The sequence below is a fragment of the Oleidesulfovibrio sp. genome (genome assembly GCF_047973035.1).
Lineage (GTDB): Bacteria > Desulfobacterota > Desulfovibrionia > Desulfovibrionales > Desulfovibrionaceae > Oleidesulfovibrio.
The window spans coordinates 115188-207236 of sequence record NZ_JBKEBF010000043.1 but is presented as its reverse complement, the minus strand read 5'-3'; the positions used below and the strand labels follow the sequence as shown (position 1 = coordinate 207236).

Here is a 92049-nt window from a genome sequence, read left to right as displayed (position 1 = left end):
GGTGCCGTGGATATTACGTAGATACAGTTGGAAAAAATAAGGCAAAGATACAAGATTACATTAGGCACCAACTTGAGCATGATAAGCTTGGTGATCAATTATCTCTTCCATATTCTGGAAACCCGTTTACGGGTCGCAAGTAACAGAGATGCAGATGCCAGACGAACGTGCGCCTGCTAGGGCGCTGCTAGTAAGAAAGCCTTATAGGCGCATATGAAGAACCCCCAGCTATGCTGGGGGGTACCTTTTGTAAAGGTACAAGTATGTGCCCGTAACAGGCAGCAAAAGAAATGTGCCTGCGCAGCGGGACAGGCGTTACTTTGCCTTTGGCGCATCAGGAAGGTTGGTGACAGCATAGGTTGCCAGTCCGTACCGTAGCCGGATTTCAGAATATGCTCCTGTGCGTTACATTTTTTTCAGCCCGTCCTCAAGAGCCTGCCAGAGCTCTTTGTGATTCGGAAAGTCAGGAAGGATGGCTGCGTGGAGTGAGCGCGATGCAAATGGCGGGCACAGGATGCGTATACTATCGCGCTACGCTGCTGGTAGTTGTTTTATGGCTTCCAGAATTGTCGCTTCAGTATCCAGAATCATATCTACACGCTCAGTGAGCAGCTTCTTCATATTGCTGGGGGCATCAGGCGCAATTTCGACATGTTCGTATTCTTCTTTGCGTAGGTCCTTGTCCAGCAGGCTGTCCTTGACCACGCTTACTTTGTGATGCTTGCGGGGACCGCTGCGGGCAGCTTCCGAGCCGTCCAGCGTGGCAAAGAGAGAATCAATGCGAAGCAGGCCGGAAGAAAGCAGATATCTTTCGCGGTTACGTTTTGAATCGTACACCGCGAGTAGAACATCCATGGAGCCGTCTTCAATTTTACTTACTGCACGGTGCCAGGGCAGCACGTGAATACGGGGAGCATAGCCGGCTTGTTTAAAAGCCGTAGATACAATTTCAACTACCACCCCGGGGGAGTCCGGAGTGTTATTGATATAGGGCGGCCACTCGCTGGCGGCTATATGGACTGTCGGATGGTTTTGCTTTGCTGCTGCGGGGGCGGCCCACAGTGCTGAGCAGCAGAGCAGAAGAAGTAGGATACGGATAAAGCTCACTAAAACCTCCGTAGGGTCTCCTGAAGAGTACACGTGACGGTTGCTCTAGTCTATATGAAGAGCAGGCTCCGGCCTGTTAGAATCAATATCGCCGGAGCCTGCTGAAGTGTCGCAGATTAAATACGCTCGGTTACAAGATTGCCCATGGTGTTGCAGCCGACCAGAGTGCAGCCTTTTTCCATGATATCGCCGGTACGGTAGCCGGCTTTAAGAACCTGCTGCACGGCGGATTCAATGGCGGCAGCTTCTTTTTCAAGGTTGAAGCTGTGGCGGAGCATCATGGCGGCTGACAGGATAGTAGCCAGCGGGTTGGCCTTGTTCTGTCCTACGATGTCTGGTGCGGAGCCGTGGATAGGCTCAAACAGACCCGGGCCGTCCGCACCCAGTGAGGCAGAGGGCAGCATGCCGATGGAGCCGGTGATGACGGCTGCCTCGTCGGACAGAATATCACCGAACAGGTTGCCGGTAACGATGACATCAAACTGTGAAGGGTCGCGGACCAGCTGCATGGCGGCGTTATCCACGTACATGTGTGACAGTTCCACGTCGGAATATTCTTCGGCGTGAACCTGCGTGACCACCTCGCGCCACAGGCGTGAAACGGCCAGTACGTTAGCTTTATCCACAGAGCATACCCGGCCTGAACGCTTGCGCGCAGCTTCAAAAGCAATACGGGCGATGCGGCGCACTTCATTTTCGTCATAAACCATGGTGTTGTAGGCTGTGCGCACGCCGTCTCGCATTTCGTCACCCACGGGCTGGCCGAAGTAAATACCGCCTGTCAGTTCGCGTACAACCATGACGTCGATGCCTTTTGCAACAATATCAGGGCGCAGAAAGCATGCGCTGGCGAGTTCGGGAAACAGGGTGGCAGGGCGCAGGTTGGCAAAAAGACCAAGCGCCTTGCGGATTCCCAGCAGGCCCGATTCGGGACGCGCGGCACCGGTCAGTTCATCCCACTTGGGGCCACCAACGGCGCCCAGCATAACCGCATCGGCAGCTTTGCATGCGTCGATGGTGTCCTGCGGCAGCGGTGAGCCGGTTTCGTCAATTGCTGCTCCACCGATAAGGGCATCGGTAAATTCCATATCGTGGCCGAATTTTGCAGCCACAGCTTCAAGTACTCGAACGCCCTGTTCTATTATTTCAGGACCTATACCGTCTCCGGCAAGCAGGCATATGCGCATTTCCATTGTCTTGTCTCCTCAGACTATGTATGCAGCGCCGGAAGTCTCCGGCATTAACTGACTGTCCATAATGGCAGGCTGCCGTTGTTCCGGCAATGCTTAGTCCGCCATGCGGTTTTGCATCCGGCAGGTGGCTGGACGGCCAGTGATATGATTTATACAACCCCGAATCAGGGTTGTTGCATTACAAACATCGATGTGCCCTGTGGCACCTCAAGCATGCGCGCCACTACAGCGCATTTCGCTTTAAAGGCGAACCAGATAGGACGCAGCTCTTTGCGCAGCCCCTCAAAGTTGCCCTGACCTTTAGCCAGAACCACGTCGGCGTTCAGCAGTCGGGTGCGGAAAGCGAACGATAACCTGTCGGGCACTGCTCCGGGCGTATCCGCACTGGAGTCCACTGCCGTGCACAGGTCCGCCATTCCGTATTCGCGGGCGTCTTCCATAGTGGCATCGTTCAGCACAGGAACGTTGCGCACTGCGTAGGTGACCTCCAGCCCGAGTGCCTGAAGCTCTTCAACAAGCAGCGTGTCCAGCACTATTTCACCGCAGTTGTCGCCCAGAATGAGCACATTGTGTGCGGTTTCAAGTGCCTTTCGAAAAGCGGGATACTGGGACTGGCCCCAGTCCGCCGTATTTTCTGTCTGCAGAGCACCTTCCCAGTCAAACTCGATACCTGTTCCTGCATCCATGTAATTGCCGATGATGGCAATATTCAGGGCAGTATGCAGCGGGTCATCTGACTGGCGTATTTTGTGGCGGAGTTGCGGCAGAAGTGCCGCAGCCTGTTTGTTTGCCTGCTTTTTTACGGCAGCAAACGGGTCACGCACGCCTGTAAGCTCCGGCACAGCGGAATACAGCGGCCGTAGCATGGCAGGGGGACTGCCGCTGATGCCGGACTCGGCCACATGGGCAGCAAACCTGCGGACTACGCGTTCCTGAAGCTGTTCGTCGTCAGGAGCCGCAAGCCGCGCCACGCGCACGGCTTGCGCCATCATGCAGGGAAGGCACTCCAGCGCAGACTGCATCTATGCGGCTCCGGCTGAAAGGCGTTCGCGCACGTAGGGTACCAGCCCGCCCTTGTTCAGAATGTCACGCATAAAAGGCGGCAGAGGAGGGCAGTTGATGACGGTACCTGTGGTGCTGTTGGTAATCACACCGTTCTCCACATCAATGGAAATGGTATCGCCATCGTTGATTTTTTCCACATCGTCGCCGACTTCGATAAGGATAAGCCCCATATTGAAGCCGTTGCGGTAGAAGATACGGGCAAAACTGTGGGCAACCACAACAGGCATGCCTGCGCCGAGAATGGCGATAGGGGCATGTTCGCGGGAAGAACCGCAGCCGAAGTTTTTGCCGCCCACCATGATGTCGCCTTGTTTCACGCGGGCTACCCAGCCGTGCTCAAGGCCTTCCATGCAGTTTGCACCCAGCTCTGCCGGATCGGTAGTGACCAGAAAACGTGCCGGTATGATGGCGTCAGTATCTATGTGATCGCCCACTTTATGGGCTTTTCCGTTGTAGCTCATTGCAGATTCTCCTGTCTGTTTCAGGCTCTGTGCGCAGGTTAGATGTCGCGTGGGTCGGCAATTTCACCGGCCACGGCAGAGGCTGCGGCAACGGCAGGGTTGGAAAGGTATACCTCGGACTCAAGGCTTCCCATTCGGCCACGGAAGTTGCGGTTTGTGGTGGCGATGGCGCGCTCGCCGTCGGCCAGAATGCCCATGTGGCCGCCAAGGCAGGGACCGCAGGTGGCAGGGCCGACGATACAGCCCGCATCCATGAAGGTTTCGATAAGGCCTTCTTTAAGGGCCTGCTTCCAGATACCGGGGGTGGCGGGCAGCACGATGCAACGCACTTTTTTGTTTACCTTGCGTCCGCGCAGGATGGCGGCTGCTTCGCGCAGGTCGCTGATGCGCCCGTTGGTGCACGAACCGATAACTGACTGATGTACCTGTATACCACGCACTTCCGAAACATTTTTAACGTTTTCAGGTAGATGCGGGCAGGCAATCTGCGGAGCCATGCCGCTGACGTTGTAGTTCAGTTCGCGTTCGTAAACAGCGCCTGCGTCTGCTGCAAGCAGCTCGTCCTTGCGACCGCGTTCCGCCGTATAGGCCAGCGTTTTTGCATCGACAGGGAAGAGGCCGCATTTGCCGCCTGCTTCAATAGCCATATTGGCAATGGTCATACGACCTTCCACATCCATGGAGTCTACAACGGGGCCGTCAAATTCCAAAGCCTTGTACAGTGCACCAGCAACACCTATCTGGCCGATAAGATGCAGGATAAGGTCTTTGGCTCCCACATACTCGGGCAGCGTACCGTTGTAGGTTACACGGATGCTGGGCGGTACTTTGAACCATGTCTCGCCAAGAGCCATGGCTCCTGCTACATCGGTAGACCCGAGGCCGGTGGCAAATGCGCCAAGACCGCCATAGGTGCAGGTGTGGCTGTCGGCTCCCACTACTATGTCACCGGGGCCCACAAGGCCGAGTTCCGGCAGCAATGCGTGTTCCACGCCGGCCTCGCCGCCTTCGTAATAATGGGTGATACCCATCTCCGTTGCGAAGTCGCGGGTGTTTTTCACCTGAATGGCCGAATCAATATCCTTTTGCGGGGTGAAGTGATCCATGACAAGGGCAACCTTGTCTTTGTCAAACACCTTCGTGGCGCCCATGGCGCGGAAGGACTTGATGGCCAGAGGCGCTGTGATGTCGTTCGCCAGCGCCATGGATACACGGCACTGTACAATCTGTCCGGCTTCACCTACCTGCTGGTCGGTGTGCTTCTGCAGGATTTTCTGCGCAAGCGTATGGGCCATCTATTTGTCCTCCTGTTCTTTTTTGGCAAGCCTGTTCAAAGCGTTAAGATATGCTTTTGCACTGGCTGTAATGATATCTGCATCGGCGCCGCGGCCAACTGCCGCACTGCCGTTTTCCTGCAACTTTACGGTAACCTCACCCTGCGCATCCGTGCCGCCGGTAATGGCGTTGACCGAGTAGTGGCGCAGCTGCGGAGCGCGGCCCACGATCTGCGAGATGGCGTTAAACACAGCATCAATGGGGCCCACACCAAACGTGGTATGCTGGCACCTTTCGCCTGCCACTTCCATTACAATCGCGGCAGAAGGCGGCACACCCGTATCGCTGGCCTGTACGCTAAGGTGTATGAGCTTAAACTTATCGGGGATTCTGAAAACTTCTTCAAGCACAAGTGCTTCCATATCTTCATCGTAAATCTGCTTTTTTCTGTCTGCGAGCTTCTTAACCGCTTCGAACACAAGCTGGGTCTGTTCCGTATCAAGCTGATAGCCAAGCTCTTCAAGCTTTCCTTTGATGGCATTGCGGCCGGAATGCTTTCCAAGCACGATTTCAGTTTTGGTACGGCCTACGGATTCAGGCGTCATGATTTCGTAGGTTTCGCGGTTTTTCAGCATGCCGTCCTGATGAATGCCTGATTCGTGTGCAAAGGCGTTGGCACCCACTATTGCCTTGTTGGCAGGAATGGGCTGGCCGATGATCATGGACAACAGGCGGCAGGTGGGGAAGAGCTGCTCCGATTTGATGGAAGTTTCAAGGTTGTAATACCCTTGGCGGGTGCGCAGAGCCATGACGATTTCTTCAAGGGCTGCGTTGCCTGCACGTTCGCCGATGCCGGAGATGGTTACTTCGGCCTGACGTGCGCCGGCTTTGACTGCGGCAAGGGTGTTGGCTACGGCAAGACCGAGGTCGTTATGGCAATGCACGGAGAAAATGGCCTTATGGCTGTTGCGTGCATTTTCCATGACGTAACGGACCAGTGCGCCGAACTCGTCAGGCTGAGCGTAGCCGACTGTGTCGGGAATGTTGATGGTGGTTGCACCGGCGTCAATGGCGGTTTCGACCACGCGGGTCAGGAAGTCCCAATCCGAGCGCGAAGCGTCTTCGGCGCTGAATTCAACATTGAGGCAACGGCTGCTTGCATACCTGACGGCTTCTCGCGCCATTTCGATGACCTGTTCGGGCGACTTGCGGAGTTTGTGCTCCATGTGTACAGGCGAAGTGGCAATAAAGGTGTGGATGCGTGGCGCTACGGCACCTTTGATGGCATCCCATGCCCTGTCTATGTCGGGCTGGACTGCGCGGCAGAGACCCGCAACCTGTGCATTCTTAACGGCAGCAGCAATTGCTTTGACTGCTTCAAAGTCGCCGCTGCTTGCAGCAGGAAAGCCTGCCTCCATGATGTCCACACCTACGTTTTCAAGCTGACGTGCAAGCTGAACTTTTTCGTGGATGTTCATGGTGGCGCCGGGCGATTGCTCGCCGTCCCGTAATGTTGTGTCGAAGATGTACAATTTGTCAGCCATGAGGGTTCTCCTACGGCTTTGCGGCTTGTTTGCACCGCGATTTGGATCGAAAAGAAGTCGGGGTCGTCTTCCCTGCACCATGTGCCGGAAAGACTCATGATGCGCGTGAAGGCCCGGGAAGACTCCGCTTCCGGGTATCAGACTAGGGCGCTTGCTATCGGACTATACTAGGATAGGTCTCGTAGCAGCTTGGGATGACGACGGGGTAGGATGAAGAGTGTGTAAATGGGGCCGGAAATGAGGTAGCCCGCAAACACGAGGAACCCAAGGAGCTTGGGGTCCGAAATAATGAGGACGAACAGCAGAATGGCAGAAACCATAGAGCTGAACGGATGAGCTTTGATAAAGCCGTATTCTTTGAAAGAAGCGTAACGGAAACGGCTGACCATAAGGAAGCCGAGCACAAAAGTAAGGCCGAGGCAGAAGGCAGGGAATGCCGATGCGAATGCTTCGGGTACAAATGTGCTGAAGAAGATCAGCGCAGAAAGAGTGCAGCCTGCGGCCGGAATGGGCAGACCGATGAAAAACTTTTTGGATGTAACTGCAGTGGAGATGTTGAATCGCGCAAGGCGAAGCGCACCGCATGCGGCAAAAAGGAACGCCACAGCAATGCCGAGACGGCCGAAGCTGTGCAGCTGCCATGAGTACATCATAAAGGCAGGAGTGATACCGAATGCCACAAGGTCGCACAGCGAGTCGAACTGGACGCCGAATTCGCTGGCGGTGTTGGTCAGTCTGGCTACTTTGCCGTCCAGACCATCCATAAGGGCACTGAACAGAATGGCGAATGCGCACATTTCCACACGTCCTTCCGCAGCCCACAGAATACCGAGGAAGCCTGCAAAAAGGCTTGCCGTGGTAAACAGGTTGGGGAGGATATACACCCCTCTGCGGGCAGGTGTGGTTTGCTGTTCCATTCTATTCAAAATTCCTGTTGGCAGTCGGATGAACTTAAAGAGGCTTATTCCCCTTGTGAGTCCGCTTTGGCAGCGATCACGGTCTGACCTGCAAAAACGTGTTCACCCACTACGACTTTCGGTTCATACCCTTCCGGCAGATAAACGTCAACCCGCGAACCGAAACGTATCATGCCATAGCGTTCGCCGCGTTTGAGATTATCGCCTTCTTCCACCCGGCAGACAATGCGGCGGGCGATGAGTCCGGCAATCTGTACCATGCTCCAGTTTTTACCGTCTGCATCAATGATATCATAGGAGCAACGTTCATTGTCGGTGACTGCTTTGTCCCACGCTGCATTAAAGTATTTGCCGGGGTGGTACTTAATGGCATTCACGGTGCCGTCAACGGGAAAGCGGTTTACGTGTACGTTGAAAACATTCATAAAAATGCAGACGCACATGCGGGGCTCGCCGGTGAACGGGTCGGGCATGGGCTGCACTTTGATGATACGCCCGTCCGCAGGACTTACGCCAAGACCGGTGCCTGTGGGGACAACGCGTTCAGGGTCGCGGAAAAAGTGTACGCTGAACCAGCACAACAGCAGAAAGACAACTGCCACTAACCAGCAGTCAATAAGAGCGAATACCAGCGCGGCAAGCGCGGTCAGACCAATTACGGGAAACCCTTCGGGGGTGATGGAATAAGAAGCTTTCTGCATATCTGTTCCGGCCGGATATATCCGGCAACGTATTTGATGGTGAAAGGATGAAAGAATCGGTATGTCAATTCCCGGTAAAAAGCAAACAGGTTATCGGGCATCTGTTTCAAGGCGCAACACTGGCAGTACTTTTTTCATACCGTCACGAAATGTCGGATAACTTGTGTACAACAGGGTGTTCAGTCCGCGTGATGCGGCTCTGCCTATGTGACCCGCATTGTCATCAATAAATAATGCCCGTGCGGGTGCAACACCGCTTTTCCGGCAGATGAAATCAAAAAAATCCGGGTTACGTTTGTTGATTCCGATACGGAAAGAGTTGAACACAAGGTCAAAGCGCGCATAGATATGATGCAGTGCATCAAGCTCTTCCAGCCAGTTTGTCTGGTCGCTGGCAATTATGGCCCGTATTCCCATGCAGCGAACGGCATCAACGGCATCCAGCATGTATAAGCGTATCAGAAATCGTGAAAGAATTTCTTCCCGCAAATATTCGTCAGTGCCGTTGATGCCTGTTGCGTCTCTGAATTTTGTCCAGAAATCAGCTTCAGACATAGCACCGTTGACGTAGCCGTTGTTGTAACAGATGTTCACCGCGTGTTGCAGCGTGGCTTCAGGGTCCTTGCCGTAGCGTTTACCCAATGCATACAGGCCATTGACGAAGCCTTCTTCGGCGATTACGCCTCCGAAATCAAAAAATACAACGTCGATGTCATGAACGGTGGTATGCTCTGCGTGCATGTGGGGCATTCTCCCTGTCTGATTCTGTAAAATACCTTACACACATACTAACCAATAAGCAGGAAAGCGCAACATGTCTGAAAGGATACGTATAGGAATCAGTTCGTGCCTGCTGGGCAACCAAGTCCGGCATGATGGCGGACATAAGTTTGATTCGTATATTGTTAATGTTCTCGGGCGGTACCTTGAGTTTGTTCCTGTCTGTCCCGAGGTGGAATGCGGGTTGCCAACCCCGCGTGAGCCTATGCGTCTGGCTGGCGATGTTGATTCCCCCCGTCTGATGACCAGCAAAACATGGCAGGACAAGACGGATCAAATGCAGGACTGGGCAAGAAAGAAAGTCAGTGAGCTTGAATCTGAAGATTTGTGCGGTTTTATTTTTAAACGCGCGTCACCTTCTTCGGGGATGGAGCGGGTAAAGGTGTACCCATTTAAAAATCCGCAGGAAGAAAAAAATGTAGGAGCCCCTGTGTTAAAGGGGGTGGGAATTTTTGCCCGTGAGTTCATGGAGCGTTTTCCACTGCTGCCGGTGGAGGAAGAAGGGCGGCTGAACGATCCTTTGCTCCGTGAGAATTTTATCGAGCGTCTTTTTGTGGTTAAACGGTGGCGCGATGTTCTTGCAGGCGGTCTTACCGCTGGTGCGGTTGTTGAGTTTCACACTCGTCACAAGCTGCTTTTGCTTGCACATTCTCAGGAAAAATACCGGGAGATGGGCAGACTGGTTGCCGCGGTGAAAGAGTATGATCTGGATGATTTTCGCAAACTATATGAAGAAAAGTTGATGCAGACCCTTGCTGTCAAGCCTACTCCCCGAAAGCATGCGAATGTGCAGCAACATATAATGGGTTATTTTCGTAAGCAGCTGACGACGGATGAAAAACAGGAATTGCTGGAAGTTATCGAGCTGCACCGCACCCGTGTAGTGCCGCTTGTTGTTCCTGTAACTCTCTTGAATCATTACGTTCGCAAGTATGGCGAGCCATACCTTGCAGGCCAGTATTATCTTAACCCTCACCCGATAGAATTAAAGTTGCGCAATCATATTTAGGGTTATTACCTAAAAAAATATAAGCCATATCGCTTATAGTTTTGCTATCCTTCTTGTCATGAATACCTGAACCATGTATGTAACTTATACTGGTACTAGCGGTTTATTGACTCTTAGGAGGAGCCACGTGAACAAAAGCGAACTGGTGAAAATGCTGGCAGAGGAACACAACCTGTCTCAAGATGAAGCAGTAATGGTTGTTAATACTTTTTTCGATTCCGTGCGTGATGCACTGGTCGAAGGGGACAGGGTCGAAATTCGCGGTTTCGGTTCTTTCAAGGTCAAAGAATATAAGGGCTACGTCGGGCGCAACCCCAAAACTGGTGACAGTGTGAAAGTTGCTCCTAAACGGCTGCCTGTATTCCGCGCCGGCAAGGAAATGAAGGAACTGGTAAATCCGTAGTCAGCAAGCTTGCCGTGTTTTACATAGGGCAGCTCCTGACTGGTAAAAGGGGCCAGCTATGGCCGATACAGATGAAAGACAGGGTTGCAGGATGCAGAGCACGGCTTTGGCAAGACATGGTTTGCCTGATGCCTTGGCCGAGTGTGATTTGCCTCATGTGCATTTAAAAATCGGCGAGGGTATTGTTACCCGCAAGGCTTTGCTTATTTCCACGGTTCTCGGGTCGTGTGTCTCGGTGACTTTTTTTCATCGCGACTTACGGCTGGGCGGAATTTTTCATGCCATGCTTCCTAGCGTGGGTGACAGCTATTCTGTTCAGAATGATCCGTGTCGGTATGTCGATACTGCCATTGAAGCGGTATACGGCAACTTTGAAAAGCGCGGATTGAATCCGTCTGAAGTGGAAGTAAAGCTGTTCGGCGGCGCTTTCAGTATGGGCCTGAAAGAAGAATATCCGGACAGATGCGTAATCGACGTGGGCGGTCGCAATGTCAGCCGCGCACGGGAAGTCTTGGCAGATAAGGGCTTGATGATTATCGGAGAACAGGTGCAGGGCAGTCGCGGACGCAAGCTTCTGTTCAACACTGCAACGGGCGAGGTGTGGGTAAAGCTGCTCAGCAATCAGGCCAACTTGCAGGCCCGAAAGCAGGAAGCAAGAGCTCGGGCAGAAAATACCATTTCCTCAGAATAATATTTACCGGCCTGACCGCCGTGCGCCAATGCGCCGGATAAGACCAGAAAAAACACCCCGTGTTATACGGGGTGTTTTTTTGTCTTCAGTATGGGGTAGGCTAAATGATGTCGGACAAAATCCGCGTAAAACGGTCGCGCACTCCGGAGGCAATCTGACTTTGCGTTACATTGCGTCCACCAGCGTATACAGCCACGGTTGTTGATATTGACTGAGACGGCTTTATGGCTGTTTCTGTTTTGAGGGGCTCGGCGCTGCCGTCAAAGAGGATGGTGGATTTCCCGTGCTTTTTTTTGTGCTGCATGGTCTGAACAATGATCATGGCGGCGACTACATATGTGTTGTCTGAAACGTGCGAGCCAAGCACCGCACCTGCGAAATCACCTGCTATGGTGCCGACAAATGCTCCTGAACTCTGATGCGGCGCGTATCCCGCAAGACCTCCGGCGGTTGCGCCCCGCAGCCCTAATGGAGTTGCGTTTGTATGGGTACGCTGGTCGGAATTGTCACTGCTAATTGTACGGCGGTTTGAATATCAAACGTGCTGGAAAAAAATGTTTCCGGTGTAAATCGACGAGATAGTACTGGACGGTGGCAGAACGGTTCGACTCCATCTCCAGACGTGTGGCCGTATAGTTTTTTACAACGGGCGTTTCAATGTAGGGTGGAATTTCCTTCAGCCTTTCATAGGCTTCTTCCGGTGTTACGTCATTCGTTGTGCCCAGAGCATCGGCCAGTGCCATGGTCAGCGGGGCAAACGTATATAATCCTCTGGAACGGCCCTGTTTGGCTTTCAGCCTGTCAATTTCGATTATTGCCTTCAGATATTCAGGATGTTCTTCTTTCTTGTAACCGGTGATGACGGAAGAAGTGATCCCCTTGGCGTCATAAATGTCACGGCGAATTGCAGCGCTGCTGACGTTTATAATGCACAGGTACCGCGATTGTCTCTGGCTGCCGGAGGCAAGTGCAGGCTCCAGATGTTCACTGCGGATGCTGAACGGAAGGTCAGATTCTATGGCAATGGGAAATTCGATTTGTCCATGTTTGAGCAGTGTCGGCTGGTTACCTGTACAAATGTGAGGGAGATGTCTTCCGGTGCGGCATGTGTAAAGCCTGCCTGCCACGTTTACATAAACGCTTGCAACTTTTCTTTGAAGCTGGCTTTGCTGGCAGGCTTTGGAAGAAGCGAATTGTAGTGCAGGCTTGCAGGCTTGTTTGGAACATCAGACGGCAGAAAAGAGCCGTAGGTGGCGTGGGATGTGGCAAGAGCCGGTGCCGGAGCACTTTTCAGCCGTTGCAAAAGGTCAGGCTTTATCTGCTGCAGAAACAAAGGGGCATCAATGTCTACAGGGTATACGTCAAAGAATGACGCTGCCGCGTCCAGAGGGTATGCGGCAAAAACCTCGGCAGTATACACCGTTATCTGCTGGCTGAGGCCTGAAGATTGCTTTTGAAGTGCCATTGCAGTGCCGGAATCGTACTGTGGTAAGGATAGGATAGTATGCGTCTGTAATTGCAGTAGAGCTGTTCGGGCGTTTTCGGCTATGGCTTTTATGGCAGGCCATCCATGCGCAGGCACAGGCCAGACTGTACCGGCCAGCTGAGTGCGCGCTTCTTCGGCTGGTGTTACAACCACAGGCCGGAGACCCGCGGCCAGAGCATTCATTGCAGCTTGAACTTCAGGTTCGTGTGGCTGAGCAGTAATGACGGATTGCTGGTTGTTGAACAGGTGTGAAGCTTTGATAAACTTCCCTGTCTGTATCAGATCTGCAAGGTGTTCTGCAGGCGTAAAAAATGGTGAGTAGGCTTGATTACCTGTGCGGTCTGATGCCGTCTGGCAGCCGGCCATCAGCAACATGCAAAGGCATAGAAAAGCCGGAATCGTGTGCCTCATGCCATCCCCCCGTTTTCTGCACGTGTTCTTCGTGTTGAAAAATTTCAATATGGGTAGATGATTAGGCTGATGATGCAAATGCCTGTATCGGTAATCGCGTTCGGGGTGCATTAAAAAGCCCGTCCGGTGAAGCGGACGGGCTTTATAACTGGCAGTGGGCTTGCCAGAGGCTGTGCACGGGCCGTCAGAAGGGCACGGCTATGAGGAAGGAGTTGCCAGTAACCGTCACTGCCATTGGACGGTTCGGGGTGTCTGGCATCATGCGCTTTGACTTTTAGCCGGCCGTGACCTGCCTGATTAGGGATGGTCTTTATATTTGTTCTGGGTGTGTTCGGTGCCGGAGTGGCAGGGAGCACAGTCCATTTTGCCTTTCGCAATGGGAGACTCTTTGCCGGAGCCGTGGCAGCTGTTGCAGTATTCAACCGATTCAGGGTTTTTGTACTGCTTTACAAACGCACCGGTAATCTTGGCGTTCATAATTTCAACTGCCATTTTAGAAACGTCAGCAGTGATGCGTGCGCAACGTTCGCTGCGCTCTTTGCTCTTGTCTGCAAAGCCGGTTTCGTAACACCACTTGCTTACAGAAATATGGCACAGGGGAGAGTTGGCGATGCTGGTGGGCAGGTCGCCTGCAACACCCTTGGCAGCGGGGCCGGGGTTGTAAATGGGGAACGCGGTCTGTTCGTACCAGCGGTACAGGTCGTTTACCATGGCGTCGCGTTCTTTGCGGCCCCAGAAAAGTGCATATGCACTGGCGGCGCCAAGCAGTGCGCCACAGATGGTCGCCCATCCGGAAATGCCGCTTTTGCCGACTTCAAGCATGCTGAAGGGGAACTGATTGTAGGGTGCACCGTGTTTTTCCGCCATCACGCCGACGATGCTGTAAAATACGCCGTAACCACAGCCGTATCCTTTGTGCCAGTAACCATCATATGCTACTGCCGCACATTCTGCAGGATCAAGAACATGTGCCTTCCAGCCGAAGGGCTGTTCTTCAAACTGAAAACGTGCAGCGGCACCGGGTGCTGCGGCGTGTGCCTGATTGGTCATGCCGGCTCCGGTTACGATTGCTCCACCTGCAACAGCTCCTGCTACAAGGCTTCCCCCTACTACGCCAAGAGCTTTACGACGGCTCATAATGGTCATGATGAATCTCCCTTTATTCAGCATGCGCGCCAAGAGTTTTGATGTGCGTGCATTAGAAATGTTGTGAAATGCACATGTGCAACGGACGTGCCAGTTTGTACGTTTTTTTCACAAGACTTATAAAACAAAGGGTTAGTGTGTGCTGACCCGTGGTAGAGGGACTTTGGCTAGTGTTTCTTGTGCATAGTTTGACTTGCACATGTAAACTTGTGTTTGCAAATTTAAAAAATTGCGTGTCTGAAAATGTACAGAACAGACTGTTTTAATAGAAGGAGTGCAGGCGATGAATCGAAAAAGGACATTTTCTGGGTAAAAACTGCAATCTTTTGTTTGCAGTTGTGCTGTCGTCATTGATTGCTGATTGTGAAAAAAATAATCTGGTGGTGTGATTGTTTTGGCTTATCTTAAAACTACTGTGCAGGGCGCAAACTAGTGCATGATTTGCCGGAATATGTAGCTTATGTGGTTTGTTGAAAAAAATGTGTCTTGTATAATGGTAAGGTAAGAAGGAAATAGTATGCACACGTGCTGATGTACTGCTGTGGAAGTATTAAAACCATGAGCAGTGCAGAGTTGGAATACTTGTAAAGTAAAATGCAGCTGCGAAATTATATATTTCGCAGCTGCATGAGTTTTTTTAGAGGCGTGTTAAAAAGTCAGCTGTGACCATCCGGTCTGGATCATATGGGTTACAGGTTCACCCACATATAATACATCAAGCCCTAAAGCTTCAAGGCGATCTGCCACACCATAGTTGTCAGCGCAGGCGCGGCAAGCCCATAGTTCCACTCCTGCATCACGCAGGCGTGGCAACTCTGCCTGTATGGTAGGGTCTTCCGCCAGCAGTCTTGCACTGGGACCCCATGCGATGATGCGGACTTCATCCCACCATCCTTTGGGGCGGCTGTTGCCGCCGTACATAAATACCAGATTATGAGCGACTTCAGGGTCGCTGCTGCTCCAGATGATAAAGAGTTTCCGGCCGGTGCTCATATGTGTGTCTCCACGGCGGCAAACCGTTGTCTTACAGGGATCTTGTCAGGCCGTTTGTTCAGGTCCGCTTGCACCTGACAGGCAGAAGTCCCGCTATGTTTTCACACCTGCCCCTTCTGGGTTGCCTGACTTTGCGCTACGTTCTTTCCGGTTCAGGCGCGGTGTATATGCTGTTGTGCCAATTAGCTGGTGCAAAGGTAATGCGCTTCGCTCACGGTCAGCACGTGTGTTTTGCTTCCTGCGTTTCAGCGTTATCCAGCATCATATCAAAGTGGAAGATGTCATCGTCAAAGTCTTTGGTAACTTCAAAGCCGAGAGTGCGCGCAAGTTCGATCATTCCCTTATTGTCAGCCAAAGCTTCGCCAATGATGCGTTCCGTTCCGCGCGACTTCAGATAACGGATGATTTTGTCCATAAGCAGCCTGCCAAGTCCCTGCCTTTTGAGGTCCGAGCGTACGGCAACTGCAAATTCTGCACGGGAGTTGTCCGGTGCAATCATGGCACGGGCAACGCCCAGCGTTTTGATTTCGCCCTCGGGTGATGGGCCTTTTGCGATAAAAGCCATCTCGCGGTCGTAGTCGATCTGGGTAAGCTTTACCATTTCAGCACGGGGCAGCGTTGCCACGTTGCCGAAAAAGCGGAAGCGCCTGTCCTGAGCGCTCATGTGCTCCAGAAACTCCCAGTGATCGGGTTCGTCTTCCGGCCTTATGGGGCGCAAGTCTACTATATCGCCGTTCACAAGGCGTGCACATTCTTCCTGTTCGCGCGGATACGGGCGAATGGCAAGCTGCTCTGCGCCTGTCGCCGTTGACCATGCAATGCGCACATGGGCATCAAGAGCAACCAGACCGTCTTCATCCACAAACAGAGGATTGATTTCCATCTCGAATATTTCAGGAATATCGATGATGAGCTGTGAAACCTTGACCAGAGTCAGTTTGATGGCTTCGGTGTCAACCAGCGGTTTGCCGGAGGCATCATGCAATCGTGTGGAAACACGTGTGCGCGAGATGGCCTCTCCGGCAAGGTTCATGTTCAGCGGGGGCAGCGCGGTACTGATGTCCTGCACAATGTCTGCTTCCGGCCCGCCCTGACCGAATCGGATAATGGGCCCGAATACAGGGTCGGTCGCGGTTTCTATAAGCAGTTCATGAGCATTGGCGCGGCGGCACATGCGCTGCACTGTGTATCCGTTAATGCGTGCAGAAGGTATCTGGATGCGCAGCCGTTGCATCATGGCGGATGCAGCTTCCAGCACGTCGCCGTCGGATTCCAGATCAAGCGCGACACCGCCTGCCAGCGTTTTTCTGCGGATGTCCGGCGATTCCACTTTAAGGGCTACGGGGTAGCCCATTTCTTCTGCGGCGCGTACTGCGGCATGGACATCCGGTACTGTTCGAGTCTCCGGTATGGTGATGCCGTAGGCTTGCAGAATGGATGTTGTTTCGGCAACGGTCAGCACCTGTCGGTGCTCATCAAGTGCTTCATTGATAACCAGACGGGCTTTGGAAACATCGGGTTTGAAATTTTCCGGCAGCGACGGGGGCGCTTCTACCAGCATTTCCTGATTTCGCCTGTACTGAACAAGGTTAAGGAATGCCCGCACTGCATTATCAGGCGTAAAAAATGAAGGCAGTCCTGCCTTGCGGAATGTTTCACGCGCTTCTGCGGCATCGTCGATACCTAGCCAGCTGGTAAGCACAACTTTTTTAGTTTTTTTGCAGGCTGCGGCTACGCTTTCGGCCACGGAACCGCTGTTGGCGTAAATGCTGGGCACGTGCATCACCAGTACCGCATCCAGACTTTTGTCTTTAAGCAGCACCTTGAGCGTTCGCGCGTACATATCGCCGTCTGCACCGCTTTTGATGACAAGGGGGTTCCAGTATGACCAGTCGCCGCGCAACTCGTTATCCAGCACCTGACAGGAGTCTTCGCTTAAATCCGCCAGCTTGCCGCCGCCGGCCAGCAAAGTATCGGTAGCCAGAAATCCCGGGCCACCCCCGTTGGTAAGAATAGCCAGCCTGTCGCCTTTCAACGGGGTGGAGCGGGCCAGTGTTTCCACCGTGTCAAACAAGCTGTCGATATCAAATACGCGCAGCATACCCGCGCGGCGAAATGCGGTGTCATAAACGTCATCGGAGCCCAGCGGCAGGCCGGAATGCGCTGCCGCTGCACTGGCTGCGGCTTCTGATTTGCCGGACTTCATGACCAGCACAGGTTTGTTGCGGGCAAGGGCCCGCGCGGCAGACATAAACTGGCGCGCAGCTGTGATCGTTTCCAGATACAGAAGTACGGCGCGGGTGTTCGGATCGTTGTTCAGGTAGTCCAGCATGTCGGCAAAGTTTATGTCGTACCTGTCTCCGAGAGAAATAAAGTGCGAAAAACCGATGCCTTTGGACGTTGCCCAGTCCAAAACCGATGTGAAGAGCGAGTCTGACTGGGAGACAAACGCGATTTTGCCGGGCAGTGCTTCGCGGTGTGCAAGGCTGGCATTGATGCCGATGGAAGGGTTTATAAATCCTAGGCAGTTAGGGCCAAGCACGCGCATTCCGTGCGCCTTGGCTATATCCATAAGCGTTGTGCGCTGTACTTCGCGCTTGTCTCTGTCAAAGCGGAAGAAACCATGTGAAAGCAGCACGACAGCCTGCGTACCGCGTTTGCCGAGTTCCGCAAGATAAAAAGGAGTGCGCTCCGCATCGCTGCAGATGACAGCCAGATCGGGCGTGATGGGCAGCGTATCGATTTCGCTGTAACTTTCCATACCCATGACCGGTTCACGGGTTTCGTTCACGGGAATTACCGGCCCGAGGAAAGAACCCTTGAGCAGGTTTTCCATGACAATCCGGCCCGGTTCACCGGGGCTGTCGGTTGCGCCTATGACCGCAACAGACGTGGGTTTGAACATCTGCTCCAGAACGGAAGAATTCACATCACACCCCGCGCTTATAGAAGGTTGAACCGTTGGTGGCTATGTACGTGCCACTCACGGAACATATTTTCACGGTGAAAGGCATAAAGTCAATTTGAACGGACAGAATCGACCGTTCACCGAAAATCAGGCGTATCGGTCTTCGCATGACTTTTGATGCAGTGTATACAAAAAACTATCCGTAAGCATCTTCCGTTTGGAAGGGAGAAAGAAATCCGCCGTCAGGCAGAAGGAGAACCGTATGAGCCAGACAAATATTGAAAGCATGCTGGATGAAAAGCGACATTTCGAACCACCTTTTGCCGGACGTGAGACCGCGCATGTGCGCAGTATTGAAGAATATCAGGCGCTGTACAAGCAGGCGGACGAAGACCCTGAAGGCTTCTGGGGAAAGCGCGCCACAGATCTGCTGGACTGGTTTCAGCCATTTGACCGTGTGCTGGATGCAGACATGCACAAGCCAGATATTAAATGGTTTACCGGCGGCAAGCTGAATGTTTCGTATAACTGTATCGACAGACACCTGACGCGTGGCAGGCGCAATAAGGCTGCAATTATCTGGCAGGGCGAGCCGGAAGAAGATGTGAAAGTCTATACCTACCAGATGCTGCATGACGAAGTGTGCCGCTTTGCCTCCGTGCTGCGCCAGATGGGCGTAAAAAAAGGCGACCGTGTTGCCTTGTATATGCCCATGATTCCGGAACTTGCGTTTGCCATGCTGGCTTGTACCCGCCTTGGGGCAATTCATTCTGTTGTTTTTGCAGGTTTTTCTGCTGTCAGTTTGCAGAACCGCATTCAGGACTGTGAAGCAAAAGTGCTGGTAACTGCCGATGCCGTTCTGCGTGCGGGGCGTAAGATTCCGCTTAAGCCCAATGTTGACGAAGCGTTGAAGCAATGCCCCAGCGTTGAAAAGTGCATCGTGGCACGCCGCGGCGGGTTGGATATTGAAATGCAGGAAGGCCGCGACCTGTGGTGGCACGAGCTTGCATCTGACCCTGAACTTGATGTGCTTTGCCCCTGCGAAGAGATGGATGCGGAAGATCCGCTGTTTATTCTGTACACCAGCGGCTCAACCGGAAAGCCCAAAGGCGTCGTGCATACAACCGGCGGCTACCTGACATACGCCGCGCACTCCACGCAGTGGGTTTTTGATTTGCACGATGATGATGTGTACTGGTGCACCGCCGATGCAGGCTGGATTACCGGTCACTCTTATATCGTATACGGCCCTCTGGCGCTGGGCGGAACATCGCTGATGTTTGAAGGCGTACCCACGTGGCCGTCACCTGACAGGTTCTGGCGCATTGTTGAAAAGTTCCGAGTAAATATTTTTTATACCGCACCTACTGTTGTGCGTTCGCTGATGCGCGAAGGCGTTGACTGGGTGCAAAAGCATGATCTTTCTTCGCTGCGCGTACTCGGCTCGGTTGGTGAGCCCATCAACCCCGAAGCATGGATGTGGTACCACGACCATATCGGTGGCGGTAAGCTGCCTATCGTTGATACATGGTGGCAGACGGAAACAGGCGGCATTATGATTTCTGCTTTGCCGTACGCGACAACGCTTAAGCCGGGTTCGGCTACGTTCCCGCTGCCCGGTATCGATGCCGCCGTAGTAAACGCGGAAGGCCAGCCGGTGGGCGACAACGAAGGCGGTTATCTTGTCGTTCGTAAGCCGTGGCCCGGCATGCTGCGGGGTGTGTACGGCGACCCTGAGCGTTATCGCCAGACTTACTTCGAGCGCTTTTCCGGTATGTACGAATCCGGTGACGGCGCAAGAAGAGACGACGAAGGCTACATCTGGGTTATGGGACGCCTTGATGACGTTATTAACGTATCCGGTCACCGTATGGGCACGGCAGAAGTTGAATCCGCACTGGTTGCACACCCTGCTGTTGCAGAAGCCGCTGTAGTCGGCATGCCGCACGCCGTGAAGGGCGAAGCGATTTATGCGTATGTTACGCTGTCTGCCGATGAAGAAGAATCTGAAGAGCTGCGCGCAGAACTGCGCACTTGGGTGCGTAAGGAAATCGGCCCTATTGCCACACCGGAAGTGATCCAGTTTGCCGATGGTCTGCCCAAGACCCGCAGTGGTAAAATTATGCGGCGCATCCTGCGCAAGATTGCCTCGGGTGTAACGAATGAGTTCGGTGATACTTCCACCTTGTCTGATCCCGGCGTAATCACCGACCTGATTGACGGTCGTCTGGAGCTGACTGGAAGATAAAAATAAGCCCGCCGTCTGCTTTGCAGGCAGGCGGGCTTTTTACGCCAGCCTCGCATCGTGCCGCGATAATCCTTTGGAATATGCGGAAGCAGGCACAGCAGAAAAATTATTCAGAGAGTTCGTCCGGCGAAGATGATTCTGTCCTTTTGTTGACGACGAATTACAGCCTTTTACAGCCTTATCCCCTCTGGTCACTGGCCCGCAGCAGAACGCTGCGGGCCTTTCTGTGTTTCAGGGGACGTAGCGCAAGGGTTTTGTGACGAGTGTGAGTTTTCTGCTGGCTGCTGTATTACTCACCAGAGGTGTGGTACAATGAAGAACGCTTTTCACCTGCTGTACCCATAACATTTCCGGAGGAAGCTCGTGCTGCCTGCCAACCCGCTGCTTATAGAAACCATTCTGGCCCGCATGCCTGTGGGAGTTATGATTATTGGTGCAGACGGCAATATTGCCCAGACAAATCCTGCGCTTACCGGAATGCTGGGTATCCCTATGCACGAAATGTTGGGTAAGGGGTGGGCAGAGCTGTTTATGGCAGAGGGCAATAACCTTGAATTTAATCAGGTGATTGTGGATGTTATCCATAAGGAGCTTGAGTTTCTCAGCCGGTCTGTCGCGTATGTTGACCCTGCGGGTACAGAGCGTGAACTGGGGATATTGTCCTGCTTTATCAAGCAGAGTGATGAAGTGGCCGGCATTGTGTTGTTGTTTCAGGATGTGACAGAGCTTGCCCGTATGCATGCCGCAGAACGGCATATGTTTAAGGAAATGCTGCGGCTTGAGAGGGAACGTGAAGAAGGGCTGCGCATTCTTGCCAGCGCTGTGGCACATCAGGTGCGTAATCCGAATACTGTTATCGGCGGCGTGGCTGGAATGCTGCAACGCCAGTATGCCGAGGATGCTCCCCTCAGCCGTATGCTTGATGTCATAAGGCAGGAAACGTTCCGGCTGGAAGCTATGGTGACAGAAGTTTCATCGTTTGCCGCCATTTCCGCTTCCGAACCGCAACTCATTCATTGGGATAGCTTTCTGGAAAGCTGGGCTGCTGCCAGGAGGGTGCAGTCCGGCGAGGCGCATATTGAAGTAAGGGGCAACGGGATGCAGTCCGTAGTCTTCGTTGACCTGCTGACTCTGGTTCTGGATGAACTGTACGATAATGCCCGAAGGTTTGCCACTACAGACAGGGGGCTTCTGGTAAAGCTGGATGTCGTAGAAGAAGGGGGCTGGGCTGCATTGTATATGCAGGATAACGGTAAAGGACTTGATCTGACCACGTTGCCGTTTTTATTTGATCCGTTTTTTACGTCGCGCAGTGACGGTGTGGGCATGGGCCTGTGCAAGGTGCGCCGGTGTATGATGGTTCACGGTGGCACTATCGAGGCAGGCAATGTACCGCAGGGCGGGGCACGGTTTATCATGCGGTTTCCACCGCGCACTCTGGAGCTGCAAGCAGGTCCAAAGAGTACTGAAAGCCACACTTAACCCGGCAGCAGGGCGGCATTATGTCCGTTCCGGAGTCATGTTGTTTACGGCAGCTGAGTGGTGTTAACCGGCAAGCCGTATAGCCTTTACAGTCTGTCCAGCAGCGTAGACGTGCGCAGACTGCTATGATGAAAGCATGGCGCGTGGTACTGGTGTTATATTGTTTTGCTGCAAATCGGGTATATGTTTTTTCAGGTTTATTTTGGATGCTGTTTTACAGCTATAGCTTTTGGCAGAAAAAAAGCCCCGCGGAAATTCCGCGGGGCTTTGCTTGTCGGTGCTTAGTAAGCGTGGGGGGATTCGAGGTCTTTGTCGGTGATCTTGAAGGAGAACACCGAGAACACCCATGCCTGATAACCGATAACAATCGGCACACAGGAAAGGGATACACCCAGCATGATTTTGAGGGTTAATGCGCTGGACGCTGCATTTGCAATGGTAACGCTGAAAGCGGGGTCGATGCTGGACGGAACGAGTGCGGGGTACATGCCCAGCACGCCGAACATCGTAACGCATACGATGGTTATGGAGCTGCAAACCCAGGCCATGCCTGCGGATTCTCCGTGGATGAAGAATCTGGTGGTCACCAGCATTGCCACTGCAAGGAACAGAATGGCCAGCAGCGGCGGGAAGGTGAAGTAGTTGCTGTACAGATTGGTATAAACACCGGTAGCAGCAAGGAAGGCCACTGCTGCAGCCAGCAGGTACGGCCACAAGCCGCGGGCGGTGGCAATGGCACGGTCATGAATCGTGCCCGAAGACTTGACAGCAAGCCACAGAGCGCCGTGAACGGAAAACATCAGTACAAACAATACGCCGCCCAGCAGACCATAGGGGTTCAGCAGGGTGAACAGAGTGCCCTGATATACGCCGTCGGCGTCGATGGGGATGCCCATGAACAGGTTGGCAAAAGCCACACCCAGCAGCAAAGCGGGAACAAAGCTGCCAAGGAACTGGAACACATCCCATACCTTGCGCCATGCGTCAGAGTCGATTTTGTTACGGAACTCAAACGATACAGCGCGGAATATAAGAGCGAACAGCAGAATAAGCAGCGGCGCGTACAGTGCGCTGAACATTACTGCATACGCCTTGGGGAAAGCGGCAAAAGTAACGCCGCCAGCGGTAATCAGCCATACTTCGTTGCCATCCCAGAAGGGACCGGCAGCATTATAGATGGTGCGTCTTTCGGTTTCATTCTTGGTAATGAAGGGCAGCAGCGTACCCATGCCGAGGTCGAACCCGTCAAGCATGAAGTAGATGGCCCAGAGAACGCCCCAGATAACAAACCATGTGGTTTCCAACATACTATAATTCCTCTGGTGTACTTGTTCTTCAGGTTATCCGTTCAGCCTAGGCGGACTGAGGACCTTTCTTTGCGTATTTCTTCAGCAGGTAGATATCGAGGATACCCAGAATGGAGTAGACCACGACAAAGGCGATGACAGATGTTGCCACCGACTCTACCGGCACGGGTGAAACCGCATCCGATGTGCGCATCATACCGTAAACAATCCACGGCTGACGGCCTACTTCAGCTACGTTCCAGCCTGCCATGATGGTGATGTACGGCAGCGGAATGGTGTAGATGAGCGACTTCAGAAGCCACGGTTTTTCTTCCAGCTTGTTGCGCCACAACCATGCAAGGCCTGCAAGGATGGGGAACAAAGTGCCGAGACCGACCATCAGACGGAACGAAAGGAAGGTCAGCAGAACAGGCGGCCGGTCTTCTTTGGGGAAGTCTTTCAGGCCGACAACTTCTGCGTTGGGATCGTTGAACGCCAGCAGAGACAGCACGTTGGGAATGCCGAAGGCCTGAATGGCGTTACCTTCGTTTTCCTCATCAGGTACTACCAGCAGGTACATGGGAGCACCGGACTGGGTTTCCCAGTGGGATTCCATGGCGGCAAGCTTTGCAGGCTGCAGTTTTGCTACCGTGTTACCGTGGTTGTGCCCCTGAACGGCCACCAGCACGGCAAAGATAAGAGCGAAAACAGCACCCAGACGGAACGAACGGTTGAAGAAATCAAGCTCGTTCTTGCGCAGGATGTGCCATGCGGAAACGCCCAGCACAAAGAAGCCTGCAAGCATCCACGCTGCAAAAATGGTGTGGAAGTACTGGCCCCATGCAAAAACGTTGGTCAGCACTTCGTAAAAACTGTCGAGTTCTGCGCGGCCGTTGCGCAGTACGTAGCCCACGGGGTTCTGCATCCAGCCGTTGGCCAGAATGATCCACAGGGCAGAGATGTTGCTTGCTACGGCAACAGCCCAGATGGCGAAAAGGTGAACTCTTTTAGATACCTTGTCCCACCCGAAGTGCCATACTGCAAGGAAGGTTGATTCAAGGAAGAACGCCACCGTGGCTTCAATGGCAAGCAGAGACCCGAAGATGTCACCGACATATTCGGAGTAACGCGACCAGTTGGTGCCGAACTGGAATTCCAGTGTGATACCGGTGACAACGCCGAGTGCAAAGTTGATGAGGAACAACTTGCCCCAGAATTTGGCCATACGCTTGTATACTTCGTTGCCGGTGCGCACGTACTGGGTTTCCATGATGGCAATCATCACAGACAGGCCGAGCGTAAGCGGTACGAAGATAAAATGGAAAAAGACGGCTATGGCAAATTGCAGCCGTGACAGCAGGACGACATCCATACGGTCCCCCTTTTGCGGTTACGGATCGTGGCGTTAGCCGGAACCGCTCAGGTTAAAGGTGTAAATAATCAGCTCCTGAGGAGCAAACGAGCTCTCAATTAAAAAAAGTTATTATTAGTAAAAGTCTACCCTTGCAAGCCTTTTAATAAAAAAACTTACAGGTTTCTCCGGCTCAAGGCCAGAGATAACTTTTGTAGTTATAACAAGTTTTTTAAAAAGTGGTAACAAAAAAAGTGACCGCGAGGGTCACTTTTTAATTTTGTCATATGCTGAGCGTACAGTCTAATGATCGCAGGTGTTTGCTCCTGCTGTAAGCGTGCCTTGCATCCATGCGCTTACCACCTCGTCCGGAGTGCCGCCCTGAATGCCGGTTACCACGTTTATGCCATGCCCTGTAAACAGGGACTGTGCTCTGGCTCCCATACCACCGGCCAGAACCATGTGGACTCCCTGCTCGGAGAGGAATCTGGGCAATACTCCGGGCTCATGCGGGGGCGGGGTGACATTGACTGTTTCCAGCACCGTTTTTGCGGCGGTGTCTGCGGTAACAATGGCAAACTGTTCGCAATGGCCGAAGTGCTGGCACAGGCTGCCGTTTGCCAGAGGAAGCGCAATACGCAACTGCCCGTTTACCTCCGGTGCGGGAACAACTCCCGTTTTTTCCTGAAGGGTACCGGCATGAGCCAGCAGCGGCTTTACTACACGACCGATGGCATCCGCCACAGGGCTTTCAGGCTGAGCCTGAACAAACACCAGCCCTTTATCGCCGCAACGGCTCATCTGTGCAGTGGCAGGCACGGCGCCAAGGAATGGAATGTTCATCTCTTTTGCCAGTTCTTCGCCGCCGCCTTTACCGAACAGCGGTTCAATGTGTTCGCACTGCGGGCACATAAAACCGCTCATGTTTTCCACAAGACCGGCAACGGGGTTGCCCAGTTCGCGGCAGAATCCGATGGAGCGACGTACGTCGTCAATGGCGACTGCCTGCGGGGTGGTTACGATGACCGCGCGCGCATCCTGCCCCAGCAGCTGCATAACGCTTAACGGTTCGTCGCCGGTGCCGGGAGGGCAGTCAACAACCAGAAAATCCAGTTCGCCCCATGCGACTTCTGAAAGCATCTGGCGGATAAAGCCCATCTTTACAGGGCCACGCCATATAACAGCCTGTTCCGGATCGGGGATGAAGAACCCGACGGACATGACACTGAGGTTGGCGTTCCACGGGACAGGCAGCAGAGCGCGCTCCTGCATTTGTATTTCAGCCTTGTCCAGACCAAGCAGGCGGGGAATGCTGGGGCCGTGTACGTCTACGTCCAGCAGCCCGACTTTCTGACCTGCCAGAGCCAGCGACACCGCAATATTGGCGGCGATGGTGCTTTTACCTACGCCACCCTTGCCGGACATCACGACAACTTTGTTGCGGATGTGCGAAAGCTAGTTTTCCAGTTTGATATCCTCTGGCGACTTACTGCTGTGGCAGCCGTCTGAGGTGCAGGTGTCACCGGAAGAGCATTTTCCGCTGGCAGCGCAGCTGCACGAACTACTCATGATTGTCTCCTTGCAATTGATAATTGAAAATCCGGTCAGCCCTGTATCTGGTTCATGGCAGGGATCAGGGGCTGGTGTCGGGGTGCGGGATGGTCCAGCAGGTTCAGCATGGCATCCCATAATGATTCAAAAACGTCATTCCAGCGATTCGGGTTGAATTCCGTAATACTTTGTCGGCTCAGCTGGGCCTTGGTCATATCTGATGTGTAGGGCAGTTCTGCCAGTACAGGAATGCCGTGGCTGCTGCACAGGGTTCGGATGGCCTCTGCTGTCTGGGGGTGTACGCCCGCTTTGTTCAACACACATGCTGCGGGCAGCTGAAAGTGTGCGGCAAGCTGTATCGTCCGCTCAAGGTCGTGCAGGGCAGAAACGGAAGGTTCTGTCACCAGCACGGCAAGGTCAGCGTTGTTCATGCTGGCAATGACAGGGCACCCGATACCCGGAGGGCCGTCGGTAAGCAGTACATCGACGTTTTTTTTGCGCGCAAGCACGGCTGATTCGCGGCGGACGGTTGTAACCAGTTTGCCGGAGTTTTCCTGTCCGATGCCCAGTGCCGCATGCACCATGCTTCCGTGGCGGGTGTCGGATATGTACCACTGTCCGCATTTGCGTTCAGACATGCCGACTGCCTGTGAAGGACAGACATGCAGACAGACGCCGCACCCTTCACAAAACTCAGGGCGCACTTCCCACACTGAATCCTCTATCAGGCGGATGGCGTCAAAGCGGCAATGGTCAGCGCATGAACCGCATTGCGAGCAAAGCAACGGGTCGATGGAAGCCAGCTGGCCCGAGTAAAAATCAATGGTGTCCAGCACATCCGGCTTAAGTATAAGATGCAGGTCGGCGGCATCCACATCGCAGTCAGCCAGCACTTTTGCGGGGCCTGTTGCCGCCAGTGCCGCAGTGACGGTCGTTTTGCCCGTGCCGCCTTTACCGCTGATGACTATTATTTCTTTCATGCCGGTTTCTCCTGCGTTGTAGAATCAGGACTGGTTTCTTTTGCATACCTTCCGGAAAGTTTTTGTAAGCCTATGCCTGCGTTGTCCGTATGGCCTGATGCTCCTCCAAGCTCATGACGGTCAGACGGGATTTCCTGACTTGCATGGTGCAGAATCCTACGTGACAGTTCATCGAAACGTTGCTCCATCCCCTCGACCGCATCAATGAGCAGGCCGCCTGATGATACGGCTTGCGCTGCTCGCACAGAGTGCGGAATGGTGCCCAGAAGCGGTATGTTTTGTTGCTTCAGGTATTCAAGAGCGCGGTTATCTCCCATCCCGTCACGGTTTATGATCACACCGAAAGGACGCTTCAACGTCCGCATGGTTTCAACCGCAAGGTTGAGGTCATGCAGGCCAAAAGGGGTGGGTTCCGTCACCAGTACGGTATAGTCTGCGTCCTCTACTGTAGAGATCATGGGGCACGACGTGCCGGGAGGGCTGTCCCAAAACGTGATGCTGTTTCTGATTGAGGCGGAAATGGCATGTGCCTGCTGCTTGACTTCGCGAATGAGCGGCGGAGCCATGGCTTCTGAAATGCGCATGCGCCCGGAAACCAGCGTAAGTGAGGTTGCGTTACCGGATTGATCTTTCGGAGATTGTGGTAGTTGCGGGGTGCGCATTTCCACCATGCCCACTGTGCGCGATGTCTCCGTAATGGCACCGGCTGGGCATATCATCATGCAAAGGCCGCAGCTGTGACACAGCTCGGAAAAAGGCATAACGCCCTTCATCCATGTAAGAGCGTTGAAGCGGCATTCCGTCACGCATTGGCGGCATGTTTCGCCAAGGCAGGCAGAAGCGTCTATCTGCGGAACAGGAATTGTGTGCGGCATGGTGCGCGCAGGCTCTGCAGACAGGAACAGATGAGCGTTAGGCTCTTCCACGTCGCAGTCTGCCAGAACAACGGGGTGTCCGGCACGTGCGACATGAACTGCCAGATTGACTGCAAGCGTCGTTTTACCTGTGCCGCCTTTACCGCTGGCAATGGCTATATACATAGTACTTTCCGTTGTGGCACCGAATGTGTCTTGGTGTAAAAGTTCGACATGGCTTACGCAGGACTTCAATAAGACCTCTGGTTGTGCCGGATTGAGCCGAGGCCTTATCTGAGCCTGAGCGGTGCTGATTTTTGTCTGTAAACGTGTTGCGGAGTTCTGCCATGTCGGGGCGGTGCAGAGCCTCTGCGGACAGGTCCCTGTTGCGTTTTCGGGTAAAGCATTCGGGAACGCATCGGGATAAAACATCCGGCTTCGCAAGACCTGTCTGCATAATGTTGTTATGTATCGCGGTTGTTGCCCCTGCGGCATTGACCGTTACCGTTGCCGAAAGGTCGCCCGACGTTATTATCGCCGCGTTGCATCGCCTGAAGGCGTCCGCGCCTCCGACCTAGTCCTGAGCTCTGTCCTGCGCCGCCTGCCCGTCTGCAGCCCGCTGTGTTCTCCGGGCCTTTAAATTGCCCTATGCCTTGCCCTTGACCATGTCTGCGCCCATGCCCTCTGTTCTGCGGCGTGGGGGCAAGCTGTTGTTGTACGGCTTCGTCCTGAACGGGCTCTGTTCCGGCGGTGATGCCACCTCTGAATCCCTGACGGCGTCCCATGCCTCGTGCATCAATGATGGTTGTCATGATGACCTCCGTGGTTGCGGTTTGCCAGTGGCTACCAATGTCCTTGTTTGTCTGCCTGATCTGCAGGTTTAAGCATGCCCTGTCTGAATGCTTCCAGCGCGTCGTTCACCGTGGGGCTGTCTGTCAGGTACACGGCAACCTGACCTTGCTGCAGAGCCTGAAATGCCTTGGGGCCGACATGTCCGGTGATAACGGCAGCCGCTCCCGTGTCAGCCACGTTCATGGCTGCCTGAATGCCTGCGCCTTGAGCCGCGTTCAGGTTTTGCGTGTTGTCTTTATAAGTGAATTCCCCCGTCTCGCTGTTAAACAGAACAAATCCGGCAGCTCTGCCGAAGCGGGGGTCAAGGTTGCTTTCCGGTGTGTTACCGGCTGCGCTGATGGCAATGATCATTACTTTCTCCTTTGAAGCTTGTGTGGTGCACCATGCCTGTTGCCTGCCTGAATGCGGGGGCAACCCGGCATAAGGTGTGCGCCAAGGCTGTTATTGCGCCATGCTGTAATGATGGTGGCCACGCTGCCGCAAAGCCACGGGACTACGGTAATGCCTTTTTGCATCAGCAGGTGTCTGTGGCAGCCGCATATGCCGCCACAAAGCAGATGGCTGACGTCAGCTCCGGCCAGAATGGAGGAGCGTTGGACAATATCCTGCGTAGGCAATGGGATTGTTCCGGCCGGAGCAATGACGTCACCGTAGGGGAGGAACAGGACACACTCGGGTGCCGATTCGAACAAGGCGGCTAACCGTGAGCCATAAACAGCAAGTGCAATCATACCAGTACATCGCGGCAACTATGCCGAGACGTGATTGTCGCAGCTGCGTGCCGTAGCATTCATAAGGCAGGAATGATGCCGTTGTTTTATATTTCTTTTATTTCAGCATGTTGATGCTGTTATACCGGTGGGGAAGAAGTACAGGGAAGTCAGCTAAGACGTAAAATACGCCTCATAAGGGCGCATTTTACGTCCTTATGAGGTAGGCGAGGGCGTATTTTACGCCTAGTCGGATTGGGCAAGGATGCGGCGCAACGTATCTTTGCTGATACCCAGCTCACGGCAGGCGGCCATGCGTTTGCCGTTGTTCCGGTGTAACGCTGCAAGTGCCAGTTGTTTTTTGGCGGCCCGCATCGTCAGCGGTCTGGGCATTGTGTGCGAGAGGGACCCGAATGGTGGCGGGCTTGCTTCTTGTAAGGGCTGGCCCCCTGCCTGTCCGTTGGATTGAAAAGTTGCTGCTTCGTCCGCGCCTGAATTCATAGCCGGATGGAAGGGGTTTTCTTTGTATGCAGTGTTGTCTGCATTGGCAGAGTAGCTGTTTTGCGACTTAAGCCCTGCGGGCGCATGTGCACCGACGGGTAAAGCCGGATGTTTAGAAATTTCAAAACCATCAGATAGACCGGCGGCATGATTCCCTTCAGACGAGTTGCGCTTTCGCGGATATACAGGCGTGTGGAAGCAGCCTGTTGTTGCAGGCTCACTGAAGTGTTGCAGTGTGGCAAGGGTATCATACCCGCAGCCTGGCTGCAGGTTTTCCGGCAGGTGTTCCATTTGTATGAAGCCGGAAGAACATAGAATAAAGGCATATTCGATAATATTTTCCAGCTCGCGCACGTTGCCGGAAAAGTCGTGGCGCATGAGCATGGCTAATACATCTTCTGAAAGCCCTTGTACCTGCTTGCCCTGAATGGTGTTGAAGCGTTGAACAAAGTGCGTTGTCAGCAGCGGAATATCGCTGCGGCGTTCACGTAGCGCCGGTAACTGTATGCGGGCTACGTTCAACCGGAAAAACAGGTCGCGGCGGAATGTTCCCTGTTCTACATGACGTTCCATATTTGTGTTGGTTGCAGCAATAATCCGCACATCTGCAACTTCCGAGGTGGTGCTGCCCAGCGGATCGAAGACTTTTTCCTGCAATACCCGTAATAGCTTAGCCTGCAGCGGCAGGGGCATATCGCCAATTTCATCCAGAAAAAGCGTACCGCCCCGTGCAAGGGCAATTTTTCCAGGTTTGTCTTTGCGGGCATCGGTAAATGCGCCTTTCTTGTAGCCGAAGAGTTCCGATTCCAGCAGCGAAGGTGGTAATGCCGCACAGTTGATGGCCACAAACGGCTTGCCGCTGCGTTCACTATGGTTATGCAGTGCTCGGGCGAATAGTTCCTTGCCGGTGCCTGATTCTCCGGTAAGCAAGACGGTGCTGCCGCTGCGTGCGACAGGCTGCAGAATGGAAAAGATGCGCGCAAGGGCAGGGCTTTTGCCTATGATGTCGTCTACACCATACTGCCCTTGCATCTCCTTACGCAGCAGAGTGACTTCTGAAAGGTCCCGAAAGGTTTCCACCCCGCCGATAAGCTGGCCGGAAGGGTTGCGTAACGGGGCAGCACTGATGGATATGGGGACCCGCGAACCGTTGCTGCGGACAATGAAAATAGATTTGCCTGAAAGACTGACGTCATGCTTCAGACATTCATCAAGGGCGCACTGGCCGTCACACAGGCTGGAGCGGAGTACTTCCCAGCACTTGCGCCCGATTGCTTCCTGAGCAGGAATGCCTGTTATGGACTCTGCAGCTGAATTGAAAAACGTGATGTTCCATTCCAAGTCTACGGTGAATACGCCGTCAGCAATGGACTGCATAATTGTTTCGCAAGGTATCGTCAGCTGGGAGGCCATGTCAGCTATCCTTGTGGGCAAGAATGTTGTGAGTGAGCGGTCGTTGACTCTGTTGTACGGGAAGAACGGGCAGGGGGGAAGGGGCAAGAGAATGGAGCGTGCAATGCCCCTTGCGGGACGTGCGGGTTAAGGGGACTGCCGCGTTATGAGCCGGATGCTGTCCGGACGTATCTGGCCAGTGGAAGAAAAATGATACGTAATAAGCGGGGTCAGAATGGAGAAGCGTCAGCCTTTACGCCCGATCAGACAGGCGGGTAGTGCTCTGCCGTGTTACCGTTGATGGGTACCCCCGAGAACATGTATTGCAGGTGTGCAGTAGTATGCGTTTTGGTCTTCAGGAGTCCCCGAGCCAGTGAGTATGTTCCTGAATAAAAAAAGCCCCTGCCTTGCAGCAGGGGCTTGATCATCAGCTAGCAGATGCGAGCGATTAGCCTTCGCACTTGGCTTTCAGGGCTACGCCGACAGCCTTGCCCAGATTATAGCATTCTTCGTAGGTTTCATGCTTGGGCACGTGTTTGCACTTTACGCCTTCTGCGGGAATCTCAAAGCCCATGTCTTCCAGCGCACCGGTGATGTTCTTCACGGATTCACCGGACCAGCCGAAGGAACCGAATGCTGCAGCAACCTTGTTCTGAGGACGCAGGCCTTTCATGTAGGTAAGCATTTTTGCCACGTTGGGCATGATGCCGTTGTTGTGGGTGGGCGAGCCTACAAGCACTGCGCCGCAGTCGGCCAGCTCGGTCATTACCGCGCTGTGGTGGTTGGCTTTCAGCCACATCAGGCGGGAAGAAATGCCTTCGGATTCCAGACCATCCGCAATGGCACGGGCCATTTTTTCGGTGGAGTGCCACATGGTGTCGTATACGATAACGGCACGCTTACCGGGCTTTTGCTCTGCAAATTTGCGGTATGTATCAAAAGCATACTGCACTTCTTCTTTACCGCGGAAGATAAGACCGTGGTCAGGAGCCAGCATGTCGATGTCCAGCTTCATCTCTGCCAGCATGTCCAGAGTCTTGATGACAATGGGCGAGAAGGGCAGCACGATGTTGTGGTAGTATTCCTTCATGGCGTGGGCCAGATAGGCACGGTCGATTTCGTCGGCAAAACGCTCGGTGCTGGCGATGTTCTGGCCGAAGGCGTCGTTGCAGATAAGCAGTTTGTCCTGAGGAATGTAAGACACCATGGAATCAGGCCAGTGCAGCATGCGGGTTTCCACAAAGTGGATGTCGCGCTTGCCGATGTTGATGGAGTCACCCGTTTTTACAACTTCAACAGGCCAGCCGGTGGTGTCGAAGTGGGCGTCCATGGAGCGCTTGCCCATGGGAGAGCAGAAAATTTTTTCAGGCTTGCAGCGCTCAATCAGTTCAGGCAGGCAGCCTGCGTGGTCGGGCTCAAGGTGGTTGCAGACGATGTAGTCGATTTTTTCCAGCTCAGTCACCTGCGACAGGCGGCAAAGCATGGTGGGCAGAAAACCTTCTTTTACGTTATCAAAGAGAACGGTTTTTTCGTCTTTAACTACATATGCGTTATATGTAGTACCCTGCGGAGACAGGGAATAACCGTGGAAGTCGCGGCTGTCGAAGTCCACAGCGCCTACCCAGAAAACGTCTTTTTTTATTTCTAGTGCTTTCATTGTTTATCCTGTAGTTATGTTGTGCTGCATATAATGCGCGCAGCGTGCGAATTTTCCTGACGCAGTCATAAAAAAAAAAGGCAGCACGGGCAAGGGCGCTGCAAAATGCGTTTGCTCAATCGCAATATGGCAAAAGCACCCCTTCCGCTTAAGCGGAAGGGGTGTAACTAGCTATGCTGGTTCGAATTCGCTCTTGGGTGCGCCACATACGGGACACAGCCAGTCAGAAGGAACATCTTCCCATGCGGTACCGGCTTCTACGCCGTTTTCAGGGTCACCTTCAGCGGGATCGTATTCATAACCACAAATGCTGCAAACGTATTTCTGCATGATAATTGTCCTTTGAGGCGGGTAAAAAAATTACAGTTCTGCTTTCCAGTGACCGTGCAGGTTGCAGTATTCACGTGCGGTCACTTTGTCAGCCTTGATACAGAATTCTGCTTCAGGAGCTTCACCGGGGTTCAGGAACTTGGTGTAGCTGCGGCCATCGGCGATCAGCTCAATCCACTGAATCCAGTGCTTTTCTTCCATGGGGTGGGCAACGGCGCCAACTTTAACAAGATACCCGTTCTCAGTTTTTTCAATAACAGGAACGTGTTTTTCTTTTGCGGCATCAACGGTGCCTTCGGTCTGCAGCTGCATTTCTTCGCCGCAGCATACCAGCTCTGCGCCGCCTCCGACCAGAACTTCAACCATATTACCGCAATGTTTGCATTTGTAAACTTCGAGCATGTTAGGCATTTGGGCCTCCCGTTAATTTTGCTGGTAAAAAACAGCTTCAAACTAAATGCGTTCTCTCCGTAAGGAGCAGACCTTCAGTGAGGAGCCTGCTAAACGAGACAATACCGTGAAGCTAACCGTAGAAAAGGATTAGTTCAACCCCTTTGCACGCATTTTATTGATAAGTCGGTAAATAAATTTGTCCAGAAAAAAAGTGAGTTGAGTCGTAATCTGTTACGGATTGCAGGTTGGCGTGCGCCTTGTGGGACTTGTCAGTATCCTTCTAGTGTCCCAACTCTCAGCTTGTTGGTGGTTTGACCAGTTGCAAAGTGTATTCTGCGTGCGTTCTAATACGTTGAGTGTATATGTTTTGAATGGTGTTTTTTTGAGGATGGTAAGGATATTCCCTCATATTGCTCTTGTGAAAGGAAAATAATGACGAGACGCCTTATCCTGTGTTTGTTTCCGTTATTGCTTTGTGGATGTTCAAGCAAGGCGGCTTTTGTTCCTACAGAAAATTGTGTGCATCTGTGCGATGTTACAGGTTTTGCCATGGACAAATGTGTGCATGACTCCGGCTATACGCAAAAGCTAAGTGTATCAAGGCTTTGATGTAGAAGAAGCAAAAAAATGTGGTAATTACGCCGTGCTGAGCAGGAATTAGCGGCCTACGGCTGAATGTGGCTATATGAAGAAGGCAATTCGGAGAATGTCTTTGCTCGTTGGTTACACTTGATGTGGGGGCAACTTTAATCAAGGTTCGGCCAACCGTATTCAATGCTGATAATGCCGCAGTGGCGTTGATTCCTATCGAGCGTAAATAGGGGCCGGAGGTGCCTACACCATAGGCGGGAGGAAAGGCGTGCTGGATGAGGTGACTGTTACTGCCGCACAGGTGTTGAAAGAGAACATTATTTCTGACGGACCGTAGAGATAAAAGCCGTTCCAGATTGTCACTTCCGCCGACTTTATGCGGAGTACGGCTACGTAAAAAAACACCCCGTATCGCGTCAGCGGTACGGGGTGCTTGTTTCGGATTAAGAACTAGAAGTTCAATGTGCCCTTAAAGCTGGCAGCCAGTGCTTCTGCCGTCTCGGACAGCAGCACGGAGTCGCCGGAAAGCACAGTGAGGTTTTGCTCTGCGCTCACTTCGCCGATGCGGGTGCAGTGTTGGCCTGCAAACAGTTTTTCAAAAGCTGCCTGTTTATCTGCCGGTACGGTCACCATCAGGCGCGATGCCGATTCGGAGTACAGCAGTTCAGCCTTTGTAAGGCCCTTTGCCGCGGAAACTGCATCAAGGTTCATGCTGGCACCCATGCGGCCCGCCAGCGCCATTTCCGCCACAGCAACGCCAAGACCGCCGTCGGACAGGTCGTGGCAGGCAGAGATAAGGCCCGCGTTGATAGCCGCATACAGCGTGCGGTAGCGCAGCAGTGCGGAAACAGCTTCGACGTGGGGCACTTCGGAAGAAAGAATGCCCAGTTCGTCAGCCAGTTCAGAACCGCCAAGTTCACGGTTGGTCATACCCAGCAGATAGATTCCGTCTCCGGCTTTTTTGAAGTCGGATGTAACGGTTTTGTTTACGTCGGGAATTACGCCCATGACGGAGAACAGCACAGTCGGCGGGATGGATATTTTGGTACCGCCGCCGGTGTAGTCGTTTTTCATGGAATCTTTGCCGGAGACGCAAGGTACGCCGTATGCCTGACAGAAGTGGGCAAGCGCCATGTTGGCACGTACCAGCTGAGCCAGCTTGTATTTACCGTCGGGAGTCTTTTCGGACTGCACGGGGTCACACCAGCAGAAGTTATCCACGCCTGCCATGTGGTCGATGTTGCCGCCAACGGCAACAGCGTTTCGCACGGCTTCGTCAATGGCGTTTGCCATCATCCAGTAGGTGTCAATGTCGCTGAACTTGGGGCAGATGCCGTGCGAAAGCACGATGCCTGCATCGTTATCCAGCAGGGGGCGCATAACGCCTGCATCGGCAGGACCGTCGCGCTTTACGCCTACCAGAGGCTTGATAACACTGCCGCCCTTCACTTCATGGTCGTACTGACGGATGACGTATTCTTTGGAGCAGATGTTCAGACGGCCCAGCATGGTTTTAAGCAGACCTCCCTGATCGGCGTCTGCAACGTCAATGCTGGGAGCGGGCAGTTCGGGACGTTCCCATACTGCTTCCAGCTGCATCTGCGGTACACCTTCGTGTAGAAATTCCATGGAAAGATAGGCCACGGGCTTGTCGCCGTATGTCACATGGAAGTAACCGGAGTCGGTGAATTCACCAAGCGCGGTAGCTTCCACGTCCATTTCTTTTGCAAGGGCAAGGAACTCTTTGATCTTGGCGGGAGGTACTGCCATGGTCATGCGTTCCTGCGCTTCGGAAAGCAGAATCTCCCACGGACGCAGGCCGTCGTACTTCAGCGGGGCAAGCGAAACATCAATGCGGCAACCGCCTGTATCTTCTGCCATTTCACCCACAGAAGAGGAAAGGCCGCCTGCACCGTTGTCGGTGATGGCGTTGTACAGGCCCTTATCACGTGCGCGCATGATAAAGTCGTAAGTCTTGCGCTGGGTGATGGGGTCGCCGATCTGAACGGCAGTGGCAGGAGAGCCTTCATGCAGTTCTTCGGACGAGAACGTCGCGCCGTGGATGCCGTCCTTGCCGATGCGGCCGCCGGCCATAACAACGATGTCGCCGACCTGAGCTGCTTTTTCGTGACCGGGCTTGCCTGCTACCGTGGCAGGAATCATACCTACGGTGCCGCAGTATACCAGCGGTTTACCAAGGTATCTGTCATGGAACACTATGGAGCCGTTGACAGTGGGCACACCGGACTTGTTGCCGCCGTGTTCCACACCTTCGCGTACGCCTTCGAGCACGCGGCGGGGGTGCAGCAGACGGGGGGGCAGTTTTTCTTCGTAGAAGGGCGAAGCAAAGCAGAACACGTCTGTGTTGCAGACCATGTTTGCCCCCATGCCGGTACCCATGGGGTCACGGTTTACGCCCACGATGCCGGTAAGCGCTCCGCCGTAAGGGTCAAGCGCAGAAGGCGAGTTGTGAGTTTCAACCTTGATGCACACGCTGTGACTGTCGGTGAAGGAAATGACGCCTGCGTTATCCTTGAAAACGGAAAGGCAGAAATCTTTTTCACCCATGCGTTCGCGCAGCAGTTTGGTAGAACCCTGAATGTACGTTTTGTACAGGCTGTTGATAGTTTCTTTCTTGCCGGTTTCGCGGTTTTCGTACCGGATGTGGGAAGAAAAAATTTTATGCTTGCAGTGCTCGGACCATGTCTGGGCAAGAGCTTCAACTTCCGCATCGGTAGGCCGTGCGGGCAGGCCCATCTTTTCACGCGCTGCTTTTACTTCAGGCTGAGTATAATAGTCGCGGATGCAATGCATTTCTTCCAGACTGAGAGCCAGCGTGTTTTCACGGCTGAACACCATCATGGCTTCATCGTCCATGGTGTCCAGCGGAATGGTGGCTACTTCGTCGCATGCCTGACCGAGCACTTCGGCTGCGGCGGCAGGGAAGCCGGGCTCAGCCTGCCATTCTTCGCGGCTTTTGATGGAGAAACGCTGGATCAGCTCGTTAGCCAACAGGTCGCGTCCGATACGTTCCACATCTTCACGCGAAAGGTTGCCGGTGATGCGGTACTGGTTTGCCACGTACACGCTTACAGAGCGACGGTCTTTGATGCCAAGCACAATGGCTATGGTTTCACGCGCTGTGCGGCCTTCGTTGTCTGTAACGCCGGGGCGCAGACCTACTTCAAGGAACCAGTCGGCTTCTCCGGCGGCGGGTGCCAGCGATGCTTCCTGCAACACAGGGTCGTGCAGTGCACCCTGCTGCAGGACTTCCTGCAGTTGCTGTTCCGAAAGCCCTTCGACGGTGAATACTTTGACGATCTGCACAGTCTCGGCGGTAATGCCCAGAGACTCTGCTATTTTGTCGCAAGCCTTGCGGCCCACGGTATCCGCGACACTGGGTCGCAGATTCACTTCAATGCGGCGTAGCATGAAAGACTCCTGCGGTGGATTGCGGTGCTTGGGTTGGGCTTTCCATAATGGCAAATGCGGCGTTTGCAAAGCGCAAATATCTGTTGCTTTGCAGGCGCCGCTGTTTTTGTTGTAAGCGTTATGTCAGTATCCGGCAGGCGCAGTTCTGCGTGCCGTCCGGATAACATATCCTATTTATGTAGTTTCTCTTATTGCTCATGTGTCTCTGGTGGCAATGAAGACCTGCCGTCCCCCGGCTTTTTTGGCAGTGTAACTGGCTTTGTCAGCACGATGGACAATGCTTTCCAATGTATCATGAGGATGCAGCACAGTTGCACCCAGACTGGCGCCGACAGCATTTGAGGTATGTATTTCGACGGCATTTTTTAGCCGCTCTGCAAGCATGGGTAAAACATCACCGGCAAATTCCGTCAGAATGACAGTGAATTCATCTCCACCGTAACGGCAGGCAAAATCGGTACCCTTGCGGATGCATGCTCTGAGCGCCTCGGAAACCTGCCGCAGAATTTTATCGCCTTCGCGGTGACCTTTGGTGTCGTTGATGAGCTTGAATCCGTCAAGGTCGATGAAGATGAGGCCGAGGTTTTTACTGGTTCGTTTGCAGCGGGCAATCTCACGGTCCAGCAGCATATGAAAGTGGGTATGGTTGAAAAGCCCTGTAAGGCCGTCAAAGATGGCCTGCATGCGCACTTTTTCTTCCATCCGCCGGATAATGGTCAGATCACGCCCCACTACAATCCAGCGCTCCCCTCCCACACGGGGCTGCAGAGGCGATATGGCCAGCTCATACAGTACGGAACTATCGTCCGATAACGTTATGGCAACCTCAAGAGGCATGGCTTCCGAAGTCTCCGGCAGGTGGTCTGGCCCCCATTGTGCATCGGGGCTGGTCGGCTGGGCTGAATTGAATAACATACTGCCTGTACGTAGCAGGAGGTCAGAACTTGTCCACAATACACAGCCGCGCCTGTCGATAGTGAAAACAATCTCCTGCATGGCTGTCAGCAGGCTGCTCAGAAAATTATTTTGTTCCAGAACTTCCGCTTCCAGTGTCGTGACTTCGCTGACGTCTTCAATCCGTACCATTATGGAGTTCTGTTCCGGCATGTTACGGAATAACGTGATTAAAGCGCACGTACGCAGGCGGTCGCCGTTATGTGCGTAGGTAAAAAGCTGATTGGTTGCGGGGTGGCCTATGTCGGCTGCAAACTTGCGCCATAACGGTACCACGTCCAGACCATGGGACTGGAGCAACACATCGCGTAGCGAATGGCCCCTGGGGTCTTCCTTCAGGCCGTTCATTGTAAGGAATGCTGTGTTGCCTTCATGAATAATTCCCTTGGAGTCCACCTGTGCCACCATGTTCGGCAGAGAGTCAAACAAGCGTGCTTTACTGCGCAGCTGTGTCTGTTCATTATAAAAAAACTCAAGAGCCTTCGCCAGAAAGTTGCTGTACACGGACAGGCCGTTTTCACCGTGCTCTGCGACCTTTTTCCGGGGCAGGTTCAGACGGCCGAATAGTTTTCCTTCAGCCGCCAGCTGGATTTTCGCCCCGCCTGTGCCCCACGGAAGTGACTCTATACTTTCTTCCCGTGCCATTTCCCGCACGCCTTCACCTTTAACGGGGCGAAAGAGGCTGTAGTCGTTTTGTCCGGGGTTGCTCAGGGCCACTTCCCATTTATCTATGTCCCACAGCCAATGCAGCTGTCTGCCCAGCATGCGCGCGGCTTCCATGGGGGACTCGGCCTGTTGAAGCTCTATACTGAGGAAATGGTACCGCTGGATGCTTTCAAGTGACTGGGAATAGAGTCTGTCAGAAAGAGGTGCGTCTTCGATATCAAGAGATGTCAGCATCGCTTTGAAGCGGTTTCCGCATTCGTTTCTCAGCTCTTCCATGCTTTGCTTGTCAAATTGCAGCAGCCCCATGATTAGCATTTCGTGGCGGATAAGTTCGGCAGGGTCGCCCGTGCCGGTCTGCAACAGCTCCGCCCAGCGGGTGGAAAGGGCAACGCATAGCGAAAACGGCTGCATGCCGTTGGCAAGAGCGGAGTTATGATGCTCGCGGATGGCTTCTACAAAGCGGTCCGGCATGTGCCAAGAGTGAAATAATTCAGCGGAAAGCTGCTGATGCGATTCGCCCCAGTGCACCTGTTCGGATGTGGCGTGCGTTGTTGTGTATTCGGTGAACATGTGCCGTCTGGCAAGGACAGGGTCGGCATTGTGCGCGCATAATTTGATGAAAATACCAAGATCCTTGAGCAATGCGGCAAGATATGCCAGCGCTTCATCACCGGGAGCCAGCTTTTTTGCCAGTTGCTCAGAGGATATGGCACTCCACAGTGCCATGCGCCAATCAGGAAACAGCTCTGCAGGTTTGCGGTGTATCGCCTTTGAAACGCGTTGCTGGTACGAGATGGAAAGTGCGATTTTAAGTATTTCGCGTGAGCCTAAGACCACAACGGCCCGCTGCATGTCCGATATGGGCGTGCGCTGGCCGTAGTAGGGCGAGTTGACTAATTCAAGGATACTGGCTGCAAGGACGGGGTCCATGGCAAGCAATTCGGCGATCACCGAAAAGTCCGGCTCCGGCTGGGCCAAAGCCTGCAACAGTTTCACCATTACCGGAGGAAATGTCAGCTGCAGGCACTCTGCATACCAATCATGAGAATTCTGGCAGGAGTCAGCGGCTTGTTCGGTCATATGTCTGCCTTATTTGCTTCTGTTCTTCACATAGTCCACCGTCTGGTTGAGAGCTGTTTTTTCGCGGCAGTTATCAAAAACCTGCAAAGCATCAATTGCTTTTTCAAGGTATTGATCCGCCAGATCTCTGGTGGCTTGATCCAGCCCCAGGGCCCGCACTTCCCCTGCCACGGCGTCCACTTCTGCGTCTGTGAACGAGCCGTCGGCAAATTTTTGTAAAAATTTGTCCCGCTTTTCACCTTGCAACGTGGCAAGGTACATATGCAGCGGCGGTGTCAGTTTGCCTTCACGCAGGTCACCGGCAACAGGCTTGCCAATGGCTCCGGCAGAAGGTGAAAAGTCGAGTGCATCGTCTACAATCTGGAACGCAATGCCAAGGTTCATCCCGAATTCGCAGGCGGCTTGTTCCTGACGGGCATCCGCTCCGGCAACAATGGCGCCTAACTGACAGGATGCCTGAATCATCCAGGCCGTTTTGCCTCTGATGATGTCGATGTATGTTTCCTGCGGGTGATTTGTGCTGCGCAAGTATTCTATTTCAGCCATTTCGCCTGTTGCAGTTTCAATAATAGCACGCGAAATACATTCCGTCAGTTTAGGATTACCATAACGCGAAACAATAAGGTTGGCGAGGGCAAGTAGAGCATCGCCTGCAAGAATGGTCTTGGTAGAGCCGAACAGCGTATGTGCGGCGGGCATCCCGCGGCGCAGGTCGGCATCGTCAATGATGTCATCGTGCAGCAGCGTGGCAGAGTGCAGTAGTTCAACAGAACATGCCAGCGGGTAGATGTCTTTGTTGTCGTAGCCTAACGCCTTGGCGAAAAGAATAGCCAGAAGCGGACGCAGACGTTTACCGCCTGCCGCCAGAATATGCGTTGCCACGGGCTGAACAAGAGTGTTCAGTGTACTGACTTCATTAATGAGTGTCTTGTTGACCTCGGGCTGGATGGCCCCCAGATATTCCAGTAAGTCTTGCATGAGCCGTATTGTTCCGTTTTTCAAGCCGATAGGCAAGTGTATCTTTTGATTATGCGAATAGTGCGCGGGCAGTTTGTCCAAGGGCTGAAAAAGCCTCGTCGATGCACCAGTCTTTTGCCGCACGTGAACCGACCACATTTGATATGGTACGCACTTCCAGGAAAGGTATGTTGTGCCTGTGACACCCTAACGCCAGTCCGAAGCCTTCCATGTTTTCCGTCAGGGGCTCATGCGTTTTGCGCATCAACTGCGCACGCTCTGCCGTTCCGCTGGCTGCGGCAACTGTCAGGCTGGGGCCGTTAATACAGTTTGCAGGGCGCGTAAGTTCCAGCTGTTTTATAACGTCATCAGGCTGCAGTGCGATGGTGTTCCATACCGGATTAAGCGGGTCGTCTGTCTGTCCGAAGCCGATACCTTTCGGGTCGATTCCTTCTGCTGTAACCAGACCATAATCTGCCCATATTTCTGTAGTAGCGATGACAGAACTGCCAAGAGGGGCTTTTGCGGTATCAAACGAACCGGCAATGCCGAGTGAAATCACTCCGTCGATGCGGCTGTTTTCCCCCAGAAGTCTGCCCAGTGTAAAGGCGGAATTCACCGGGCCTACACCGGTAACAGCCAGTATACACTGATGTTCGTTCACTGGTGATTTCAGTGCTTCGCCCTGTCTGGGCATTACACATCCTACTCTGCCGCGGCCGTTAAAACCTTTCAGAACGGCTTCCATTTCTTTTGTGGTAGCTGTGGTGATTATTATCGTCATGAAACTGGAAGGGCTGTGTGGTTGTCTGGTTGAGTATAGTATATCGCCCCTCCATGTTGTGAAGGGGCGGCGGAAACAAAAGCGTATTGTAAATCGGCGGCTACAGACGCCAGTAGTCGAATCCGGCGGCTGTAAACGCCTCCGGCGACAGGAGGCCCTTAAGGTCCAGCAGCAGTGCTTTGTCTGTATTGCGGAACAGACCGGACATGGCTTCAGGGGTCATGGCTTCATACTCTTTATGCGGCACTGCCAGAATAACTGCATCAAGGTTCTTCAATTCATCCTGCGATGCCAGGGTAAGGCCGTATTCTTCATGGGCCTCTGCGGGGTCGGCCTGCGGATCGTGGATAATCACTTCCACGCCGTAGTCACGCAGTTCCGCAATAACATCCACGACTCTGGTGTTGCGCAGGTCGGGTACGTTTTCTTTAAAGGTCAGGCCCAGAATACCTACACGGGAACCGGCTACGACATCACCTTTGCGGATCATCTTTTTTACGCAGGTTTCGGCAACAAACTTGCCCATGCCGTCGTTGATGCGGCGTCCGGCCAGAATTACCTGCGGGTGATGGCCCAATGCTTCTGCCTTGAAGGTCAGGTAGTAGGGGTCAACGCCGATGCAGTGACCGCCCACAAGACCGGGACGGAAGGGCAGGAAGTTCCACTTGGTACCTGCGGCTTCCAGAACTTCCAGAGTGTCAATGTCCATGCGGTCGAACAGCAATGCCAGCTCGTTCATCAGGGCAATGTTCAGGTCGCGTTGGGTATTTTCGATAACTTTTGCAGCTTCTGCCACGCGGATGGTGGAAGCGCGGAATGTGCCGGCAGTAACGACGGTGCCGTACAGCTTTTGCAGCAGGTCACCGGTTTCGGTATCGCTGCCTGCAACAACCTTTACGATGGTTTCAAGGGTGTGCACCTTGTCACCGGGGTTGATGCGCTCCGGCGAATAACCGACTGTAAAATCAGTGCCGTAGGAAAGGCCGGATTCTTTTTCAAGAATGGGTACGCAGATTTCTTCTGTCAGGCCGGGGTACACGGTGGATTCGTATACGACAACAGCACCTTTTTTCATTACCCGTCCGACTGTGCGCGATGCGCTTTCCACAGGGAAAAGGTCGGGGCGGCGGTTGCTGTCGATGGGAGTGGGAACAGCAACAATGATGACCGCAGCATCTGCAATGCGTGCGGGGTCTGCAGTAAATTCAGCTTTGCAGGCTGCAAGCTTGCTGTTTTCCACTTCGCCGGTTGCGTCTTCGCCTTTTTTCAGCGCATCTACACGGCGCTGCGAGATATCAAAGCCGATGACAGAAAAATGGTCGCTGAGAGCAACGGCAAGGGGAAGGCCCACATAGCCGAGGCCTATAATGGCCACAGAAGCTCTGCCGTTTTTGAGATCATCAAATTGTACCATTGAATTACTCCGAAAATTCAGCCTGCCAGTCTCCGCACTGTATCTGCCCGTCTTTTCCGTTTCGATACGGGCAGACCATTATGTCGGTTCAATTTACAGAAAACAGAACGCCGCAAATCTGCATTACGTTGTTTTCCGCACTGGACAGGGCAGGCCTGGTATGAAAAATAACGCCCTTATGGAATTTACAAAACAACTCGTCTTTGCGGCAGTGGGGCTTTGGCTGTTTGCCGAAGGTTTTACCTTTTTTCTGGGCGCTGAACGCCTGAAACCCGTATTGCGCGCACTGGCCGAGACAAAAGCTTCTCATCTGCGGTTGACCGGTCTGGTCATGATGCTGCTGGGAGTAGGGGCTGTTGCCTTGGCGCGATATTACTTTATTCCTCAGTAACTGCCTTTTGTGCAACATGAAGTTGAACTATGCCTGATGTGAGCGGGCGGTGAAAGACCCTTTCAAATCCGGCCTGACGCATTTCCATGGCCAGTTCAGTTGCGTCAGGAAAGGCAATGATGGTGTCTGCGAGATATTTGTAGGCTGCATCATCACCGGAAAAAATTTTGCCGATGACGGGCAGGGCATGTTGCAGATAAAAATTGTACAGTCCTTTCCAAACCTTGTTTTTGCCGGAACCAAACTCCAGTACGCATAGTCTGCCGCCTGGCTGAAGCACCCGCAGAATTTCACGGAAGGCTTCTTCACGGGGAATGATGTTGCGTATGCCAAAGGCAATGGTAGCGCAGTCCACGCTGTTGTCCGCCAGCGGCAGTGCTCTGCCGTCTGCCTGTGCGGGGTAGACTTTTGCGCCTCTTGGGTTTTTCAGCTTTTTTTTGCCGGTTGTCAGCATCGGCAGGCAGTAATCAAGTGCAGCAACCTGCATCAGGGGATGCTGGCGCCTGATTTCAAGAGAAACATCGTATGTGCCTGCCGCAAGGTCAAGAACCTTGCCGGTGGCACCCGGTGTAATCTGACGAACCAATTGGTGGCGCCACCAGTAGTCCATACCGCCGCTGAGAAAGTGGTTAAGAAAATCGTAACAACCGGCAATGCGACCGAACATGCCTGATACGTTGCAGGCGTGTTCCTGGCTTTCTGAGTGCTTCATGAGTTGGCTATTCCGCTACTTCCCGTTCGTCCTGCACGTCCGCTGCGCAGATGGTTTCGTATACAACGTTGTATACGGAGGGGAAAAGTTCGGCGAAGTTGTTGGGCGAAACCCTGCCGGATTCAATGAATTTGACCACTATTTCTTTGGTCACTTGCAGAGCTTCTTTTTGCATTTTGTCCATCGCAACCTCCATAACATCATGCAACAGCAGAGAAAAAATCAAAAAACCCGCCCGTGGGGGATGGTCTTGACCTACGAGGCAAAAACCGGGCGGGGAAAATAGAAAGAAACCGTGAAGCCACTCCCTTTTTTCGCGGGTTCTATAGCATTATGCGCGTGGAACGTCGAGGAGAAACCGTGTCACTTCGGCAAAAGAAAAACGCGGAGCAGCGTGACCGCTCCGCGTTGCAGATAGTTTTGTAGTTATGAAGGTTACAGTTCGCGTGCCAGTGCAGCGATTTCTTCCCGCAGTATCTTGGCAGCAGCTTCGCTGGCAGCTGTTTCCAGCTTTTGAGAGACTCTTTCCTGCACTTGCTGCGTAATGGCCTGAGTATCAGGCTTTTCTGCCAGTTCAAGTTCGTCGAGTCTGGCAGCAAAGGCGGCATCATCTCCGTCCATCCGTTTCAGGCGGGCGTCAATCTCTGCAAGTCGTTCGTCAATAAGCGGTTTTACTGCTTCTAATGCGCTTTCAGTTGCAGCAGCAACCATGCCGCGGAAAACGGGACCGTCTTCGCTGAGCAGACGCTCTACAACGTCCTGAATGCTATCGTCTCCGGCAGGCTCGGCGGCGGAAGCCTCGAGTGCGGCGATACGCTCCTCAAGAAGCATGATCTGCGGTAGCGCCGCGGCTGTTGCTTGCGGCTTCGGCGCTGTGTCCTGCTCTTCCTGAATTTTTTGTTCCGGTTGTGCTGTCGCAAGAGTGGCTGCTGCAGCTCCAGTTGCAACGGCTCCAAGCCCCTCGGATACGTCTGCGGGGCCTGCCACCTCTTCATCTGCGGGCTCCTGCATAGCGGTTTCTTCGGCAGGAAGTTCATCAGCAATTTCGGCAGAAGCCAGGTAGGCACTGTCTCCAACTGGTTCTGCTTCTGCTGCTAGGGGCTCTGCATCTGGTAACTCGCCCGTAATATCTACAGGCAAATCATCCGGTAAGTCTCCGGATAAGTCATCAGGCAACCCTTCAGATAAGTCTTCAGGCAGTCCGTCCACAACTTCGGAGATATCGCCAAGCATTGCATCCAGATCTGCAGCGTCTGGAGCCGGTGCTTCATCAGGAAGTTCGGCTGCACTGTCTTCCGCTATGCTCTCCGGCTGTTGCGGCTCGTCCGCGGGAAGCTCCATTTCGGGAAATTCTTCAATTTCAGTAGCAGTAGCCGGTTGTTCTGTCTGTTCATCGGCATCTATGACGGAAGCCTCTTCAGGGACTTCAGGTGTTACCGGTGTGGCAGGCATGTCTTCCGGTTCGGGCGAAATTTCTTCTTCGCTAAAAGACGAAGATGTTCCCATGACTTCATCAAACACAGCATCCAGATTTTCCAGCGGCATTTCCTGCTTGTCTACGCTTATCTGAACCTGGTCCGCTTCCTGAGAAGCTGAAGCAGGAGGTTCCAGATTGTCGAGCAGCGTTCCGATTTCATCAAGCTGCTGAGCATCTTCTTCTTGTGATGCAAGGGCAGCTTCCGGCTCCGGTGCCGCGGGAACATCGTCAGCAGCCGCCGCCAGCAGGGCGTCAATATCATCGGCGGAGACGGGTGTTGCGGGTTGTGGCTCGGGCGCTTTTTCCGCAGCCGGTGCTTTGGTGGGGTCTACAGCAGCGCCAGCTTGCTCGATAAGAGCATCCAGATCGTCAATATCGCCGAAGTCAGGCTCATCCGGTGCTTGAGGTGCGGATGCAGCTTCCGGTTCCGGTGCCGCGGGGGCATCGTCAGCAGCCGCCGCCAGCAGAGCGTCAATATCATCGGCGGAAACGGGCGTTGCGGGTTGCGGCTCGGGCGCTTTTTCCGCAGCCGGAGCCTTGGCGGGGTCTACAGCCGCGTCAGCTTGCTCGATAAGAGCATCCAGATCGTCAATATCGCCGAAGTCAGGCTCATCCGGTGCTTGTGGTGCGGATGCAGCTTCCGGTTCCGGTGCCGCGGGGGCATCGTCAGCAGCCGCCGCCAGCAGGGCGTCAATATCATCGGCGGAAACGGGCGTTGCGGGCTGTGGCTCGGGCGCTTTTTCCGCAGCCGGTGCTTTGGCGGGGTCTACAGCCGCGCCAGCTTGCTCGATAAGAGCATCCAGATCGTCAATATCGCCGAAGTCAGGCTCATCCGGTGCTTGTGGTGCGGATGCAGCTTCCGGTTCCGGTGCCGCGGGAACATCGTCAGCAGCCGCCGCCAGCAGGGCGTCAATATCCTCGGCGGAAACGGGCGTTGCGGGTTGCGGCTCGGGCGCTTTTTCCGCAGCCGGAGCCTTGGCGGGTTCTGTTGCCGCGCCAGCTTGCTCGATAAGAGCATCCAGATCGTCAATATCGCCGAAGTCAGGCTCATCCGGTGCTTGAGGTGCGGATGCAGTTTTCGGTTCCGGTGCCGCGGGGGCATCGTCAGCAGCGGTCGCGAGCAGAGCGTCCAGATCTTCATCGGAAATAGCTAGATCAAGATCGTCGGAGCTTGCGGCAGGTGCTGAATCCTGTGGTGCAGCCTCTTCTATGGCGCCACTTAATAAATCATCAAGATCGTCAAGGTCATTGTCTGAGTCATCCGCAGGAGAAGAAGCACCGACATCACCAAGCAGGTCTTCAAGGTCAGACATGTCGGGCATTTCGAGCTCTTCATTAGGATCTACAATGGGGGTTCCGCCAGAGTTTGCAGTACTGGAAGAGGTCTCCTGCGGGCTGTCATCCAAATCACCCAGCAGGTCATCCAGATCTGCTTCAAAGTCTGTTTGATCCGCTTCGGATGAAGATGCCTGAGTACTAGACATAACGTCCATGTCGAGGTCATCCAGCCCTTCAATGGAGTCGAAGCCGGCATCATTCGAAAGCAGGTCTTCAAGCTCTTTTTCAAAGCCTGCGTCTCCGTCTCCGGAAGTGCCGGGAACGGAACCTTTTTGTACGATCTCAGTCAATTCGATGATGTCATCGTCTTGATGTGCGGGGCCCTTTGGTGACATGGCATACCTTCACGCTATGGTTGAGGGCAACCGTCCGGCAGCAGTGATATGCCGGAGGCGGAACGGATAACAAACTGCATCGTTAAAAAGATAAGCATATATCGGCTTGTAAAGCAAGAGGCCGCCCGAAAGGGCGGCCTCGAACAAGCAAATCCGAACCAACGCTTAGGGATGGCACTTGGATTTTTTGCAGCCGGTCAGCTCTTTCTTCTTGTCCTTGTCCTTACCTGCTACTTCGTTGTGGCAAGAAATACAGGTGGGAACGTCGGCAGCTTTTCTGTCGTGCATGATCTTGTAGTAAGAATGAACAGACTTGTCCTTCTTATCAAAGTTGTCATGGCAGCCGGCAGTGGAGCATTTGGCAAAAGATTCTTTACCGTCAACAAGGTGGTGACAGTCAACACACTTGTAGTCGGCGTGGGCGGAATGGTTGAAGATAACCGGCATTTTGGTTTGTTCCATCTTCAAACCATCAGCAGGAGCGTCCGCAGCGATGACGGGCAGCGAAAAAGCAGCTACCAGCGCCAGCACCATAACGGCGAACAGAGATTTCCTCATAACTGTGATACCTCCTTCACAAGGTATGTTAAATAATTCACGCAATCTTAGAGCTACAGCCCTTCTCTGTCAAGCAGGACAGCGGGTTATCGACCTCTACAACGCGTGAAAAAAAGTAACACGCCAGTTTTTTCACATGCATGCTCTTTATGACTGCACGGTTGTGCGGAATTACAGGTTTTTTGTACAAAATTAGAAAATTGCCGAAGTGGACACAAAAAAGCCCGAATCCGCGGCATAAGCGGTTTCGGGCCGTTATTGTTGTAACCAGTAGTTTCGGGCATACCCAAAAGGCTGTACGCGGCTACCGGTACTTATCCATATAGCCTCTTGGCGTAACCATATGCCCGCGGAAAATTTTTGTGGTGCTGTTGCCTATAATGACAATGGAAAGCATGTCGACCTGCGCAGAGTTAAACGTCTCAAGAGGGGCAACTGCCACTGCCTGTTCCGGCCTGTACGCTTGTCGTACCAGTCCGACAGGAGTGCTGCCGGTACGGTACTCACGGGCCAGTTCCAGCGCCTTTTCCAGCTGCCAGTCTCGTTTTTTTGAACGCGGATTGTATAGCACCACAACAAAATCTGCATCGAATGCATTTTTCAGGCGCTTTTCGATAACTTTCCACGGGGTAAGCAGGTCGCTTAAGCTTATACTGGCAAAATCGTGCATCAGCGGCGCCCCCAGCAGGGCGGCTGCGGCGGAAAGGGCCGGTACTCCCGTAATGACATGTACGGGCAGGTAGGCATCCATCTCTTCTACCAGTTCGTAAATCAGACCGGCCATAGCGTATATTCCGGGATCGCCGGAGCAGACCACAGCGGTTGCTTTGCCGGACAGCGCAGACTCGATTGCTTTTGCGCAGCGTTCCATTTCGCCCATCATGCCGGTCGCAATTATTTCTCTGTCTTTCAGAATGTCTTCAGACACAAGCTCCACATACTTGGTGTAGCCTACGATAACTTCAGAGGCGCGCAGAGCGTCTGCAGCCTGCGGCGTAAGCAGAGAAGGATCTCCGGGGCCAAGGCCGACAATATATAACGGTGCGGGGTGCATTAGTCTGTTTTCTCCTGAGCCACGGCGGCTGTTACGTTGCCGTCGGCTTTTTTAGTGATGATAAGCATGGCGCTGTTGCGTGAAGGTGAACCGTGTGGTGCACCGGCGGCTGTCGTACAAAAAGATGCTTTTGGGCTGAAGCCGCCAGCTGCCGCTTTATGCGCATCGGGCGCAGGCTGGTCAGTCCGGCTTTCCGCAGGCAGAGGATCGGAGATGTCTTGCGAGTAGCATGTAGCAGCAGTGATTGCTGCGGCTTCTGCAACAGAAGGCGTACCCACGGCGTTCAGCGGTTTGTCAGAGGGATTTGGCACCGGAACGGCGGCCAGTGTATGCGCAGGATAAAAGTGCAGGGGCAGGCGGAGTTCTGCTGCACAATCCAGAATACCTTGTTCATGTTGCTTGGCCTCCACGCTGGACAATGAGCGAAGCGCCGCTGCGGGAAGATCGTGCTCCTGCAGCACCGCCAGCAGGTGGGCGGTAATCTTGTTTCCGCTTACACCCTTGCGGCAACCTGTTCCCGCGTGAAGGATGCGCGGGTGAAGGATCAGATGATTTTCCGCGGCAGTATCAGCTGCGGAAGCACTAAGGGTTACGTATACTCTCGGCAGCCTTGATGCGTGTTCTGCCATGACAGAACCTGAAGGTATAAAGATGCCGGACAGCTGTTCTGAAAGCTTCAGATGATTATGCGGGTCATCCACTATAACGGGTGTGCCTTCCAGAATTGCAGCATTGATGTGGCGCACGGCAGAAAGATTGGCGATGGCAAGATTGGCCTGTGCAGCCAGAGTGTCAATGGATGGCAGGTTTTCTGTGTCGGTGGCTGTGGTTATGACAGCCGTACCGCCGGTCAGACGTGCCACCCGTTCGGCCAGTGCATTTGCACCGCCCAGATGACCGGACAGCAGGCTGATCACATGCCGGCCGCGCTGGTCCAGAACCAGTACGGCAGGGTCGATGTCTTTGCGCCTTATATGCGGTGCAATGGTGCGGATTACTATGCCGGTTGCGGCAATAAAAATATGGGCATCGTAAGCTGCAAAATTGTCGCCCACCGCATCGGCAAGACGGGGGAAAAAAAGCGTGGTTGGTGAGGGATAAGAGGCGGTTTCCGTGCGGGAAAAGGTTTCCTCAAGCCGCTGCGGTATATACAGGTCTGCGTTTAGCGCGGCAGCCAGTGTGCTACCCAGCGCAATGCCCTGAGGTGTTAATGCATACACGCAGACACGGCCGGATGTTGCTACATCTTTTGCTTCATGGACAGGCCGGACTTGGGCGATCATGTCAGGCGTGCCGGAGCGGTTATCAGAACCGTGCTGGGGCATATCCGTAATCCATGCAAAGAAAAACAGAGCAAAAAAAGGGGCGGCAGGTGCGCCGCGGACCGGTAAAAAAAGCCGGAGCGCCGTACAGGCACTCCGGCAGCATAGCATTGTTGTTGCGGCGGAGCCAGTCCGCTGCGTCAGACTTAGAAAGTAACGTTGCGGACGGCTTCCACAAATTTTTCAAAGTCTTCTTCGGTGTGGGCAAAGGAAACCATGGCACACTCAAAGCCGGAGGGGGCAATGTTAAAGCCCTGTTCGCGCATCTGCTGGTAGAAACGGGTGTACAGCGAACCGTCAGCGGTTTTTGCGCTTTCGTAGTCGGTCACCGGAGTTTCCGTAAAGAAGATGGTGAACATGGAGGCAAGGCGGTTTACGGTTACGGGCACGCCTTTGCCTTTCAGAATGGTTTCGATTTCGGTTGCCAGTGCGTCCACGCGTTTTTCAAGAGCAGCGTAGTCGGCTTTTTTCAGCTCTGCCAGAGTGGCAATGCCTGCAGCCATGGCTACGGGGTTACCGGCCAGAGTTCCTGCCTGATACACATCGCCGCAGGGGGCGATGCGCTGCATGATTTCACGCTTGCCGCCGTATGCGCCAACGGGCATGCCGCCACCGATAATTTTGCCCAGCGTGGTCAGGTCGGGGGTGATGCCGTAGTACTGTTGCGCACCGCCGTAGGAAAGGCGGAAGCCGGTGATGACTTCGTCAAAGATAAGCAGAGCGCCGTGGTTGTCGCACAGCTCGCGCAGTCCCTGCAGGAAGCCTTCCTTGGGCTGAACAAGACCCATATTGCCGGCCATGGGCTCTACAATGATGGCGGCAATGTCGTTGCCATGTTCTGCAAACAGGGCTTTTACACGCTCAAGATTGTTGTAGGGGGCAAGCAGGGTGTCTGCCACAACGGAATCCGGTACGCCGGGGGTGCCGGGAATGGACAGCGTGGCTACGCCGGAACCTGCACTGGCAAGAAACGCATCGCCATGACCGTGGTAGCAGCCTTCAAACTTTACCAGCTTGTTACGTCCGGTGTAGCCGCGGGCAAGGCGAAGTGCGGACATGGTAGCCTCTGTGCCGGAGCTGACCATGCGAACCATTTCGATGCTGGGCACAGCGTCGATGACAGCTTCTGCAAGGCGGATTTCATCTTCGCAGGGGGCGCCGAAGCTGGAGCCTTTTGCAACTGCATCAACAATGGCGCTGTTTACAGCGGGGTGGGCATGGCCCAGCAGCAGAGGGCCCCATGATTGAACAAAGTCGACGTATTCTTTGCCGTCAACGCTGTACAGTTTGCTGCCTTTGCCGCTTTCCACAAAAATGGGAGCACTTTCAACGCTCAGGCAGGCACGCACGGGGCTGTTAACGCCGCCGGGGATAACCTGCTGGGCACGTTCAAATAAATTTTTAGAGCGATCCATGAGATTCATATCCTCGTTATGCCCGCAGCCTGTGGGCTGCGGATTTGACCTTCCGCGCTAAAAATAGGTCATGGAGGTCTTTTTCAGTTCTTTTACGCTATTCAGTACCGCGTACTCGTCAAGAGCTGTTTCTTTGCGCAGAGCTTCCACCACTTCAAGATATTCGCCTTCGTAGCGTCCATGAATCATAGTAAACAGCGTATAAGGCCAGTCGGGTGCTGTCGAAGGTCTGTAGTATACGTGGGAAATCAGCTGGTGCTTGGCAGCTTGCTTGCCAAGTTCGTCCACTGTTTTTTCGTCCACAATCCATGCTACCATGGCGTTGTGCGAATAGCCTGCTTTCTGGTGTTTCAGGCTGGCGCCGAAACGGCGGATGGAGCCTTCTTCCTTCATGCGGCGCAGCAGATCAAGCACGGTCTGTTCGTCTGTTCCCACCTGAGCGGCGATGTCAGCATAGGGAGTTGCGCTGTCGGGCAGGTTTTTCTGCACAATACGCAGAATTGCACGTTCGGTATCTGTAAATGTCTGAGCCATCTCGCGTCCTCTCATAGGGTTGCGGTTCAGGCCGTTGATACCTGTTCGCGCCGACTGTTGCAACCATGGATACGTACTTGAGCCTGTCGGCTGTTTGCAGTAATTGCCATGTGCGATGCGTCACAACGGCGTGTGAAATAAACAACCACAAGGATAGCTATGAAGATAGCCGTAGCCGGAGGGGGCAGCTGGGGCAGTGCCCTTGCCCATGTGCTGGCAGCCAATAATTGCGAAGTGGCCCTGCTGGTGCGTGATGCAGAGCAGGCACAGCGGATTAACACCGAACATACGAATCCGGACTATCTGCCGGATGTGGTGTTACATTCCGGTGTGCGCGCAACGCTGGATGATGCGGATGCTCTGCACGGAGCAGCAATTTTGCTGATGGCTGTGCCGTGCCAGCATTTTCGCGGTGTTTTGCAGCGTCTGAAGCCGTTATTGCCGCCGTCGCCTGTGGTTGTTTGTGCCAACAAGGGTATCGAGGTCGAAAATCTGTGCACGGTATCGCAGGTGGTGGAGCAGGTGTTGGAAGGCACTGGGCACCAGTTTGCGATGCTTTCCGGTCCTTCCTTTGCGGCGGAAGTCATGCGCGATATGCCTACGGCAGTTGTCATGGGCTGCGAGAATCCAGAACTTGGCCGTAAGCTGCAGCATGTGTTTTCATACAATCTGTTCAGAACATACTCCAGCACGGACGTCCGCGGTGTGGAACTGGGCGGTGCGGTGAAAAACGTCATCGCCATTGCCGCAGGTCTGGCGGACGGGCTGGACTTTGGACATAATGCAAGGGCGGCCCTGATTACCCGCGGCCTTGCAGAGATGAGCCGCCTCGGCGTTGCTCTGGGGGCACGGGCTTCAACATTTATGGGGTTGTCCGGCATGGGCGACCTTGTGCTTACGTGCACGGGTGATTTGTCCAGAAACCGGCAGGTAGGGCTGAAGCTGGCGGAAGGTTTGAGCCTTGACGAAATTGTCCGCAGCATGCGCATGGTGGCGGAAGGGGTGAAAACCACAGAAGCCGTATATACATTAGCGCAACGGCTTGGTGTGGATCTGCCAATTACAAGCGCTATGTACGATGTGCTGCATAACGGGAAAAATCCCACAGATGCCGTGCGCGAACTGATGAGCAGGGATCTGAAAGAAGAATAGTATCCATCAGAGTACTGAAGATACGTTGAGCCGCGTTGTTGTGACGCGGCTTTTTTTGTCTATGTAACGTATGATGGAGTTTAAACTACATAATTGTTGAATTGTTACGTTAGATGTTTTTATATTTTCATTGTAGTAACTCATACTGGTATGCAGAAATAATATAATTGCTCAATAATGATGCTGCTGAAAAATTTTATACTGCAGGTGTATTATTTTACTTTACCAATATGGAGTGGTGATGAAAAAGTCAGCAGCAGTGATAGTTGTGAGCGTGTTTAGCATTCTGACATTTACAGGGTGTACGTCGCAAGAAAATGTTGTGGATATTGTAAAGCTAAAATCTCAGCCTAAAGAATTTGTCGGTTCAGATTCCTGTAAACAGTGCCATTTAGAACACTATGACTCATGGATGGTTACAAACCATAGCCGCATGGCACAGGATGTACGAGTGAATGAGGATGCGTTCATCGTGGCTATAGACAGGGATGCGATTCTTGCCGATTTCAAGATCCTTGAAGAAAAAGGAAAGCTGAAGCTTCCGGTGAGTGAAATTTATATTCCGACAAAGGAAGAAATCCGTTTTACGATCGGTAATGAGTGGAAGCAGCGATATATAGTTGAAAAGGACGGTATCTTATATATCTCACCTATCCAGTTTAATACCGAGACCGGGCGCTGGGTTAATTATCATGAACATGACTGGGATAAGCGTCCTTGGCTGTTGAAGTGTGGCGGTTGCCATACCACCGGTACCAAGCTGGATATGGAAAACATGTCTGCTAGTAGTTTTACGGAACCGGGTGTCGGCTGTGAAGGTTGTCATGGCGCAGGATCATGGCACGTAGCACTGCCTAAAACAGCACTTTTTGAAAAACGCAATACTATTTTGAACCCTGCCAAGATGCCCAGAGGCACGTCCGTTCAGGTTTGCGGCAGTTGTCATAACAGAGGCAAGTCCACCATGGCGGATGGCGCCGGATGGCCTGTAGGCTATACGCCCGGCAAAGCCCTCGAGCCTTATTACGAATCCACTTCATATGCCGCCGGTGATAAGGCGCATATGTACCCCAATGAGTTTTCCAAGGGTCATCACCAACAGTATATTGACTGGCTGAAGTCTGAGCATCGTAGAGAAGGTGTCACCTGTACTTCCTGCCATTCAGTCCACGACCTCGGGATGCCTGCAACGCGTTTCCAGACCAAAGCTCCCGGGTCTGCCTCATGTCTGACTTGTCATAAACAGCAGAACAGTAACATGGCGCATTCTATTCATTCGTTTGCCAACTGTGTCGGCTGTCATATGCCGCGCATCGCGAAAAGCGCAGAGTCCGGTGATATTCACAGCCATGTATTTAAACCGCTGCTGCCTTCTGAAACGCTTAATAATCCTGATATTCCTAACTCGTGCCAGACTTGTCATCAGCATAAGAATGATGACCTGAATGAGCTGCAAAAGCGGTTTGAAGCATTGGCGGCTATGCCTAAACCCAGAGGTACTGTGATGGAGCCTGTAAATACCTACAAGTAGGGGGCAGGCATGAGTCGTTTTTTATCCATTATCATGCTGAAAGCTGCAATTGTGCTTTGTGCGTTGCCCTGCTTTGCGCAGCAGGGCCATGCGGGCTTCAGCGGATATACAGGACATGAGGTAAGCGCTGGCAACTATCAGCAATATGAGGTGATTCCGGTTCGGGGAAGCCCCTTTCGGCAATGGAACAAGCCTGTCGGCAGTTTGGAAACCACAAGAGGAGGGGCAGCCAGCTATCAGGCGGACGCGCACACTTTTGTTCCCGCTTTTGCCTACAGGCGATGCGAAAGTTGTCACACAGAGCAGGCGCAGAATAACAGGCATGCCACAAGGGCAGGTGTTTCCTGTACACAATGTCATGGCAGCGGCGTTATTTCGGGGATTAATTATTACTTTTCCCCGATGAATCCGATCCGCAGGCATGGGTATGTCTGTGCAAAGTGTCATGAGGGAGCAACCGCTTCGTTTGCCATGTATCTGGTACATGAACCGATGCCGTTGGTTGCCTCTACCGCAGAAAGTTATCCGGTATTTTACTGGGCTACTTGGATAATGGTAGCTGTGGCGGCGTTAGCTTTTGCTCTTGCTTTGCCTCATGCCGCCTTGTGGGTTATGCGCGACCTCGTCTGCACCTCCAGAAAAGGGGGAGAATAATGCGAATACGAAGGTTCTCTCCGGTACAGAAAGCGTTTCACGTGCTGCTGATGCTGACATTTATGCTTCAGGCTGCAAGTGGTTTGTCAAGAATGTACATTGAATCTGTCTGGGGAACTCGGCTGACTTCTGTATTTGGTGGCTACGCCGGAGCACTAGAGGTTCACAAAACTGTCGGTGTGCTCATGCTACTGCTGTTTGCAGGACACATTTGTTATGCTTTGTACATTGTTGCGGCGGTGCGCATAGATAAACATGACTCCCTTATTCCCCGTCGAAGCGACGTGCGTGAGTTCGGCCAGCACGTGCGCTGGATGCTCGGGGGGGATCCTCCCCGATTTGAGCGCTGGGGGTATTGGGAAAAGTTTGACTACTGGGCAGTGTTCTGGGGGATGGTGGTGCTAGGCGTTACCGGCCTGTTGCTGTATTCCCCGCAGACAACGGCAACGTATCTGAAGGGATGGTCGTTGAACATTGCGCTATGGTTGCACCGGATAGAAGCATGTCTGGCAATGTTGCATGTGTTTGTCATACACTTTGCGATTGTGCACATGCGGCGCGAGAGCTTCCCAATGGACCGTGCCATGTTTTGCGGTGACTCAGAATATGCTTCGGCATCAGAAAAGTGGCCCCGCTGGATTGCAAGGCTGAAAAACGCCGGATTATTACAGGACAGACTGGCGGAAGACGTGTCTGTGGTACGGCTGACTATCAGCTATATATTCGGTCTGGCCATTGTGGTGGCTGGAGTCTACCTTCTTATTGGTGGGTTGGCTAATATACGCTTTATCAGCTGGTAGATTCAATTGATAATAAAATGCTCCGGAGCAAAGGTTCCGGAGCATTTTTAATACAGTTAAGGCAACCTGATGACTAGCTAGAAGTGCGCAGACTCATTCTGAACGCAGAAATTTAACCCACACCGTGCGGATTCTCGGTCCGTCAAATTCACAGAAATAAATTTTCTGCCACGTTCCAAGCTGGATGGTACCGCCCTCGACGATGACCAGCTGGTCGCAGCCGAACATGCTGGACTTGATATGCGCGTCTGAATTGCCCTCTGCATGACGGTAGTCGCCGCGTTGCGGAACCAGTTTGTTCATGTTTACTGTTATATCTCGCACTACGTCGGGGTCGGCTCCTTCATTAATGGTAATTGCCCCTGTGGTGTGCGGGCAGTAAAGCAGCAGTGCGCCATCGGACCAGCCGTTTTGGTTCGCCAGTTGTCTGACAGCGTTTGTAATATCTACCAGCTCTTCCCGTTCATGAGTCCGAACCTGAAACGTTTCCATGTGTCTACCCCGTATTGATGAAGCCCTTGAAAAGTAAGGGGGCCGTTGTTTTCGCAGAATCTATTGCAACTCAATGATTCACATGCGCCTTGTGAAAACGAGCCACTCCTGTCGCATCTAGCAGCAGGCCGGTAACGTTGTTGGAATGCACCAGCATCTCACGGTTGTATACCAGCGGAACCCACGGAGCGTCATCCCTGATGATGTGCTGAATTTTCCAGTAGATTTTCTTCCGTTCTTCCTGTCCGGTTTCCTGCAATGCTTTTTCTATCAGATCGCGTACTTCAAGGTTGGTATAAAATGCCCTGTTCTGAGCATCCTGTTTCTGAGCGCTTTCGGGATGGAACAAGGGGTAGAAAAAATTGTCGGGACCGCTGTTATAGCCACCCCAGCTGATGATGCACATGTCATGCTCGCCGTTACTTGTGGCCCGCAGATGTTCTTTACATTCCGCATAGCGGATGTTCAGTGTGACGTTAATGGCTGCAAGCTCTGATTTCAAGATGGTTTCTAAGCCCGAAGGATAGAATGAGCAGGGGCAGAAATAGAGTGTTGCGGTGAAGCCTTCCTGATAACCTGCTTCAGCCAAGAGCTGTCTGGCTTTCGCCGGATCATACGGGTAAGGTTGTATGGTTTCATCATAGCTCCAAACCGTGTCCGGTATGACGTTGTATGCTGCAACTGCTGTGTTACCATAGATGATACGCTGTAATGGCTCCTTGTTAACAACCATATTAACGGCTTTGCGCACCCGTACGTCAGTGAAGGGCTTTTTTTGTGTGTTCATGGCAAGGTAGGCGATGCGAAGTCCGGTGCGGCTGGTTATGGTCAGATTATCATTTTTTGCCGCCTGACGGGCGATGTCTGCAGTTACCCCGTCAAAAGCATCAATGAAACCTACTTTCAGGGCTGTCAGCCTGTCCGAAGCTTCCGGAATTACTTTGATCACTACGGTAGCCAGCTCCGGCGCTCCATTCCAATAGTGAGGATGAGCGCTAAGCACGATGTGTTTCCCTTTTTCCCATGAAGCAGCACGATATGGTCCGGTACCGGCTAAAATGTCTGCATCGATACCTTTACTGAAACCGTTAGGGCTGATGACAGAGGCCGATGACATCGACATATTGTGCAGGAAGGGCGCAAAAGGAACATCAAGCCTGATAAGCACTGTATAAGGGCCTACTGCCTTTACATCTTCAATGTGTCTGAAAGTGAAGCGCGATATGGCGGAGTCTCCGGCAAAGTACGGCAACTGACTGTCCAGCTGGCGCATGAATGAAAACACCACTGCATCGGCTGTAAACGGTGTGCCATCATGAAAGGTTACGTCATTGCGTAGATGAAAGACCCATTCCGTTTTATCTGCTGACGTTTCCCACGATTTTGCCAGTGCGGGAATGATGGTGGAGCCGTTTGCTGAAACGGCAACCAGCCCTTCATAGACGTTACTGAGTATTTTTGACGACTCAAGGTCGGGCGAACGCCCGGGGTCCAGCGTGTTTGCATCATTGGCTCGTGCAAAAGCCAGAGTCCCTCCCGCATACGCCGTATGGGGAGCCTGACTTACTCCCAAAATAAGTACAAAGAGCAATATTACTGATAAGTTGCGGACAGCATTGTATATCGGTCGGGGTTGCTCTGGCTGTTTATGCATGGCTGTTTCCTGTTTTAACAGGATATTCAGCAGATAATAGCGTGACTATGATATTACAGGATATCTTGCGGTTGTGACACGGCCCGTTTTCTCATACAACCGTACTGGCCGTTTCACTAAGCGGCACGGACGCATAGCAGGAGGAACGCATGCCGGTAGTCATGGGAACAGCGGGACATATCGACCACGGAAAAACAACACTGGTCAAAGCTCTTACAGGCATTGACTGTGACAGGCTGGGCGAAGAAAAACGCCGTGGAATAACCATTGAGTTAGGTTTTGCGTTTCTTGATTTGCCTGAGGGCAAGCGCCTGAGCATAGTTGATGTGCCGGGGCACGAAAAATTTGTAAAAAACATGGTTTCCGGTGCCTCAGGTATTGATTTTGTAATGCTGGTCATTGCCGCTGACGAAGGCGTTATGCCGCAGACCCGTGAGCATCTGGAAATTTGCTCTTTGCTTGGCATCCGTACCGGCCTTGTGGCGCTGACCAAGACAGACATGGTCGATGAAGAATGGCTGGCGCTGGTGCAGGACGATGTTGCGGAATTTCTTGAGGGCAGTTTTCTTGAAAGTGCACCAGTATTCCCCGTTTCCGCAACGGGCGGCCAAGGCCTGACGGAACTGCGTGCGTATCTGGCGAAAACGGAACAGGAACTGCGGCCTGAGCGGCGTTCTGACATTTTCCGTCTGCCTGTGGACAGAGTGTTCACTATGCGCGGACACGGTACCGTTGTCACCGGAACCATGATTTCCGGTTCGGTATCACTGGGTGACGAAGTTGAACTTGTTCCCTCCGGTCTGCGTACAAAGGTGCGAGGCCTGCAAAGTCACGGGGCCACAGTTGAAACAGCCCCTGCGGGAAGGCGTACGGCTGTTAATCTGGCGGGCCTTGATGTGGAAGACATCCAGCGCGGCGAAGTGCTGGCACTGCCCGATACCTTGCATCCTTCTCCGGTGTGGGATGTGCGCATGACATGCCTTTCCTCCGCACCTACCCCGCTTAAAAATAGAACAGAAGTTCATTTTCACCACGGTTCGCGCGAGACCCTTGCCCGTTTATATTTTCCCGACCGCGACAAACTGATGCCGGGCGAAACATGTGTCTGTCAGGTTCGTTTTACAACCCCGCTGGCGGGAGTGTTCGGTGACAGATGCGTGGTGCGCTCTTTTTCTCCTTTGAGGACTGTGGCTGGCGGCATGGTGCTTAGTCCGGTTAGCGATATCCTGCGGAGAAAAGATTCCCGCTTTGCAGATAAAATGACACTGCTGGAAGAGCTTGCCGATGCTGAAAGTGACCGCCGCATTTCGATCCATCTGGCTTTGGCAGGTGATGCGGGGTGCACGTTCAGTCAGCTTTGCGTATTGACTGATATGGAGTCGAAGCGGCTTGAAAAATCATTGGTAAAGCTGGGGAGTTCGCAGCAGGCATTTGTCTTTGATAAAGAAGAAAAGCGCTATGTTGACGGCGATACCGTTGAAAAACTTTCCGGCTCCTGCGTGGAGTTTTTAGGTGCATACCACCGCAAGGAACCTTTGAAGCAGGGGCTGGTACGCGGAGAGCTGGCTTCCGGCTGGGGGCGCGGCCTGCACCCGAAGCTGGTGCATTTTATTACCGAGCGCCTTATCCGTACCGGCAAACTTGTTTCAGAGCAGGATTTAGTCAGGTTGCCGGATCATGCTGTTTCGCTTGCCGCAGATCAGGAAGGGCTGCGTAATACTCTGGCGCAGGCCTACCGCAAAGGCGGTACAGCCCCGCCGAATTTGCAGGATGTGCTGGACCCGTTGGGGCTTACATTCAAGGAAGCCGCTGCAGTGTTTAAGCTGTTGCAGAATGACGGCGTGCTGGTGCGGGTGAAGGAGAACATGTTTTATGACGCACAGGCCATCGCAGATCTGCAAAGGCAGCTGGAAGGTTGGTTTGCCGCTAACGAAGATATTGGGCCAAATGAGTTCAGAGATCTGACGGGCCTTTCGCGTAAGTACGTTATCCCGTTGCTGGAATATTTTGACAGAGAGCGCGTAACCATGCGTGTGGGTGACAGGCGCGTGCTGCGTAAAAAGTCTTAGTATTGTAAAAGGCCGCTTCATCATCTGAAGCGGCCTTCTTGCTGCTTTCATTACAAAAGCATGCTGCGTAGTGCCCCCAGAACCCCCCGGGAGCGAACGTTCCCTGTGTTTACAGGCAGTGCGCCAGGGTCAGGATGTGAGGCCAGACGCTGTTTCAATGTGTTAAACTTGTCATCAAGCCGTTGCTCTACGCGTTGGCGGCGTTTTGCCGCACGCTCGTGTTCCCGATGCAGGCGCAGCATGGCTTTTTCGTGGGCCGCCTGCAACGGTGCAAGGGCCTGTCGGACTGCATCCTGTTCCTGAGTGTGTTTAGTCATCTCCAATCCTCGCAAGGCTGGCATTCGCCGGCGGCCTACGGGTCCCCCCCGCAGATGGCATGTCAGCGCATCTCCCTGCGCCTTTCGGAGAAGCATATTTGTTATGCAGAGCTTGTTTGTATTATGCAAAAGCCCCTAAGTGTCAATGCCAACAATCCACAATCGGGTTCTTTCAGCGTGCGATGAACGTTAGAACATGAGGCATGACGCTATTATTTTGCATATAAAAAAAGCGCGGAGCAATAACTCCGCGCTTTGATTTTTAAGCAGTCTTGCAGACTAGCGACGATCGCCGCCACGGCCGCCACGGCCACCGCGATCATCGCGGCGTCCGCCACGGTCGTCACGACCCCCACGGTCATCGCGGGGACGACGGGGAGGACGTGCAGTGTCCGCGGGGTCCCATTCAACGCCCTGTGCTTCAAGCAGCACGGCCTTGCGGGAAGCGCGTACACGACCATCGTTGATTTCAATGACTTTGACTTCCATGTCCTGACCAAGCTGGACAACGTCTTCAGTCTTTTCAACGCGGGCAGTATCAAGCTGCGAAATGTGCACCAGTGCTTCGCAGTTGGGCAGAATTTCGACAATAGCGCCGATTTCCATAACCTTGCGAACCTTGGCGGTGTAGTTTTTGCCCAGATCAGGACGCTGGTCGTAGTACATGATCATTTCGCGGGCCATTTCCATGGACTCTTTAGTGGGGGCAAAGATGGAAATCTTGCCGCTGTCTTCGATGTCGATGGAAGCACCGGTAGCGCCGGTGATTGCTTTAATGTTTTTGCCGCCGGGGCCGATGATGACGCGGATGATGTCGGGGTTGACTTCAACCACGCTGAGCTGAGGCGCGTAGCTGGAAAGCTCTTTGCGGGGCTCGGGCAGCACTTTGGCCATTTCGCCCAGAATGTGCATGCGTGCTTCACGGGCCTGAGCCAGTGCACGGGCCATTACTTCCGCGGGCAGGCCGTCAATCTTGATGTCCATCTGAACTGCGGTGACGCCTTCGGCGGTGCCGGCAATCTTAAAGTCCATATCGCCCAGTGCATCTTCATCGCCAAGGATGTCGGTAAGAACGATGAACTCATCTTCTTCCTTGATAAGACCCATGGCGATACCTGCTACAGGAGCGGATACGGGTACACCGGCGTCCATCAGCGACAGGCTGCCGCCGCACACTGCTGCCATGGAGGAAGAACCGTTGGATTCCATGGTTTCGGAAACAACGCGCAGAGTGAAGGGGAAGTCGTCGGGGTTGGGCAGAACAGGACGCAGAGCGCGTTCTGCCAGTGCACCGTGGCCGATTTCGCGGCGCGATACGCGCACGGGCTTCACTTCGCCTACAGAGTAAGGAGGGAAGTTGTAGTGCAGCATGAAGCGCTTGGTTACGTCACCTGTCAGCGAATCCATACGCTGTTCGTCGGTGGTGCTGCCGAGAGTTGCAACCACAAGGCTTTTGGTTTCGCCGCGTGCAAAGATGGCGGAACCGTGAGCGCGGGGCAGAGCACCGGCTTCGATAATGATGGGACGGACAGTTTTGGTGTCACGGCCGTCAATGCGCAGACCTTCTTTCAGAATACGCTGACGCACGATTTTCTTTTCAAGATCGGACAGCATGTCGCCGACAGCAGCAAGGCGTTCGGCTTCTTCAGCAAAAGCAGGGTCCTGAAGCAGGGCTTCTTTCACTTTGTCTTTTACTGCTTTCTTGGCTTCCTTACGGGCCAGCTTTTCTTTTACCTGCAGTGCAGCAGCAAGGTCGGCCTGAGCAAGGGCGATAACCTTTTCTTTCAGTTCGGTGTCTTCAGCAGGAGCAACGAACTCGATTTTGGTCTTGCCGGCCAGTTCACGCAGCTTTTCCTGCATGTCGATGATGGGCTGCACTTCGCGGTGTGCCCATGCAAGAGCTTCAGCAATGACGTCTTCGGGTACAAAGTTCGCTTCGCCTTCAACCATGACCAGCGCTTCGCGGGTTGCGGCAACAACGAGGTTCAGGTCGGCTTCTTCTGCTTCCTTGATGCTGGGGTTCAGTACAAACTGACCGTTGATGCGGCAGACGCGTGCGCCGGCAACAGGAGATTCAAAGGGTACGGAAGACAGCATTACAGCAGCGGAAGAACCGCAGAGTGCCAGAATGTCGGAATCGTTTTCCTGATCGGCAGAGATAACGTTTGCCAGAACCTGTACTTCGTTTTTGAAGCCCTTGGGGAAGAGAGGACGCAGGGGACGGTCGATCAAGCGGGAAACCAGAGTTTCACGTTCGCTGGGGCGACCGATTTCGCGGCGGAAGAAGCTGCCCGGAATACGGCCTGCGGCGTACATCTTTTCAGAGTAGTCCACAACCAGCGGGAAGAAGCTTATTTCGCGCTCCAGAGCCTGCGTGCACACGGTGCAAAGCACAACGGTACCGCCGCACTGAATCCAGACAGAACCGTCAGCCTGATTGGCCAGACGCCCTGTTTCCATAATAATTTCTTTTCCGCCTACAGTGGCGGAGAGGCGCTTTGCGCCAAAAAGATTTTCCATAATTCTAGAATCCTTTTCTTGTGAAGGGGATTCCGGGGAGAAGGCCTTGCCCGTTAACAGAGCGCTCTTCCCGGACCCCCCTTTCACTGCGTTGGGCGGCTATACCGCCTGGTGTAATAAGCAGGGGAACCCCGTTCGGGGTTCCCCGTGTGAACCTACTTTCTGAGGCCCAGCTTCTGGATGAGTGTGCGGTAACGCTGAACGTCCTTTTTAGCAAGGTACTTCAGCAGGTTACGGCGCTGTCCGACCAGCTTGAGCAGGCCGGTACGGGAGTGGTAGTCCTGTTTGTGAGACTTAAAGTGCTCAGTCAGGTACTTAATACGTGCAGTAAGCAGGGCTACCTGCACTTCGGGAGAACCGGTGTCACCGGCGCTCTGGCCGTACTCATCAATGATGGACTTCTTCTGTTCAGGAGTCATTACCACAGCAAGTTACCTCCAAGTAACTGTTTATGTATTCCACAGCCCCCGCAGAATCGCCCAGACGGGTGCACCGTTTTTGTACTGCGTTTCTGCCAGCGCCAGCGGTTCGCCTGCCATGGTCAGCAGTATGGCCTTGATACCTTCATCAAAAGGCATGTTGGCCATTTCTGCCGGATCGTACGGATGCGGAATGCCGTTTTTCACATCGGCCTCTGCTGCAGCGTCAAGACGCAGCTTCGGCCAGTGAGGCAGGGCGTTTTCCAGCGATACGATTCGGCCGGCGAGCTCCGCAGGGTCGGCAAGCACGTCGTCCAGTTCGTGTGCTTCGTCCAGCGAGAACGGATGGCTGTACTCCCGGAGCAGTTCGGTCAGCACAGCGCCGCACCCTAAACGAGTCCCCAAGCTGTGGGCCAGGGATCGTATATAGGTGCCCGAACTGCATCTTACCCGGAAGCGTACAAGCGGTAGCTCTGCATTGAGCATTTCCGCCTGCGAAATATCTATGCGCCTTATTTTTACAGGCGTTTCTTTACCTTCGCGCGCAAGCTTGTACAAGGGCTGCCCCTTATGCTTTGCGGCAGAGTATGACGGAACCTGTTGTTCCGACGTTCCGATCCACTCCGAAATGGCGTTTGCCACATCTTTCAGCGTGACGCCTGACCAGTCGGCAGTGGAAACGGTTTCGCCTTCGTCATCCCATGTGTCGGTGGTGCGCCCCAGCTCTATGGTGCCGGAGTACACTTTTTCACCGCCATCCATAAGATAGCCCGAAAGCTTGGTGCTCTGGCCCAGCAGAACCAGCAGCACACCCTGAGCCATCGGGTCAAGCGTTCCCGCATGTCCTATCTTCTTCTGGCCCAGGCGTTTTACTTTGGCAATGCAATGTGCGGAAGTAGGCCCTTTAGGTTTGTTCAGCACCAGCACGCCATGTAACTGCGAAAGCGTTGACTCAGCCATACAGTTAAGCGTCCTCTGCGTCCAGTCCAAGATTGCGGGCTACGGACAAAAGAATTTCCTGCATGGCTTTTTTCAGCGGCATGTCGACTTCGGCACCGGCTGCGTTGCGGTGCCCACCACCGCCGAAAGCTGCTGCAACCTGCTGTACATCTGCGTTTCCGTTAGAGCGCAAGCTGGCCTTTGCACGACCGAGACCATACTCGCGCACGGTGACCGCCACCTGCACACCACGAATGCGGCGCATGTAATTTATAATTCCTTCGGCATCTGCGATAGTGGTGCCGGTGTCTTCCAGCACCGCATCAGGAATGCCGAGCATGGCTATGCGGCCCTGATGGCTCACCTTCACCGTGCCCATCAGCTTGCCCCACAGCTGCATGCGGTTCAGGCTCCAGTTGTTGTTCATCTTGGGACCGAAATCACCAAGATCAAGCCCGCAGCGCAAAATATCTGCTGTTATCTCCATTACCTGAGCTGTCGTATTGGCAAAACTGAAGGATCCTGTATCGGATACAAGAGCAAGGTAGAGGGCTTCGCCTGTGGCACCGGTCAGATCCACGCCAAGTTCGCGGGCAATCAGGGCGACCATTTCGCCGGTAGCCGCGCAGCCGGGTGATACCCAGTTCACAGTGGCAAATTCTGGATTGCCGAGGTGATGGTCGATATTGATGCTGGGTACGGAGTTGAGAAGTGAGCGGATTTCATGCCCGGGGCGGCGGTCATCACCACAGTCGAGCACGATAAGGCGCTGGGGAGCAAAGCTGTCAATATCTGCAAGGCAGGTGACAAGCTGCGCGCCCATGTCGATCCAGTTGAACTGATCCGGCACACCTGACTCGTTATACAACACCACCTGTTTTCCCATGCGGCGCAGGATGTGCGAGAGTCCTGCCATAGAACCTATGGCGTCACCATCGGGATTGTAGTGGCTGGCAATGAGAAAATCGTTCTCGTTGCGCAGGATGTCTACAATCTGTTTGATAACCTGGCTGGTTGTGGTGCTGTCCAGCATGTTCAAGTCCTTTGGGCGCATTACTCCGCGCCGAAAAATTCCATATCGCTATAGGTCATTTCTTCCGGGCAAGCAGCTTCCATCATGCTCAGGCATTTTGTCAGTCTGCTTTGCAGGTGTCTTTCGCTGTTGCTTACGGTCACTACTGCCAGTGAAAGACGTGTGAGCGAGTCCTGATTGGCAATTTCAGCGATGGATACGTTGAACTTGGCGCGAACTTTAGCTTTCAGGCTGGAGGCAACGCGTCGCTTACCTTTTAGTGAATCGTTGCCGTGCAGTGTGTACTCAACGGTCAGAACACCAATAACCATGGCGTATATTCCGGCAGCCTGCCAACACCTTACGCCTTACTATCTGCAGTAAGTGCCGGCTTGCCTAGTATAATCCTGCGGAGCGCTGATCAGCCAGCGCTCCGCAGGGAGTTTTATTAATCAAGGGTTGCGGCTTCTTCGACTTCCTCGAAGGCTTCGATGATGTCGCCGATCTTGATGTCGTTGTAGTTCTCAAGACCCATACCGCATTCAAAGCCCTTGGCGACTTCTTTGACGTCGTCCTTGAAGCGCTTAAGCGAGTTGATGCGGCCGGTGTAGATAACTACGCCGTCACGCAGCAGGCGAACCTTGCTGTTGCGGATAATCTTGCCATCTGCAATGTGGCAACCTGCAACCGTGCCCACTTTGGGTACGCTGAAGGTTTCGCGCACTTCTGCCTGACCAAGGTACTGTTCCTTGACAACAGGTGCCAGCAGACCGGCCATGGCGGATTTGATTTCTTCCGACAGCTTGTAAATGATGTCGTAGAAACGGATATCCACTTTTTCCTGTTCGGCAACTTCTTTCACCTTGGCGGTAGGACGCACGTTGAAGCCGATGATGATGGCGTCCGATGCGGATGCCAGCAGGATATCGGATTCGGTGATAGCGCCTGCGCCCTTGTGGATGATTTCCACTTTGACCTGCTCGGTCTGCATTTTGGCCAGTGCGTCGGTGATGGCGCCCACAGAACCCTGCACGTCGGCTTTAAGCACGATGTTAAGGGTCTGGGTTTCGGCATCAGTCTTGCGGCGCGCAAGGAATGTTTCCAGTGTAACCTTGCTTTCGCGGGCAAGGTCACGTTCGCGCTGCTTGATGGCGCGCTGTTCCGCAATACGGCGGGCCAGCTTTTCGTCTTTAACGCAGATGAATTCCTCACCTGCCACGGGCACGCCTTCGAAGCCCTGTACTTCCACAGGAATGGAAGGACCTGCTTCTTTAGCTTTTTTGCCCTGATCGTTAAACATGGCACGTACACGTCCGCTGAAAACACCGCAGACAAAAGCGTCACCGGCTTTCAGGGTTCCTTCCTGAATCAGTACGGAACCGACTGCACCGCGACCCTTGTCCAGCTTTGCTTCCACAATGCGTCCGCGTGCGGGCTTGTTGGGGTTGGCTTTCAGTTCCATAACTTCAGCTTGCAGAGCGATCATCTCAAGCAGTTCGTCCAGACCTTCGCGGGTCTTGGCCGAAACATAAGAGAAGATGGTGTCGCCGCCCCAATCTTCGGGCACAAGGTTCAGCTCTGCAAGTTCGCGCATTACGCGGTCCTTGTTTGCGCCTTCCTTGTCGATCTTGTTCACCGCAACCACAATGGGTACGCCAGCAGCCTTGGAGTGGCTGATAGCTTCACGGGTCTGGTCCATTACGCCGTCGTCGGCGGCAACAACCAGAATAACAAGGTCGGTTACCTGAGCACCGCGGGCACGCATTGCGGTAAACGCTTCGTGACCGGGTGTGTCAAGGAACACAATGTCGCCGCGCTTGGTGGCAACGTGGTAGGCTCCGATGTGCTGCGTAATGCCGCCTGCTTCACCGGTGGTCACGTTGGACTTGCGGATGGCGTCAAGCAAGGACGTCTTACCGTGGTCAACGTGGCCCATGATGGTGACAACAGGAGGACGGGGAAGCAGACTTTCTTCAGTGTCAGCTTCCTTGGGCAGCAGGAATTCGTCTTCGGAGAAACCTACCTTTTCCACTTCGTATCCGAACTCGCTGGCAACAACGGTGGCGGTATCAAGGTCAAGCGACTGGTTGATAGTAGCCATGACGCCGAGCGACATCAGGATTTTGATAATTTCAGGAGCCTTTACGCCCATCTGGTGCGCAAAATCGGATACGCGGATTGCTTCGTCCACTTTGATTTTACGCTTGGCTGCGCGCTGGGGCTGAGTGGAAACGGGCTTTGTTTCGGGCCTGCGTTTGCCCTTTTTGCCACGGTTCCAGTTGCCGCCGGATTCTTCGCGCATTTTCTTGCCGCCCATGCGGTCGCTTTTTTCGCCGAATTCGACGGTGCGACGGCCTTTCTGGCGTTTCTTCTTGCTCTGTCCGTCGCCAAACGGGGCAGCATTGTCGCCGCCACCGCCACCGCCGCCAGCGGGCTTATCAAAGCCACCGGCGGGACGACCAGCACCAGGGCCAGCAGGACGACCGCCACCGGGACCACCTTGGGGGCCGCCGGGACGACCGCCACCGGGACCTCCTTGAGGTCCGCCGGGACGACCACCGCCGGGACGGCCGGGGCCACCCTGATAACCACCCGGACGACCACCGCCGGGACGGCCTCCTTCGGGGCGGTGGCCGCGATCGCCGCGGCTATCAGCGCCGCGTTCAGGCTGAGCCTGAGCGGCCTGTACAGCTGCAGGATCGGGGCGTGAAATAATGCGAACCTGTGGACCGGCAGTATCTTCGCGTTTCTTTTTCTTTTTCTTCTTTTTGCCGTCAGCGTCGGTATCATCCGCATCTGCATCGTCCGTGTCAGCACGCTGTGCAGGAGCCTTTTCGGCATCCATGTTCACTTCGTAGCGGCGCTTTTCCGCAGGAGCTTCAGCCTTGGGGGCTTCCACTTTTTCTTCGGCAGCGGACTTTTCAGCAGTTACCTTTGCAGGTTCAGCCTTTTCAGTTTTTTCGGCAGCGGGTGAGGGCTGCTCCTGTTTGGACTCAACGGGAGCTGCAACTTTCTCTGCTGCGGGGGCTGCTTCCTGCTCGGGAGTAGCGGGACGGATGATTCGTGCCTTGGGAGCTTCTTCCCTCGGAGCAGCCTTGGCGGCTTTTTCCGCTTTGGGAGCTTTTGCTTCAGCGCGAGGTTCATCGGTCTTGGAGGCCTGAGCTTGCTGTGCAGGCTTTTCTGCCGTTTTTGCAGCTTCCTGCTTTGCGGGAGCATCGGCTTCCTTGGCGGCAGCCTGTGCGCCTCCCTTACGGCGGCGGCGAATGATCACGTCAGAAGAGCCGTCTTTGCGCTTGGCATCGGCGGATTCTTCATTCATCTGGCTGCGCACCTTGCGTGCGTCTTCGGTGGTCAACGTACTCATACTGCTTTTTGCCTGGATATCCAGTTTCTTGGCGGCTGCCATCACTTCTTTCGGAGTGCTGTTCAGCTCTGTTGCCAAGTCCTTAATTTTAATTTTCGTTTCGCTCATGCGTGAACCCCCTTGCACTTCCTCCGCCAGCCCCGGAACTTCGGGAACCGTTGCCTGCATTGTTCGCTACTGCAAACGTAGTAGCCTCTGCCCGGCTGGGTCTGAGCTTCGTCGGCCACGGGGTCGCCAATTGGCTCACCCGGGGGGCTGACGTAGCGCAGGAGATCAGACTTTGCAAATCGTCTCCTGCAGATGACGCAGGTGCGTATCGGAATATGTTTTTGTCCGTCCGTCATTCAGACAACCGGACTATTCGGCGTTTTCCCCGTCAGCGGGCGCTTCAGTTGCTTCATCGTCTTCATCCGCAGCGGACTGCGCAGGTGCGAGGAAGTTAATTGCGGCCCGCAGATCCGAGATCTTTTCGGGGGTAAGGCCTTCTACAGCCATCAGTTCTTCATCGGATGCGTCGCGCAGTTCTTCGATGGAGGAGAAACCTGCGTTGACAAACTGCTCGATGGCAACTTCGGCTACGCTAGCCAGCTGGTCGAGGCCGCGGCCGATGGCGTTGGCTTCGTTGTAGCGGGTTTCAGTATAAATATCTATTTTCCAGCCCAGCAGTTTCGAGGCCAGCTTTACGTTCTGGCCTTTTCTGCCGATGGCGTTGGTCAGCTGATCGTCCGGTACGACCACTTCGAGCATGTTTTCCTCTTCGTCCACGATGATACGGCTGATCACCGCAGGGCTCAGAGCATTACGTGCATAGGTGGCGATGTCCGGACTCCAGACAACAATGTCGATGCGTTCGCCGCGCAGTTCCTGAACAATGTTCTGGATACGCGAACCACGGATACCGACACAGGCACCCACGGGATCAACGTCACGGTCACGTGAGGTCACGGCAACCTTTGCACGGCTGCCGGGATCGCGGGCAACGCCCATGACCTGTACGGTCTCGTCATCCACCTCAGGCACTTCACGCTTGAACAGTGCTGCCATGTAATCAGGGTGCGAGCGGGAAACAATCACCTGAGGGCCACGGCCTTCTTTGCGCACGTCGATGATGATGGCCTGCACACGGTCGCCGCGTTTGTAATGTTCGCGGGGAATCTGCTCGTCTTTGGGCAGCAGCGCCTCGGTACGGCCAAGGTTGATGATCCAGCCGGTTTTATCGCGGCGCTGGATGATACCGCTGGCAACTTCGCTCAGGCGGTCTTTGAATTCTTCAAAGATGATTTCCTGTTCGGCATCCCGCATGCGCTGGATGATAACCTGCTTGGCGGACTGGGCCGCAATGCGACCGAGGTCTTCGATTTTCAGCCGAAACCCCATTTCGTCGTCAAGCTGAACGCTGGGGTCGTGTTCGCGGGCATCTTCCAGAGCGATCTGGGTGATCTCGTCTTCCACTTCTTCCGTTACTATTTTGAACTGATAAACCTCAATTTCACCGGTTTCTTCATTGAAGTTAACCTCAAGGTCCAGTTCATCGCCGTATTTGCGGGTAACGGAGGTGCGTACCGCTTCTTCCAGCGTTTCAACCAGCAGCGAGCGGTCAAGACCGCGGTCTTTGCTGATCTGGTCAATGGCTTTTTTCAACTCCATGCTCATGGGGAATTCCTCCGACTCAATCTGTTCGGCCCGGCCTAACGCTTCTGGCCTTTGTCACGGTCAAAATCGTAGACAGTCTTTACTTTTTTTACTTCGTTCCAGTTGACCCGAAGCTCTTCCTGTTCTGCTTCCTGACCGCCTTTGAGCGGGTCCACAGACAGAACAAAGCTGTCGCTGTCTACCGATTCGACTGTGCCGATAAATTTTTTACGTCCCGGAAACTGTGCGGCAGGAGCGCGCAGCACCAGTTCGATTTTCTGTCCAATATATGCGCCCAGCTGCTCTGTTGAAAAAAGCGGCCGCTCAAGCCCCGGGGAAGAAACCTCAAGGTTGTATGCGCCTGCTATGACGTCCTCTACCTCCAGCGCAAGGCCGATATGGCGCGAAACCCTGGCGCACTGGTCAATGGTAACCCCTTCGGGGCCATCAATATATATACGCAGAACAGCCTTGCCGCCGGGGATGAATTCCATTCCCCACAGAGAAAGGTCAAAGGAGTGGATAACGGGCGTGATTATATCGAGTATTTGTTCGTGAATAGTATTGGCGGTCATAACATCGTACCGTGCGGTCTGGTCGCAAAAAAAAAGGGGGCCTTGCCGGCCACCCCGTATTTAGCCGCTTTAGCGGCCACAGGATGAATTCAATGCCCGCCGGCGAGTGGCCGGTCTGCCTGTGCGGCGTAGACCGCATAACAGGCAGCATCCATGACGGAACCGCACATTAGAATCGATATCATATATGCCGCCTGTCTGGGGTTGTCAATGGCTGCAAACCAAAAATCCGGCAGCAGAGCTGTTAAACCGGCAAAAATATGATGGCCCGCATGTTGCATCTGTTAGCGCATGGCGTTGCGGCACCAGTGCTGCAACAAGGAGGCAGCCATGCAAGACAGTATGTATAGCGCGTTATTCGGGGCGCTTACGAACGAGCACAGGTTAAATAATATCGCCAACAATTTGGCGAATGTGAATACCACCGGCTACAAGCGGGATGTGCTGGCGTTTAAAGATACCTTTCTTTCTTTTGCGCATGATGAGGTTATGGAACCCATTCCCAATGTGCGCTCCAAGAAAATGTTTCCGGAGCCCATCCATATTGCAAAGCCGCGTATTGCGCTGGCTAAAACAGATTTTACTCAGGGCGGCCTTAAGCTGACCGGCGCTCCTTTGGACGTGGCCATTCAGGGTGAAGGCTTTTTTAAAGTCCGGACCCCCGAAGGCGAATTCTACACACGCAATGGTAACTTCCGTCAGACTTTCGACGGACAGCTGGTAACGCAGCAGGGGTGGCCCGTCATCGGAACCGGCGGCGATATTCAGCTGCCCCCGCGTTCCAACATCACCATTGCCGAAAACGGCTCCATCTACGCGAACGGAGAGCTGGTCGGCCAGATTCAGGTGGTCAACATCGACAATCCCATCACTCTTGAAAAACAAGGCAGCAACCTGTTCCGCCTGCGCGAAGGGGCAGGAGGGCAGGAAGTTCCTGTGGAAAACCCCATGGTGCTTCAGGGGTTCACCGAGGCTGCCAACGTCGAAGTGGTGTCTGAAATGGTCAATATGATCGAAGCACACCGGCAGTTTGAGGCATATCAAAAAATAATGCAGGCCACGGACGCCGTGGACAAGATGGCTACCGACAAAGTCGGCAGAGCCCGCGTTTAACCTGAGTAATACCGGAGGATTCAAGCCATGATGCGTTCTCTCTGGACTGCTGCGACAGGCATGATCGCCCAGCAGCTTAATATCGATACCATTTCGAACAACCTTGCCAACGTGAACACGCTCGGCTTTAAGAAGAGCAGAGCGGAGTTTGAAGACCTTATGTACCAGAATATGAAGATCGCCGGTTCTGTAACCGGTAATGATCAGCGTATTCCCACAGGTATTCAGGTTGGTCTGGGTGTGCGGCCCACCACTGTGCACAAGTTCTTTACGCAGGGTGATTATTCCAACACCGGTAACCCGCTTGACCTTGCCATCGAAGGCGACGGCTTTTTTCAGGTAACCGTAAACGGTGAGCCTGCCTACACCCGTGCGGGTGCGTTTAAGCTGAATCAGGACGGCACCGTGGTAACAGCCAACGGGTACCCCCTTGAGCCGGAATTTACCGTACCGCCCGAAACGAAAAACGTAGTGGTGACGGAAAACGGTCACATTGCCGCACTGGACAAAAACGGTGAAGAGCTGGCTGCCGCGGATATTCCCTTATACACCTTCATCAACCCCGCAGGCCTTCAGGCTGCAGGTCGTAACCTGTACCTTGAATCAGAGGCATCGGGCGTGGCTACGGAAGGTGTTCCCGGCGAAGATAACGTAGGCACGGTTGCTCAGGGCTTTCTTGAAATGTCCAACGTTGAAGTCGTGGATGAAATGGTCAACATGATTGTGGGCCAGCGTGCGTACGAAATGAACTCTAAAGCTATTCAGACATCTGACAGGATGCTGCAGACAGCCACTGAGCTTAAACGCGGCTAGTTTCTGAGGGGAGGAGGTTCATGGCTATGTTTTGCAGAGGGTTACAGAAAGGGCGCACAGCGCCGGTATCGCTGGCGGTACTGGCGTGTCTGCTGGTGCTGGCCGCTATGCTTTGCGTATCGCAGGCACAGGCTACGCTAACCGGCACATGGCGTCTGCAACTGCGGGAAGCTGCAGTTGTCAAAGGCGGCACCGTGTTGCTGGGCGAAATTGCCTATCCGGTCGGCGAAATGCCTGAAAAGCTCTGGAAGACGCTTTCAAAGCAACCTCTCTGGCCTGCCCCTGAAAAAACAGGACGGGCCATGAGCATTACCGGTCCGCGCCTGAAGCGTGCCATGCGTAGCTATTTACCGGAATATCACCGTAACTGTCTGTATCCTTCCTCCATAGCTATCCAGAAAGGCGGTGGCCTGTACGATCAGGCTACGTTGCACAAAGTGATTGTCGAAGCTTTGACACCCCGCATCAGAGCCTTGGGCGGTGAAGCATCGTTGCGTGATTACAGATTGCCTTCGTTCCTGTTCATTGAAGATCCCATCAATAAAATCGAGCTGCTTACCAACGAGGTACGTGCGGGGCGCCTGTCGTTGCGTCTGGCGGAAGTCCGTCCCACAGGCGAAGTCGTTTCACAGGCAACCGGCAGCGTCTTTGTCGATGTCTGGGTAGGTGTGCCTGCCGCTTCTCTGCCGCTGAACAGGGGCGATCTTCTGGGACCGGATTCCGTGACAATGGTGCGTAAGAATAAAGCGTATCTGCGCGGGGAGCCGTGGGACGGCAAAGGCGGCCCGTGGCGTCTTTCGCGGCCTGTCGGGCGCGAGCAGGTTATTTATGCGGCTGATCTGGAAATAATGCCCACCATTGCTCGGGGGGCGCAGGTAGACCTTGTTTATCAGGGAAAGCGCATTGTTCTAAGCGTTCCGGCCGAGGCTATGGCCGACGGGGCTCTCGGTGAGGCCATTCCGGTTCGGAACTTGCAAAGTCGCAGACAGGTGTTTGCCACCGTCAAGGATTCGGCCACCGTAGTAGTGAGATAGCCGGTCAGCTGCCTTTTATCAGGCCGTCCGGAGGAGATAGCATCATGAGATACGCCATAATAATGTTGATAGCGCTGGTTCTGGCCGGCTGCACTGCCACCAAACAGGCTCCCATGCCTGACCCCGGCCTTATGCCGCCGCCTGTGGTGACTACGCCGCAGGAAAAAGCTGATAACCCCGGCTCGCTGTTCAGTGATGAAAACGCAGACCTGCTGTATGCCGATTACCGTGCGCGTCGGGTCGGGGACATTGTCCTTATTAATATTGTCGAAAACTCCAAGGCCAAAAACAAGGCCTCGACGGATGCCAACAAAGAGTCCACAGGTTCATTCGGTGTGGATTCATTCTTCGGGCGCAGCAAAGTAGGTATCATTCCCGGTCAGGCGTTGCTTAGCGGCAACACTGGTGAAGTGCCTCTTCTGAAGTTCAGTTCCAATAGTGATTTTTCCGGCGACGGTGAGACGACCCGTGAAAACACGGTTACCGCCACCATTGCAGCGCGTGTGACCAAGGTACTGCCCGGCGGCTTGCTGCAGGTTGAAGGTTCGCGTGAAACCCGCGTGAACGAAGAAACCCAGATAGTCATGGTCAGCGGCCTTGTACGCTCTACTGATGTTTCCGATGATAACTCTGTCATGTCTACCCAGATGGCAGATGCGCGTATTTCCTACTACGGCAAGGGCGTGATTTCCGACAAGCAGCGCGTGGGCTGGTTTACCAGACTCATGGATAACTTCTGGCCGTTCTAGGAGCCTTCAGGCATGACTGTGCATTTTCATAACTTTATATCGCGCGCCGCGCTGGCCGTCATATTGCTGGCTGCCATCGTGCTGACAGTTCCTGCACCGGCAGAAGCCGTGCGTATCAAGGATATCGCCACGTTCGGCGGTGTGCGCGATAACGATCTGATGGGGTACGGCCTTGTGGTAGGACTTGGCGGAACGGGAGACAAAAAATCGTCTACCTTTACGGTAAGCTCCATGGTCAACATGCTTGATAAAATGGGCATTGCCGTTGACCGCTCCAAGCTGACACCCAAAAACGTTGCCGCAGTCATGGTTACAGCGCGTATGCCTGTTTCGGCGCGCCCCGGTTCACGCCTTGATATTACAGTATCGTCACTGGGCGATGCCACAAGCCTTTTGGGCGGCGTTCTGCTGATGACCCCCATGAAAGGTGTGGACGGCAAGGTGTACGCTCTGGCGCAAGGTCCCCTGGCACTGGGCGGCTTTTCCGCAGAAGGTGACGGAGCCCGTGCCCAGAAAAACGTGACGACCGTGGGCCGCATTCCCGGCGGGGCCGTTGTGGAACGTGCCATCCCATTTGAATTTAATACACAGAACAAGCTGACATTGCATATGAATGTGCAGGACTTTTCTACCACCATGCAGGTTGTGGACAGGTTGAACGACAACATGGGCGGTCAGTTTGCCAATGCGCGTGATATCGCAACTGTGGATATTATGATTCCGCCTGCGTACAGGGGAAACCTTGTGCCGCTGATGGCCTCTTTGGAAAATCTTTCCGTAACGCCGGACAGCCCTGCCCGCGTGGTTGTGGATGAAAAGACCGGTACCGTTGTGGTGGGCAACAGCGTGCGTATTTCCAAAGTGGCTGTGTCGCACGGCAGTCTGCAGATTGTTGTGCAGGAAAACCCGCAGGTTTCGCAGCCCGGCGCATTCAGTCCGGGGCAGACCGTGGTTACTCCGCAGACCGATATTGCCGCACAGGAAGAAAGCAAGCGCCTTGTCATGATGGAAGGTGCAACGCTGCAGGAACTGGTCGATGGGCTTAACTCCATCGGCGCTACTCCGCGCGATCTCATTTCCATACTGCGTACGCTTAAGGCTGCCGGTGCACTGCATGCAGAGCTGGAGGTAATCTAACATGAGCGGCCCCGCATTTGATTCTCAAATGGCTGTTTCCAATCTGGAAGGGCAGGACCTCATCCGTCGCAAGCGCGAAATGGATGCCCTGCGGTCGCGCCTTGGAGACAACAAGTCGCGTGAACAGCGGCTGCGGGAATCGTGCGAGGGGTTTGAGTCTCTGTTTATCCAGAAGCTGTGGCAGCAGATGCGCGCCACAGTGCCCAAGGAAGGGTATCTGCACAGCCGGGACGAAGAAATGTACCAGTCTCTGTTTGACGTTGAGCTTTCCAAAAAAATGGCTTCGGCAGGAGGCATCGGGCTGGCGGACATGTTGTATGAGCAGTTGCAGGGCCAGCTGGAAAATGCCAGCCGTGTCACTTCTCCGGCGGGAATGGCAGACGCAAGAGACGTCCGGTCGCTTTCGCTTAAAGATGGCGCCAAGCTTCCGCCCGAAGACGCAGGTACTGCCCCTGCACCGGAAGTTGCTTTGAATGGTGAAGAAGAGCCGTTGTACACGCCGCTTGATGCCCAGACGGGTAACAATGCGGAAGCTGCGCAACAGGCCGGTACTGCTCCCGAATCCGCCAAACCGGCTACACCAGTTGTGGTACCACCTGCGTTTTCAGCCGAAGATGCCAGGGTGTTTACTCAGGTAGAAGAGCTGGCGCAGCGAATCCTTAAAAATGCCGAAGCGGAAAAAACGGCTGAAGGTGCCGAGGTTACAGGTGCAGGAGGAGTTGGCGGGGCCGTTGACCCTGAAGGTTCTCTCAATTCCATGCACTGGCCCATCCCCGGGAGGATTACCTCCGGCTTCGGCTGGCGGCCTGATCCTTTTACCGGACAGCGCGAGTGGCATGCAGGTGTTGATATTGTCGGTAACGAAGGCGACCCTGTGGCTGCCTGCTGGGACGGTAAAGTAATCTTTGCAGGGGAAAAAGGCGACAATGGCAATCTGGTAGTGCTTGAGCATGCCGGAGGATGGCGCAGCTATTACGGCCATAACAGTGAAATTTCCGTCAAAGTAGGTGATCAGGTTGCCGCTGGCAGGAAAATTGCTGAGGTTGGTAATACAGGCCGCTCCACAGGCCCGCATCTGCACTTTGAAGTACGTCAGGGCGAGCTTGCATGGAACCCCGAACAGATCAGAAACAGGCTGATGGCGGGGCTTTCAATAGGAAAACGCGGTTGACGGAGGTAAGGATATGACCGGTAATCTGCTCGGCAATCTTGTCCGCCAGAAGGGCGCGTTGGAATACCTTGAGCTGCTGCTTGAGGAAGAGTTTTCCCACTTGCGTGAGCGTCACCCTGACGAGGTGAGCCGCACGGAAATGATGATACACGAGCTTGTGCGTCAGGTGGCGGACGAGCGTCTTGCGCTTAAGGAATCCATGAACGGTGTGCGTCTGCTTGACTACTGCGACAGCCTTGATGACGAGGTTGCGCGGCCTGTCATAGAGCTTTTGCAGCGTATCGACGACCTTGAGCAAGTCTGCTCTCGTGCAGCTTCGCGTAACGCAGAACTGGCACTGGCCCTTATGGATCAGAGCCAGAAGATGCTGGAGTTCATGCATGAGCGTATTCAGCCTGAAACCCGTACCACCTATGGCGGTCGTGGCCGTTATACTACGCACAGGCCGCAGGCTGCGTTGCTTAGCGGGAGGCTGTAATGACGCTTAACTCGCTGCTCAGCGTTGGTAAGGACGCGCTGTTTGCTTCGCAAAGTGCTATCCAGACCACAGGTAACAACATTGCCAACGTCAATACCCCCGGGTATTCGCGGCAGGCAGTGCGCTTTGAAGCCAAAACACCCATCGACTGGAAGCCCGGTCAGATGGGTACCGGCGTTAAGGCTGCAGAAGTGTTCAGGTATTTTAACCGTTTTATTGAAGAAGAATACCATGACCACTTTGCTACCGAGCAGCGTTGGAAAGCACAGCATCAGATGCTGCAAAGCGTTGAAAGCCTGTTTAACGAGTCCAACTCGCAGGGCATCAATGCATCGCTTTCACAGTTTTTCAACGACTGGCAGCAGCTTGCGCAGCGGCCGGACGATAAAGCCACGCGTGAAGCGCTGCTCGCGCATACCCAGAGCCTGACAACCCTGATCAACGGTACTGCCGAATCGATGCGTAAGCTGGAGCATCAGATGGATCAGTACATTCAGCAGGATGTTGATAAAGCGAACAAGCTTATCAAAGACATCGCAGAGCTGAACCGTTCCATTCAGGTGCACGATATTCCCGGGCAGAACAACGCGAATACGCTGCTGGACCAGCGTAACCAGAAAGTGCGCGAACTTGCAGCCATTATTGATGTGGACGTCATTGATAAAGGCAGCGGCGAGTTTGTGGTAAATACAAAGGCCGGTCATACGCTGGTTGACGGCGAAGAATCTTTTGAATTGAAATTTGAAGGGCCCAAAGCCAGCGCCATTATCAAGGGTGATCCGCCTTTTGACGGCGAAGTTGTTTTTGAAGGCTCATCTGCACGCGAGTATACGCTGGAAATGGTTGCCGGCGGAGCTGTGGATGGCGGGGCCACCTTTAAAGTATCGTATGACGGCGGACGTACCTGGCTGACAGATGAAACAACGGGCCTGCCCAAGACCTTCAGCGCAAACTCCGAGACCGGTAAGGTCAACGTGGACGGGCTGGAGATTTACTTCAATGCCGGTACAAACGATCTTGCTGCGGGTGACCAGTTTAACATCGTGCCTAAAAGCGCGCTGTATTGGATACGTCCGACAACGGAACCGCTGAATATTTCCCCCATGGTTTTTGCCGAAGGTGGCGACAACCCCCGCAGGCTGGTGGGCGGTTCGCTGGCCGGATACTTTAACTTCCGCGATGCCAACCTCGGCAAGTATCAGGAAAAGCTGGACGCATTTTCCCGTGAACTGGCATGGCAGGTGAACTTTCTGCACAGTCAGGGCGCAGGGCTTGATAACCTTGAATACGCACGCGGCAATGACAGCGTGAATGATGCTTCCATTCCGCTGGGCAGCGCTGCTTCGGGCCTGTCGTATTTCGACAAGCTGCAGTCCGGCAACCTGACCATGTATTTTTTTGATTCTGCTTCAGGCGAACTTGCCTCAGGTGCTTCGTTCGGTCCTCTGGATTTCGGCAGTGGTGCAAGCTTTAACCCTGCCATACACAACCTGACCGACGTGATGAACGCCATCAACAACACGCATGGCACGTATGTGACTGCGACCATTGCAGATAATCAATTGGTTATCGACGCCAAGGACGGGTACGAGTTCGGCCTTGCGGATGACTCTACCGGACTTCTGGCAGCGCTTGGCATCAATACTTTTTTCCAGGGAGACTCTGCAGTTACGCTAGGTGTCCGGCCTGAAATTCAGGCCAACGTGAACTTTATCAACGCGGGGCGCGTGAACGGCGGCGGTGAGGCGAATCAGGGTGACAACAGCACGGCAAACGCCATTTATGGTCTGGCTACAAAAAAGCTTGATATCCCAACGTCTTACGAAAAAGGCAGCAGTCAGTCATTGTCGGAGTACTTTAACAGTATTTCCGCAAATGTAGGCTCCGATACTGCCAAGGCAAAGTTCGGGAGCGATTTTTACGGCACGCTGGCAGATGATTTGAGCGAGCGTCAGGATTCTGTTGCCGGTGTGAACCTTGATGAAGAGATGAGCAGTCTTGTTAAATTTCAGCACTCGTACAAGGCAGCCGCCAAGCTGGTAACAACGGCGGATGAAATGTTGCAGGTGCTTTTGGGTCTTAAACAATAGTTTTCGGCCAGTCAGGCTCTTTCTGAATACAAAGAGCAGAGGCGGAGGATAATACGATGCGGGTGTCTCAGCGCAGTCTTTTTGATAATTTTATCGGCAACATGAATATGTCGCTGTCGAATCTGATGGAATCCAATATTCAGGCTTCCAGCATGAAGCGCATTAACAAACCTTCGGATGATCCCATCGGCGCTGCGCGAGTGCTCGGATACCGCGATTCCATTGCTGCTATCCAGCAGTACAGGAACAGCGTTGATACCGCGACCAGCTGGCTGGCAACCGCAGATCAGACCCTTACTCAGGTAAATACTGTTCTTACCCGTATTAAAGAACTTGCCCAGCAGGCCGCCACAGGCACACTGGACGCTAGCAACCGTGAGCAGATCAGCTTTGAATTGCGGGAGCAGTACGAGCAGCTTATCAACCTTGCCAACACGGAAGTTGAAGGCAGGCACATTTTTTCCGGTCATAAGACGGACAAACCGGCCTTTGTGCAGGGTTTGAATGTTTCAACTGTTGATCCCGCTTTTTCCGGCGCATCGTTCTCTGTCAGCGGCAGTCTGGATAAAACTATGCTGGTGCAGTTTACCAGTGATGGACAGGTAGGCGTTGATGCCCTGACATACCGCTACAGTAACGACGGCGGCAAGACATGGGAAACCGGCTCTCTTTCTGCCGGTGGAACAACCATTGCCGCGGGCAGCGTGCACGTGGAATTGCCCGCAGGGCGGACTGTGACCACTGTTGATCCGGATAATCCGCACGAAACGGATAACGGCACATGGCTGTATGTCCGGCCTACGGCAGTCTATCAGGGCGATGATAATGACCAGATAGTTGTCCAGAAATATGGTGCGAGCAATATCAACGCCTCAGGTAACGGCTATTTTAAAAACGATGTGATGGTACGGATAGACTCCGGCAACACTCTTGGCGGCAATCTTACCTATTCGTACAGCATTGATAACGGCAACACCTGGGTGGAAGGCAATACGACATCCGGTGCCGGCAGTTCCGCCTCGTTGTTGATTCCCGGCGGTTTTCTAGAACTTGCTTCCGGTGCTGGCAGTACCGGACTTTCCGGCGCGCAGTTTGTCGTACGCCCCAGCAGGGCAGATATTCAGCTTGAAATTTCGCCTAATGAATTTCTTACCATCAACGGTGTGGGCAAAGATATTTTCGGCGGCATATATAATCCTCCGGACGGTTCGGGGCCGCAGGTTGCTCTTGGCGGCGGCACGAACAATCTGTTTGAAACTGTAGGCGAACTTGTGGCGTTTGCAGAGACAAACAATCAGGAAGGGATACAGCGTGCACTGGCTGCTTTGGACGATGTGGCAAAGCATGTTATGACTCAGGCTGCCAGTGTGGGCGGACGTGAGAATCGCCTTGAAGTTGCCAAAAATGTATTGACAACATTGGAACTGGACGACAAAAGCCGTATGAGTAATGTTGAAGATGTGGACGTTGCGGAGCTGATGACTCGTCTTTCGCAGCAGCAGCTTATTTATAACAGCGTCCTGAAGTCGTCTTCCATGATCATGCAGATGAACCTGACCAACTACCTGTAACGAGCAGCGTATGCTTATATTAACGCGCCGCCCGGGAGAAAGCCTGTACCTGGGTGATAACATCAAGATCACTGTTCTGAGCGTTCAGGGCAAGCAGATCAAGATCGGCCTCGACGTGCCCGGTGATATGACCGTGTATCGTGAAGAGGTGTATATGCGCGTTCGTGACCAGAACCGTCAGGCGCTTGAAACCAGCGATGCTGACTTGCTCGCAGCGACTCAATTATGGCACGCGAAAAAGAAATAGAAATTCAGACACGCCTAGGGAGGCAGAGCATCTTGCCCAGTAAGATAATCTACTTTCCGCGCGGCATCATGGGGTTTGAAAGCCAGCATGAGTTTACGCTGCTCAAGCTGCGCGATGATGCGCCGTTTCTTGTGCTGCAAAGTCTGGACGACCCTCGTCTGGGACTGCTTGTGGCCGATCCCTACAGCTTTTTGCAGGACTACCAGATAAAAGTAGGCGATGCGGAGCAAAAGCTGCTGCGTCTGAAAAATATCCGTCAGGTTGCTGTGCTGGTTACTGTGTCCATTCCTCCCGGGCAGCCCGATAAAACTGCGCTGAACCTCAGCGGCCCGATTCTGATTAACCACGAGGCCAAGCTGGGACTGCAGGTGCCGCAGGTGGAAGGTAACTATCCTGCACAGGTGTACGTGCATCCGCAAAAAGAGCAGGAGCAGGCAAGTCAGAACACTTCTGAGGAAGATGTGCCGGAGCAGGACTAGATAGTTTTTCTGTTTCGCCTTAAAGATTACGTGGCGGGTTGCAGTAATGCAGCCCGCTTTTTTTGCGTCCTGCAGGTGGAAGAATCGGGGAAGCAGCCGCATTGAGAAGAGCAGAAGATTGTGCCGCGCAAGTTCTTGCGCGGCACAGGATCTGGGGGTCTGCCGGACGGCAGATTGAACGGTATGGCGTACCATACCGGAGTGTATGGCTAATTAATAAGGCATGCCCATGTTGGACGCCGCATGCAGTGTGTCGCTGAAGAATGCAGCCCTTCCGGCAAGTTCTGCCACCAGTATCAGCACCGGCAGCCACACGGGAATGCTGCGGCTGCGCCATATGACGAAAAGCGGCACGGCAAAACCTGCGATTACGTGAAACCAGTACAGCGGCGAGGCAAGCCATGCAAAGGCCGTGGCCCGCATGACAGCACCGCCGGAAAGCCACACGCAGGGCGCAACAAGCGTGATGACAAGCCCGACCACAAGCGCACAGGTAAACACCCGTGCCAGCATGGGCTGAAGGTCTTTACCGGCAAACCAGCTGGCAAAGCCCGACCCCAGTACCACTGCGGAAATCATAAAGAACACGGCAGGCAAAGCATTGTTTACGGCAGGCAGTGCTGGCGGGGCATAGGTCATGCCCGAGGCGAGAACCGTTACAATGCCAAGAACCACAGCCATAATTCCGAGAACAGGAGAGGCTCCTTTACCTTCGTTCCTGTCGGCAGTGAATGCAGCGGCAAGCGCGACAGGCACAAAGAATCCGGCAGCCAGAACCTCCCGGCTGAGCCATGCCTTATCCAGATGCGACAGGGCCAGATAGGCCTTGAACGGATGCCCCAGATGGAACAGGGAACCGAAGATGCCGAGAATCATCAGACCGCTGATAACCAGCCATTCGCGTTTTCCCGGCGCATAATCCGAGTTGCCGCAAGCCGCCACGGTGCCCATCAGCGCAAGGCCGGCAGAAGCCTGCGAAAGAACCGTAAAAACAACCAATGGTAATTCCATGGACTGCATGGTTACCTCCTTGCCAGCTTGGGCATTCTGGGCAGTATGAACCGCGTGGAAGGATTGACGTCAGGGTGGCGGGGAAACCCTGCGGGGTACTGCACGGCGTTAGGCTCGTCCAGTTCTGCAAGGTCAACCAGCTTCAGCGCGTCCACAGGACAGGATTGCACACAGGCTGGCTTCAGTCCTGCATCCAGACGTTCATGGCAGAGACTGCACTTTTCTGCCCTGCGCTCTTCGGGGTTGTATTTAGGCGCGCCGTAGGGACACGACCGGATACAGTTGCCGCAGCCGATGCAGCGTTCGGGATGGTGAATGACCACGCCGTCTTCTTCACGCTTTGTATAGGCGCGGGCAGGGCAGACGTTCAGGCATGCCGGATTTTCGCAATGATTGCAGGCCAGCGAGAAAAATGCCCGTTCGCGGTGTGGGTAAATGTCTTCGCCCAGCGGGTACACATGACGCCAGATGACACCTTTAACCTGATGGTAATAGTTGCGGCAGGCCATGGCACAGGTAAAGCAACCTATGCAGCGCTCGGCATCCACAAGAAATGCATATTGTTTTTTCATGGCGTGCTCCTTAGACCTTTTCCACATCGGCATACTGGCCGTGGATGGCAACACCGGGGGCACCGGCTTTGTACGCGCCCATGTCGGCGGATTCGTCATCTACCAGATTCTGCACGTTGAACGTTGTGCCTTTGCCGAACCACTGCGTGTACATAAGCAGGCAGTCTGTGGCCACATTGCGGGTCAGCTTGGCCTTCAGCCGCACTTCACCCACCTTGTTGAACACGCGTACGGTATCAAGGTCGGCAATGCCTTTTTCTGCCGCCGCATCAGGGTGGATGTAGACAAAAGGCTCCTTGTTGTATTCGTGCATCCAGTCGATGTTGATGAACTGTGAATGAATGCCGAACTTGGAATGCGGGGTAAGCATACGGAACGCTGCATAGGGCTTGCGGCCTTCCTTGTATTCCGGCAGTGCCTTGTGCCCGTGCTCTGCGCATATTTCAGAGTAGAATTCGTACTTGCCGGAAGGCGTTCCGAATTTGCCGTCACTCCACGATGCAGAAGAAGACAGGCGCGCCTTGACAGGGCCGTTGCGGAGGTCTTCCCAGCTGTTTATGCCGAACAGCTCATAAATGCCCTGGTTAAACTCTTTTTCCATCCACTCTTTGGTGTCGAGTTCCTGCGGGAATGTGCATGACCCCGGCTGGAGCTGATTCATGCGTCTGGAAAGCAGTGCCGCAATCTCGATGTTGTTTTTGGCTTCGTGCATGGGCTTGATGGCTTGCTCATTAAGGGCCAGCCAGTAATGCCAGTACGAAACGTTGACGGTCCATTCTTCAAACAGCGTGGTCACGGGCAGCACTATGTCGGAGTTATCCACGGTTTCAGTGAAGAACTGTTCCACAGAGACAACCATTTCCAGCTTGTCGAAGGCTTTTTGCAGCTTGGGCCGGTCAAAGTCCTGTGCAAAGGGATTTTTGCACGATACCCACAACATGCGGATCGGGGGATCGTTGGTATCCAGAATGGCCTGAGCCGTTTTGTTGATGTTGACGGTGCGGTCTGTGTAGCTGGCTTTGTCGCCGCCGATGAAGTGGAATTCGCCTGTGGCGGCCTCGCCGCCGGTAAAGCCTACAGAGCCTTCAGGCTGCTTTTGAATCATGGCGTGGTAGTTGAATCCCCACGTCTGCAGGTGACCGTACCGCGCTCCGCCGCCTGTTTTGCCGATATTGCCCGTCATGGCTGCCAGCGCATCTACGGCACGCACGGTGGCGCCGCCGTTTACATGACGCTGCATACCGTACCCTATCCATATGGTGGCAGGGTCTGCCGAGGCAAACTCTTCGGCAACTTCCCTGATGGTCTGCGCGGGAATACCGCATACTTCAGCAGCCCATTCCACTGAAATGTTGTCTTTCAGGTAGCGGGCAAATTCTTCAAACCCCTTGGCGTGTTCGGTAACAAAGTCATAGTCCACGAGGTTTTTGTCTAAAATATGCCGTGCCATACCAAGGGCCAGCGCCCCGTCCGTGGAAGGCCCGGGCTGCAGATACATATCGCCCTTGGCCGCGGTCTGGGTAAGTACGGGGTCGATCACCACGACTTTTGCCCCGCGCCGCTGGGCTTCCATTATGTACTTCATGGAATGGACGGAACACCATGCGGGGTTGGCTCCCCACAGAATGATGTACTGAGCGTGCACCATATCTTCGGGGTCATTACACCACATGTTGCCCATGTCGTAATTCTGGGCATCAATTCCCGCGGGCCAGCAGGGGGTGCCGACAAAACGGGTGGTGTACCCCAAGGAGCTCATCATTCCTTCGACACCGTAGTTTGTAATGCCGAAGTTGCCGGAATATTTGGTAAGCCCGAGCCCCAGCAGTGAACCGTCTTTTTCTTTGATTTCCAGAATTTTTTTGGCGATGCGGTCAATAGCCTCATCCCACGAAATGCGCCGCCAGTTTCCGGTGCGTCTGCCGTCTTGCACCATGGGGTACTTGATACGGTCAGGATCATATGGTCTGCGGGTGTATGAGTAGCCCTTCACGCACAGCCCGCCCCGCGTATAGGTGGATTCGGGAGAACCTTCCACGAATTCTACCACACCGTCTTTGACGTATGTTTTGATGCTGCACGTGTCGTAACAGTTGCGCGGGCAGGCGTTGCGGTACACCTGATAGTTGGCAATGTTGAATGGATTTGTGGCTGCATTGGCATCCGGAATAAGCAACCTGCAAGGCAGGACGGATGCTGCGCCGAGAGCGGCTGCGCCCTTTAAAAAACTGCGCCTGTCAAGGCGGCAGGGGCGATTACTCATGGTCACCCTCCTTTTCGGTTTGCAAGGAAACATGATTGAAACAGCCACAGATACCGGCAGACTGCTTCTGGGTATTTAAAACACTTTCCAGCAGGTTTGCTGCTGCAAGTGTGGGAGACTGAGGATGGGCATGACGGCGTACTGCCGCCATAAACGGGGGAATCCACCGGGCCAGATGTTCGCCTACAAACCAGCGGTACATAGTGACAAAGTTATCCTGCAACGGCCTGTCGCCAATGCAGCGCAGCGAAAACTCTGCTTCGGTATGGCACGCCAGCAGGGCATCCAGCTCAAAGGCGATATGATCATCCGGAATGCTGCCCTCATCTGCAACGCGTAATCCGAGCGTGCGGTACAGTGCGCGAACTTCAAGTGCAGGCTTGCCCATAAGGCGGGGCTCGTTTTCAAGATAGGCGGAAGCATAAGGCGGGGCCTGCAGTGCTCCCGGGCCGGTGAACAGGCGGTTGAATTCATACTCCACCTGCAGCCAGTCTATTTCCAGACTCTTAAGGCTTGCATCATGGTCACTCAACCGCACTGCAGCAGCGGACATTTCGTGTTTGTCCGTAGCGACAAAATAGTCCCGCAATGCGGCAATGAGCTCCGGAGTTTCTTCTCCGGCCTGTGGTGGCGCGCCGGACATGATTGGTGTTGTCACAAGTCCTCCTGTCAGGTGTGTTGCTCTGACTGTTGCTAGTAATTCCTAGTACAGGGGAAGATTCGGCAACAGGAGGAAAAAATGGGGATGCGATGGGTATGCCGGTCTACCCGTTTTGCGTGTTGATGGGGTTGGCACGCAGGTAGGCAAACAGGTTGTTGCCCTTACCGTGCAAGCCGAGCTTGCGCCGTATGTTTTTCCTGTGAGTCTGAATGGTTTCCACGGACAGATTAAGCTGCTGTGCGATGTCTTTGGTGGAGTTACCCGCCTGTATGAACTGGCAGACACGAAGCTCGGAATGGGTCAGCTTGAGTAACAACGGGTTGATAGCGTTATCCGCAGAGTTTCCAAGATGCAGCAACTGGTCACGGGCTACAGCGGCATAGCCTGCACGCAGCGTACTGTCATTTTCCGTTTCCAGTTTGTTCAGCGCGGGCATGACCATTGTCTGTATCTGGGCGGAGATTTCTTTCAGTATGTCAGACCGTTCCCGCTCTATGCTGTGTAACACGTTGCGCAACGTGACGTTCATTTCTTCCAGATGGAGCTTTTCCTGTCGCAGTGCGTTCGTTTGTTTCTCCACAATAGTTTCTAAAGTTTCACGCTGTTGTGCGTGCTGCGTGATGTTTGTCAGCATGACAAGGTATTCGTCGCTGGCAAGACTGACGGTGCTCAGGGGCGTCACCTGCATACGGTATACGCTGGAATCGTGTCTGAACGGAATTATTTCACATGATAAACCCAGAGGGTAGTAGCGCAGAATGTCTTCCATGCTTTGCCCTTCCAGCCCCAGTACATCCCACAGGTGTGTGCCGATGATCGTGGTGCTGCCTGCCTTATCCCGTAGAGGCATATTACAGTTGGTCACAGTTCCGTTGTTATCCACCACAAGAACCAGATCGGAGGTGGTGTTCAGGATGTTTTCAAAGCGGCATTTCTCCAGCGTGAGCAGCCTGTTTGCTTCGTCATGCTGGCGTGTGGACAATTCAGAAACGGAGGTCGCCCAGTCTTCGACAAAAATGACCTCGAAGGCATCTGCAAAAAGCTGTGTCAGGCGATGCACATCACTTTTTACTCCGGCTTCTGCTTCCAATAGGTCAATGACGTGGTGCACGCTGCGTACAAGGGTTTTAAAGCATCCCAGAAACATGGCGGGCGTTATACCGCGTAGGCGATGGCGTCTGGCTGACTGGACAAGAGCATCGGCCCAGTGCTCCTCATTACGGATAAGTTCTTCAAAACTTGGGGGAGGTTGCTGCTGCATTCGCTGAACAACAGGGTGCAGAAAACCGTGCAGCGACTGAATGCAGTCTTCGCGTTTGGCTGTGGTGTGTTGCAGATACCCTGCGGCATTCATCCGTTCAGACCATTGCTGTAAAAAAGTAGTTACTGCCGCGTTGTCCGTGAGCATGTGTCTAAACAAAGAAATGCTGTTCATGGTTTCTGATACCGTGAATCTTGCGTTACGTCACGAAAAAGGAGTATTACGTGAAAGTAAAGTCAAATTACAGGGGGTAGGATGTGCAAGGTAGTGTAATGAAAATAGATAATTATTGTTTTGTGTCCCGCTTTGCTCTTTTGGCAGTTTTTTGTCTTGCGGTACTAGTACATGCTTCGCCTGCGGTAGCTGTGGAAGTAGAAAATGATGAGGTATACCGCATTGTTTTAGATGAAAATGCGGTTCAGGCAAATCATATTGTGGATGGGGTGCCTTATGCGGCGGTCGGGCAGCCGTTTTTTCTTGTTGTGAAGGCCGGACACGTGGAAGTGCCGGAGGGAAGCTTTCGTGTTGTGAATATTTCTGCGCAACCCGAAGAAACTGGCAGCACAGCGGAATACGTAAAGCCGAAAATCCGTACCGGCTATCCGGAATCGCAGATACATTTTGCACAGAGGGGACGCTATTCTCTTTTGGTTCAGGTAAGTGACGTGTGCAAAACAAGCTGTGCCGGTGTCACCCTTTCACCGGTGATGGAGCGTCGCCTTTCCGTGCTTGTTCGGTGATTGTGCTGCTGCGGCGGGGATGACGCAAGTTTAGAAACGTAAGAGGATTCCTGTGGCTGTATGGAGGACATTATTGTTTCGGCTGCGTAATGTCTGGTCCGGCGGATTGAGTAGGAGTCTCACTTAAGTGTTTTTCGACGATAGACCAGATCGAACCATCGTCCTGCATGGAACTGATGATAGATTCAAGCACAGGAACAAGCGTTTCATGCTTTTGCGTCAGGAAGATGTAGCCGGGAAGTGAAGACGCGATACCGCGTATAGTTATTTCATCGTACCGTGGTTGTTGTTGCTGCTTAAGGCATTCAAGAGCTCTTTCGGGACCTATGACAATGTCTATTCTGCCTAGGCGCAACATATCAAAGCATTGTGCATGTTGATTGAGCGGGTATTCATGGTGTGCATGGGCAATACGTTGTATTACTTTTTCTGCAGAAAGCGATCCCCGTATATATCCGATGTTTAAAATTTTGCTTTTGTAATTGGCAATGGCCTCTGTAGAAGCCAGCTCAGGGTAGCTGTCTTTGCGTGTATAGATAGCATAATCAACTGCAAAGACAGGCGTATTGACGCGTATCGTCAGGCCTTTCAGTTTTTCATCTTCTTCTATAGATAAAAAATCTCCGTCTATTTGCCCTTCCTGAATCATCTTTCTCATTCTGGTAAGCGGAAGCGTTTTTATTTTTACGTCATATCCCGCTCTGTCGAATATTGCACTATAGACTTTTTGTACAATTTCAAACTGCTGAGAGTTGCACATTTCTGCTGCGCCAAGGGTGAGGGAAGGTCGCTCTGCGTATGTAATAGAAGCAAAGCACAGCAGGATGGAGATTGTGAGTAGAGTGATATATAAAAAAAATGAACGTGTATGGAATGTTGTTTTGCTCAGAGCGTAATGTGACAGCTTCATTATTCCAGCCTGCTTGTTGGGGCCATGAAAAAGTTAGAACACGTTCCATGTACTTTTTTACAAATCACTATGAAAAACAAAGTAATATTGAGTAGTAGAGAACATGATACATCTTTTTTGAGGGCAGGTGTAGGAAAAAGTACAGGAACGGAAAGATGCAGGCTGATCAGCCATAATTTGTATGGCAATAACAAAAAAAGCACTTATGAATTCATAAGTGCTTTTGATGTCTGTGGCGTCCCCAAGGGGATTTGAACCCCTGTCGCCTGCGTGAAAGGCAGGTGTCCTAGGCCAGGCTAGACGATGGGGACGCATGGCCTGCTGTTTTCACAGCGCGGAAAAGCTTTTTGACAGAATCAATACCTGTCGTCAAGAAAAAACTGTGAAAAAATGAAATGGCGCTGCCTGTACATTTATCATCAGGGGAAAGCGTTCCGTGCAGATACTTACGACCGTGTATATACAGATGTTTTTATTTTGTGTAACCTATTGTTTTGTTAGATTATACAGATGCTATGCCAATGTTGGCGGATGCACCGTTATGTGATGCCTTTGTCCGGGCAAAGGGACGAAGCAAGCGGTGTTGCGACCTGTACGTTGTGTTTGCAGGCAGGCTTTGTGATTTTGCAGCAACGTATTTTGCGCGAACAAAGAATTTGATTTGCCCCTGACTTATTACCAGTGAAGGGACGAGTAAGGGTATACGACAATGAATACTTTGGAAGTTCGGGGGTGATATGAAGGTGCGCCTGCGCCGTGCCTTTATGGAAGAGCGGAGTAAGGTATATGAATGGCTTTGTCTTTCTGACACGGCCCCTCTGCATATGGGGTTGCCGGACTACCCCGAGAATCCTGTTCCTTCATGGGAAGATTTTCAGCAGGATTTTTTTGACGGGATGTTTGTGACTAAAATGGCACCGCCTGACATGGTCGTGCTAGGCAAAACAGCCATGTCCGGCTTTAACGGTTGTGCGCAGGAAATGAATTCACCCTATGTCTGCACTGCTGATTCTGTCTGGATTATCGAAGCCGGACAGCAGGAGGCGGGGTGCGTCTGCGCTAATTCGTTTCATTTGCTTCCTGCCTGCGCGGAGCTGGATATCTGGATGCGGAGCAAGGCGTTTTGCGGCAGAGGGTTAGGGGCAAAGGCTCTTGGTCTGCTTGTGGAATATTTACGCAATGAATGCGGCATCCGGCGTATGCTGATACGTCCTTCAGAAAAAAATTACAGGGCGATAAGAGCGTACGAGAAAACAGGCTTCCGGCGCGTGGATAATAAAGAGGATACCGTCCGCTCATTTCTGTTGCCGGAATTCTGGCAACAATATGGCGACGGTGATTACGGGCTGGAGTCTACGGCTGTGCTGGTACTGGATTAGGTACGGCGCGGTGTGAGAGTTTCGAGGGCTGTTTGGCGGCATCAGGGTGTTGTTGGTTATCAGCCTTTTGTCTTGTCCTCAAAATATTTCACATACTTTCTATAACAGCGGGTTACAGGCGATTCCGGATCAAGCAGTTCTTCAAGGCCGCCCAGATTTTCCGGCTTGGGGGGCTGCCAGCGACGGACTGTATGTGAAGAGGCTTTGAATCGGGCAAGGTCGGTTTTTCCCATCAGCAAGTCTACCTGAACACGATTAAAGTGGTCATCACCGATGAACTGATTAACCCGCTCAAGAATTTCCATAGTATAATAGGTCAACTCCTGCTGAGCCATATTGTCTTCTGCACCTACTATGAGCGTATGCTTGCGGTGCCCCAGCGGAATTGCCAGAGGCGCAATGTCCGGCCCCATTACATCATCCCACTGCTGCCACAGCCTGATAAGCTGCAACGAAAGCCCCCCGCCGCGTTCTTCCAGAAGGCGGCGCATGGCATCGCGCAAGTCGCGGGCGTGTATATCGTACATTGACATGATGGCTCCGTACCGT

Annotated in this window: 82 protein-coding genes, 1 tRNA gene and 2 pseudogenes; 25 read left to right on the top strand and 60 right to left on the bottom strand. The window is 53.5% G+C overall.

Annotation, left to right across the window (positions count from 1 at the left end):
• Window positions 1-143: pseudogene (locus tag ACK5LI_RS16060) on the top strand (IS200/IS605 family transposase); the annotation flags it as partial.
• A 388-nt stretch (window positions 144-531) separates the two neighbouring features.
• Here ACK5LI_RS16060 and ACK5LI_RS16055 read toward each other — a convergent pair.
• The 9 genes from ACK5LI_RS16055 to ACK5LI_RS16015 all read right to left on the bottom strand — a co-directional run bounded on the left by ACK5LI_RS16055 (window position 532) and on the right by ACK5LI_RS16015 (window position 9004).
• The gene (locus tag ACK5LI_RS16055; protein ID WP_416951231.1) at window positions 532-1107 is read right to left on the bottom strand and encodes a substrate-binding periplasmic protein; all 576 of its coding nucleotides are present in this window, start codon (window positions 1105-1107) and stop codon (window positions 532-534) included.
• Window positions 1108-1223: 116 nt separating this feature from the next.
• The gene (gene leuB, locus ACK5LI_RS16050) at window positions 1224-2300 is read right to left on the bottom strand and encodes a 3-isopropylmalate dehydrogenase (RefSeq protein WP_416951229.1); all 1077 of its coding nucleotides are present in this window, start codon (window positions 2298-2300) and stop codon (window positions 1224-1226) included.
• Window positions 2301-2464: 164 nt separating this feature from the next.
• Entirely contained in the window at window positions 2465-3322 is an 858-nt protein-coding gene (locus ACK5LI_RS16045) for a damage-control phosphatase ARMT1 family protein (RefSeq protein ID WP_416951227.1), read from the bottom strand.
• Window positions 3323-3826 (bottom strand): 3-isopropylmalate dehydratase small subunit, encoded by a 504-nt coding sequence (locus ACK5LI_RS16040; RefSeq protein WP_416951225.1) that lies wholly within the window; start codon window positions 3824-3826, stop codon window positions 3323-3325.
• Between the two features lie 38 nt (window positions 3827-3864).
• Window positions 3865-5121 carry a 3-isopropylmalate dehydratase large subunit gene (gene leuC / locus ACK5LI_RS16035; protein ID WP_416951223.1) on the bottom strand — a complete coding sequence of 419 codons (1257 nt, stop codon included), beginning with the start codon at window positions 5119-5121 and terminating at the stop codon, window positions 3865-3867.
• Entirely contained in the window at window positions 5122-6645 is a 1524-nt protein-coding gene (locus ACK5LI_RS16030; RefSeq protein ID WP_416951221.1) for a 2-isopropylmalate synthase, read from the bottom strand.
• Between the two features lie 167 nt (window positions 6646-6812).
• Window positions 6813-7562 (bottom strand): CDP-diacylglycerol--serine O-phosphatidyltransferase, encoded by a 750-nt coding sequence (gene pssA / locus ACK5LI_RS16025; protein WP_416951219.1) that lies wholly within the window; start codon window positions 7560-7562, stop codon window positions 6813-6815.
• A 44-nt stretch (window positions 7563-7606) separates the two neighbouring features.
• Window positions 7607-8263, bottom strand: coding sequence for a phosphatidylserine decarboxylase family protein (locus tag ACK5LI_RS16020; RefSeq protein WP_416951217.1), 657 nt, complete (start codon window positions 8261-8263; stop codon window positions 7607-7609).
• A gap of 90 nt (window positions 8264-8353) precedes the next feature.
• The gene (locus ACK5LI_RS16015; protein WP_416951215.1) at window positions 8354-9004 is read right to left on the bottom strand and encodes an HAD family hydrolase; all 651 of its coding nucleotides are present in this window, start codon (window positions 9002-9004) and stop codon (window positions 8354-8356) included.
• Window positions 9005-9077: 73 nt separating this feature from the next.
• On the opposite strand from ACK5LI_RS16015, the gene ACK5LI_RS16010 reads away from it, so the two are divergent.
• The 3 genes from ACK5LI_RS16010 to ACK5LI_RS16000 all read left to right on the top strand — a co-directional run bounded on the left by ACK5LI_RS16010 (window position 9078) and on the right by ACK5LI_RS16000 (window position 11146).
• Window positions 9078-10052: a YbgA family protein gene (locus tag ACK5LI_RS16010; protein ID WP_416951213.1), complete on the top strand. Its 975-nt coding sequence runs from the start codon at window positions 9078-9080 to the stop codon at window positions 10050-10052.
• A gap of 127 nt (window positions 10053-10179) precedes the next feature.
• On the top strand, window positions 10180-10455 hold the full coding sequence (locus ACK5LI_RS16005; protein ID WP_416951211.1) for an HU family DNA-binding protein: 276 nt from the start codon (window positions 10180-10182) through the stop codon (window positions 10453-10455).
• 58 nt (window positions 10456-10513) lie between these two features.
• Entirely contained in the window at window positions 10514-11146 is a 633-nt protein-coding gene (locus tag ACK5LI_RS16000; protein ID WP_416951209.1) for a chemotaxis protein CheD, read from the top strand.
• Window positions 11147-11246: 100 nt separating this feature from the next.
• Here the strand turns inward: ACK5LI_RS16000 and ACK5LI_RS15995 are convergent, their stop codons facing one another.
• The 6 genes from ACK5LI_RS15995 to ACK5LI_RS15970 form a co-directional block, all read right to left on the bottom strand.
• Entirely contained in the window at window positions 11247-11513 is a 267-nt protein-coding gene (locus ACK5LI_RS15995; protein ID WP_416951207.1) for a hypothetical protein, read from the bottom strand.
• A 145-nt stretch (window positions 11514-11658) separates the two neighbouring features.
• Window positions 11659-12273, bottom strand: coding sequence for a hypothetical protein (locus ACK5LI_RS15990; RefSeq protein WP_416951205.1), 615 nt, complete (start codon window positions 12271-12273; stop codon window positions 11659-11661).
• A 2-nt stretch (window positions 12274-12275) separates the two neighbouring features.
• On the bottom strand, window positions 12276-13043 hold the full coding sequence (locus tag ACK5LI_RS15985; RefSeq protein WP_416951203.1) for a hypothetical protein: 768 nt from the start codon (window positions 13041-13043) through the stop codon (window positions 12276-12278).
• Between the two features lie 297 nt (window positions 13044-13340).
• Entirely contained in the window at window positions 13341-14189 is an 849-nt protein-coding gene (locus tag ACK5LI_RS15980) for a split-Soret cytochrome c (protein WP_416951201.1), read from the bottom strand.
• Window positions 14190-14837: 648 nt separating this feature from the next.
• Window positions 14838-15182 carry a DsrE family protein gene (locus ACK5LI_RS15975; RefSeq protein ID WP_416951199.1) on the bottom strand — a complete coding sequence of 115 codons (345 nt, stop codon included), beginning with the start codon at window positions 15180-15182 and terminating at the stop codon, window positions 14838-14840.
• 217 nt (window positions 15183-15399) lie between these two features.
• Entirely contained in the window at window positions 15400-18111 is a 2712-nt protein-coding gene (locus ACK5LI_RS15970) for a GNAT family N-acetyltransferase (protein WP_416951197.1), read from the bottom strand.
• A gap of 241 nt (window positions 18112-18352) precedes the next feature.
• Between ACK5LI_RS15970 and acs the strand changes: the two genes are divergently transcribed.
• Window positions 18353-20338 (top strand): acetate--CoA ligase, encoded by a 1986-nt coding sequence (gene acs / locus ACK5LI_RS15965; RefSeq protein ID WP_416951195.1) that lies wholly within the window; start codon window positions 18353-18355, stop codon window positions 20336-20338.
• A gap of 363 nt (window positions 20339-20701) precedes the next feature.
• The gene (locus ACK5LI_RS15960; protein ID WP_416951193.1) at window positions 20702-21820 is read left to right on the top strand and encodes a sensor histidine kinase; all 1119 of its coding nucleotides are present in this window, start codon (window positions 20702-20704) and stop codon (window positions 21818-21820) included.
• Between the two features lie 281 nt (window positions 21821-22101).
• On the opposite strand, the gene cydB is transcribed toward ACK5LI_RS15960, so the two are convergent.
• The 17 genes and pseudogenes from cydB to ACK5LI_RS15875 form a co-directional block, all read right to left on the bottom strand.
• Window positions 22102-23127: a cytochrome d ubiquinol oxidase subunit II gene (gene cydB, locus ACK5LI_RS15955; RefSeq protein WP_416951191.1), complete on the bottom strand. Its 1026-nt coding sequence runs from the start codon at window positions 23125-23127 to the stop codon at window positions 22102-22104.
• 46 nt (window positions 23128-23173) lie between these two features.
• Window positions 23174-24478, bottom strand: a complete 1305-nt coding sequence (locus ACK5LI_RS15950) for a cytochrome ubiquinol oxidase subunit I (protein WP_416951189.1) — start codon at window positions 24476-24478, stop codon at window positions 23174-23176.
• A gap of 282 nt (window positions 24479-24760) precedes the next feature.
• Window positions 24761-25903, bottom strand: coding sequence for an iron-sulfur cluster carrier protein MrpORP (locus ACK5LI_RS15945; RefSeq protein WP_416951235.1), 1143 nt, complete (start codon window positions 25901-25903; stop codon window positions 24761-24763).
• Window positions 25904-26061: 158 nt separating this feature from the next.
• Complete coding sequence (locus tag ACK5LI_RS15940) at window positions 26062-26988, bottom strand: ATP-binding protein (protein ID WP_416951187.1); 927 nt, start codon at window positions 26986-26988, stop codon at window positions 26062-26064.
• Window positions 26985-28028 (bottom strand): P-loop NTPase, encoded by a 1044-nt coding sequence (locus ACK5LI_RS15935; RefSeq protein ID WP_416951185.1) that lies wholly within the window; start codon window positions 28026-28028, stop codon window positions 26985-26987. Before ACK5LI_RS15935 ends, ACK5LI_RS15940 begins: the two co-directional genes overlap by 4 nt.
• Before the next feature lie 278 nt (window positions 28029-28306).
• On the bottom strand, window positions 28307-28654 hold the full coding sequence (locus ACK5LI_RS15930; RefSeq protein ID WP_416951183.1) for a hypothetical protein: 348 nt from the start codon (window positions 28652-28654) through the stop codon (window positions 28307-28309).
• Between the two features lie 31 nt (window positions 28655-28685).
• On the bottom strand, window positions 28686-29045 hold the full coding sequence (locus ACK5LI_RS15925) for a NifB/NifX family molybdenum-iron cluster-binding protein (protein ID WP_416951181.1): 360 nt from the start codon (window positions 29043-29045) through the stop codon (window positions 28686-28688).
• Window positions 29045-29425 carry a NifB/NifX family molybdenum-iron cluster-binding protein gene (locus ACK5LI_RS15920; RefSeq protein ID WP_416951179.1) on the bottom strand — a complete coding sequence of 127 codons (381 nt, stop codon included), beginning with the start codon at window positions 29423-29425 and terminating at the stop codon, window positions 29045-29047. Before ACK5LI_RS15920 ends, ACK5LI_RS15925 begins: the two co-directional genes overlap by 1 nt.
• Window positions 29426-30166: 741 nt before the next feature.
• Window positions 30167-31318, bottom strand: a pseudogene (locus tag ACK5LI_RS15915) (sigma-54 interaction domain-containing protein); the annotation flags it as partial.
• A gap of 427 nt (window positions 31319-31745) precedes the next feature.
• Window positions 31746-32954 (bottom strand): FprA family A-type flavoprotein, encoded by a 1209-nt coding sequence (locus ACK5LI_RS15910; protein WP_416951177.1) that lies wholly within the window; start codon window positions 32952-32954, stop codon window positions 31746-31748.
• Between the two features lie 171 nt (window positions 32955-33125).
• Window positions 33126-33284: a rubredoxin gene (gene rd / locus ACK5LI_RS15905; RefSeq protein ID WP_416951175.1), complete on the bottom strand. Its 159-nt coding sequence runs from the start codon at window positions 33282-33284 to the stop codon at window positions 33126-33128.
• A 30-nt stretch (window positions 33285-33314) separates the two neighbouring features.
• Window positions 33315-33695, bottom strand: a complete 381-nt coding sequence (locus ACK5LI_RS15900) for a desulfoferrodoxin (RefSeq protein WP_416951173.1) — start codon at window positions 33693-33695, stop codon at window positions 33315-33317.
• Window positions 33696-34718: 1023 nt separating this feature from the next.
• Window positions 34719-37700 (bottom strand): AIR synthase-related protein, encoded by a 2982-nt coding sequence (locus ACK5LI_RS15895; RefSeq protein ID WP_416951171.1) that lies wholly within the window; start codon window positions 37698-37700, stop codon window positions 34719-34721.
• A 195-nt stretch (window positions 37701-37895) separates the two neighbouring features.
• On the bottom strand, window positions 37896-40400 hold the full coding sequence (locus ACK5LI_RS15890) for an HDOD domain-containing protein (protein WP_416951169.1): 2505 nt from the start codon (window positions 40398-40400) through the stop codon (window positions 37896-37898).
• 9 nt (window positions 40401-40409) lie between these two features.
• Complete coding sequence (locus tag ACK5LI_RS15885) at window positions 40410-41378, bottom strand: polyprenyl synthetase family protein (protein WP_416951167.1); 969 nt, start codon at window positions 41376-41378, stop codon at window positions 40410-40412.
• A 49-nt stretch (window positions 41379-41427) separates the two neighbouring features.
• Window positions 41428-42141, bottom strand: coding sequence for a futalosine hydrolase (gene mqnB / locus ACK5LI_RS15880; RefSeq protein ID WP_416951165.1), 714 nt, complete (start codon window positions 42139-42141; stop codon window positions 41428-41430).
• Window positions 42142-42241: 100 nt separating this feature from the next.
• Window positions 42242-43555, bottom strand: coding sequence for a nucleotide sugar dehydrogenase (locus ACK5LI_RS15875; protein ID WP_416951163.1), 1314 nt, complete (start codon window positions 43553-43555; stop codon window positions 42242-42244).
• A 160-nt stretch (window positions 43556-43715) separates the two neighbouring features.
• On the opposite strand from ACK5LI_RS15875, the gene ACK5LI_RS15870 reads away from it, so the two are divergent.
• Window positions 43716-43946: a DUF2065 domain-containing protein gene (locus ACK5LI_RS15870; protein ID WP_416951161.1), complete on the top strand. Its 231-nt coding sequence runs from the start codon at window positions 43716-43718 to the stop codon at window positions 43944-43946.
• Here ACK5LI_RS15870 and ACK5LI_RS15865 read toward each other — a convergent pair.
• The 8 genes from ACK5LI_RS15865 to ahbB form a co-directional block, all read right to left on the bottom strand.
• Window positions 43933-44658 carry a ubiquinone/menaquinone biosynthesis methyltransferase gene (locus tag ACK5LI_RS15865; RefSeq protein WP_416951159.1) on the bottom strand — a complete coding sequence of 242 codons (726 nt, stop codon included), beginning with the start codon at window positions 44656-44658 and terminating at the stop codon, window positions 43933-43935. The genes ACK5LI_RS15870 and ACK5LI_RS15865 overlap by 14 nt on opposite strands.
• A 7-nt stretch (window positions 44659-44665) precedes the next feature.
• Window positions 44666-44842 (bottom strand): hypothetical protein, encoded by a 177-nt coding sequence (locus tag ACK5LI_RS15860; protein WP_416951158.1) that lies wholly within the window; start codon window positions 44840-44842, stop codon window positions 44666-44668.
• Window positions 44843-45093: 251 nt separating this feature from the next.
• Window positions 45094-47808 (bottom strand): hypothetical protein, encoded by a 2715-nt coding sequence (locus ACK5LI_RS15855; protein WP_416951156.1) that lies wholly within the window; start codon window positions 47806-47808, stop codon window positions 45094-45096.
• A 165-nt stretch (window positions 47809-47973) separates the two neighbouring features.
• The gene (locus tag ACK5LI_RS15850) at window positions 47974-48366 is read right to left on the bottom strand and encodes a cytochrome c3 family protein (protein WP_416951154.1); all 393 of its coding nucleotides are present in this window, start codon (window positions 48364-48366) and stop codon (window positions 47974-47976) included.
• Window positions 48367-48670: 304 nt separating this feature from the next.
• Window positions 48671-49420: a precorrin-3B C(17)-methyltransferase gene (gene cobJ / locus ACK5LI_RS15845; protein ID WP_416951152.1), complete on the bottom strand. Its 750-nt coding sequence runs from the start codon at window positions 49418-49420 to the stop codon at window positions 48671-48673.
• A complete protein-coding gene (locus ACK5LI_RS15840; protein ID WP_416951150.1) occupies window positions 49420-50745 on the bottom strand; it encodes a cobalt-precorrin 5A hydrolase in 1326 nt (441 codons plus the stop codon). Before ACK5LI_RS15840 ends, cobJ begins: the two co-directional genes overlap by 1 nt.
• 143 nt (window positions 50746-50888) lie before the next feature.
• Window positions 50889-52157, bottom strand: a complete 1269-nt coding sequence (gene hemL / locus ACK5LI_RS15835; RefSeq protein WP_416951148.1) for a glutamate-1-semialdehyde 2,1-aminomutase — start codon at window positions 52155-52157, stop codon at window positions 50889-50891.
• 57 nt (window positions 52158-52214) lie between these two features.
• Window positions 52215-52691 carry a siroheme decarboxylase subunit beta gene (ahbB, locus tag ACK5LI_RS15830; protein WP_416951146.1) on the bottom strand — a complete coding sequence of 159 codons (477 nt, stop codon included), beginning with the start codon at window positions 52689-52691 and terminating at the stop codon, window positions 52215-52217.
• 159 nt (window positions 52692-52850) lie between these two features.
• Here ahbB and ACK5LI_RS15825 point away from each other — a divergent pair, with 159 nt between their 5' ends.
• From ACK5LI_RS15825 to ACK5LI_RS15810, 4 genes are all read left to right on the top strand, one after another.
• A complete protein-coding gene (locus ACK5LI_RS15825; protein ID WP_416951144.1) occupies window positions 52851-53843 on the top strand; it encodes an NAD(P)H-dependent glycerol-3-phosphate dehydrogenase in 993 nt (330 codons plus the stop codon).
• A 241-nt stretch (window positions 53844-54084) separates the two neighbouring features.
• Window positions 54085-55374 (top strand): ammonia-forming cytochrome c nitrite reductase subunit c552, encoded by a 1290-nt coding sequence (locus ACK5LI_RS15820; RefSeq protein WP_416951142.1) that lies wholly within the window; start codon window positions 54085-54087, stop codon window positions 55372-55374.
• Window positions 55375-55383: 9 nt separating this feature from the next.
• Entirely contained in the window at window positions 55384-56028 is a 645-nt protein-coding gene (locus ACK5LI_RS15815; protein ID WP_416951140.1) for a multiheme c-type cytochrome, read from the top strand.
• Window positions 56028-56828, top strand: a complete 801-nt coding sequence (locus ACK5LI_RS15810; RefSeq protein ID WP_416951138.1) for a formate dehydrogenase subunit gamma — start codon at window positions 56028-56030, stop codon at window positions 56826-56828. Before ACK5LI_RS15815 ends, ACK5LI_RS15810 begins: the two co-directional genes overlap by 1 nt.
• Before the next feature lie 93 nt (window positions 56829-56921).
• On the opposite strand, the gene ACK5LI_RS15805 is transcribed toward ACK5LI_RS15810, so the two are convergent.
• Window positions 56922-57320 carry a secondary thiamine-phosphate synthase enzyme YjbQ gene (locus ACK5LI_RS15805; RefSeq protein WP_416951136.1) on the bottom strand — a complete coding sequence of 133 codons (399 nt, stop codon included), beginning with the start codon at window positions 57318-57320 and terminating at the stop codon, window positions 56922-56924.
• 70 nt (window positions 57321-57390) lie between these two features.
• On the bottom strand, window positions 57391-58974 hold the full coding sequence (locus tag ACK5LI_RS15800; RefSeq protein ID WP_416951134.1) for an ABC transporter substrate-binding protein: 1584 nt from the start codon (window positions 58972-58974) through the stop codon (window positions 57391-57393).
• A 149-nt stretch (window positions 58975-59123) separates the two neighbouring features.
• Between ACK5LI_RS15800 and selB the strand changes: the two genes are divergently transcribed.
• Window positions 59124-61043, top strand: a complete 1920-nt coding sequence (gene selB, locus ACK5LI_RS15795; protein WP_416951132.1) for a selenocysteine-specific translation elongation factor — start codon at window positions 59124-59126, stop codon at window positions 61041-61043.
• Window positions 61044-61093: 50 nt separating this feature from the next.
• On the opposite strand, the gene ACK5LI_RS15790 is transcribed toward selB, so the two are convergent.
• From ACK5LI_RS15790 to rimP, 10 genes are all read right to left on the bottom strand, one after another.
• Window positions 61094-61360, bottom strand: coding sequence for a hypothetical protein (locus tag ACK5LI_RS15790; RefSeq protein ID WP_416951130.1), 267 nt, complete (start codon window positions 61358-61360; stop codon window positions 61094-61096).
• A gap of 279 nt (window positions 61361-61639) precedes the next feature.
• Window positions 61640-63880 carry a polyribonucleotide nucleotidyltransferase gene (gene pnp / locus ACK5LI_RS15785; protein ID WP_416951128.1) on the bottom strand — a complete coding sequence of 747 codons (2241 nt, stop codon included), beginning with the start codon at window positions 63878-63880 and terminating at the stop codon, window positions 61640-61642.
• Between the two features lie 155 nt (window positions 63881-64035).
• Window positions 64036-64305, bottom strand: coding sequence for a 30S ribosomal protein S15 (gene rpsO, locus ACK5LI_RS15780; RefSeq protein WP_416951126.1), 270 nt, complete (start codon window positions 64303-64305; stop codon window positions 64036-64038).
• 24 nt (window positions 64306-64329) lie between these two features.
• Window positions 64330-65259 (bottom strand): tRNA pseudouridine(55) synthase TruB, encoded by a 930-nt coding sequence (gene truB / locus ACK5LI_RS15775; protein WP_416951124.1) that lies wholly within the window; start codon window positions 65257-65259, stop codon window positions 64330-64332.
• A gap of 4 nt (window positions 65260-65263) precedes the next feature.
• Entirely contained in the window at window positions 65264-66271 is a 1008-nt protein-coding gene (locus ACK5LI_RS15770) for a DHH family phosphoesterase (RefSeq protein WP_416951122.1), read from the bottom strand.
• A 20-nt stretch (window positions 66272-66291) separates the two neighbouring features.
• Window positions 66292-66582: a DUF503 domain-containing protein gene (locus ACK5LI_RS15765; protein WP_416951121.1), complete on the bottom strand. Its 291-nt coding sequence runs from the start codon at window positions 66580-66582 to the stop codon at window positions 66292-66294.
• Between the two features lie 116 nt (window positions 66583-66698).
• Window positions 66699-69722, bottom strand: coding sequence for a translation initiation factor IF-2 (infB, locus tag ACK5LI_RS15760; RefSeq protein ID WP_416951119.1), 3024 nt, complete (start codon window positions 69720-69722; stop codon window positions 66699-66701).
• Entirely contained in the window at window positions 69719-69958 is a 240-nt protein-coding gene (locus ACK5LI_RS15755) for a YlxR family protein (protein ID WP_416951117.1), read from the bottom strand. Before ACK5LI_RS15755 ends, infB begins: the two co-directional genes overlap by 4 nt.
• A 13-nt stretch (window positions 69959-69971) precedes the next feature.
• Window positions 69972-71267: a transcription termination factor NusA gene (gene nusA / locus ACK5LI_RS15750; protein ID WP_416951115.1), complete on the bottom strand. Its 1296-nt coding sequence runs from the start codon at window positions 71265-71267 to the stop codon at window positions 69972-69974.
• Window positions 71268-71302: 35 nt separating this feature from the next.
• Window positions 71303-71821, bottom strand: a complete 519-nt coding sequence (gene rimP / locus ACK5LI_RS15745; RefSeq protein WP_416951113.1) for a ribosome maturation factor RimP — start codon at window positions 71819-71821, stop codon at window positions 71303-71305.
• A gap of 330 nt (window positions 71822-72151) precedes the next feature.
• On the opposite strand from rimP, the gene flgF reads away from it, so the two are divergent.
• The 11 genes from flgF to fliW are packed head-to-tail and all read left to right on the top strand — an operon-like array spanning window position 72152 to window position 82703.
• Window positions 72152-72934, top strand: a complete 783-nt coding sequence (gene flgF, locus ACK5LI_RS15740) for a flagellar basal-body rod protein FlgF (RefSeq protein WP_416951111.1) — start codon at window positions 72152-72154, stop codon at window positions 72932-72934.
• A gap of 27 nt (window positions 72935-72961) precedes the next feature.
• Entirely contained in the window at window positions 72962-73747 is a 786-nt protein-coding gene (gene flgG, locus ACK5LI_RS15735; RefSeq protein WP_416951109.1) for a flagellar basal-body rod protein FlgG, read from the top strand.
• A 20-nt stretch (window positions 73748-73767) separates the two neighbouring features.
• Window positions 73768-74781, top strand: coding sequence for a flagellar basal body P-ring formation chaperone FlgA (gene flgA, locus ACK5LI_RS15730; RefSeq protein WP_416951107.1), 1014 nt, complete (start codon window positions 73768-73770; stop codon window positions 74779-74781).
• Between the two features lie 44 nt (window positions 74782-74825).
• Complete coding sequence (locus ACK5LI_RS15725) at window positions 74826-75530, top strand: flagellar basal body L-ring protein FlgH (protein WP_416951105.1); 705 nt, start codon at window positions 74826-74828, stop codon at window positions 75528-75530.
• Window positions 75531-75542: 12 nt separating this feature from the next.
• Window positions 75543-76667 (top strand): flagellar basal body P-ring protein FlgI, encoded by a 1125-nt coding sequence (locus tag ACK5LI_RS15720; protein WP_416951104.1) that lies wholly within the window; start codon window positions 75543-75545, stop codon window positions 76665-76667.
• A 1-nt stretch (window position 76668) separates the two neighbouring features.
• The gene (locus ACK5LI_RS15715) at window positions 76669-77838 is read left to right on the top strand and encodes a peptidoglycan DD-metalloendopeptidase family protein (protein ID WP_416951102.1); all 1170 of its coding nucleotides are present in this window, start codon (window positions 76669-76671) and stop codon (window positions 77836-77838) included.
• A gap of 13 nt (window positions 77839-77851) precedes the next feature.
• Window positions 77852-78316: a flagellar export chaperone FlgN gene (gene flgN / locus ACK5LI_RS15710; protein WP_416951100.1), complete on the top strand. Its 465-nt coding sequence runs from the start codon at window positions 77852-77854 to the stop codon at window positions 78314-78316.
• Window positions 78316-80406: a flagellar hook-associated protein FlgK gene (gene flgK / locus ACK5LI_RS15705; RefSeq protein WP_416951098.1), complete on the top strand. Its 2091-nt coding sequence runs from the start codon at window positions 78316-78318 to the stop codon at window positions 80404-80406. Before flgN ends, flgK begins: the two co-directional genes overlap by 1 nt.
• Before the next feature lie 56 nt (window positions 80407-80462).
• Window positions 80463-81977 (top strand): flagellar hook-associated protein FlgL, encoded by a 1515-nt coding sequence (flgL, locus tag ACK5LI_RS15700; protein WP_416951096.1) that lies wholly within the window; start codon window positions 80463-80465, stop codon window positions 81975-81977.
• A gap of 10 nt (window positions 81978-81987) precedes the next feature.
• On the top strand, window positions 81988-82224 hold the full coding sequence (gene csrA / locus ACK5LI_RS15695) for a carbon storage regulator CsrA (RefSeq protein WP_416951094.1): 237 nt from the start codon (window positions 81988-81990) through the stop codon (window positions 82222-82224).
• On the top strand, window positions 82203-82703 hold the full coding sequence (gene fliW / locus ACK5LI_RS15690; RefSeq protein ID WP_416951092.1) for a flagellar assembly protein FliW: 501 nt from the start codon (window positions 82203-82205) through the stop codon (window positions 82701-82703). Before csrA ends, fliW begins: the two co-directional genes overlap by 22 nt.
• A 213-nt stretch (window positions 82704-82916) precedes the next feature.
• Here the strand turns inward: fliW and ACK5LI_RS15685 are convergent, their stop codons facing one another.
• From ACK5LI_RS15685 to ACK5LI_RS15665, 5 genes are all read right to left on the bottom strand, one after another.
• Entirely contained in the window at window positions 82917-83723 is an 807-nt protein-coding gene (locus ACK5LI_RS15685; RefSeq protein ID WP_416951090.1) for a dimethyl sulfoxide reductase anchor subunit family protein, read from the bottom strand.
• A gap of 2 nt (window positions 83724-83725) precedes the next feature.
• On the bottom strand, window positions 83726-84286 hold the full coding sequence (locus tag ACK5LI_RS15680) for a 4Fe-4S dicluster domain-containing protein (protein WP_416951088.1): 561 nt from the start codon (window positions 84284-84286) through the stop codon (window positions 83726-83728).
• 10 nt (window positions 84287-84296) lie between these two features.
• Window positions 84297-86549 carry a molybdopterin-dependent oxidoreductase gene (locus tag ACK5LI_RS15675; RefSeq protein WP_416951086.1) on the bottom strand — a complete coding sequence of 751 codons (2253 nt, stop codon included), beginning with the start codon at window positions 86547-86549 and terminating at the stop codon, window positions 84297-84299.
• Window positions 86542-87207: a TorD/DmsD family molecular chaperone gene (locus ACK5LI_RS15670; protein WP_416951084.1), complete on the bottom strand. Its 666-nt coding sequence runs from the start codon at window positions 87205-87207 to the stop codon at window positions 86542-86544. Before ACK5LI_RS15670 ends, ACK5LI_RS15675 begins: the two co-directional genes overlap by 8 nt.
• 106 nt (window positions 87208-87313) lie before the next feature.
• Window positions 87314-88645 carry a LuxR C-terminal-related transcriptional regulator gene (locus ACK5LI_RS15665; protein WP_416951082.1) on the bottom strand — a complete coding sequence of 444 codons (1332 nt, stop codon included), beginning with the start codon at window positions 88643-88645 and terminating at the stop codon, window positions 87314-87316.
• 98 nt (window positions 88646-88743) lie between these two features.
• Here ACK5LI_RS15665 and ACK5LI_RS15660 point away from each other — a divergent pair, with 98 nt between their 5' ends.
• Window positions 88744-89211 (top strand): hypothetical protein, encoded by a 468-nt coding sequence (locus tag ACK5LI_RS15660; RefSeq protein WP_416951080.1) that lies wholly within the window; start codon window positions 88744-88746, stop codon window positions 89209-89211.
• A gap of 70 nt (window positions 89212-89281) precedes the next feature.
• Here the strand turns inward: ACK5LI_RS15660 and ACK5LI_RS15655 are convergent, their stop codons facing one another.
• Window positions 89282-90121 (bottom strand): substrate-binding periplasmic protein, encoded by an 840-nt coding sequence (locus tag ACK5LI_RS15655; protein WP_416951078.1) that lies wholly within the window; start codon window positions 90119-90121, stop codon window positions 89282-89284.
• Between the two features lie 233 nt (window positions 90122-90354).
• Window positions 90355-90432 (bottom strand) — tRNA-Glu (locus ACK5LI_RS15650).
• 426 nt (window positions 90433-90858) lie between these two features.
• Between ACK5LI_RS15650 and ACK5LI_RS15645 the strand changes: the two genes are divergently transcribed.
• Complete coding sequence (locus tag ACK5LI_RS15645; protein WP_416951076.1) at window positions 90859-91500, top strand: GNAT family N-acetyltransferase; 642 nt, start codon at window positions 90859-90861, stop codon at window positions 91498-91500.
• A gap of 59 nt (window positions 91501-91559) precedes the next feature.
• Here ACK5LI_RS15645 and ACK5LI_RS15640 read toward each other — a convergent pair whose 3' ends face one another.
• Window positions 91560-92033, bottom strand: a complete 474-nt coding sequence (locus ACK5LI_RS15640) for a DUF721 domain-containing protein (RefSeq protein ID WP_416951074.1) — start codon at window positions 92031-92033, stop codon at window positions 91560-91562.
• Window positions 92034-92049: the final 16 nt, after the last annotated feature.

What these genes read in the sequence shown, in the direction of transcription:
- ACK5LI_RS15985 (WP_416951203.1), bottom strand. Translation starts at nt 13,043, where the DNA reads ATGAGGCACACGATTCCGGCTTTTCTATGCCTTTGCATGTTGCTGATG.
- ACK5LI_RS15820 (WP_416951142.1), top strand. Translation starts at nt 54,085, where the DNA reads ATGAAAAAGTCAGCAGCAGTGATAGTTGTGAGCGTGTTTAGCATTCTG.
- nusA (WP_416951115.1), bottom strand. Translation starts at nt 71,267, where the DNA reads ATGAGCATGGAGTTGAAAAAAGCCATTGACCAGATCAGCAAAGACCGC.
- ACK5LI_RS15685 (WP_416951090.1), bottom strand. Translation starts at nt 83,723, where the DNA reads ATGCAGTCCATGGAATTACCATTGGTTGTTTTTACGGTTCTTTCGCAG.
- rd (WP_416951175.1), bottom strand. Translation starts at nt 33,284, where the DNA reads ATGCAGAAATACGTTTGCAGCATTTGTGGTTATGAATACGATCCCGCT.
- ACK5LI_RS15815 (WP_416951140.1), top strand. Translation starts at nt 55,384, where the DNA reads ATGAGTCGTTTTTTATCCATTATCATGCTGAAAGCTGCAATTGTGCTT.
- ACK5LI_RS15855 (WP_416951156.1), bottom strand. Translation starts at nt 47,808, where the DNA reads ATGTCACCAAAGGGCCCCGCACATCAAGACGATGACATCATCGAATTG.
- ACK5LI_RS15910 (WP_416951177.1), bottom strand. Translation starts at nt 32,954, where the DNA reads ATGAAAGCACTAGAAATAAAAAAAGACGTTTTCTGGGTAGGCGCTGTG.
- ACK5LI_RS16020 (WP_416951217.1), bottom strand. Translation starts at nt 8,263, where the DNA reads ATGCAGAAAGCTTCTTATTCCATCACCCCCGAAGGGTTTCCCGTAATT.
- ACK5LI_RS15660 (WP_416951080.1), top strand. Translation starts at nt 88,744, where the DNA reads ATGAAAATAGATAATTATTGTTTTGTGTCCCGCTTTGCTCTTTTGGCA.
- ACK5LI_RS15640 (WP_416951074.1), bottom strand. Translation starts at nt 92,033, where the DNA reads ATGTCAATGTACGATATACACGCCCGCGACTTGCGCGATGCCATGCGC.
- ACK5LI_RS15920 (WP_416951179.1), bottom strand. Translation starts at nt 29,425, where the DNA reads ATGATTGCACTTGCTGTTTATGGCTCACGGTTAGCCGCCTTGTTCGAA.
- ACK5LI_RS16000 (WP_416951209.1), top strand. Translation starts at nt 10,514, where the DNA reads ATGGCCGATACAGATGAAAGACAGGGTTGCAGGATGCAGAGCACGGCT.
- ACK5LI_RS16010 (WP_416951213.1), top strand. Translation starts at nt 9,078, where the DNA reads ATGTCTGAAAGGATACGTATAGGAATCAGTTCGTGCCTGCTGGGCAAC.
- leuB (WP_416951229.1), bottom strand. Translation starts at nt 2,300, where the DNA reads ATGGAAATGCGCATATGCCTGCTTGCCGGAGACGGTATAGGTCCTGAA.
- ACK5LI_RS15755 (WP_416951117.1), bottom strand. Translation starts at nt 69,958, where the DNA reads ATGACGGACGGACAAAAACATATTCCGATACGCACCTGCGTCATCTGC.
- ACK5LI_RS15645 (WP_416951076.1), top strand. Translation starts at nt 90,859, where the DNA reads ATGAAGGTGCGCCTGCGCCGTGCCTTTATGGAAGAGCGGAGTAAGGTA.
- acs (WP_416951195.1), top strand. Translation starts at nt 18,353, where the DNA reads ATGAGCCAGACAAATATTGAAAGCATGCTGGATGAAAAGCGACATTTC.
- ACK5LI_RS15655 (WP_416951078.1), bottom strand. Translation starts at nt 90,121, where the DNA reads ATGAAGCTGTCACATTACGCTCTGAGCAAAACAACATTCCATACACGT.
- ACK5LI_RS15885 (WP_416951167.1), bottom strand. Translation starts at nt 41,378, where the DNA reads ATGCAAGACTTACTGGAATATCTGGGGGCCATCCAGCCCGAGGTCAAC.
- ACK5LI_RS15825 (WP_416951144.1), top strand. Translation starts at nt 52,851, where the DNA reads ATGAAGATAGCCGTAGCCGGAGGGGGCAGCTGGGGCAGTGCCCTTGCC.
- ACK5LI_RS15895 (WP_416951171.1), bottom strand. Translation starts at nt 37,700, where the DNA reads ATGCTACGCCGCATTGAAGTGAATCTGCGACCCAGTGTCGCGGATACC.
- ACK5LI_RS15975 (WP_416951199.1), bottom strand. Translation starts at nt 15,182, where the DNA reads ATGAGCACCGGCCGGAAACTCTTTATCATCTGGAGCAGCAGCGACCCT.
- flgG (WP_416951109.1), top strand. Translation starts at nt 72,962, where the DNA reads ATGATGCGTTCTCTCTGGACTGCTGCGACAGGCATGATCGCCCAGCAG.
- selB (WP_416951132.1), top strand. Translation starts at nt 59,124, where the DNA reads ATGCCGGTAGTCATGGGAACAGCGGGACATATCGACCACGGAAAAACA.
- ACK5LI_RS15950 (WP_416951189.1), bottom strand. Translation starts at nt 24,478, where the DNA reads ATGGATGTCGTCCTGCTGTCACGGCTGCAATTTGCCATAGCCGTCTTT.
- ACK5LI_RS15875 (WP_416951163.1), bottom strand. Translation starts at nt 43,555, where the DNA reads ATGGTACAATTTGATGATCTCAAAAACGGCAGAGCTTCTGTGGCCATT.
- ACK5LI_RS15665 (WP_416951082.1), bottom strand. Translation starts at nt 88,645, where the DNA reads ATGAACAGCATTTCTTTGTTTAGACACATGCTCACGGACAACGCGGCA.
- flgL (WP_416951096.1), top strand. Translation starts at nt 80,463, where the DNA reads ATGCGGGTGTCTCAGCGCAGTCTTTTTGATAATTTTATCGGCAACATG.
- ACK5LI_RS15715 (WP_416951102.1), top strand. Translation starts at nt 76,669, where the DNA reads ATGAGCGGCCCCGCATTTGATTCTCAAATGGCTGTTTCCAATCTGGAA.
- ACK5LI_RS16015 (WP_416951215.1), bottom strand. Translation starts at nt 9,004, where the DNA reads ATGCACGCAGAGCATACCACCGTTCATGACATCGACGTTGTATTTTTT.
- infB (WP_416951119.1), bottom strand. Translation starts at nt 69,722, where the DNA reads ATGAGCGAAACGAAAATTAAAATTAAGGACTTGGCAACAGAGCTGAAC.
- ACK5LI_RS15980 (WP_416951201.1), bottom strand. Translation starts at nt 14,189, where the DNA reads ATGACCATTATGAGCCGTCGTAAAGCTCTTGGCGTAGTAGGGGGAAGC.
- fliW (WP_416951092.1), top strand. Translation starts at nt 82,203, where the DNA reads ATGGCACGCGAAAAAGAAATAGAAATTCAGACACGCCTAGGGAGGCAG.
- csrA (WP_416951094.1), top strand. Translation starts at nt 81,988, where the DNA reads ATGCTTATATTAACGCGCCGCCCGGGAGAAAGCCTGTACCTGGGTGAT.
- ACK5LI_RS15930 (WP_416951183.1), bottom strand. Translation starts at nt 28,654, where the DNA reads ATGACAACCATCATTGATGCACGAGGCATGGGACGCCGTCAGGGATTC.
- ACK5LI_RS15675 (WP_416951086.1), bottom strand. Translation starts at nt 86,549, where the DNA reads ATGAGTAATCGCCCCTGCCGCCTTGACAGGCGCAGTTTTTTAAAGGGC.
- ACK5LI_RS15805 (WP_416951136.1), bottom strand. Translation starts at nt 57,320, where the DNA reads ATGGAAACGTTTCAGGTTCGGACTCATGAACGGGAAGAGCTGGTAGAT.
- ACK5LI_RS16040 (WP_416951225.1), bottom strand. Translation starts at nt 3,826, where the DNA reads ATGAGCTACAACGGAAAAGCCCATAAAGTGGGCGATCACATAGATACT.
- ACK5LI_RS15770 (WP_416951122.1), bottom strand. Translation starts at nt 66,271, where the DNA reads ATGCTGGACAGCACCACAACCAGCCAGGTTATCAAACAGATTGTAGAC.
- ACK5LI_RS15850 (WP_416951154.1), bottom strand. Translation starts at nt 48,366, where the DNA reads ATGAGGAAATCTCTGTTCGCCGTTATGGTGCTGGCGCTGGTAGCTGCT.
- rimP (WP_416951113.1), bottom strand. Translation starts at nt 71,821, where the DNA reads ATGACCGCCAATACTATTCACGAACAAATACTCGATATAATCACGCCC.
- mqnB (WP_416951165.1), bottom strand. Translation starts at nt 42,141, where the DNA reads ATGACGATAATAATCACCACAGCTACCACAAAAGAAATGGAAGCCGTT.
- ACK5LI_RS16030 (WP_416951221.1), bottom strand. Translation starts at nt 6,645, where the DNA reads ATGGCTGACAAATTGTACATCTTCGACACAACATTACGGGACGGCGAG.
- hemL (WP_416951148.1), bottom strand. Translation starts at nt 52,157, where the DNA reads ATGGATCGCTCTAAAAATTTATTTGAACGTGCCCAGCAGGTTATCCCC.
- ACK5LI_RS15840 (WP_416951150.1), bottom strand. Translation starts at nt 50,745, where the DNA reads ATGCCCCAGCACGGTTCTGATAACCGCTCCGGCACGCCTGACATGATC.
- flgN (WP_416951100.1), top strand. Translation starts at nt 77,852, where the DNA reads ATGACCGGTAATCTGCTCGGCAATCTTGTCCGCCAGAAGGGCGCGTTG.
- ACK5LI_RS15765 (WP_416951121.1), bottom strand. Translation starts at nt 66,582, where the DNA reads ATGGTTATTGGTGTTCTGACCGTTGAGTACACACTGCACGGCAACGAT.
- pssA (WP_416951219.1), bottom strand. Translation starts at nt 7,562, where the DNA reads ATGGAACAGCAAACCACACCTGCCCGCAGAGGGGTGTATATCCTCCCC.
- ACK5LI_RS15940 (WP_416951187.1), bottom strand. Translation starts at nt 26,988, where the DNA reads ATGAAAGAAATAATAGTCATCAGCGGTAAAGGCGGCACGGGCAAAACG.
- truB (WP_416951124.1), bottom strand. Translation starts at nt 65,259, where the DNA reads ATGGCTGAGTCAACGCTTTCGCAGTTACATGGCGTGCTGGTGCTGAAC.
- ACK5LI_RS15720 (WP_416951104.1), top strand. Translation starts at nt 75,543, where the DNA reads ATGACTGTGCATTTTCATAACTTTATATCGCGCGCCGCGCTGGCCGTC.
- ACK5LI_RS15800 (WP_416951134.1), bottom strand. Translation starts at nt 58,974, where the DNA reads ATGCATAAACAGCCAGAGCAACCCCGACCGATATACAATGCTGTCCGC.
- ACK5LI_RS15925 (WP_416951181.1), bottom strand. Translation starts at nt 29,045, where the DNA reads ATGATCATTGCCATCAGCGCAGCCGGTAACACACCGGAAAGCAACCTT.
- ACK5LI_RS15890 (WP_416951169.1), bottom strand. Translation starts at nt 40,400, where the DNA reads ATGACCGAACAAGCCGCTGACTCCTGCCAGAATTCTCATGATTGGTAT.
- ACK5LI_RS15935 (WP_416951185.1), bottom strand. Translation starts at nt 28,028, where the DNA reads ATGTATATAGCCATTGCCAGCGGTAAAGGCGGCACAGGTAAAACGACG.
- flgK (WP_416951098.1), top strand. Translation starts at nt 78,316, where the DNA reads ATGACGCTTAACTCGCTGCTCAGCGTTGGTAAGGACGCGCTGTTTGCT.
- cydB (WP_416951191.1), bottom strand. Translation starts at nt 23,127, where the DNA reads ATGTTGGAAACCACATGGTTTGTTATCTGGGGCGTTCTCTGGGCCATC.
- ACK5LI_RS15680 (WP_416951088.1), bottom strand. Translation starts at nt 84,286, where the DNA reads ATGAAAAAACAATATGCATTTCTTGTGGATGCCGAGCGCTGCATAGGT.
- flgA (WP_416951107.1), top strand. Translation starts at nt 73,768, where the DNA reads ATGGCTATGTTTTGCAGAGGGTTACAGAAAGGGCGCACAGCGCCGGTA.
- ACK5LI_RS16045 (WP_416951227.1), bottom strand. Translation starts at nt 3,322, where the DNA reads ATGCAGTCTGCGCTGGAGTGCCTTCCCTGCATGATGGCGCAAGCCGTG.
- cobJ (WP_416951152.1), bottom strand. Translation starts at nt 49,420, where the DNA reads ATGCACCCCGCACCGTTATATATTGTCGGCCTTGGCCCCGGAGATCCT.
- ACK5LI_RS15790 (WP_416951130.1), bottom strand. Translation starts at nt 61,360, where the DNA reads ATGACTAAACACACTCAGGAACAGGATGCAGTCCGACAGGCCCTTGCA.
- ACK5LI_RS15865 (WP_416951159.1), bottom strand. Translation starts at nt 44,658, where the DNA reads ATGAAGCACTCAGAAAGCCAGGAACACGCCTGCAACGTATCAGGCATG.
- ACK5LI_RS15860 (WP_416951158.1), bottom strand. Translation starts at nt 44,842, where the DNA reads ATGGACAAAATGCAAAAAGAAGCTCTGCAAGTGACCAAAGAAATAGTG.
- ahbB (WP_416951146.1), bottom strand. Translation starts at nt 52,691, where the DNA reads ATGGCTCAGACATTTACAGATACCGAACGTGCAATTCTGCGTATTGTG.
- ACK5LI_RS15725 (WP_416951105.1), top strand. Translation starts at nt 74,826, where the DNA reads ATGAGATACGCCATAATAATGTTGATAGCGCTGGTTCTGGCCGGCTGC.
- flgF (WP_416951111.1), top strand. Translation starts at nt 72,152, where the DNA reads ATGCAAGACAGTATGTATAGCGCGTTATTCGGGGCGCTTACGAACGAG.
- pnp (WP_416951128.1), bottom strand. Translation starts at nt 63,880, where the DNA reads ATGGAAAATCTTTTTGGCGCAAAGCGCCTCTCCGCCACTGTAGGCGGA.
- ACK5LI_RS15900 (WP_416951173.1), bottom strand. Translation starts at nt 33,695, where the DNA reads ATGCCTAACATGCTCGAAGTTTACAAATGCAAACATTGCGGTAATATG.
- ACK5LI_RS15810 (WP_416951138.1), top strand. Translation starts at nt 56,028, where the DNA reads ATGCGAATACGAAGGTTCTCTCCGGTACAGAAAGCGTTTCACGTGCTG.
- leuC (WP_416951223.1), bottom strand. Translation starts at nt 5,121, where the DNA reads ATGGCCCATACGCTTGCGCAGAAAATCCTGCAGAAGCACACCGACCAG.
- ACK5LI_RS15870 (WP_416951161.1), top strand. Translation starts at nt 43,716, where the DNA reads ATGAAAAATAACGCCCTTATGGAATTTACAAAACAACTCGTCTTTGCG.